116 protein-coding genes, 1 pseudogene and 2 riboswitches (2 of these 119 only partly in view) are annotated in these 115343 nt (G+C 48.3%); of the genes and pseudogenes, 41 read left to right on the top strand and 76 right to left on the bottom strand.

The window, feature by feature from the left end:
* The 6 genes from ACKKE8_RS05380 to ACKKE8_RS05355 form a co-directional block, all read right to left on the bottom strand.
* Nucleotides 1-192: the 5' portion of a hypothetical protein gene (locus ACKKE8_RS05380; protein ID WP_409177263.1), read on the bottom strand. It extends 180 nt beyond the left edge of the window; only the first 192 of its 372 coding nucleotides appear in the window; its start codon is at nt 190-192; the stop codon falls past the left edge of the window.
* A gap of 158 nt (nt 193-350) precedes the next feature.
* Nucleotides 351-1787, bottom strand: a complete 1437-nt coding sequence (locus ACKKE8_RS05375; protein WP_409177262.1) for an ATP-binding protein — start codon at nt 1785-1787, stop codon at nt 351-353.
* Nucleotides 1787-2485 (bottom strand): response regulator transcription factor, encoded by a 699-nt coding sequence (locus ACKKE8_RS05370; RefSeq protein ID WP_007722748.1) that lies wholly within the window; start codon nt 2483-2485, stop codon nt 1787-1789. Before ACKKE8_RS05370 ends, ACKKE8_RS05375 begins: the two co-directional genes overlap by 1 nt.
* A 195-nt stretch (nt 2486-2680) precedes the next feature.
* Nucleotides 2681-4015, bottom strand: a complete 1335-nt coding sequence (gene brnQ / locus ACKKE8_RS05365) for a branched-chain amino acid transport system II carrier protein (RefSeq protein ID WP_409177261.1) — start codon at nt 4013-4015, stop codon at nt 2681-2683.
* Between the two features lie 119 nt (nt 4016-4134).
* On the bottom strand, nt 4135-5064 hold the full coding sequence (locus tag ACKKE8_RS05360) for a DNA-3-methyladenine glycosylase family protein (RefSeq protein WP_409177260.1): 930 nt from the start codon (nt 5062-5064) through the stop codon (nt 4135-4137).
* A gap of 76 nt (nt 5065-5140) precedes the next feature.
* The gene (locus tag ACKKE8_RS05355; protein WP_409177259.1) at nt 5141-6061 is read right to left on the bottom strand and encodes a proline dehydrogenase family protein; all 921 of its coding nucleotides are present in this window, start codon (nt 6059-6061) and stop codon (nt 5141-5143) included.
* Nucleotides 6062-6262: 201 nt separating this feature from the next.
* Between ACKKE8_RS05355 and ACKKE8_RS05350 the strand changes: the two genes are divergently transcribed.
* The 3 genes from ACKKE8_RS05350 to ACKKE8_RS05340 are packed head-to-tail and all read left to right on the top strand — an operon-like array spanning nt 6263 to nt 10440.
* On the top strand, nt 6263-7993 hold the full coding sequence (locus ACKKE8_RS05350; RefSeq protein ID WP_409177258.1) for a sigma-54 interaction domain-containing protein: 1731 nt from the start codon (nt 6263-6265) through the stop codon (nt 7991-7993).
* On the top strand, nt 7984-9126 hold the full coding sequence (locus ACKKE8_RS05345) for a winged helix-turn-helix domain-containing protein (protein ID WP_409177257.1): 1143 nt from the start codon (nt 7984-7986) through the stop codon (nt 9124-9126). The genes ACKKE8_RS05350 and ACKKE8_RS05345 overlap by 10 nt, the downstream gene beginning before the upstream one ends.
* Before the next feature lie 57 nt (nt 9127-9183).
* The gene (locus tag ACKKE8_RS05340) at nt 9184-10440 is read left to right on the top strand and encodes an MFS transporter (RefSeq protein ID WP_409177256.1); all 1257 of its coding nucleotides are present in this window, start codon (nt 9184-9186) and stop codon (nt 10438-10440) included.
* On the opposite strand, the gene ACKKE8_RS05335 is transcribed toward ACKKE8_RS05340, so the two are convergent.
* Together ACKKE8_RS05335 and ACKKE8_RS05330 are read right to left on the bottom strand one after the other, a co-directional pair.
* The gene (locus tag ACKKE8_RS05335) at nt 10412-11530 is read right to left on the bottom strand and encodes a PQQ-dependent sugar dehydrogenase (RefSeq protein ID WP_409177255.1); all 1119 of its coding nucleotides are present in this window, start codon (nt 11528-11530) and stop codon (nt 10412-10414) included. The genes ACKKE8_RS05340 and ACKKE8_RS05335 overlap by 29 nt on opposite strands.
* A 428-nt stretch (nt 11531-11958) precedes the next feature.
* A complete protein-coding gene (locus ACKKE8_RS05330; protein ID WP_409177254.1) occupies nt 11959-12579 on the bottom strand; it encodes a PilZ domain-containing protein in 621 nt (206 codons plus the stop codon).
* A gap of 119 nt (nt 12580-12698) precedes the next feature.
* Here ACKKE8_RS05330 and ACKKE8_RS05325 point away from each other — a divergent pair, with 119 nt between their 5' ends.
* Entirely contained in the window at nt 12699-12872 is a 174-nt protein-coding gene (locus tag ACKKE8_RS05325; RefSeq protein ID WP_007722723.1) for a YlaF family protein, read from the top strand.
* Nucleotides 12873-12883: 11 nt separating this feature from the next.
* Here ACKKE8_RS05325 and ACKKE8_RS05320 read toward each other — a convergent pair whose 3' ends face one another.
* From ACKKE8_RS05320 to ACKKE8_RS05310, 3 genes are all read right to left on the bottom strand, one after another.
* A complete protein-coding gene (locus ACKKE8_RS05320) occupies nt 12884-13939 on the bottom strand; it encodes a tetraprenyl-beta-curcumene synthase family protein (RefSeq protein ID WP_409177253.1) in 1056 nt (351 codons plus the stop codon).
* A 78-nt stretch (nt 13940-14017) separates the two neighbouring features.
* Nucleotides 14018-14956, bottom strand: a complete 939-nt coding sequence (locus ACKKE8_RS05315) for a response regulator (protein ID WP_409177252.1) — start codon at nt 14954-14956, stop codon at nt 14018-14020.
* Between the two features lie 4 nt (nt 14957-14960).
* A complete protein-coding gene (locus ACKKE8_RS05310; RefSeq protein ID WP_409177251.1) occupies nt 14961-16244 on the bottom strand; it encodes an ATP-binding protein in 1284 nt (427 codons plus the stop codon).
* A gap of 166 nt (nt 16245-16410) precedes the next feature.
* Here ACKKE8_RS05310 and ACKKE8_RS05305 point away from each other — a divergent pair, with 166 nt between their 5' ends.
* From ACKKE8_RS05305 to ACKKE8_RS05295, 3 genes are read left to right on the top strand one after another with little or no spacing between them, the layout of a single operon-like run.
* Nucleotides 16411-17415, top strand: coding sequence for a TAXI family TRAP transporter solute-binding subunit (locus tag ACKKE8_RS05305; RefSeq protein WP_409177250.1), 1005 nt, complete (start codon nt 16411-16413; stop codon nt 17413-17415).
* A 6-nt stretch (nt 17416-17421) separates the two neighbouring features.
* A complete protein-coding gene (locus ACKKE8_RS05300; protein WP_409177249.1) occupies nt 17422-17955 on the top strand; it encodes a DUF1850 domain-containing protein in 534 nt (177 codons plus the stop codon).
* Nucleotides 17956-19899: a TRAP transporter permease gene (locus ACKKE8_RS05295; protein ID WP_409177248.1), complete on the top strand. Its 1944-nt coding sequence runs from the start codon at nt 17956-17958 to the stop codon at nt 19897-19899.
* Between the two features lie 54 nt (nt 19900-19953).
* Here the strand turns inward: ACKKE8_RS05295 and ACKKE8_RS05290 are convergent, their stop codons facing one another.
* Entirely contained in the window at nt 19954-20874 is a 921-nt protein-coding gene (locus ACKKE8_RS05290; protein ID WP_409177247.1) for a S1 RNA-binding domain-containing protein, read from the bottom strand.
* Nucleotides 20875-21064: 190 nt separating this feature from the next.
* Between ACKKE8_RS05290 and ACKKE8_RS05285 the strand changes: the two genes are divergently transcribed.
* Nucleotides 21065-21844: an undecaprenyl-diphosphate phosphatase gene (locus ACKKE8_RS05285; protein ID WP_409177246.1), complete on the top strand. Its 780-nt coding sequence runs from the start codon at nt 21065-21067 to the stop codon at nt 21842-21844.
* A 33-nt stretch (nt 21845-21877) separates the two neighbouring features.
* Here the strand turns inward: ACKKE8_RS05285 and ACKKE8_RS05280 are convergent, their stop codons facing one another.
* Both ACKKE8_RS05280 and ACKKE8_RS05275 read right to left on the bottom strand, forming a co-directional pair.
* Complete coding sequence (locus ACKKE8_RS05280; protein ID WP_409177245.1) at nt 21878-22084, bottom strand: hypothetical protein; 207 nt, start codon at nt 22082-22084, stop codon at nt 21878-21880.
* A 64-nt stretch (nt 22085-22148) separates the two neighbouring features.
* A complete protein-coding gene (locus ACKKE8_RS05275; RefSeq protein ID WP_409177244.1) occupies nt 22149-22508 on the bottom strand; it encodes a toprim domain-containing protein in 360 nt (119 codons plus the stop codon).
* A gap of 137 nt (nt 22509-22645) precedes the next feature.
* On the opposite strand from ACKKE8_RS05275, the gene ACKKE8_RS05270 reads away from it, so the two are divergent.
* The 9 genes from ACKKE8_RS05270 to ACKKE8_RS05230 all read left to right on the top strand — a co-directional run bounded on the left by ACKKE8_RS05270 (nt 22646) and on the right by ACKKE8_RS05230 (nt 30998).
* A complete protein-coding gene (locus tag ACKKE8_RS05270; protein WP_409177243.1) occupies nt 22646-22804 on the top strand; it encodes a hypothetical protein in 159 nt (52 codons plus the stop codon).
* A gap of 49 nt (nt 22805-22853) precedes the next feature.
* On the top strand, nt 22854-23144 hold the full coding sequence (locus ACKKE8_RS05265; protein WP_017250024.1) for a helix-turn-helix transcriptional regulator: 291 nt from the start codon (nt 22854-22856) through the stop codon (nt 23142-23144).
* Nucleotides 23145-23220: 76 nt separating this feature from the next.
* Nucleotides 23221-24405: an MFS transporter gene (locus tag ACKKE8_RS05260; protein WP_409177242.1), complete on the top strand. Its 1185-nt coding sequence runs from the start codon at nt 23221-23223 to the stop codon at nt 24403-24405.
* 80 nt (nt 24406-24485) lie between these two features.
* Nucleotides 24486-25733, top strand: coding sequence for an MFS transporter (locus ACKKE8_RS05255; protein ID WP_409177241.1), 1248 nt, complete (start codon nt 24486-24488; stop codon nt 25731-25733).
* Nucleotides 25734-25857: 124 nt separating this feature from the next.
* Nucleotides 25858-27192 carry an ammonium transporter gene (locus ACKKE8_RS05250; protein ID WP_409177240.1) on the top strand — a complete coding sequence of 445 codons (1335 nt, stop codon included), beginning with the start codon at nt 25858-25860 and terminating at the stop codon, nt 27190-27192.
* Nucleotides 27193-27241: 49 nt separating this feature from the next.
* Nucleotides 27242-28255 (top strand): DUF294 nucleotidyltransferase-like domain-containing protein, encoded by a 1014-nt coding sequence (locus ACKKE8_RS05245; RefSeq protein ID WP_409179072.1) that lies wholly within the window; start codon nt 27242-27244, stop codon nt 28253-28255.
* An 11-nt stretch (nt 28256-28266) separates the two neighbouring features.
* Nucleotides 28267-28974, top strand: a complete 708-nt coding sequence (locus tag ACKKE8_RS05240) for an exonuclease domain-containing protein (RefSeq protein WP_409177239.1) — start codon at nt 28267-28269, stop codon at nt 28972-28974.
* Between the two features lie 55 nt (nt 28975-29029).
* The gene (locus ACKKE8_RS05235) at nt 29030-29521 is read left to right on the top strand and encodes a GNAT family N-acetyltransferase (protein ID WP_409177238.1); all 492 of its coding nucleotides are present in this window, start codon (nt 29030-29032) and stop codon (nt 29519-29521) included.
* Between the two features lie 223 nt (nt 29522-29744).
* Nucleotides 29745-30998 (top strand): MDR family MFS transporter, encoded by a 1254-nt coding sequence (locus ACKKE8_RS05230; protein ID WP_409177237.1) that lies wholly within the window; start codon nt 29745-29747, stop codon nt 30996-30998.
* A 68-nt stretch (nt 30999-31066) separates the two neighbouring features.
* Here the strand turns inward: ACKKE8_RS05230 and ACKKE8_RS05225 are convergent, their stop codons facing one another.
* From ACKKE8_RS05225 to ACKKE8_RS05180, 10 genes and pseudogenes are all read right to left on the bottom strand, one after another.
* On the bottom strand, nt 31067-31654 hold the full coding sequence (locus ACKKE8_RS05225) for a hypothetical protein (protein WP_409177236.1): 588 nt from the start codon (nt 31652-31654) through the stop codon (nt 31067-31069).
* Entirely contained in the window at nt 31651-32139 is a 489-nt protein-coding gene (locus ACKKE8_RS05220; RefSeq protein ID WP_409177235.1) for a YbaK/EbsC family protein, read from the bottom strand. The genes ACKKE8_RS05225 and ACKKE8_RS05220 overlap by 4 nt, the downstream gene beginning before the upstream one ends.
* Nucleotides 32136-32873: an MOSC domain-containing protein gene (locus ACKKE8_RS05215; RefSeq protein ID WP_409177234.1), complete on the bottom strand. Its 738-nt coding sequence runs from the start codon at nt 32871-32873 to the stop codon at nt 32136-32138. The genes ACKKE8_RS05220 and ACKKE8_RS05215 overlap by 4 nt, the downstream gene beginning before the upstream one ends.
* Before the next feature lie 25 nt (nt 32874-32898).
* A complete protein-coding gene (locus tag ACKKE8_RS05210) occupies nt 32899-33696 on the bottom strand; it encodes an NAD kinase (RefSeq protein ID WP_409177233.1) in 798 nt (265 codons plus the stop codon).
* Nucleotides 33697-33798: 102 nt separating this feature from the next.
* Nucleotides 33799-34248: an NUDIX domain-containing protein gene (locus tag ACKKE8_RS05205; protein ID WP_409177232.1), complete on the bottom strand. Its 450-nt coding sequence runs from the start codon at nt 34246-34248 to the stop codon at nt 33799-33801.
* A 96-nt stretch (nt 34249-34344) separates the two neighbouring features.
* Nucleotides 34345-34743 (bottom strand): YugN-like family protein, encoded by a 399-nt coding sequence (locus ACKKE8_RS05200; RefSeq protein WP_409177231.1) that lies wholly within the window; start codon nt 34741-34743, stop codon nt 34345-34347.
* Nucleotides 34744-34894: 151 nt separating this feature from the next.
* Nucleotides 34895-35686: a hypothetical protein gene (locus tag ACKKE8_RS05195; RefSeq protein ID WP_409177230.1), complete on the bottom strand. Its 792-nt coding sequence runs from the start codon at nt 35684-35686 to the stop codon at nt 34895-34897.
* An 88-nt stretch (nt 35687-35774) separates the two neighbouring features.
* Nucleotides 35775-36878, bottom strand: a complete 1104-nt coding sequence (gene thiO, locus ACKKE8_RS05190) for a glycine oxidase ThiO (protein ID WP_409177229.1) — start codon at nt 36876-36878, stop codon at nt 35775-35777.
* A gap of 637 nt (nt 36879-37515) precedes the next feature.
* Nucleotides 37516-37632: riboswitch (TPP riboswitch) on the bottom strand.
* A 64-nt stretch (nt 37633-37696) separates the two neighbouring features.
* Nucleotides 37697-37921: an excisionase family DNA-binding protein gene (locus tag ACKKE8_RS05185; protein ID WP_328141112.1), complete on the bottom strand. Its 225-nt coding sequence runs from the start codon at nt 37919-37921 to the stop codon at nt 37697-37699.
* A 15-nt stretch (nt 37922-37936) separates the two neighbouring features.
* A pseudogene (locus ACKKE8_RS05180) lies at nt 37937-39286 on the bottom strand (glucose-6-phosphate isomerase); the annotation flags it as partial.
* A gap of 211 nt (nt 39287-39497) precedes the next feature.
* Between ACKKE8_RS05180 and ACKKE8_RS05175 the strand changes: the two are divergent.
* The 3 genes from ACKKE8_RS05175 to ACKKE8_RS05165 are packed head-to-tail and all read left to right on the top strand — an operon-like array spanning nt 39498 to nt 42705.
* Complete coding sequence (locus tag ACKKE8_RS05175) at nt 39498-40775, top strand: efflux RND transporter periplasmic adaptor subunit (protein ID WP_409177228.1); 1278 nt, start codon at nt 39498-39500, stop codon at nt 40773-40775.
* A gap of 26 nt (nt 40776-40801) precedes the next feature.
* Nucleotides 40802-41521: an ABC transporter ATP-binding protein gene (locus ACKKE8_RS05170; RefSeq protein WP_047073491.1), complete on the top strand. Its 720-nt coding sequence runs from the start codon at nt 40802-40804 to the stop codon at nt 41519-41521.
* Nucleotides 41518-42705, top strand: a complete 1188-nt coding sequence (locus ACKKE8_RS05165; protein WP_409177227.1) for an ABC transporter permease — start codon at nt 41518-41520, stop codon at nt 42703-42705. Before ACKKE8_RS05170 ends, ACKKE8_RS05165 begins: the two co-directional genes overlap by 4 nt.
* 60 nt (nt 42706-42765) lie before the next feature.
* Here the strand turns inward: ACKKE8_RS05165 and ACKKE8_RS05160 are convergent, their stop codons facing one another.
* From ACKKE8_RS05160 to ACKKE8_RS05150, 3 genes are read right to left on the bottom strand one after another with little or no spacing between them, the layout of a single operon-like run.
* The gene (locus tag ACKKE8_RS05160; RefSeq protein ID WP_409177226.1) at nt 42766-42942 is read right to left on the bottom strand and encodes a hypothetical protein; all 177 of its coding nucleotides are present in this window, start codon (nt 42940-42942) and stop codon (nt 42766-42768) included.
* 49 nt (nt 42943-42991) lie between these two features.
* Nucleotides 42992-43138, bottom strand: a complete 147-nt coding sequence (locus ACKKE8_RS05155) for a hypothetical protein (protein WP_007724729.1) — start codon at nt 43136-43138, stop codon at nt 42992-42994.
* Complete coding sequence (locus ACKKE8_RS05150) at nt 43138-43410, bottom strand: DUF3886 domain-containing protein (RefSeq protein WP_409177225.1); 273 nt, start codon at nt 43408-43410, stop codon at nt 43138-43140. Before ACKKE8_RS05150 ends, ACKKE8_RS05155 begins: the two co-directional genes overlap by 1 nt.
* A 97-nt stretch (nt 43411-43507) precedes the next feature.
* Here ACKKE8_RS05150 and sspK point away from each other — a divergent pair, with 97 nt between their 5' ends.
* Nucleotides 43508-43639 (top strand): small acid-soluble spore protein K, encoded by a 132-nt coding sequence (sspK, locus tag ACKKE8_RS05145; protein ID WP_007724732.1) that lies wholly within the window; start codon nt 43508-43510, stop codon nt 43637-43639.
* A 22-nt stretch (nt 43640-43661) separates the two neighbouring features.
* Here the strand turns inward: sspK and ACKKE8_RS05140 are convergent, their stop codons facing one another.
* Nucleotides 43662-44498 carry a glycosyltransferase family 2 protein gene (locus ACKKE8_RS05140; protein WP_409177224.1) on the bottom strand — a complete coding sequence of 279 codons (837 nt, stop codon included), beginning with the start codon at nt 44496-44498 and terminating at the stop codon, nt 43662-43664.
* 567 nt (nt 44499-45065) lie between these two features.
* Between ACKKE8_RS05140 and ACKKE8_RS05135 the strand changes: the two genes are divergently transcribed.
* From ACKKE8_RS05135 to ACKKE8_RS05120, 4 genes are all read left to right on the top strand, one after another.
* Nucleotides 45066-45422 (top strand): DUF3905 domain-containing protein, encoded by a 357-nt coding sequence (locus ACKKE8_RS05135; protein ID WP_409179071.1) that lies wholly within the window; start codon nt 45066-45068, stop codon nt 45420-45422.
* 142 nt (nt 45423-45564) lie between these two features.
* Nucleotides 45565-45861 carry an iron-sulfur cluster biosynthesis family protein gene (locus ACKKE8_RS05130; RefSeq protein WP_409177223.1) on the top strand — a complete coding sequence of 99 codons (297 nt, stop codon included), beginning with the start codon at nt 45565-45567 and terminating at the stop codon, nt 45859-45861.
* Nucleotides 45862-45934: 73 nt separating this feature from the next.
* A complete protein-coding gene (locus tag ACKKE8_RS05125; RefSeq protein ID WP_409177222.1) occupies nt 45935-47047 on the top strand; it encodes a site-2 protease family protein in 1113 nt (370 codons plus the stop codon).
* Nucleotides 47048-47263: 216 nt separating this feature from the next.
* Nucleotides 47264-48601, top strand: coding sequence for a hemolysin family protein (locus ACKKE8_RS05120; protein WP_409177221.1), 1338 nt, complete (start codon nt 47264-47266; stop codon nt 48599-48601).
* 98 nt (nt 48602-48699) lie between these two features.
* Here the strand turns inward: ACKKE8_RS05120 and ACKKE8_RS05115 are convergent, their stop codons facing one another.
* From ACKKE8_RS05115 to atoS, 6 genes are all read right to left on the bottom strand, one after another.
* Entirely contained in the window at nt 48700-49677 is a 978-nt protein-coding gene (locus ACKKE8_RS05115) for a cation diffusion facilitator family transporter (protein WP_409177220.1), read from the bottom strand.
* A 146-nt stretch (nt 49678-49823) separates the two neighbouring features.
* Nucleotides 49824-50138 (bottom strand): DMT family transporter, encoded by a 315-nt coding sequence (locus ACKKE8_RS05110; RefSeq protein ID WP_409177219.1) that lies wholly within the window; start codon nt 50136-50138, stop codon nt 49824-49826.
* Nucleotides 50135-50488 (bottom strand): DMT family transporter, encoded by a 354-nt coding sequence (locus ACKKE8_RS05105; RefSeq protein ID WP_376895757.1) that lies wholly within the window; start codon nt 50486-50488, stop codon nt 50135-50137. The genes ACKKE8_RS05110 and ACKKE8_RS05105 overlap by 4 nt, the downstream gene beginning before the upstream one ends.
* Nucleotides 50489-50632: 144 nt before the next feature.
* A riboswitch (guanidine-I (ykkC/yxkD leader) is annotated at nt 50633-50736 on the bottom strand.
* A gap of 82 nt (nt 50737-50818) precedes the next feature.
* Nucleotides 50819-52144, bottom strand: a complete 1326-nt coding sequence (locus ACKKE8_RS05100; protein ID WP_409177218.1) for a short-chain fatty acid transporter — start codon at nt 52142-52144, stop codon at nt 50819-50821.
* A 166-nt stretch (nt 52145-52310) separates the two neighbouring features.
* On the bottom strand, nt 52311-53714 hold the full coding sequence (locus ACKKE8_RS05095; protein ID WP_409177217.1) for a sigma-54-dependent transcriptional regulator: 1404 nt from the start codon (nt 53712-53714) through the stop codon (nt 52311-52313).
* Complete coding sequence (gene atoS, locus ACKKE8_RS05090) at nt 53714-55537, bottom strand: two-component system sensor histidine kinase AtoS (protein ID WP_409177216.1); 1824 nt, start codon at nt 55535-55537, stop codon at nt 53714-53716. Before atoS ends, ACKKE8_RS05095 begins: the two co-directional genes overlap by 1 nt.
* Before the next feature lie 68 nt (nt 55538-55605).
* Between atoS and ACKKE8_RS05085 the strand changes: the two genes are divergently transcribed.
* The gene (locus tag ACKKE8_RS05085) at nt 55606-56076 is read left to right on the top strand and encodes a low molecular weight protein-tyrosine-phosphatase (protein WP_409177215.1); all 471 of its coding nucleotides are present in this window, start codon (nt 55606-55608) and stop codon (nt 56074-56076) included.
* Nucleotides 56077-56102: 26 nt separating this feature from the next.
* Here the strand turns inward: ACKKE8_RS05085 and ACKKE8_RS05080 are convergent, their stop codons facing one another.
* Nucleotides 56103-56921: an alpha/beta hydrolase family protein gene (locus ACKKE8_RS05080; RefSeq protein ID WP_409177214.1), complete on the bottom strand. Its 819-nt coding sequence runs from the start codon at nt 56919-56921 to the stop codon at nt 56103-56105.
* A gap of 203 nt (nt 56922-57124) precedes the next feature.
* On the opposite strand from ACKKE8_RS05080, the gene ACKKE8_RS05075 reads away from it, so the two are divergent.
* Nucleotides 57125-57505, top strand: a complete 381-nt coding sequence (locus tag ACKKE8_RS05075; protein WP_409177213.1) for a winged helix-turn-helix transcriptional regulator — start codon at nt 57125-57127, stop codon at nt 57503-57505.
* Between the two features lie 572 nt (nt 57506-58077).
* Here ACKKE8_RS05075 and motB read toward each other — a convergent pair.
* The 8 genes from motB to ACKKE8_RS05035 all read right to left on the bottom strand — a co-directional run bounded on the left by motB (nt 58078) and on the right by ACKKE8_RS05035 (nt 65000).
* Nucleotides 58078-58887 carry a flagellar motor protein MotB gene (gene motB / locus ACKKE8_RS05070; RefSeq protein WP_409177212.1) on the bottom strand — a complete coding sequence of 270 codons (810 nt, stop codon included), beginning with the start codon at nt 58885-58887 and terminating at the stop codon, nt 58078-58080.
* The gene (gene motA / locus ACKKE8_RS05065) at nt 58880-59695 is read right to left on the bottom strand and encodes a flagellar motor stator protein MotA (protein WP_007722005.1); all 816 of its coding nucleotides are present in this window, start codon (nt 59693-59695) and stop codon (nt 58880-58882) included. The genes motB and motA overlap by 8 nt, the downstream gene beginning before the upstream one ends.
* Nucleotides 59696-59786: 91 nt before the next feature.
* Nucleotides 59787-60518 (bottom strand): ZIP family metal transporter, encoded by a 732-nt coding sequence (locus ACKKE8_RS05060; RefSeq protein WP_409177211.1) that lies wholly within the window; start codon nt 60516-60518, stop codon nt 59787-59789.
* Nucleotides 60519-60642: 124 nt separating this feature from the next.
* Nucleotides 60643-61158 (bottom strand): peptide deformylase, encoded by a 516-nt coding sequence (gene def, locus ACKKE8_RS05055; protein ID WP_409177210.1) that lies wholly within the window; start codon nt 61156-61158, stop codon nt 60643-60645.
* Nucleotides 61159-61164: 6 nt separating this feature from the next.
* Nucleotides 61165-61407 (bottom strand): helix-turn-helix domain-containing protein, encoded by a 243-nt coding sequence (locus ACKKE8_RS05050; protein WP_409177209.1) that lies wholly within the window; start codon nt 61405-61407, stop codon nt 61165-61167.
* Between the two features lie 113 nt (nt 61408-61520).
* Nucleotides 61521-62123 (bottom strand): flavin reductase family protein, encoded by a 603-nt coding sequence (locus ACKKE8_RS05045; protein ID WP_409177208.1) that lies wholly within the window; start codon nt 62121-62123, stop codon nt 61521-61523.
* A gap of 103 nt (nt 62124-62226) precedes the next feature.
* Nucleotides 62227-63018 carry an ankyrin repeat domain-containing protein gene (locus ACKKE8_RS05040; RefSeq protein WP_409177207.1) on the bottom strand — a complete coding sequence of 264 codons (792 nt, stop codon included), beginning with the start codon at nt 63016-63018 and terminating at the stop codon, nt 62227-62229.
* 254 nt (nt 63019-63272) lie between these two features.
* Entirely contained in the window at nt 63273-65000 is a 1728-nt protein-coding gene (locus ACKKE8_RS05035; protein ID WP_409177206.1) for a methyl-accepting chemotaxis protein, read from the bottom strand.
* A 175-nt stretch (nt 65001-65175) separates the two neighbouring features.
* Between ACKKE8_RS05035 and solA the strand changes: the two genes are divergently transcribed.
* Nucleotides 65176-66318 (top strand): N-methyl-L-tryptophan oxidase, encoded by a 1143-nt coding sequence (solA, locus tag ACKKE8_RS05030; RefSeq protein ID WP_409177205.1) that lies wholly within the window; start codon nt 65176-65178, stop codon nt 66316-66318.
* 54 nt (nt 66319-66372) lie between these two features.
* Here the strand turns inward: solA and ACKKE8_RS05025 are convergent, their stop codons facing one another.
* The 11 genes from ACKKE8_RS05025 to ACKKE8_RS04975 form a co-directional block, all read right to left on the bottom strand.
* A complete protein-coding gene (locus ACKKE8_RS05025; RefSeq protein ID WP_409177204.1) occupies nt 66373-67203 on the bottom strand; it encodes a protein-glutamine gamma-glutamyltransferase in 831 nt (276 codons plus the stop codon).
* Nucleotides 67204-67612: 409 nt separating this feature from the next.
* Nucleotides 67613-68524 (bottom strand): DMT family transporter, encoded by a 912-nt coding sequence (locus tag ACKKE8_RS05020; protein WP_409177203.1) that lies wholly within the window; start codon nt 68522-68524, stop codon nt 67613-67615.
* A 98-nt stretch (nt 68525-68622) separates the two neighbouring features.
* Nucleotides 68623-69048, bottom strand: a complete 426-nt coding sequence (locus ACKKE8_RS05015; RefSeq protein ID WP_409177202.1) for a GNAT family acetyltransferase — start codon at nt 69046-69048, stop codon at nt 68623-68625.
* A gap of 96 nt (nt 69049-69144) precedes the next feature.
* Nucleotides 69145-69843 carry an LrgB family protein gene (locus ACKKE8_RS05010; RefSeq protein WP_409177201.1) on the bottom strand — a complete coding sequence of 233 codons (699 nt, stop codon included), beginning with the start codon at nt 69841-69843 and terminating at the stop codon, nt 69145-69147.
* Nucleotides 69821-70210 (bottom strand): CidA/LrgA family protein, encoded by a 390-nt coding sequence (locus ACKKE8_RS05005; protein WP_409177200.1) that lies wholly within the window; start codon nt 70208-70210, stop codon nt 69821-69823. The genes ACKKE8_RS05010 and ACKKE8_RS05005 overlap by 23 nt, the downstream gene beginning before the upstream one ends.
* A 114-nt stretch (nt 70211-70324) precedes the next feature.
* On the bottom strand, nt 70325-71221 hold the full coding sequence (locus ACKKE8_RS05000) for a LysR family transcriptional regulator (RefSeq protein WP_409177199.1): 897 nt from the start codon (nt 71219-71221) through the stop codon (nt 70325-70327).
* A 110-nt stretch (nt 71222-71331) separates the two neighbouring features.
* Nucleotides 71332-72444 carry an Ig domain-containing protein gene (locus tag ACKKE8_RS04995; protein WP_409177198.1) on the bottom strand — a complete coding sequence of 371 codons (1113 nt, stop codon included), beginning with the start codon at nt 72442-72444 and terminating at the stop codon, nt 71332-71334.
* 87 nt (nt 72445-72531) lie between these two features.
* Nucleotides 72532-73722: an ROK family protein gene (locus ACKKE8_RS04990; RefSeq protein WP_409177197.1), complete on the bottom strand. Its 1191-nt coding sequence runs from the start codon at nt 73720-73722 to the stop codon at nt 72532-72534.
* A 131-nt stretch (nt 73723-73853) separates the two neighbouring features.
* A complete protein-coding gene (gene metA / locus ACKKE8_RS04985) occupies nt 73854-74774 on the bottom strand; it encodes a homoserine O-succinyltransferase (protein WP_409177196.1) in 921 nt (306 codons plus the stop codon).
* 142 nt (nt 74775-74916) lie between these two features.
* On the bottom strand, nt 74917-76176 hold the full coding sequence (locus ACKKE8_RS04980) for a Glu/Leu/Phe/Val family dehydrogenase (protein ID WP_409177195.1): 1260 nt from the start codon (nt 76174-76176) through the stop codon (nt 74917-74919).
* 199 nt (nt 76177-76375) lie between these two features.
* On the bottom strand, nt 76376-77824 hold the full coding sequence (locus tag ACKKE8_RS04975) for a nicotinate phosphoribosyltransferase (protein WP_409177194.1): 1449 nt from the start codon (nt 77822-77824) through the stop codon (nt 76376-76378).
* Nucleotides 77825-77969: 145 nt separating this feature from the next.
* Here ACKKE8_RS04975 and ACKKE8_RS04970 point away from each other — a divergent pair, with 145 nt between their 5' ends.
* From ACKKE8_RS04970 to ACKKE8_RS04955, 4 genes are all read left to right on the top strand, one after another.
* Entirely contained in the window at nt 77970-78611 is a 642-nt protein-coding gene (locus ACKKE8_RS04970) for an MOSC domain-containing protein (RefSeq protein ID WP_409177193.1), read from the top strand.
* 197 nt (nt 78612-78808) lie between these two features.
* Nucleotides 78809-79495 (top strand): 23S rRNA pseudouridine(2604) synthase RluF, encoded by a 687-nt coding sequence (gene rluF, locus ACKKE8_RS04965; RefSeq protein WP_409177192.1) that lies wholly within the window; start codon nt 78809-78811, stop codon nt 79493-79495.
* Between the two features lie 112 nt (nt 79496-79607).
* Nucleotides 79608-79799, top strand: coding sequence for a hypothetical protein (locus ACKKE8_RS04960; protein WP_409177191.1), 192 nt, complete (start codon nt 79608-79610; stop codon nt 79797-79799).
* Between the two features lie 188 nt (nt 79800-79987).
* Nucleotides 79988-80188, top strand: a complete 201-nt coding sequence (locus tag ACKKE8_RS04955; protein ID WP_087342717.1) for a cold-shock protein — start codon at nt 79988-79990, stop codon at nt 80186-80188.
* Nucleotides 80189-80488: 300 nt separating this feature from the next.
* Here the strand turns inward: ACKKE8_RS04955 and ACKKE8_RS04950 are convergent, their stop codons facing one another.
* Nucleotides 80489-80635 (bottom strand): hypothetical protein, encoded by a 147-nt coding sequence (locus ACKKE8_RS04950; protein ID WP_409177190.1) that lies wholly within the window; start codon nt 80633-80635, stop codon nt 80489-80491.
* A gap of 416 nt (nt 80636-81051) precedes the next feature.
* Nucleotides 81052-82479, bottom strand: coding sequence for a PLP-dependent aminotransferase family protein (locus ACKKE8_RS04945; protein WP_409177189.1), 1428 nt, complete (start codon nt 82477-82479; stop codon nt 81052-81054).
* Between the two features lie 110 nt (nt 82480-82589).
* Between ACKKE8_RS04945 and ACKKE8_RS04940 the strand changes: the two genes are divergently transcribed.
* Nucleotides 82590-83513 (top strand): DMT family transporter, encoded by a 924-nt coding sequence (locus tag ACKKE8_RS04940; RefSeq protein WP_409177188.1) that lies wholly within the window; start codon nt 82590-82592, stop codon nt 83511-83513.
* 160 nt (nt 83514-83673) lie between these two features.
* On the opposite strand, the gene ACKKE8_RS04935 is transcribed toward ACKKE8_RS04940, so the two are convergent.
* The 5 genes from ACKKE8_RS04935 to ACKKE8_RS04915 all read right to left on the bottom strand — a co-directional run bounded on the left by ACKKE8_RS04935 (nt 83674) and on the right by ACKKE8_RS04915 (nt 89670).
* Nucleotides 83674-84648 (bottom strand): DUF4367 domain-containing protein, encoded by a 975-nt coding sequence (locus ACKKE8_RS04935; protein WP_409177187.1) that lies wholly within the window; start codon nt 84646-84648, stop codon nt 83674-83676.
* Nucleotides 84629-85201, bottom strand: coding sequence for an RNA polymerase sigma factor (locus ACKKE8_RS04930; RefSeq protein ID WP_409177186.1), 573 nt, complete (start codon nt 85199-85201; stop codon nt 84629-84631). Before ACKKE8_RS04930 ends, ACKKE8_RS04935 begins: the two co-directional genes overlap by 20 nt.
* Nucleotides 85202-85450: 249 nt before the next feature.
* Nucleotides 85451-85777 carry a DUF1904 family protein gene (locus tag ACKKE8_RS04925; protein ID WP_409177185.1) on the bottom strand — a complete coding sequence of 109 codons (327 nt, stop codon included), beginning with the start codon at nt 85775-85777 and terminating at the stop codon, nt 85451-85453.
* Nucleotides 85778-85856: 79 nt separating this feature from the next.
* Complete coding sequence (locus ACKKE8_RS04920) at nt 85857-87914, bottom strand: ABC transporter ATP-binding protein (protein WP_409177184.1); 2058 nt, start codon at nt 87912-87914, stop codon at nt 85857-85859.
* Between the two features lie 4 nt (nt 87915-87918).
* On the bottom strand, nt 87919-89670 hold the full coding sequence (locus ACKKE8_RS04915) for an ABC transporter ATP-binding protein (RefSeq protein ID WP_409177183.1): 1752 nt from the start codon (nt 89668-89670) through the stop codon (nt 87919-87921).
* Nucleotides 89671-90083: 413 nt separating this feature from the next.
* Here ACKKE8_RS04915 and ACKKE8_RS04910 point away from each other — a divergent pair, with 413 nt between their 5' ends.
* Together ACKKE8_RS04910 and ACKKE8_RS04905 are read left to right on the top strand one after the other, a co-directional pair.
* Complete coding sequence (locus ACKKE8_RS04910) at nt 90084-90509, top strand: CHRD domain-containing protein (protein ID WP_409177182.1); 426 nt, start codon at nt 90084-90086, stop codon at nt 90507-90509.
* Nucleotides 90510-90630: 121 nt separating this feature from the next.
* Nucleotides 90631-91989, top strand: a complete 1359-nt coding sequence (locus ACKKE8_RS04905; protein ID WP_409177181.1) for a TrkH family potassium uptake protein — start codon at nt 90631-90633, stop codon at nt 91987-91989.
* Nucleotides 91990-92201: 212 nt separating this feature from the next.
* Here the strand turns inward: ACKKE8_RS04905 and ACKKE8_RS04900 are convergent, their stop codons facing one another.
* Together ACKKE8_RS04900 and ACKKE8_RS04895 are read right to left on the bottom strand one after the other, a co-directional pair.
* Nucleotides 92202-93614 (bottom strand): YfcC family protein, encoded by a 1413-nt coding sequence (locus tag ACKKE8_RS04900; RefSeq protein ID WP_056490619.1) that lies wholly within the window; start codon nt 93612-93614, stop codon nt 92202-92204.
* Between the two features lie 30 nt (nt 93615-93644).
* Complete coding sequence (locus ACKKE8_RS04895; RefSeq protein WP_409177180.1) at nt 93645-94778, bottom strand: M20 peptidase aminoacylase family protein; 1134 nt, start codon at nt 94776-94778, stop codon at nt 93645-93647.
* A gap of 220 nt (nt 94779-94998) precedes the next feature.
* Here ACKKE8_RS04895 and ACKKE8_RS04890 point away from each other — a divergent pair, with 220 nt between their 5' ends.
* Nucleotides 94999-97098: a sigma-54 interaction domain-containing protein gene (locus ACKKE8_RS04890; RefSeq protein WP_409177179.1), complete on the top strand. Its 2100-nt coding sequence runs from the start codon at nt 94999-95001 to the stop codon at nt 97096-97098.
* 394 nt (nt 97099-97492) lie between these two features.
* On the opposite strand, the gene ACKKE8_RS04885 is transcribed toward ACKKE8_RS04890, so the two are convergent.
* The 5 genes from ACKKE8_RS04885 to ACKKE8_RS04865 all read right to left on the bottom strand — a co-directional run bounded on the left by ACKKE8_RS04885 (nt 97493) and on the right by ACKKE8_RS04865 (nt 101450).
* Entirely contained in the window at nt 97493-98374 is an 882-nt protein-coding gene (locus ACKKE8_RS04885) for an IS3 family transposase (RefSeq protein WP_409177178.1), read from the bottom strand.
* An 8-nt stretch (nt 98375-98382) separates the two neighbouring features.
* Entirely contained in the window at nt 98383-98679 is a 297-nt protein-coding gene (locus ACKKE8_RS04880) for a transposase (protein ID WP_409177177.1), read from the bottom strand.
* Between the two features lie 222 nt (nt 98680-98901).
* Nucleotides 98902-99396, bottom strand: coding sequence for a GNAT family N-acetyltransferase (locus ACKKE8_RS04875; protein WP_409177176.1), 495 nt, complete (start codon nt 99394-99396; stop codon nt 98902-98904).
* Nucleotides 99397-99513: 117 nt separating this feature from the next.
* Nucleotides 99514-100383, bottom strand: coding sequence for an effector binding domain-containing protein (locus ACKKE8_RS04870; protein WP_409177175.1), 870 nt, complete (start codon nt 100381-100383; stop codon nt 99514-99516).
* Nucleotides 100384-100466: 83 nt separating this feature from the next.
* Nucleotides 100467-101450 carry a LacI family DNA-binding transcriptional regulator gene (locus tag ACKKE8_RS04865; RefSeq protein WP_409177174.1) on the bottom strand — a complete coding sequence of 328 codons (984 nt, stop codon included), beginning with the start codon at nt 101448-101450 and terminating at the stop codon, nt 100467-100469.
* Nucleotides 101451-101571: 121 nt separating this feature from the next.
* Between ACKKE8_RS04865 and ACKKE8_RS04860 the strand changes: the two genes are divergently transcribed.
* The 3 genes from ACKKE8_RS04860 (at nt 101572) to ACKKE8_RS04850 (ending at nt 103757) form a co-directional block, all read left to right on the top strand.
* Entirely contained in the window at nt 101572-102201 is a 630-nt protein-coding gene (locus tag ACKKE8_RS04860; protein WP_409177173.1) for a YczE/YyaS/YitT family protein, read from the top strand.
* Between the two features lie 13 nt (nt 102202-102214).
* Nucleotides 102215-102940, top strand: coding sequence for a hypothetical protein (locus tag ACKKE8_RS04855; protein WP_409177172.1), 726 nt, complete (start codon nt 102215-102217; stop codon nt 102938-102940).
* Between the two features lie 130 nt (nt 102941-103070).
* Nucleotides 103071-103757: a class I SAM-dependent methyltransferase gene (locus ACKKE8_RS04850; protein ID WP_409177171.1), complete on the top strand. Its 687-nt coding sequence runs from the start codon at nt 103071-103073 to the stop codon at nt 103755-103757.
* 39 nt (nt 103758-103796) lie between these two features.
* On the opposite strand, the gene ACKKE8_RS04845 is transcribed toward ACKKE8_RS04850, so the two are convergent.
* The 5 genes from ACKKE8_RS04845 to ACKKE8_RS04825 all read right to left on the bottom strand — a co-directional run bounded on the left by ACKKE8_RS04845 (nt 103797) and on the right by ACKKE8_RS04825 (nt 109392).
* On the bottom strand, nt 103797-103970 hold the full coding sequence (locus tag ACKKE8_RS04845) for a hypothetical protein (protein WP_409177170.1): 174 nt from the start codon (nt 103968-103970) through the stop codon (nt 103797-103799).
* A 33-nt stretch (nt 103971-104003) separates the two neighbouring features.
* Nucleotides 104004-105407 (bottom strand): M20 family metallopeptidase, encoded by a 1404-nt coding sequence (locus tag ACKKE8_RS04840; RefSeq protein WP_409177169.1) that lies wholly within the window; start codon nt 105405-105407, stop codon nt 104004-104006.
* Between the two features lie 61 nt (nt 105408-105468).
* A complete protein-coding gene (locus ACKKE8_RS04835) occupies nt 105469-106728 on the bottom strand; it encodes an amidohydrolase (RefSeq protein ID WP_409177168.1) in 1260 nt (419 codons plus the stop codon).
* Nucleotides 106729-107364: 636 nt separating this feature from the next.
* Nucleotides 107365-108669, bottom strand: coding sequence for a hypothetical protein (locus ACKKE8_RS04830; RefSeq protein ID WP_409177167.1), 1305 nt, complete (start codon nt 108667-108669; stop codon nt 107365-107367).
* Between the two features lie 168 nt (nt 108670-108837).
* Nucleotides 108838-109392 carry a hypothetical protein gene (locus ACKKE8_RS04825; protein WP_409177166.1) on the bottom strand — a complete coding sequence of 185 codons (555 nt, stop codon included), beginning with the start codon at nt 109390-109392 and terminating at the stop codon, nt 108838-108840.
* Between the two features lie 223 nt (nt 109393-109615).
* Between ACKKE8_RS04825 and ACKKE8_RS04820 the strand changes: the two genes are divergently transcribed.
* A complete protein-coding gene (locus ACKKE8_RS04820; RefSeq protein WP_409177165.1) occupies nt 109616-111247 on the top strand; it encodes a peptide ABC transporter substrate-binding protein in 1632 nt (543 codons plus the stop codon).
* A 347-nt stretch (nt 111248-111594) separates the two neighbouring features.
* Here ACKKE8_RS04820 and ACKKE8_RS04815 read toward each other — a convergent pair whose 3' ends face one another.
* The 3 genes from ACKKE8_RS04815 to ACKKE8_RS04805 all read right to left on the bottom strand — a co-directional run bounded on the left by ACKKE8_RS04815 (nt 111595) and on the right by ACKKE8_RS04805 (nt 114855).
* Nucleotides 111595-112980, bottom strand: a complete 1386-nt coding sequence (locus ACKKE8_RS04815; RefSeq protein ID WP_409177164.1) for an L-cystine transporter — start codon at nt 112978-112980, stop codon at nt 111595-111597.
* A 720-nt stretch (nt 112981-113700) separates the two neighbouring features.
* Complete coding sequence (locus ACKKE8_RS04810; protein WP_409177163.1) at nt 113701-113949, bottom strand: hypothetical protein; 249 nt, start codon at nt 113947-113949, stop codon at nt 113701-113703.
* 108 nt (nt 113950-114057) lie between these two features.
* Nucleotides 114058-114855, bottom strand: coding sequence for a carbon-nitrogen hydrolase family protein (locus ACKKE8_RS04805; protein ID WP_409177162.1), 798 nt, complete (start codon nt 114853-114855; stop codon nt 114058-114060).
* 169 nt (nt 114856-115024) lie between these two features.
* Here ACKKE8_RS04805 and ACKKE8_RS04800 point away from each other — a divergent pair, with 169 nt between their 5' ends.
* On the top strand, nt 115025-115343 hold the start of the coding sequence (locus ACKKE8_RS04800) for an ATP-binding protein (protein WP_409177161.1). Its footprint extends 1145 nt past the window's final position; only the first 319 of its 1464 coding nucleotides appear in the window; it begins with the start codon at nt 115025-115027; its stop codon lies off the right edge, out of view.

Below are 115343 nucleotides of genomic sequence, written 5' to 3'. Positions count from 1 at the left end.
AGACTGATCTTGCGAAACCGAGCTATCGGTCGATTGTCCGCTATCAGAAGTGGAGGACCCCGGAGCGGTTTCGCTTGTCGTGCCCTCTGGTTGTGTCGCCGGTTCAGGTGTACCTGTTGTGTCAGAGCAGGCAACCAAGCTGCCAGACAGGAGTAATGCGACAGTTGCAATGGAGAACCATTTTTTGTTCATGTTCATTCCCCTTTCTTTCATTCCTTGGCTTCGTGACCTTCTCGCTGTCACACCTATATCGTAACGGACAAAGATAACCATTCTGTAAGGAAAGTAGGAAAAAACGATGATCAAAATATGAAAAAAGTATGACCACGATCATTTGATCAGACCATGATCTAGTTCTCCGGCTTAATCCTTGGAAGCCATATCGTAAAAGTACTGCCCTTCCCAGGCGTGCTCTCCACTCTGTATTTGCCATCATGGAGCTCTACCAGCTCTTTTACAATCGCGAGTCCAAGCCCTGTCCCTTTATTGTTCTTGGAACGTCCCCGATCCACTTTGAAAAAACGTTCCCAGATGCGGTCCAGATCATCTGCTGCAATCCCCATCCCTGTATCGATCACTTGAATCTGTACGTATTCCTCTTCCAGCGAAGCACGCATGCGAATTTCACCTGCAGCCGTAAACTTGAGCGCATTCTTCACCAGATTTTTCAGAATTTGCGCAATCCGGTCCTTGTCGGCATAAATTCTCGGCAACTCTTCCTCTACCTCTACTTCCATGCGAAGCCCTTTTTCCTCTGCTTCTTGATGGAAGGAAAAAGCAACCCGATTCATGACATCTGCCACATCGACGGGGAACTTGGCCAAATTTACCTCGTTGTTCTCCAACTTCATCAAGTCCATCAGGTCATCCACCAAGCGATTCACTTGCATTGTTTCGGTGTACATCACAGCGTAATACTTCTGTCGCGCCTCTTCTTCCTCTACCAAGCCGTCTTGCAACGCCTCGAGAAAACCTTGGATCGCGGTGAGAGGCGTACGCAATTCATGGGAGACATTCGCCAAAAAATCATTCCGCACTTGCTCCAGATGATGACGCTCCTGCTCTACCTTCTCCAGCTTCTGTGCCATCGTATTGATCGTTTGCGCCAAGTCGCTGATCTCGTCAGACGTATCGACCTGGACGCGCTCTGCATAATTCCCGCGACCAATTTCAGCCGCTGTTCTCTCAATGGTTCGCAATGGGCGGGAGATTGACCATGACAAATAAGAAACCATGATCGTAGAAAGAAGCACCCCAAACAATGTCGCCCACAGAATCGACTCGCGCATTTGACCAAAGGTTTTCTCAATTCCTTCAATCGGCGCGTGCAAAATAATTCCGCCATAGACGTTTTCGCCCTCGCCCCACGGGACGGAGACTGACAACATTGGGTCATCCAGACCTTCGATTTGCAGCTCGGTTACCGCGCTTTTTCCGTTTAGCACGTTACCCGCGATGGAAACTGCCACGGACTTGCCCGTGAGCATCTCATCCTTCATCGAAGTCGCAACGATTTTTCCTTCCGTATCAAATAACCAGATGCGGGTATCAAATGACTCGTCCAGCATCGCCAGCTTGTCCAAGAGCTGTTTGTTTACTTCATTGCTGTTATGGATAGCCGCATTCACTTTTTTGGCCATCCGCAAAAGCTCTTCTTCTTTAGCGTTGTAAATATACTCTTTCGTAAAAAAAGAGAGAACGATCCCTGTAATCCCTAGCCCCACCAAAACGGTAGCCAAAAAACTGACCAGCAGTCTGCGGTAGATACTTTTCGACATGCCTAGCATTAGTTATCCACCCCAAACTTGTAGCCGATCCCCCAAACCGTTTGAATGCATTCATAAGGGAGCTTGTCTAAACGCTGTCTGATCTTTTTAATATGAACATCGATCGTTCGAACATCGCCAAAATAATCAAAGCCCCACACTTGTTCCAACAATTGCTCCCGCGACCATACACTTCCCGGCGATTTGACGAGTTGAACAAGCAGGTCAAACTCCTTCGGGCGAAAGCTCACTTTTTCCCCGGCAACGATCACTTCCCGTTTATCCAGATCGATCGTCAATTGATCAAAAGCAAAGGTCCGAAGCACTGCCTCATCTTCTACTTTTGGCTTTGGCTGCAATCTGCGCATAATCGCGCGGATACGAGCAACGATCTCACGTGGACTAAACGGCTTCGTCACGTAATCATCCGCTCCGAGCTCCAAGCCGAGAACACGGTCAAACTCCTCGTCCTTTGCCGTCAGCATAATAATCGGCGTATCCCACTTCTTGCGGATTTCCCGGCATGCTTCAAAGCCGTCCAACTGCGGCATCATGACATCGAGAATGACCACATCCGGCTGTTCCTTTTCCATCATCTCAAGAGCTTCTCGTCCATCTGTTGCTGCGATGAGCTCGATTTGTTGTTTTTCAAAATAAAGGCGAATAATTTCGCGTACGTTTGGATCGTCATCGGCAACCAAGACTTTCATCGTGGACATAGCCAATAACCTCCCTTCTTTCAAAACGACATAGAATGAAACATGCCGTTCAGACAATTTACGTTTTTCCATGGTAACATAGATCACCCGTGTTGTGGACGGATAGAAGTCCTATCCGGCTGGTAAAAGCAGGACAAAAATTGTTCGCGACATGAAAAAAGCGAGTGGACCGAAAGCCCACTCGCTCTTCATTCTTTACTTCGTTTCTCTTACAATCGGGACACTACGTGTGAGGCTAGCCCACAACAACCCTAACAGTGCGCCTGCAAAGGCTGGCACCAGCCAACCAATTCCTACTTTGTACAGTGGCAATTGTTCCAAGATTGGCGTCAACGAGTCGATAGACAATCCAAGCTGGGAAGCTCCATCCAACAGACTGATTACTGCCGTTGCCATGATCGCGCCTACATATACCGCACGATGTCCATTGAACAGCCGATCACAAAACGTCAGCAGCATCAGCACGATCGCCAGCGGATAAATCGCCATCAAGACAGGAACAGAGAAGGTAATCAGCTGCGTCAAACCTACGTTTGCTACCGCAGCGCTGAACACACACAGGATTACAGCCATTTTCTTGTAGGAGATGCTAGGAATACGACTCGAGAAAAATTGACTGCACGCTGTGACGAGCCCAACAGAAGTGGTGAGGCAAGCAAGCGTAACAGCTGCTCCAAGCAGGAGGGAGCCTAACGGACCGAACAGTTGCAGCACAACCCCGGTTAAAATCTGACCGCCATTTTCCGATTTCGCAAACGACACACTTGTGGCTCCCAAATAGCTGAGCGCAAGGTATACGAGTCCGAGTCCTGTAGCGGCGAGGATTCCAGCTTTGATCGTAGACCACATCACTTTTTTGCGATCGATGATGCCTCTATCCTGAACAGCCGATGTTACTACCAGACCAAATACCATCGCAGCCAACGCATCCAGCGTCAGATAGCCTTCAATAAAGCCTTTGAAAAATGCTGTATCCTGATAGGCACCTGTCGGTTGTCCCACCTCACCCAAAGGAGAAATGAGTGATTTGACAAACATCAGACCAATGATGATCAAAAGAGCAGGTGTTAAAATTTTACCGATTCGATCCACCAGCTTGCTCGGGTTCAGACTCAACCAGAAGGTGATGGCAAAATAGACGATCGTGGTCACAAAAAGCGGTACCCAACTGCCTTTCATGGATTCAGGCAAATACGGCAACACGCCCATCTCAAAGGTTACTGTACCTGTCCGCGGAATCGCCATGAATGGACCAATCGACAGATAAACAATAAAGGTGAACACGACTGCAAACATCGGATGGACTCTTGACGCCATCGTCTGCAAATTACCACCAGCCAAGCCTACCGCAATGATTCCCAGTAAAGGCAGACCTACACCGGTAATCAAAAAGCCGAGCATCGCGATCCAAACATTATCTCCTGCAGCTTGTCCTAGCGCTGGCGGAAAAATCATGTTCCCTGCTCCAAAGAATAGGGCAAACAGCATCAAACCAATTGTTATTGTTTCTTTCGTTGAAAGTTCTTTCATATGAATCCTCTCAATATTATTTAGTAAAATAAAATTTTCATTAGTATAACTTAAAATTAACTCACTATTCAACCTTTAATTTTTTAAAATTATTGAACTTTTGTCAAAAATGAAAGTTTTTACAGGTCAAATACCTCTTTTCTCTTGATCGCCCCCACTGCTTCCCATACGTACAGACAATAGATACTGCGCCATGGAGCCCACTTTTCCCCTAGCTTTCGAATATCGTTTTCATTTGGCTTCGAATTCATTCCATATAGGTGAACAATTCCATTTCGCAAACCGATGTCAGCAGCCGGCAACAAGTCTGGACGCCCCATCCCAAACATGAGCAGGCACTCTACTGTCCACCGTCCAATTCCTCGGAGCGAAGTGAGGTAAGTAATGATTTCCTCGTCACCCATTGTCCATAGTCTTTCCAAATCTACTGTTTCATTCACAATGGCACGGGCGAAATCGATAATATACTCGGCTTTTCGCTGACTAAATTGCAGAGTACGCAAATCCTCTACAGTCAATCTCGCTACCGCGTCAGGAGTCGGAAAAGCGATGATGCCCTCGCCGTTTGGGTTTTCTACTGGATCACCTGCCAGTGTCACAAGCCTCTCGGTCAAATTGGCTGCAAAGGTCAGATTGATCTGCTGCCCGATAATCGTCTTGACCATGCATTGAAACAAATCGGCATCCAGCATAAGACGAAGACCGCGAAACCGCTCGGTCAGGATGGCGAGTTCCTTTTCCTCCCTCATCTGCTCGTAAATAACGGATAGATCCAAATCGGCACTAAAAGTACGGCGGATCATTTTTTCTAGCAGCTGCTGGTCTGTCGTGGACAAAATCGCCTGTGTCTCGTAGCGCAATGCGGGTTCTTCCAAGCTGCCCACAAATTGCATATGGATCAGAACAGGCCGTAAGCCGATACGAAAGACGCGCTCTAGGCTATTTTTTTCTTTATTCACTCGTATCTGCGTATCTGGATGTGTCTCAAGACGCCGAAGCAACCGATCAAAAGAATATGGAGGAGTAAGCGAAATAATCCAACAATTCACAAGACTCTCACCTTTCCAGATAAAATAAAAAACCTCCGGAGAATCCTCCGAAGGTGTCAAGTATACTTCGCAAAACTTATTTCGTAAACATCCCTTTGAGAACAAATTTTACGTTTGCCGGACTTTCTGCCAAACGGCGCATGAAATATCCGTACCAGTCGTTTCCATACGGTACATAAACACGCATTTTATAGCCTTCGCGAGCCAAGTCAATTTGGGACTGCGTTCGAATGCCATACAACATTTGGAATTCAAACTGTGTGCGCGGGATGTTGTGTTCCTTTTCCAGCTTTTTCACAAAATCAATGATGTTGTCATCATGGGTTGCCACAGCAGCGTACCCGCCGTTCAACAGATGCTGCTTGATGATTTTTTTGTAGTTCTCATCTACATCTGGCTTGTTCGGGTAAGCGACTTCAGGAGACTCCTTGTAAGCTCCTTTTACGAGACGGAAGTTCACTTTTTTGTCCTTCAGGCTGTCGATATCGTCCGATGCTTTGTAGAGATACGCCTGAATAACGGTTCCTACGTTGTCGTACTCTTGCAGTAATTCGTTCAAAATCTCCATGGTCACGTGATTATGTGCGTAGTCCTCCATGTCAATACGAACGAAAATGTTTCCGTTTTTCTTAGCCGAATCCAAAATGCGTCTCATGTTGTCCATGCAGAGCTCACGGCTGATGTCCAGACCGAGCGAAGTCATTTTCAACGAAAGATTGCAATCGACACCGGATTGGTGAATCGCTTCCAGCGTTTTGATGCAATAGTCAGCAGACTCGTTTGCTTCCTCTACGCTGAACACGAATTCGCCCAGATGGTCCAGTGTACACACGAGACCTTGCTGATTCAGCTTGCGTACGGCGCTAATTGCCTCCGCAATGGTTTGACCGGATACAAAGCGACTCGCTCCAAAGCGTAGACCCCACTTTTTCGCGGCAGAATTTAAGGTTTTATTTTTGGATAAAAATAGAAAGAAGTCCTTCATAGCTTGTTCCATCGTTGACTGTCTCCTCCTCAACGTACTCTGCCCATTTCTATTAGCATGAATCGTGCCAACTTATTCTCGTAAGCGCTATCGTAATGTCTCTACGACATTTTCAACACATATGTACATTGCGTGTCTATTCTTGTACACTTTTGATTAGATGTACAACAGGGACGATCCCTTTTCCTGTTAGTTTGGATAAGAGGTGACGAATTGAATCCGTTATTTTCGTTGGACAGTACACTCTCTTCCTTTGCGATTCCGCTTCCACCGGATATTGTCAAAATACGCACAGGTGAGACTGTAGGTGAATGGGTTGATAAAGAACGAAAGGGCAGAGTCGTCATCGTCTCTCCTACAACCACGCTCGAACAATCTATCAGCCACATTCTCGCTGGCCCAGGCGTTTCCGATCTGCCGACACTCGTCATCGTGGATGAACAAGGGACTCCGACAGGAATGGTTGAGCCATACCAGCTCATGACTGCCTTTGTCGTGTTGACCCAAAATCAGTCTGCCCTGCTCAGTACCTTGATGGATACGATGAGTGAGGCCGTCACTATCGTGGACTCCCGCAACGTTGTCCAACACTGGAATCGGGCAGCAGAAACTATTTATGAAATCGATCGCGAGCAAGTCGTCGGAACTTCTCTCGATGAGCACTTCGCCAGTGAATCAATCCGCCTGCTCGATGCGCTGCGTCAAGGGACATCTGTCCAACGTGTCTATCACATTCCTCGTCCTGATAGTCATGTACTCATTAATGCGGCACCGATTCGCCGCGAGGGTGAAATTATCGGCGCGATTTCCATTGAACAGGATATTACCGAGCTGGTTCGTCTCAATGAAGAATTAGCACATACGACGGCCCATCTCCACAATTTGCAGCAAGAGATGAGTCGGTTTCAGGCAGCGGACGATCCTTTTTATGCGATCAAGGGGCATTCCGCCTCGATTCAATCCGCTATTGGTTCTGCGAAAAAAGTGGCGCAGACGGATGCGACTGTGCTGATTTATGGAGAAAGCGGCGTCGGGAAAGAACTGTTTGCCAAAGCGATTCATCAGGCAAGTCGCCGGCATGAGAAGCCTTTTATCGCGATCAACTGCGGTGCCATTCCTGCTGCTCTATTCGAAAGTGAGCTGTTTGGCTATCAAGGCGGTGCTTTTACCGGTGCCGAGAAAAAGGGCAAGCCTGGCAAGCTGGAGCTGGCGCATGGTGGGACACTTTTCCTCGATGAAATTGGGGAGCTGCCGCTAGAATTGCAGGTCAAGCTGCTTCGCGCTTTACAGGAACGCCAGTTTTACCGTGTAGGCGGAACAGAGCCGATCACCGTCAACACACGGATCGTAGCGGCGACAAACAGACAGCTGGAGCAAATGGTTGCAGACGGTCGTTTTCGTGAGGACTTGTATTATCGGCTGAACGTCTTTTCTCTGGAAATCCCGCCGCTGCGCGAACGACGTGAGGATTTGCCAGAGCTCGTGCAAATTTTCATTCATGAGTATTCCGTGGCCCATGACCACTCCGTACCACGCATCTCTCCCGAGGTCATGCAAGCGTTGTTCGAGTACGGTTGGCCTGGGAACATCCGACAGCTTCGCAACGTCATCGAACGTCTGTCGATTCTGCAAGAAAACGGCGTTATTTTGCCTGAGCATCTGCCGTCTGTCATTCGCAGTCACACAGAGCCCGCACACGTCTCTGTGCACACGCCGATTGGGGGAACGTATGCGCCGCCGACTCCGACACCGCCGTCAATCCTACGTCCGTCGATTGCGTACACTTCTCCACCTACGAACGAAAAAGAGCGCATTCTGGCAGCGTTGGAGCGCACCTACGGCAACAAAAAGGCAGCAGCTGAGCTGCTCGGCGTATCTCGCGGCACCCTTTACAATAAAATGAAGAAGTTCAATATAAACGAGGAGTCTTTCAAATGGGATTGATTACATGGTCGGATGATACGTATCAAATCCATTATGCCGGGGAAGCGATCGTCCTTTTGCCGAAGGAATACGCCTTGTTTCAATTTCTGTACACGTGGAAAAACCGGGCCTTTTCAAGGAGTGATTTGCTGGATCGCGTCTGGCCGCTGGAAGAGCCTACTGACCGTACTGTCGACGATCACATTTACCGCTTGCGGAAAAAATTGCAAAAGTGGTCGCATCTGCTCACGATTGATACGGTCCGAGGAGTCGGCTATCGGCTTACGCTAAAGGAGCAGCAATCGCCTAGTCCTACGGTATTGAACAGCGATTTCTCCGAGAACATCCAGAAGATGCTAACCACTTACCACGGCATGGGTATGGGGGCAGCTTTGCAGACGCTCTATGCGAATCAGCAAGTGCTTGGCTTCCAGATGGATTCTTTTTACGCTACCTATTTGCGGTTTGTTGTCGGTGACTTCAGCTGGTTTATCGAGGATCAAGCGACACCTAAGTCAGACAAACTGTTTTATTGGTTCCATTTGTACCATATGACACAATTGGACTCACAAAAGACAATAGAAGTTTTTGAATGGGCAATGAGAAATCTGGAAAGCATGCCTGCTACTTTTCAGGATGAGATGAAAATCAATGCAGTCGGCGTATACGCTCATGCGAAGCAATGGGAGCGAGCAAAAAAACAGCTGTTACCCGCAAGAGAGGTTGTCGACAAAGTAAATTCAAACGGCTTTCATCTCTTTCTTCAAGCGGAAGAAGCCTTCCTGTATCTACTGATGGGTCAGGTGGATGAAGCGGAGGAAGTGATTCAACACTCAAATGACATCTTGCAGACACTCCCCATGCAGCGTGAGCTCGGCAGCTTCACCATTGCTCGTGGGCTTTGTTTGTACCATCGACAGGAGATTGCCAAAGCGCGCCGCGTGGTCGACGAAGGCATCGAAGTCGTCCGTGCCACCAAGTTCGTCCCTCACCTCATTTATGCCGTACAAAGAATTTTGTTGTTCTTGAGGAACTTCGACTACGATGCAGAATGGGAGCGCAAATACACTAAATTGTGGGCGGAATTATCCGAAGAGTACAAGTTCGACTACTTGCAGAAAAAGATTCGTGCCATCATCTCATCGACTATCTGATATTCCTCTGACAAATCCCTTTTATCATCGAGTTAACAGATCGATGGAGGGATTTTTTTGTTAAAAGAAAATAGAACGTTTCGGATGCTGTTCTTCTCTTACGGACTGTCTACGCTTGGCGATTGGTTTGATTTTATTGCGGTATCCATCCTGTTGGGGTTTGTGTGGAAGGTTGATCCGATGACGATGGCTTTATTGCCGATCGCCTATGCAGCTCCAGGTATATTGCTTAGCCAGTTTGCCGGGGTGCTTGCAGATCGCGTGAACAAAGTACGGATGATCATGAGCATGAATACTCTTCAGGCGATACTCACCCTGCTTTTGCTCGCGATGCCCAATCCGTTTTGGTTCCTCGTGGTCGTTGCCTTGCGTTCGGCTGCCTCAGTCTTCAACGACCCGGCGCAACAGACCTTGACGCGTCAAATCGTACCCGAGCATCAATTGTTAAAAGCTTCTGCCTTGAATGGAGCGGTACTCCAGCTAGGAAAATTGATTGGACCACTTTTAGGCGGACTGGTTGCTGCCGTTTTTGCCCCCGCCCTTTGTCTGGTGATCAATGCGTCCTGCTTCCTACTCTCCAACGGATTTTTATTTGCCATTCGCAAAGTCGAGAATCATCTGCCTCGCCCCTCGGCAGAAGAGCAGCCTCTCCCTTATCGTCAAGCGTGGCAGGAAGGCTGGCGAATCTTTTTGCAAAGCCGTGTACTGTTGTTCAGTACAATTTTCGTCATCGTGACGTCTATGGCGATTCAGTTGGCGGATGCACAGTTTCCTGTGATCTTCCGCGAAAAATTACCGGAACATCCAGAAATGCTTGGCTATACAATCAGTGTCGTCGGATTAGGAGCACTTGCCACCGTTACGTGGCTGCATCGTTTACAAGAGATTCGTTCCTATGGTTGGGTCCTCGGAGGCGGTGTCTTGCTTATCGGAATCGGCTTCTCGTGGATTGGCGTTTTCCAGCCGGATGATGGGATGTACTGGCTGCTTGTTCCCGCTATCTTGACTGGCGTCGGAACGGGGCTGACCTCAGTTGGAGGCAATTATTTAATCCAAAAAGAAAGCCCCCCACATGCACTGGGCAGGGTGAGGGGAATTATGCAGTCATTGACGAGCGCTACTTTTATTATTGCTCCGTTGCTAGGAGGAGTCATCATGACGCTCCTTGGCCCAAGCACCGCCTTTTTATGGGTCGGCTTGTTAATTGTTGTGATTGGCGGGGGTGCTATTCTACTCCAGCGTTGGATTTGGGGGAAACGAACAAAAGACGTGGCTGTTGCTACCGCTACGGTTGGATCGGAACGAGTCGGATAATTTTATCGTCCCCTTCTCTCGGATTTCCACGACCATCGCGGTTGTTGGTCAACAAATAGAGTGTGCCGTCTTTTCCTTCGACCACATCGCGCAATCGTCCGAACTCGTCTTGGAACAAAGTAGCAGCCTCTAATACCGTATCAGGTCGAGTAGCGTCTAAGCTAATTTTCTGTAGCTGCTTACCCCTGAGGTTCGCTACGAGCAGGTGTCCTTTCCACGGCCCTTTGGATACAAACGTCATGCCAGAAGGCGCCCATGTCGTATCACCGCTTTGCAGGCGGGGGGTTATCATCCCCTCTTTTTGCTGTTCACCGGAAATGACGGGCCAGCCGTAATTTGCGCCCGGCTCGATCCGATTGATCTCATCATGTGCAGTCTGACCGTGCTCCGAGCTGTAGAGTATCCCTGTATCCGGATTCCATGCGATGCCTTGCGGATTGCGATGTCCATAGCTGTATACAGGTGAGCCGGAAAAAGGGTTGTCGGCAGGAATGGTTCCATCCAGATTGATGCGCAAAATTTTTCCGGACAGACTTGTCCGATCTTGCGCAAGCATCGGCTCATTTGCATCGCCTGTCGTAATATAGAGACGCTGATCCGGACCGATTTTGATCCGTCCTCCGTTGTGGATCGAGCTTCCCGGGATTTTGTCGAGAAGTACCTTATCAATCTGTGCTATATTGTTTGCTTCTCGCAGCCGCAGGACACGATTGAAAGTAGTCTCTCCCTCTTTGTATGTATGATAAACGTACAAGTAGTGGTTATTCGCAAAATCAGGATCGAGGACAAGGCCCAACAGCCCGCCTTCTCCCTCGCTTATGAACGGGGCAGGGAATGAGATGAGCGGCTCCGGCAGCAGCTTGCCTGACTGGATCACTCGCACTTTTCCTGGTCGCTCTGTGAAAAAGATTCGACCATCCGAGGCTATATCCATCGCCCAAGGTACATCCAATTGATCAGCCAATACCTCCATCCGATATGGAAGAGTCTGTTGAGCTGGCTGCGACTCTGGAGCAGGGTTCACCTCGCAGGCCACAACCGACATACTCAAGATCAAGGTAAGCACACACACCATCCATTTTTTCCACATCTCACGTTTTCCTCCCTGTGCGATTTGTCCAGTAGGAACCAGGATGCATTTTAGACAAAGTTTCGCGAATGTACGCTTATGTTCCTCTATTTACTGCGCAAGAAATTGTTTGGATACCATCCAGCAATTGTGCCGGGGCCGAAGCCCGGTGACATGTTTTCCAGTCGCCTGTATCCTCTCTCCGTTCGGGCGGTCTCCTTCCAAACATATCACCGTGCTTCCACAGCTGAGGTGGGGGTCCGGCTTTATTAGAACGTTTGTTTAGTTAATCAGAGAGGTCTTTCCGTTTTTCTTTGTCTTATTTTCCTCTTTGATGCTTTCAAATGTTGACCTAAAGCCGCTTCTTCCCTCCCCTACAGCCACTCCAATCTCACCAGCCAAAAAGGCAAAAAAAAATTGGTCCCCATTGAACCAATTTACGAAAAGACCTACTCGATTTTCACTTGTCTTCGTTCCTCAATTTGCCGATGCAAAATGTACTTTCGCAAATTGTGAAAATGACGAGCATTGATTCCTTTGATCGTGCAGCCATAAAAACAGTTCGGACCCTCTATTCGCTCATGAATGATAACCAGGTCAGTTTTCACTACCCCATCTGGGCGATTGCGACCATACAATTCAAAGGAAAAGACAATTTGCTGATCCGCAGGAATCTGTTTGTCTGAGCGGAATGCTAGGCCTCCCAGGCTCAAATTCACCAAGTACACCATTTGACTATAGACGGAAAAAAATGAGTCTGGCTCCTGCGTCGGATACTGAATCCAGCCCTTAACCTCCATATCGAAACGGGGATAGCGTCTACGCTGTTCCCGAAACTCAGCAGCTGTTGGAGAGTGGAACAAAAACAAGCGATTTTTGTCTTTAGCCACGACTACGGCTTCAAACGTATTGATCGTTTCATAATCAGCCGTCAATAGACAAGGGATCTGATCCCCTACCGTGACATCCAATGGGCTGGGAAATACAGCTTCGATCAAGTCCCCTTCTTCATAGGTAACATGACCTTCTATCACTCGATTCCCTTTTCTAATTTGTATTATGCTTTCCATCTGCGTTCTCCACCACTTCGCACAAATATATTACCGAGATTTCCGAAATCTTTACCTGGATGCTTTTCGCGGAAAATAAGGTATAATGGGAACATTGACAGATAGGAGGTTACAGACCGATGAATCGTTATCAATTGGTAACACTGGCTTTGGCTTTTTTGGTAACCGCCTGTCTCATCGGAGTTGGCATTGCCATCGGGGAAAAAAGCCCCCTCGGTATCCTTGGCTGTATCGTTGTTGCCTTCTCGTTGATGGGATTTGGCTTTTCGTACAAGCGCAAGCATATGCGCTAACCTCTTCTCCGTTATCGCCGTACAAGCAAACTGTTCACATAAAACAGGACAGAGGGCAAGCCCTTCGCCTGCTTCAGCAGTTGTCTAGCAATAGTATAAATGTGTGGCTGGCTCCGATTTACCTTGCGATCCGCGAGATAAAACGCGACTAGCCCGTCCACGATCATACGGTGAAATGCAGGATTTGGCAAGCGTTTAACGCTTGCCTTTGCTTGTTCTATGAAAAGCTTCAAGCGTTCAGTCGCTATCCGTTCCGAATCGTAATAGCTCACGAAGTTTAAATCTCCACCCATTTTATCTTCTTCCAGGTCAATTAAATAGTCTAATAAAATATGTAACCCGCACAGCCACGGAAAGTAAGCTTCACTCACCGTTTGAATTTGCTCTTCCCTTACATCTGGATCAGTTGCCAAGCAAAAAAGAGCGAATATCCCGATAGTCGAGCCTGTGACAGCCGCAAATTCTTGCCAGTGCAAATCGTGATAGCGTTCCTTATACTGATCCCACCACTCCAACAAGTAATCCTCGCGCAAATGGGGAGCAATGTGCTTGTATACTTGCAAATCGCTATACAAACAAGAAAACTCGAGTATCTTTGCCTGGATTTTTTCATAGGCTGGCAATTGTTCGACATGCTGTTGACAGGTCTGAACCAGCCCAGCCAAAAAACCGCCGTCATCCTTATCCTCGCGGTACAAATAATAGTCTCGCAATGGCGCGCCTGGTGTCAGTGCATCCTGCATCGACACATGAAGCTGACGGAAATCTTGCGGGTCTAGTGACGTGCTGCGATCACACAGATTATCCAAGTAGTCACTGATTGTTTGGTAGGCGACAATCAGCGGGACAATTGTCTCTACATACGGGATGACCTGTGCAGCATAAACACATCCCCCTTGGCAGTGAAACTTTTTGGAATTCATGCTGTCTTGTGCCTGTTTTCTCAGCTCGGGATTGGGAATCGCCTGTGCTCTTTTGTACCAGGCCGCAAACTCTCGCTCCAGAACAGGTTGCACATGACGATAGACTCGGTAAAGTAGCTGCCATGGATTACGTAGTTCGCTCACTTACTTCCCTCCCAAAACAAATGTAAAACAAAAGACCAATAGAAATATCTTATCACATTTGGATGCCCACTCCAAAAGTCAGCCCTGAAATACACCAATTCGCCTTTTTGACTCCATATAGAGTACAAAAATAAACTTTTTGGTATTGATACGAGTAGAAGAGATCGTCTTTTCCATCTGATTCTCCAGCTCTAACATGCGCTTTCGCACCTCGGTAAAATCAAAGAATGTGGTCGCGTAGCTCTCGAATTTGGGATTACTGTAATCGGTCAGCCCAAGGGAAGCCAGATGGGTTAATGCCTGATAAATGGCTCTGCGAACCCGTTGCTCAGCGGCCTTCGTTTCCTTTTGGATCAGGACCGTCACTCCCTTCCCCAGCTTGCGGGCAGCAATTGCCAAAAAAATATCGCGTAAAGGTGGGAGATTCACTTCCCCATCCCTTTCCTTCTCCCAGCGATACAGCCACTCCATCATGTCGAGTAAATCTTTGCTGCCTTTTTCGCTAATCATCCCCAGTTCGGTTAAGAGAAACCGTGCAGAAGACAAGATGCCCTTTTCAGGATACGATGCTTCTTTTGAAAGAGCTGCCGTCACGTTCATACTGCCGGACAAGACGGAAAGCGACCGCTGAATACCCTCGATGGATTGCTGCAGCAATATGCGTTCCCGGACCTTTTGCAGAACACTGATGACCTCCAGGCGATTCACTGGTTTGGTCACGTAGTATTCGATCCCTGTCGCATACGCCTCAGCGATCATCTCCTTCGTTTCGATTTGCGAGATCATGACAATTTTGCCTGTAAAACGCCTCAGTTGGCGCACTGTTTCAATGCCATCTCGATTCGGCATCAAAAGATCAATCAACAAGATGTCTACTTGCTTCCAATTCAAAAAATCGTGGTCTATTTGCGAGCCATCCTCTGCTTCCCCACATACCTCTCCCAAATCAGCATCCTCAATCATTTGACCGAGCATGAATCGAATCGCAGGATCGTCGTCCACGATGAAGTACCGCATGAGGTCACCCTTTCTGAATCAGAGTTGCGATTGGCAGGCGAATGCAAAATTGTGTCGTTTGTCCGCATGAGTCCTCGGATAAATCAATCATTCCTTGGAGACTGTCTGTCACTTCCTTTACGTACGATAGCCCAATCCCCGTGGAAGGCCTGCCTGATACGTCGTATTTGGTCGTGAATCCAGGCATGAACAAGAGCTCCTTGTCCTTCACCACAATGCCTGGCCCATCATCGGTTACAACAAAATGAATCCACTCCCGACTCTCGTCAATCGAAGCCACGATCGATACCATCCCCCGGTCGCGGATGGCTTCGACACTGTTGCCGACCAGATTGTTGATGAGTGAGAGTGTCGTGTAAATGTGGCAAGCGAGATACGGCACCTCCACATTCGATTCAAACTGAATGTCCTTTTCCAACAGCCTCGCGTACTTTCGTTGCCCCTGAACAATGATCGCTATCAATTCGCCCAGTGGCATATAGTCTCGTTCGTTCTCGTCAGAAATCAGCTTGGAGAGGCCCGCATATATACGTTGATTGTCCTTTTTCACTTCATGCACTTGTCCGGCAAGGGAAAGCAGCCGCTTCGCGTATCGCTTGCTCGTCCCATCCTTGTGTTCCACCTCGTTCATCTCGCGATACAGCTCATAGCAGTTGCGCGTGATTTCCTCAACCTGATGCAATGTCTTTTTTAAAAGAACAGATTCCTCGTATAAATTAGAAATGAGCATCAACATCTGCTCATTTCGATTGCGCTGTTGCTTTTCCATCCATTTCGCCTGACGCAGCTGAATCATATTGAAGAAACTAAGGACAAAAAAACTGCGTATCAATGCAATGACGGCAATCGGCCCTACGACGTCCAGCTGAAAGACTCCCTCCCAGGACAAAGCACGGAAGGACAGCTCTACCAAATTGGCTGCTATTTCTGAGACTGTCCCCAACAGTCCCACCCAAAGCGGTCGATGATGTAGTGTATTAACGCGAAAGAGCGAGAATAGACAAGCAAAGGTAGCGTAATAGCAAAATGCGGGGAAGTGCATCTGAAGAGAAGGCAGAAACGAAAAGACATCTCCATACAAAAAATCTATGACTATTCGAAATAGAACAACAATTAACCCGGTTACGATCCCTGCCAGAAAAGAGGGGCGTAGCCACAATAAAAAAAAGAAAAAAGCCGTTGTACCAAAGCTAATGCGGAAATCATCTTGAAACGGGTGGAATTTGAGCTCCCCAGCAATCGGGACAGCAATGAGCATAAGCAGCAGGATCGAAATGGTCTCTCTCATAACATGTTGCCCGCACTTCCTCATAAGAAGTTGTTCAAAAAATTCGTCACGTTTATTTCTTAGTTTACTATATTTTTCTATAGATTTTTGTAGTTTTTTATAGACCTCCCCTTACAATGCCGAAGAAAGCTATATAAACAGAACATTTTGACTAGGGGGAATTATCTTGAAGAAACATCATTTTCTTCTCTCGCTCACACTGCTTCTGTCCATGTTGCTCATGGCGGCATGTGGTGGCGGCAACTCTTCACAAGGAGGTGCAGGTGGAGGCAGCTCTAGCTCAGGAGGAAGTGCCGATCCCTCCCAACTAATTATTGCAACAGGCGGTACAGGTGGCACTTATTTCCCACTCGGTGGAGGCATGGCTGACCATATTACGAAAAATGCTGGTATCACTGCTACAGCACAAGCCACAGGCGCTTCAGCAGAAAACATTCGCCTCATTCGCGATAAAAAGGCGGACATCGCTTTCACGCAAAACGACATTGCCGAGTATGCGTCAAAGGGAACGAACATGTTCCAGCAGGACGGTAAAATTGATTCCTTTCAAGCATTGGGGGCTCTCTACGATGAGACCATCCAAATCGTCGTCTCTGCTGACAGCAATATTAAAAGCGTTGCCGATTTGAAAGATAAGCGCGTATCCGTAGGCGCTCCGGGAAGCGGCACAGAAGTGAACGCTCAGCAAATTTTGGAAGCATATGGGATGACCTTTGAAGATACCAAGCTCCAGCGCCTCTCCTTTGCTGACTCCGCCAAAGCCATTCAGGACGGTCAATTGGATGCTGCCTTCCAAACGGCAGGTACGCCTACCGCAGCAATCACGGAGCTGGCAGCGACAACTGGCGTAAAAATCATTCCCATTGACGCGGACAAAATCGATGCGATCATCGCCAAATACCCTTACTACGTGAAAACAACGGTCCCTGCCAATACGTACCAAACCGTTCCAGAAGAAGTGACCACCGTCTCCGTCAAATCAATGCTTTTAATTCGCTCCGATCTCAGTAATGACCTCGTGTACAAAGTAACAAAGGCGATCTTCGAGAACAGCGACAAGCTCGGTCACGCCAAAGCCAAGGAAATCAAGCTGGAGAACGTAAAGAACGGCGTCAGCATCCCTGTTCACCCGGGTGCCCAAAAGTACTTCGACGAAAAAGGCGTGAAGTAAAGCCAGATGGTTTTTATCCAGGCAGTAACAAAGGGAAGAGGGCGGACGTTGTTCCGCCTTTTCTCCTTCTTTCTTCTCGTCATTGTCGTTTATGCGGGCATCTCCATTCCGCTGATTCCCGCTCTGGTTATCCGGGATACACAGTCAAATCAGGTAGTTTGGAGTGCCAACATCCAGAATGAACCAGCCTTTGGCATCCGCTGGACTCATTCTATTCATCGTTCCACAATCGAGGAGCACTACCGAGTTGTGGACGGTCACATTATTTTGTCAGAGATGAGCTTTCACGACTACGGTATCGGCATGGAAAATGAATTGGCTCCTGGCGAGGAGCTGGTTCTGGCCGATGGACGATTCCACATCCGAAATATGCAGCGCTCTTTTCCGGCCCTACGACTATTTATCGGGCAAGTACGGGCCAATCATACGTTGCTTTTCGCTGGACAGGACATTCCGTTGAGCTTGATCGACAAGCCGGGAGAAGCCATCACGATTCAGGCAGAAAAACGATCCATTCTGAGCGAGTTAGGAGGTTACTAGATGAGTACAACAACGAATATGAACCAGCAAGAGATGGATAAGCTGATCGCGCAATACGACAAGGAGTCAGCCACACGCCAGCTCGCGGGCCCCATGAAGTGGATCTCTTTTGGTCTACTTGTCCTCTTCTCCCTGTACCAGTTATCCAGCACACTTTTCTTCACGCTGCCTCCCCAGATTCACCGCCCGATCCACTTGGCCTTCGGACTGGCACTTGTCTATTTGTTATATGCGGGGACATCCAAAGGCAACAACAAAATCGGAATCGTGAACATGATTCTCGCACTGCTAGGTGTCTTCATATCCCTGTACTGGGTCATTGACTACGAAGGACTCGTGACCCGAACAGGTAACTATACGACGATGGATATGGTAGTCGGCGGTATTGCCATCGTGCTCGTCCTTGAGGCAGCACGACGAGTCGTCGGAATCCCAATCGCTCTTATCGCCACTATTTTTCTTTTATACACCTACTTCGGACCTTACATGCCAGGCTTTTTGGAGCATCGCGGCAGTGATGTCGAGCGGATTATCGGGCACAGCTACTACACATTAGAGGGTATTCTCGGTACTCCGCTCGCTGTTTCCTCTACCTTTATCTTTTTGTTTGTGCTGTTTGGCGCGTTTCTCGAAAAAACAGGGGTCGGTGAGTATTTTAACGATTTGTCGCTGGTCATTGCAGGGAGACGAATCGGCGGTCCTGCGAAGGTGGCCGTTTTTTCCAGCGCCTTGCAAGGGACGATTAGCGGCAGCTCTGTTGCCAATGTCGTTACCTCCGGCGCTTTTACCATCCCGATGATGAAACGGCTCGGCTATCGTTCCGAATTTGCTGCGGCGGTGGAAGCCTCGTCCTCTACTGGTGGACAAATCATGCCGCCTGTCATGGGGGCTGCTGCCTTTTTGATGGCGGAGTTCATCGGCGTTCCTTACTTGGAAATCGCCAAATCAGCGATCCTTCCTGCGATTTTATTTTTCGTGGGCATCTGGATTATGACGCACTTCGAAGCAAAGCGACTCGGGTTACGCGGACTCTCCAAGGAAGAACTGCCGAACAAAAAAGAAGTTTTGAAAAAAATGTACTTGCTCCTCCCCATCGTGATTATTATTACAGCCTTGATGATGAACATATCAGCCGAGCGCGCTGCGATTATCGGGATCGTCTCCACCATTATCGTGGGCGCCTTCCGCAAAGAAACCCGCATGTCTATTGCTGATATTGTAGCAGCACTTGCCTCAGGTGCCAGAATGGCTCTCGGTGTCGTGGCCGCAACCGCATGTGCCGGAATCATCGTCGGTACGATTACGTTGACTGGGATCGGATTGAAGCTGGCAAACGGTTTGATTGATCTGGCTGGCGGTCAGCTTTTGCTTACGCTGTTTTTCACGATGATCGCATCGCTTATCTTGGGCATGGGAACACCTACGACGGCGAACTACATTATCACTTCTACCATCGCTGCCCCTGCGCTTATTCAATTGGGGGTGCCAGATATCGCTGCGCATATGTTTACGTTCTACTTCGGAATCGTTGCAGACATCACGCCGCCGGTTGCGCTTGCTGCCTTTGCCGCATCAGGCATTGCCAAATCAAAACCAATCCGGACAGGTGTAGAATCAACACGGCTATCAATCGCGGCTTTTATGGCTCCCTATATTTTCGTCATCTCACCAGCCTTGCTGCTGATTAATACCACCTTGCTGGAATCGATCTGGGTGATGCTGACTTCAACGCTTGGGATGATCGGGGTGGGAGCAGGGTTGATCGGCTACTGGATGTCCAAGCTAAACGTCTTGGAGCGTATCCTCGCGGTTGCAGGTGGCGTTCTCGCGGTCATCCCTGGAATCGAGACAGATATCGCTGGCTTTATTTTGCTGGGGCTCGTTTTTTCCTTGTCGTATTACAAAGCGCGCAAGCAAAAACAATCTGTGCAAACGACACTGTGAAACAAAAATCCCTCCTGTGCATTCTTCCATGTGCAAAGGAGGGATTTCTCTTGTTTATTCGTCTAGGTCAGTTCGAATGATTTTGGTCCAGCCCTCTACTTGCTCGACACGGCGTTCCTTCATCAGCTTGCCAATTGCCCGCTTGAAGCTGGACTTGCTCATTTGGAATTTTTCTCGGATGACATCCGCTTCGGTCGAATCGGTATAAGGCATGGCCCCGTCACGATTAATCATATAGCGCAGCAGCTTGTCCGCATCTTCGCCATACTGTACTTCCTTGCGTTCTTTCATAGAACCGTTCAGACGGCCATCCTCACGTACAAAGCTAATACGGCAGCGCACAGTTTGTCCGAGGCGCAGACGTCCTACCATTTCATCACGATGAATGAAAAGGATATGCTCGTCCTCCGTCAATAGGAATGCACCTGCTTGAATCACTTTGTAGACTGTACCTTCGACAGACTTGTTTTTCATACTCTGATCTGCCATTGCTGCGATCTTGACGATTTCGTTTTCAGTGACCGGCTTTGCCAAGAGTCTACCGAGCTTGTCTTGCTTCAGCGTTACCAGCATTTGATCCTTGGGACGTGGCCATTCATCACTATGCTTGGGCAGGTCATCAATGAACAAGAGCAGATCCTTGTTAATGCCGTTGTCCAAAAATACACCCATGCGGGGAGAAATGTCCACGACTTCCAGCCAGCCGTATTCACCCATAGCAACATGAGGCATGTCCATGGTCGCAGCCAGTCGGTTCTCGTGATCATGGTACAAAAACACTTCGACCTCATCATCGTTATGTAAACGCTCGTGCGCTTCATTGGCATGGAGAAACACTTCGTCTTTGCCATCACTCAAAAAATAGCCGATTTCCGTTTTTCGCGCTACCGTCATCGTAAGCGTCATCCCTGCCGCCAAATTGCCGTTCTGAATGATTTGGGGCTCACGCTTTTCACGCATTTGTCTTTTGTACATACGTATTTTTTCCTCGCTCTCTACCATTGTGCACACTAACTATACCCATCCTCAGCAAGAAAATACCACAACTTTTTTCTAACAAAATAACGATGCGCAACGAAATAGGCAAGTCTTCCATTCACGGACATACATATGACAGTAAGACTGGCTTGGCCCTACTTTTTCAAGACTGGAGTGACTCTTGCCTATGCTGTTGTTGCTTGAACATATTTTTCTCGGCATTGTACAGGGCTTGACTGAATTTTTACCGATATCAAGCACGGGCCATCTCGTCCTGTTTCGCAAAATGTTTGGCATGCAGGAGGTAGGCCTTTTATTTGACACGATGCTTCATTTCGGTACGCTGATCGCTGTCGTTATCGTCTTTTGGCCACAGGTTCGTTATATCATCATGAATCCGATGAGCAAGCTGACAAAGCTATTGGTCGTAGGTACGATCCCTACAGCAGTGATCGGACTCGCCTTTGAAGATTATTTTGAAGAAATCTCCCAGACAGGCATTACGATCGGGTGGGAATTTCTTGCGACAGGCGCGATCCTCTGGGCAGTGGAGTCCATGCGCCGTGGAAATCGGAGATTCGAGGAAATCAACTACACGGACGCTCTCATCATCGGAACACTGCAAGGTGCTGCGATCCTGCCTGCAATTTCCCGCTCAGGACTGACGATTGCCGGTGCTCTCCTACGCGGAATCGACCGTGCTGACGCTGCGCGCTTTTCGTTTTTAATATCCTTGCCCGCGATTCTGGGTGCTTGTGTCTTGCAAACAGCCAAACTCGTTGAAACACCGCTTGAAACAGCTTTATTGATCCCGATGCTTGTGGGCACCATGTTTGCCGGACTAGCTGGATATGTTGCCATTCGCTGGATGCTTACCATCATCAGTACAGGCTCGATGAAGGGCTTCGCTATCTACGTCTGGGTATTGGGTGGGTTAATTTTACTCATGCAGCTCTTGGGTTGGTAATTCGAAAAAAGCCGGCTGCTTGCTTGCCGGCTTTCATCTACCTTCTTCCTTGTCTGGATAACGGCTGGCAATTAATTTGCCTACCAATAAAATAATGCCGTAGAACGCTGTTGCCAAAAGCGAGGTAGCCAGCCACGTCGCCGTCCCCAGCATCAGATAGAGCGCGGCATGAGCAACAAAGATACCTACCAGCCATACCATAATGTTCATTCGATTAAAAAACGTTATCAAACTACGCAATTGCCTCGCACCTCCACCATTCCATTTACTACTGTTATAGCCGATGAAACGGTGTTTTATCCCCTTACCGCTCTCCAAGATCAGGATGAGGCACAATAACCGCAAAGCCTGCTCGTTCTAAAATTTCTGCCAGTACCGAGAGCGGCGTTTCGGCTACCTCTCTGTACATTTTCGGCGTATGCAGATGGATCGCATCAGGAAAGTCTTCACTTAAATGCGTTCTTAATTTTTTCCCGCTGTCATCTTCATCGGTAAATAAGTAAACCTCATCTGCATCTGCTGCTTCCGTTTGAGCGAGCAACCTCTCCCCTTTTTCCAAACTGTAGGAACCGTATGTACAAAGAATGGTGACAGGCTCAGCCAGCACCCGAAGCAAACGTTCCTTATCTGTCTTTCCCTCCACGATCATGACACACCCTGCCATCCACTCCCGTCCTCCCTGACGCACGCACGTTTTTTTATAGTATACCTCACCATTCATCTAGGAAAATGAGGATGACTACTCCCCTACGAAACAAGGCATCTTAAGTAAGCATTCATTAACAAACAGGGGGTAGTAACATGTCCAAATTCAAAAGCGCCAAAAACCTGAATCAAAAAGGATTAGCCGTAGCAGGGTTAACCAGCAGTACGGTTGCGGATGATACGCATACCGATGACAACCAAGGATCTTCCTATCAGCATCAACACAACAACGAAAACATGAAGAATCAAAAATAAAAGCAATGAAATGGTTGCCTGGATAGAGTTTCCTTAGTAAGATAGTTTTATGAATATTGAACAACTTGAACTAACCGAAAAGCGAATCAAGATTTTCAAAGCGTTGGCAGATGAGACAAGGCTAGCCATTTTAAAGACCTTGTATCATTCCGGCAACGAGCTGAATTGTACAGAAGTGGGCTTTACCTGCGACACTTCCAAGTCCAACGCCTCCTATCATTTCAAGACACTTAGGGAGGCAGGGCTAATCAAAGTCAGAAAGGATGGGCAAGCACGGTACATGAGCATATATAAAGAAACCTTCGATCAAATACTGCCTGGCTTTTTAGATACCTTGTGATTGGTATCCTTTTTTTGCTCATTAGTTCAAAAGTTATTTAACTATAGAATCATAAAACAAAGAGGAGAGTTTTTTTATGGAGCGCCTATTTTTGATGATCTTTTTCTTCACCATGTTTTTGATCGGTACGAATACCTTTATCATTAGCCCACTGCTGCCAACCTTGCGAGAGTTATATCACGTATCCACGAACCAGGCAGCCTGGCTGATCGGAACTTATGCTCTCGGATTTGCTTTGGCCGCTTTAGTCGCCGGTCCGCTATCAGATAATCGAAACAGGAAACATGTGATGGCAGTCGGTATGCTCGGATTTGCCCTTTCCACACTTGCATGCGCCTTTGCACCTAGTTTCACCGCGATGCTCTTCTTTCGCTTTCTTGCCGGGACCTTCTCTGCCTTTATCGGTCCTCAAGTGTGGGCTGCCATTCCTGTTTTGTTTCCCCCTGCTCGTATCGGAAAAGCTATGGGAATTGTCATGGCAGGTCTTTCGGTTTCCCAAGTGATCGGTGTACCTATAGGGAGTTTTTTGTCAGCTTATCATTGGTCGTTACCTTTTTTGGCTGTAGGAATTGCTTCTCTCGGAGCTTTTGTTCTCATAATCCGAAAACTTCCTGATTTATTGCCTCCTACCTCCATAACTGGACTTGGAACAAACAACGCCCGGGTGGCTATTTTTGCACGTTACATGGATCTGTTGCGACTGCCTCAAGCTTCACGTAGCTTTATCGGCTATTTCGTTTTCATGACGGGTGTCTATGCAGTCTTTTCATTCTATGGCGTATGGCTTTCCGATCAATATCAGCAATCCGTTACCCAAATTGGCTTGATCACTTTAGTTATCGGGCTTGGCAACACCGTTGGCAGCTTACTCAGCGGTTGGTTACTCGAGCGTTGGAAGACAAATACGATTTTGACCGTTGGGTTTCTGGGCAGCGCCCTGCTCTATCTTGTTTTGCCTTACATACCGGGAGTCGGCTTTTTGCAGGTGGTCCTCTTCTTCATGTACTGCTTCGGCGGTGTACTCGTGCCTGTCCTGATGGGTTACTTGCAATCTTTGTCCGACACCTCGCGCGGTACCATATCGAGCTTGGCCAACGCTTGCATGTACATAGGGACTTTCATTGCCTCTTCTTTTGCAGGCAGTTTGTATTCTAATTTTGGTTTCACGGGGGTCAGCACCTTCGCAACCTTCACTTTTCTTATCGCCTATCTTCTCTTTGTTTTGCGGACGGGTAAAGTAAAGATAACCACCCAAGCTTGAGTCCTTTACAATCCCTCTTCGCCTTGCTACGCTATGGTCAAATTCATTTTATCGCAGTCAGCAGGACGGAGAGGGTCAACGTGGATTCATCCCCATCTTTATGGAAAAACAGTTCGTTCCTCAAGCTTTGGCTTGCACAAATGACGGCAAGCATCGGTGATCATTGCTACAGCTTCGCATTACTCTGGTATTTGCTCCAAGCAACCAAATCGGGTACGGTGCTGAGCCTGCTCGCTATCCCGGAAATGGTGGCGGGTCTCCTGTTTTACCTCGTCGGCGGGGTTATGGCGGACCGGTACAGCCCACGCATGCTCATGGTGGGTGCGGATGTTGCGCGAATACTTGTCGCGATCACGGTTGGCATCCTGGTCTACATGGGTGTGGAAGAGTTTGCTTTTTTTCTGGCAGCCCAATTCTTGTTGGGGTTGTTCTCCAGTCTGTTTCAACCAGCGCGTACCGTTGCACTCAAATCAGTGGTTCCCCAAGAGCAGCTAGGGCGAGCAAATGCCATCTTGGATACGACCTTCCGAACGATTCGGATTATTGCGCCAATGTCGATTGGACTGGTCGCTTCGATCATACCGCTGTCTACTTTGTTTTTTGTGAACGCAGGCAGCTATTTGGTTTCCGTGTTGTTCCTTTATGCCATCCGTATTTCGTTGACCGATCAACAACAAGTATCTACTGCAAAAATGACACCCAGCCAGTACGCCCGGGATATTGCCTCAGGTTTACGGGAGCTAGCACAAAATCGTGCTCTGTTCTTGATTCTTCTCTTTAGCAATATGGGCTTTCTCGTCTGGCAGGTCACTTACACGGTGGGATTCCCGTTTATGGCCGAACGGATGCAGCAAGGAAACGGAAGTACATTAGCTGTCTTGTTGGGCTTTTACGGGATCGGCAACTTGCTGGGAAGCCTGTACATGGCGCGATCGTTCTACACTCGCTATTTGTTTGTGATTTTGATTGGTTGGGTGTTTCAGGCAGTCGGCTTCCTGTTGCTTACGACAGGAGGCACCGCTCACTGGATTGCCTTCCTCGGAGCAGCCGTGGCAGGGATCGGCGGGCCGCTCATTGGTATCCCAACCGTGACTGCCATCCAAATCAAAGCGTCCAGCAACAGTACAGGCAAAATTTTTGCGATCAACATGCTCATGTTCACCTTCTTTTGCACATTGTCCAGCAGCCTCGGTGCAATCTGGATGGGCAAATGGCCCGTCGAGCAGCTCTTCCTCGTCAGTGGACTATTCCTCGCTGCCATGAGCTTCGCAGGCTTCCTGATTGAAAAACGAAAACCAACCGCCCAACACCAATCCTCCTCCGCTTAAGACGGAAGGATTGGTGTTTTCTCATTATTTGCAAAAAAACAATTGCATCCGGAATTTTCATGTCATATAATCTGACATAAATAAATCGGTGTCAGGTTATATGACACAGAAAAGAGGTGGATGGATGGAACCTACTGTCGCAAGTCTCTCGTCTGCCATTGACGCCACATGGGTCATGGTATCGGCCATTCTGGTCATTCTCATGCAGGTTGGATTCGCCCTACTGGAAGCTGGTTCTACTCGCATGAAAAACGCTGGTCACGTCGCAGGCAAAACGGTCCTTACCTTCGGCATCTGCTCGATTGCCTTTTGGGCATTTGGCTTTGGCCTGACGTTTGGAGACGGCAACTCCTTCATCGGTCTTTCCGGATTCTTTTTTGACGGCATGCAAAAAGACGCTTTCTCCGCTTTTTCCGCTGCAGCTGTTCCTATCTCGATTCTCTTCCTCTTTCAGCTCGCTTTTGCAGCCGTCTCACTCGCGATCGCCTGGGGCGGTTTTGCTGAACGCGCCAAGCTATCCATTTACTTTATTTTCAGCGTACTGTTTACCGTCCTCATCTATCCTGTCGTCGGTCACTGGGTATGGGGCGGCGGTTGGTTGGCACAGCTCGGAATGCAAGACTTTGCTGGTTCTACGGTTGTCCATCTCCAAGGTGCCATCGTGGCACTTGTCGCCACGATCCTTCTGAAGCCTCGCATTGGGAAATACAATCGCGACGGCAGCTCCAATCTGATTCCCGGTCACAACCAAGTCTACTCTGTCTTAGGTGTCCTGTTTCTTTGGATCGGCTGGTTCGGCTTCAACGCCGGCTCTACGCTCGGCAGCACATCCGGATTTTTCGGCTATATCGCTGTCACTACCAATCTCGCTACCGCAGCTGGTGCTGTCGCCGCTCTTGCTATCTCCTGGATCGTCATGGGAAAAGCAGATATCCCGAGCATGCTCAACGGCGTACTTGCAGCTCTCGTCGCGATTACGGCATCATGCGCCTTCGTCGATCCGTGGGCAGCTGTCGTGATTGGTGCTATGTCAGGTATTCTTACATTTTATACATCCATTTGGTTTGACCGCATGGGGATTGATGATCCTGTCTTCGCTTTTTCCGTGCATGGGGTAGCTGGTATTTGGGGAACGTTGTCCACGGGTTTATTCGCTACCCCGGAGCTTGCCGAAAAGGTCGGCGTAGGCGGTCCTGGGCTGTTTTATGGCGGCGGCCTGCATCAGTTAGGGGTTCAGGCGTTGGGCTTGGCTGGCTCCGCGCTATACGTTTTCGTAGTAGCCTTCGTCATTTTGTTTGTGTTAAAAGTAACCATTGGCCTGCGAGTCACTGAAGAGGAAGAGGTGGTTGGTCTTGACCTTAGCGAACACGGGGGATACGGCTACCCCGAACTACTCCAGCCTGAACGCGTACGACCGGCTGCATCTACCCAAAGCAACACCTCTCACTCTCTCACCTGAACAAGTGGAAAAAATACGGAATGTTGACTCCTTTGACGAGTTGGCCTTATTGCGACGAGAATTGCTGGACCCTTCTCCGTTGCGTCCATTGAATCGCGCAGGGGAATTGGCCCCCTTTTCCATCGTCGTCAATCTGATTCACGACAATCTCATCCGACAAGGGGTGCTGCTCGCAGTGAATGACCTTGCCAAAAGGGGCTTGGGCACCCCTCCCGTCCCTTTTGCCTTTCTGCAATTCGGCAGTGGCGGCCGATCAGAGCAAGCACTCATCAGCGATCAGGATAACGGCCTCGTCTATCAACTGCCAGATCATCTGGGCGAACAGGAAACAGAAAAGATACATGGCTACTTTCAGTTGCTGGGGGCGACGATCGTTGCTGGTTTGGCAGTAGCCGGCTACCCTCCCTGCCAAGGGAATGTCACTTGCCTCTCCCCAAAATGGCGAGGCAGCACCGAACAATGGCTGGACCAAATAGACAGATGGGTCTCTCACCCCACCTGGGAGAACGCCCGTTATTTACTGCTCGCAAGTGATGTGCGTGTCTTATGGGGCGAAGCGGCCATTTTTACTCCCGTCCATGACCGCTTCCGTCAATTGCTTGCAGGAAACGTCTTTTTGCTGAATCGACTGGTGAGCAATACATTGCATTATCGGGTGCCACTCGGAATATTCGGCAGAGTTTTACCCGAAGTCCATGGACGCTTCCGCGGCGCCATCAATGTGAAGTACGGCATTTATTTGCCACTGGTGAATTGCGTACGGCATTTCGCCTTGGCGCATGGCATCTTTGCCAGCTCTACCTTGGAACGATTGGATCTACTCGGCGAGAAAGGCGTCTGGAGCAAAAGCTTTTGTGACGAGGTTGCCGCGTACTTCCGGCAAATTCAAGGTCTGCGACTGATCGCTCCACTCCATTGGGAAGATGGGCAATACACGAGCAATAGCTATATCAAGCTAGGGAAGCTGTCTCCTGACACCCAAGCAATGGTACGACAGTCGATGAAGCTGGCGATCCGCCTGCAAAAAATGACAGAAAAGCTCCCGTCCGTTTTTGGGGGATAGGAGGAGATTCCGTGGCAAAATGGGAATTATTCGGTCGCATTTGGCATATGAGCCGGGCTATGCCAGATATAGCGGATGACAAACAGCACATCGCCTATTTGCGCTCCATCTCCAAAGCGAATAAACCAGTCGATTCCAGTGCCGATATTGCTCTGCACGATCTGGAGGTTGTCGTCGTCGATCTGGAAACGACCGGTTTTTATCCCGATCACGGAGACGCGATTGTCTCGATGGGAGCAGTCGCCATGCGAGGAGAACACCTCCTCCTCGGCGATTCTTTTTATACGTTGGTCAATCCCGGTCGGGCGATTCCTCCACACATCCGTTCTCTCACCGGGATTACCGATGACATGGTTGCCGATGCCCCTGATCTGTTAGAGGCTTTGTCCCGTTTTTTTCAATTCGTCGGAGATCGTCCGCTCGTCGCCCATCACTCTCGCCATGAGCGTGAATTTTTACGGTCTGGACTTTGGAAAACGAGCCGGCGTCCGTTTACCCATCGCATGCTGGATACGATGCTGCTCATCCGCTTGTTGAGCAATCCGATTGGCAACGGCTCGCTGGACGCCCTCTGTGCGGCACACGACATCCCGATCTCACGCAGGCATCACGCTTACTGTGACGCTGTTGCCGCTGGTAGGCTCTGGGCAAAGTATTTGATGAAAGCAGAATCCCAAGGTTTTACAAACCTACGGCAGGTTTACGAGGCCGTACGCTAGAATTAGTTCGAATCATTCAACAAGTCCTACCAACCAACATGAGGGAGAGAATATCATGCTACAGATCAGAGACGCAGTTCTGGGTGACCTGCCCGCTATGCTCGCTATATACAACTACGCGGTGGAAAATCTGGTTGCGACATTTGACTTGGAGCCACAGACGCTTGCCCAGCGCGAAGTGTGGTTTCACAAGCACGGTGACGGACATCCGATCATCGTCGCCGAACACGAAGGGAAAGTGATCGGATATTGCAGTCTGTCCGTTTTCCGCGAGAAGCCCGCCTATCAAAAATCTACCGAACTGTCTATTTATATCGCCCCCGATCAAAGCGGGAAAGGTGTCGGCACTACCTTGATGAGTGCGATTCTGGAGCGTGCCAGACAACTCGAATACCACACGATCGTGAGCGGAATCGTAGGCGGCAATGACGCCAGTGTGAAGCTGCACGAGAAGTTCGGGTTTACATTGGCAGGGAAGTTTCAAGAGGTGGGATTTAAATTCGGAGAGTGGCACGACGTTCATTTTTATCAATGGATGGTCAAGTAAAGCATGCGAAAAGCCGACACCCCTTTCCACAAGGAAGTGTCGGCTTATTTGTTATGTAGGAAGCGAATACCTAAAAGTGGCACATCTTAAGCCAGGGTCTAATCCCTTAGCCCTTATGATATTAGTGTAACCGACGGATGATTATAAGTCTATATCTTTTTGAAAATTTGCACTAAAGTAGGTGTACCTGGCCAGGGAATCAAAAACAGGAGGTAAACCTGCTGTGCAATGGCTGTCATGGGATCTGAACCTGAAGACCAGATTGATCGGCGAGACGCTTTTCAACCTATTGTTTTGGATGTACTTTCCCTTTCTTACCCTTCACTTTAGTGATACCTTTGGCAAAAATGTTGCCGGGTTACTCATGACAGTGCCACCGATAATGAGTATGATCGGCAATCTTTTTGGCGGCTATTTGGCTGATCGATTTGGTCGTCGATATGTCATGCTGTCAGGAGCGTTTTTGCAGGCAGGCATGTTTGTCCTGTTTGCCTTCTCCCTATCTTCTTGGGTCGATTATCTTGCGTTTATTGGAATCGGGCTCGGCAAAGCGGTATACAGCCCGGCGAGTTCTGCGATGGTCGCTGATCTCACCTCAGAAAAAGACAGACGCAGAATCTTCGCTACCTTCGTTACAGCCATGAACATTGGTGCCGTATTGGGACCCGCTCTGGGGGCCATCTTTTTCTTTCAATACCGCGGTGAGCTGTTGTGGACTTGTGCGATTGTGACTTTTTTGTATTCGATTGCGATCTGGCTCAATGTGAGAGAGACACTGCCACAGTCTGTAAAAAGCTCTGTCGCCTCTATCCATTTCCCTTCCATTATGAAGGAGCAATGGCAGAGCTACGCCGTCATTCTACGCGACAAAGCTTTTGCCATCTATATTTTCGCAGGTATGCTGATAACGATCGCCATCGTGCAGCTCGATTTATTTTTGGCAGTCTATGTAAAAGAATACGTCCCAGCGCAGACACTGCTTTCGTGGAAAGCATGGTCACACTCGCTTAGCAGTACGGAGATTTTCGGATGGATGCTGGGAATAAGTGGCCTTCTGTTTGTTCTGTGCGCCCTGCCTGTTACTAAATGGTTTGAGAACTGGAGCGACCGGAATGTCTTCCTCTTGTCCTCCTTGCTATTTGGCATCGGCATGTTTTTGGTGGGATTCACGACGAATGCATGGCTGTTGTTCGGATGCGTGGTCATTTTTACAGTAGGAGAAGTGATGCGCACTCCGGTCGAGCAGAGCTTCGTCAGCAAATACGCACCAGAACATGCACGCGGACAGTACATGGGCGCCTCTAACCTGCAGTACTCGCTCGGACGCTTCCTCGCTCCCGTGACCGTCATTCTTTCGGAGTGGATCATGCCGATTGGCGTTTTTGGGTTTATCTTGTTCTGCTCTCTGTTGAGTGCCGTTCTTTACATGAAGCTATTCCAAATCGTTCAGAAACGCGAGTCAGCTCATTACGGATAAGCTATAGCCGAAAAAAAGAAGTGGTTGAGCAGCGATAACCTCCTGCCAACCACTTTTTTCGTTCAAGATTATAATTTTTTCGGAGCTTCTAATTTCACAGGGTCAACCATTACTTTTATTTGTGCTGGCGTTCCTTCGATCGTTACTTTCACACCGGAAACAACCATTTCTTTTGGCGTTTTTGCAACGTTGGTACTCGCAATGAACTGATCCAACTCCGGAGTCCAGGTAAGTCCAGTGGCTTGGATCATCGCCTTCACTGTATGAACGTCAGGAACCCCTTCATACATGATACCGTCTATTGTTTTTTGATCACCGCTCAGCATAACGCTTACCCATATCGCTTTTTCGTTTGCCGCATTTTCTTGTTTTGGATAATAAAAGCGGTAGAAGTTTGTTTTCTTCTCTAGTTCAAGCGCAAATGGCAACGTGTGAATACCCTTTTCAGCTAATTCGTCTCTTATGCTGTTGTAATTACTCAGGTACGTATTGGTTGTCATATTTTTAAACGCAGAATCAGAATGGTTCATTTTTTGTTCTTTCTCATGTGAAATGCTGTTTTCAATTGCAGTCGTTTGGTTAGAACCTCCGAATACGGTAAGACCCGCGACTACGACTATTGCTGCTACTGAGATGGAGACTGCATATTTTTTCATTCTGGGTTCCCTTCTGGCGAAGCCGCATCGATTTCCTTCGCCCCTGTCATTGTTAGCAATGCTTCATAAGAAACTGGCAAAAGTGATTCCGCAATGCCAGCAGCTGTATAAACGATCGAGAAACGCTTCAAAGAGCGATCCACATAGACAGGCACTTCCTCCTGCAAAGCAAACGGACAAACTGCTCCGACACGGAAGCCTGTCATTTTTTCTACCTCTTCCGGCGTAGCCATCTTTGGCTTTCCTTGTCCAAACGCTGCCTTCACTTGCTTGGGGTGGACACGTACATCTCCTGCTGCCACGAACAAGGCGAACTGTTCATCCACCCGAAACAAGATCGACTTTGCGATTTGGCCGATCTCGACACCTAATGCCTGTGCAGCCACTTCGGACGTAGGCAACGGCTGTTCAAACAATATCGGCTCGATGCTCGAATCATAGCGTTGTACGTAGCTGCGAACCTTTTCCAAAGGGCAAGCTATCATTCCCCGTCACTCTCCATCTCAACTAAGAAAACGTCATCGCCTTGCGACACACTGCCTGTCGTAACAACCGAAGCATAGACGCCGAAGTGATTATTGTGACGCTTGACGCATGCCTTCAATACGGCAGGAGTCATCGCCAACGTATCTGGGTCGATATTGACATATACGCAGCGCTCGCAGTGTTTGTTGACTTGCAAGGTCACATCATTGATTTTGATCTGTTTGCCCAGCCATTTGTCTTCCGCGAACGGCTCATCATCCTCCAGGACAACGACCAAATTCCCCCGAAAGCGACGTGGATCTACCTGTTCTGCACCAATCTGCCGCGCGATCTCTCTAAGAGATGCATCCGTGACCAACAAAATGTGGTCTTCCCAGTTCACGCCGCCTTCTTGCGGACTACTAATCATAGGCGTAATGGAGCGCTTCGCCGTCTCCGCGACATGGGCAAATAAAGCATCATCCCACGTATGTACACTGCCATCTCGGGCTTCGATCCGAATCGGCGGGTATGCTTCTTTTCCTGTCCCTTCGCTCATGCTGGCGTGATACCCGATAAGAGCGGGCACAACATCCGCGCTGAGATACTTACCTTGACGGGCATTGTCCAAAAAATAATAGGCACGGTCTCCATACAAGCCAAATTCATCGACCGTACTTGATGCAAGCTCTTCCCCCCGCATTCCTTTGACAGGATGACGGAAAATGGTCTGCAGCGTTCCTACTTTTTTCAATTGGTTCCCCTCCCCAACGCTTTCTCTATCCGGATATAAACGAATTGCGAACCCGCCCCCAAAACGTCAGTCGCTTATAGCGAGCGAATTTTACTTTGTCTGGTCCCACTCGGCACCGAATGGAACGCACATCTCTCCATACCGCCTGCTCGCGGTCTAATCCGATCATAATCTCGGGATTCATGACAATCAGCTCTACTTCATGATGCTTTGGCAATACGAGCGAGCTGTTGATTGTCCGATACGCTTGGTTATTGATCGAAGCGATCTCGGACAACTGAATCGCCTCAATGGACGGATGAACAATCGCTCCATCCACGGCTTTGTTATAAGCTGTACTTCCTGACGGTGACGATACAATCAAGCCGTCACCGCGAAATGTCTCCAGCTCATCGCCATTTATATAGACGCATGACACCAAGGTAGACAGATTCGCGTTGCGCAAAACCATTTCATTCAACGCCCACTTTTCGTACTGCTTTCCATCTCTTGTGCTGATCCTGCATTGGACCGTCGGGTATTCCGCGATCAGAGGCTCATCGTGCATCAGACGCTCAACGAATTCGTCCAGCTCCTCGGGACGCCAGTCCGCATAAAAGCCAAGATGTCCCGTATGAATCCCCACATAAGACGGCTCAATCCCGTATTGATGTACGGCCTCCAAAAGCGTCCCATCTCCCCCGATGGACAACACCATATCCGGTTGTTCAGCCGGTCCTTTGACGAAGGTAAACGGGCTATTGGCTGCTTGCAGCTTTTCTTTCAAGACTTGTTCAACTTCTCTTGTATAATCATCATTTCGCAGTACAGTCGCAATCTTCATGCTGGTCTGCCCTCACTTTTATCCTTACAAGCGGTCTTGCACGCTCTGTTGTTTGTCTTCACTATACCATAGGAAAAATCGACTTGCATAAAATCCCACTTGTCACCAGCGATCACTCTGAAAAGACTGCTTGCGAAATTGAGATAAACGCCTCTCTGTAGCTGGTGATATTTCCCGAGGAAGCTCATCCCAAGCAAAAAAGCGCATTTCCGCTACTTCTTTGTCATCCTTATGCAAATCTTGGCCAGGTGTGAGGTCGACATGATACAAGGCAATGTGGTCTCGTTTCCCTTCCCGCTCACTGTAAAAAAGATGGCAGAGGGTAAGTCCGTCCGCTCGTATTCCGCACTCCTCCCACAACTCCCTGCGAGCGGCATCCCCAAACGACTCTCCTCGCTCCACCCCTCCTCCCGGCAAATACCAGCCATGGACGTACGTATGCCGGATCAGCAAGACTCCCTTTTCTTCATCAGTAACAATGACACGCACACCCAAGGTGAGAGGCTTGCGGATTTTCCAATACCATTTCGCCACTGCATGGTACCAGGACATATTTCCACCTCGCTTTTTCCATGTGCTACCATTCTTGAGTCACCTATCTTTTCCCTGCCATGGTCAAGAAAAAAACAGGCCTCTCAACGGCCTGTCTCACGCGAGGCGATTCTCCAGCTCTTTGACAACCGCCTCTGCTTTTCGAATCCATCTCGAATCAATTTGTGCGTCCTTGTCTACAGGCTCCTGAAACTGATTCATCAAACCCGAAGCGAGCGCCTCCGTATATCCGATATCTTCCTCTACGCCAGTCTGGTACACATGTCGAATCACAAACGGCCGCCCGAGTTCCAGCCATGCATCCGGGCTGTCGAGCTCGCCTTGCAATACTTTTACAGGCAAGCGCAAAAATACCGTGTTTTTGTCATCCAGAGCCCGGTCGAAGTACCCTTGCTCATAATCCCAGTTGGATAATGTAAAATGCGGCTCAAGCGCTTCACGAAAATAGCCAAATGTCGCCCTCGTGCCTGGCAAGCTGCTGTTTATTTGTTTCATCGTCAATCCCTGCCTTTATCTATTCTGTGAGAAACGTCCACCGTTTTGTTCGTAGTGTGTGACAAAAGACGAGGTTGTACTCTCACATCTACAAAAAGCAGGAAGCCTCCTAAGCCGTGATGGCTTTGAGAGGCTTGTAAGTTCCCCACCATTAAATCAAGACAATTGTCAGGAGTGTAAAGAGCGCCAATGGAATGATTTTACGTCCGTTCCGGCATCTTTTACGTCTTCTTCTCCCTTGAACTTTGGGTAAAACATAGGGCGGTGGAGGTGGCGGTGGCGGCGGACAAAAAAATGGTGGATACGGCGGGAATGGTGGAAATGGCGATAGATTTTGTTCCCAAGGACTTACCTGCGGCTTCTGCTCGCTATACGGACTGACTTGGGGAGCGGGACGGTTACTGCTGCTATAAGGGCTGACTTGGGGTGCTGGGCGATTGCTACTGCTATACGGACTGACCCGAGAGTTGTTGGAACTGCCGAAAGGACTGACCTGACTGTATGGATTGTACTCATCGCCGTAGGGACTGTAGTATGGATTGCCTCCAAAAGGACTGAGATCGCCATAGGGAGGATAACCTGCATACGGATTATAGTTCACATACTGAAAGTAATAATCAGGATATTGCCCCCATCCTCCATACGGCTGCCGATTGGCTACTTCCATTACTTGATAAGGATTGTAGTCCTCATAGTTCTCATAATCATACTCTTCAAAGTCTTCTTCTTCCTCCGCATCCTGATCTACAACTTCGACGTATACGTTCTGATCATCATAATCGACAATGACGCCTTCAAACACTTGCCCGTCAATTGCTTCGATGCGCACTTTTTTCTCAACGTGCTCCTTGCAGATGTTGTGCACATTTTCTCGCATATCCTTTAATAGGCTGACAAACTGAATGTCAGCCTGATACAGGTTTTTTTCAGAATCAGACTGCATGGAAACTCCTCCCCTTCTGGTGTTTCTTTATTACCATATACAAGTGCCCATGGGGAGGTTACCGGAATCTAGGCGTGACTAGCCCAATTTATAGAAAGCGTGCAGGTAAAAATGGCAAAAGGCGCTCCGTCTCCCCTTTTTCCACAAAGTCCGCCATCGATTTAGCCGTGACGGGGGAAAGCAGGATACCATTGCGAAAATGTCCACCTGCGATTGACAGCCCTTCCCAGCCAGGAACGGGGCCCAAGAGCGGCTTGCCATCTTGTGTCGCAGGTCGAAGTCCACCCCAAGCCTCCAGAAAGGTAGCGGAGTGTAGCGCAGGAACATACGGCATGGTCCCTTGCAGGATACTGGCTAATCCTGCCATTGTAACGTCACGCTGGAAGCCACTTTCATCCTCAGTCGCACCAATGACAATTTTTCCATCTTTTTTGGGAGTGATGTAGCCTGTCGTTCCAAATATCACTGTTCGCAATGGAATACCTACGGACGATACGGCCGCAATCTGTCCGCGTACAGGGCGAATCGGCACGGAAACGCCCAGCTTCTCCAGCATCATTCCAACCCACGCTCCCGAGGAAATCACTGTCTGTGCGGCACGCAGTGACCCTGCTGAGGTCTCGATCCCGATCACTTTTCCGCCCTTTACCGCAATGCCGCTCACCACGCAACCAGATAACAGCTTTACTCCTTGCAATTGGCAAGCAGTAGCCAAGGCGCGAAGAAGCATTCGATTGTTGATGTGTCCTTCGTACGGTGAATAGATGGCCGCTTGCACTTGATCGGTCAGAAGTGGCTCTACCTCTTTCACTTGCGCTGTATTCGAGAGCCAGTGCACAGCATGTCCCGCTTCTTTTTGCCAACGGTACTTGTCCTTGAGCTGTTGGACTTCCTCCTCATTTAACGCGACGGTCAGCAACCCCTCCAGGCTTAGCTGTACGTCTCCACCAGTCAATTCCTCTAGCTCCGCTGCCCATTCCGGGTATAGCGCAAGTGACTCCATGCCCAAATCGAGCATCGGTCCAGGTGCCGTGAATTCCTTCAAAGGAGCAAGCATTCCGGCCGCAGCCGAAGACGCCTGACCTCCCCATTCGCCCTGCTCGACCAAGGTAACGCTCACCCCGCGCCGTGACAGCTCATATGCCAAGCTCAATCCGATAATTCCTCCACCCACTACCAGACAATCACTCATCTTTTTTCTCTCCTCACTAAGTTGCGATTACGTCTTTAAAAAACTTCTTGTACGTTGCTGTTGTGGTGTGGAGGAAACAGGAGAAAACGCTCAGCTTCTAGGGCCACCCCCTGGGGGATTGACTGCACGACTCCATGCAAAAAACGAAACCGCGTCCAAAGTGGCACTTTCAGGATGTATTTCAGAGGTGGACGCTTAAGAGCGTGTTTCGCTTTTTGCATTGCGTCTCGGTCGGTGTCCCTAAGATCTTCGCTTATTTCTCCTGTTTCCTCTACGAGCTTTCCTTGTTTTCCGATAGTTTAAAGCTTTAAAAATTATGAAGAATGTCCTTAGTTACGCTAGAGAAGAATATTTCCAGACGTAGCGACTTGTGGAGTCCTACCGAGCGGAGAAGGGGTAAGCGGGAAATAGAAACGCAACGTGCCCGTGCTACGAAAGCGGCTACCACTTTTGCGTTTCCCCGCGAATCCCTTCGGAGCGGGCAGTCCCAGCCATCAGCAGGACGGAGCCTGGAGCCTAGACTGGAAATATTCTTCTCTCCACTACAGCCAGATATATCCTGCATAACAAAAAGCCCACCCGTTCCTGAGCAGGAAAAGGTGGGCTACATACGCATAGGTAACAATAAGCAAATAGCGCTGTCTGCCGGCAACCGTATCCCTGCGCCGGCATGATCCGGATCAGGTGCAATGGGTCGATGGTCGGTTGCTTCCATCCTCTCAGCCCCGCATGAAGGACTCCCCAAGTTGCTTGTTCATTATGATATTCCTTTGTAAGTATAGTCCTGTTTACAACCATCTGACAAGCACGTCCGCTGGTTAATCCTCATCCTTCACATCGTAGCTCTCTGGAATCGGGTCATGACGTGCAGCATCCTCGAACTCCCGAAGCTTGCGAATTTCCTCCAGATGATGATTAAATTGCTCTTTGTTGATGATGTACTCATTGCCGTCATGAACAGCACGGATGCGCCCCTGCTTGATTTTTTCCATAATAAACGTCTCGGGAAGCTCCAAATAGGCAGCTGTCTCCTCGACGGTCAAATACGTTTTATTCTCGCGCAATCTAGCCTCCAGTTCCGCTTTCTGCCGCTCGTAACCCGGCTTGCCCAGTAAGGCAAACATATTGGCTTTGTACGCCTCCACCCCTGGCTGATCAAACGGATTGACGCCTAGCAAATAGCCGCTGATTCCGCATGCCTTTTCAAAAAAGTAAATCAGACCACCGAGATAGTAAGCTGTCGCCTCCGGTATTTCCACAAGCAGATTCGGTACGCCGCCGTCCACATGGGCCAGCACCGTTCCCTCGAAAGCCTTTTTATTGACGTACCCCATTCGTTTGCCAGTCAAAAAGTTCAACCCATCGACGTCAGCGGGGTCCTCCTGGACAGTCAAATCAATAGCGGGCTTCGTCACAGACACAACGGTCTCAAACAAATGCCTCATGCCGTCCTGTATGTATTGGCCCAACGAATGCAAATCCGTTGAAAACTCGGCAGAAGCCGGAAAAATTCCTTTGCCATCTTTGCCCTCCGATTCCCCGAAGAGCTGCTTCCACCACTCCGAAAAGTAGCGAAACTGCGGCTCATAGCTAACCAACAGCTCCACTGTCTTGCCTTTTCGATAGAGTGCATTACGAATCGCCGCATACTGATAGCAAGGATTATCGCGCAAATCCATGACCATGTAGCGTTCGCGTGCATCCCTGGCCCCTTGCATGAGCGCATCCATGTTCGCCCCGCTTACAGCGATCGGCAACAATCCAACCGCGGTCAGGACTGAATATCGCCCACCGATATCATCTGGAATGACAAAGCACTCATAGCCCTCGTCATCCGCCAGCTTTTTCAGGGCTCCCCGCTGTTTATCGGTTGTAATGTAAATTCGTTTTTTGGCCTCTTCACGTCCGTATTTCTTTTCCAGCCATTCCCGAAAAAGTCGAAACGCGATAGCTGGCTCTGTCGTCGTGCCCGATTTTGAGATGACGTTGATGGACACATTTTTTCCTTCTAATACGTCCATTAGATGAGAGATATAAATCGGACTAATATTGTTGCCCACAAAATAAATCTCCGGGAAACGTCGCTTGGACTTCGGCAGCAAATTGTAGAAGCTGTGGCCCAAAATGTCAAGTACCGCTTTTGCCCCTAGATACGAGCCTCCGATGCCAATCACAAGAAGCACATCCGAATCCGATTGAATCCGGGCTGACGCTTGGCGGATTCGCTCATACTCGCCCCGGTCGTATTGATCCGGCCAATCGACCCAACCAAGATAATCCTTTCCGGGTCCAGTCCTTGAATGAAGCATTTGATGCGCAATTTCGATCGCTGGAGAAAGCTGCTCCCACTCATGCTGTTTGACAAAGGCTCGAGCATTGGCGTAATCAAAACGAATCGTTTTGTTCATAGCTCCCCTCCGAGGAACGTCATCTCATCTTTATCTATGATATCACGGCAATTGGCGGCAAAGAACTTTCCGACAAAACGTATCAAAAATGCACTTAATTATGTCCAAAATGTGAACACTTGGCATTTCATGTTACCTTTTTCCAGTACTACCGTAAAACCCTTTCGAGCAATGAAATAATATGGTTCTTACCAAAGCAAGGAGAATGAACATGAAAAAACGATGGTGGATCATCGGTTCCGTCGTAGTCCTCCTGGGCATCGGGGGCGTTGCGTTTTCCATGATGGGATCGCAACAAGCTATGGGAATGCCTGTCAACATCGGCGCACCAACGAAATCAGCTTTGGAAAGCAAGGTTTTGACATCAGGGCTCGTCACCGTAGAAGACAAGCTCAAACAGTACGCCAACGTCACCGGAACCTTACGTGAGTTTGTCGTCAAAGAAGGCGACAAGGTGAAAAAGGGACAAGTGATCGCGAAAATCGACACATCCGATGTCGATAGCCGAATCCTCGAGCTGGAAGCGCAAATGGAATTGGCCAGAGCCAACCTCGCCAAGGCACAAATCGGCAACGAGCCGGAAGAAGTTGCACAGGACCAAGAACGTGTCTCCCAAGCCCAGCGTGAATACGATGCGGCCAAGCGAGAATATGATCGGATGAATCAATTATTCACTTCTGGCGCTTCTACCCAGCAAGAACTGGACAAGTTGAAATCACAAATGGATAGTGCTCAATCTACGCTGAATGTCGCCAAGCAACAGCTCGCTCTCAAGCAAAAGGGGCCACGAAAGGAAGACATTGCCGCTCAGCAAGCCCAAATCAACAAGCTGAATGTAGAAAAAGCACAGCTGAATAAAGAACGAGTCCAAAGTGTCGTCGTAGCACCTATGGATGGAACCGTCATTGGCGTTGCAGCTGATAACGGTCAATACGTCAACAAGGGAACGGAAATCTTGACTCTTGCCAATCTAAACAATCTGTTGATTGAAGCAGATATCAACGAATCCGATGTCAACAAGCTCAAAATCGGTCAATCTGCCACGATTGAAGGCGTGACACTCGGAAAGAAAAAGCTGAATGCGGAAGTAGCTCGCATCTCTCCAACCGCGACCACTACTGCCACCAAATCGGGGCAAGGTGAAAAAACACGCGTCAAAGTCACCCTCAAGCCATCGGGAGATCTATCTGCTTTGAAGCCGGGCTTCCATGTGGACATCAACATCTCCGTAGAAAAAATCGATAATGCCTTGCAGGTACCAATCGAAGCTGTACAGCAAGATGCTGACGGCAGTACCTTTGTCTGGGTATCTGCTAATGGTGTTGCGAAAAAGCAGAAGGTCGAAACCGGTATGGAAAATGAGTTGTTCACTCACGTCAAGTCTGGACTTAACGGTGATGAGCAAGTGATTTTAGGCCCTGTCGAATCCCTGACTGAAGGAGCTCCTGTCATGCCAATGAGTGGCGGCGGCGCACCAATGGGTATGTAAGACGTAAAGAAGGAGGTCAGCCGACGATGCTTCATGTAGAAGGCTTGACGAAAGCATACAAGACGGGTGATACCGTACTGCCCATCTTAAAAGGTGTCTCCCTGCTAGTGGAACAAGGCGAATTCGTTGCCATCATGGGGCCATCAGGATCAGGGAAATCGACGTTTATGAACATGCTGGGCTGTCTGGATCGTCCAGATTCGGGCTCGTATATGCTAGATGGCATTGAGGTCAGCAGCCTGAAGGATACCGAGCTCGCCGTTGTTCGCAACCAAAAGATCGGCTTTGTGTTCCAATCGTTTAATCTACTCGCCCGCTCTACCTCCTTGCACAATGTAGAGCTGCCGATGATGTACGCGAATGTCAGCCGCTCAGAACGGCGCAAACGGGCAACAGAAGCACTCAAACGAGTGGGATTGGCTGAACGCATGGACCATAAACCAACCCAGCTATCCGGTGGTCAAAAACAGCGTGTAGCGATTGCCAGAGCACTGGTCAATAAGCCTGCCATCCTTTTAGCAGACGAACCGACGGGAAATCTGGACAGCCGCTCCGGGGTCGAAATCATGGCCATGTTTCAGGAGCTGCATGCGCAGGGCGTTACGATCATTCTCGTTACCCACGAATTAGACATCGCCCAGCACGCTGAGCGGATTGTGACTTTCAAGGATGGCGTGATCATTCGCGATGAAAAGGTTACGGAGCGGATATTCTCCAAGCCGTCTGACGAGGTGATTGTCACATGAATTTTATGGAAAGCTTTAACACCGCCGTGGAGGGTATCTGGGCGAATAAAATGCGCTCGATCTTGACCATGCTCGGGATCATCATCGGGATTACCTCCGTCATTGTCGTTACGGCACTCGGTGAAGGTGGACAGAGAGCCATCAACGAAGAGATGGAAAAGTTCGGGCAAAACACGTTTAGCGTCTTCATCAATTGGGAGACAAAAGAAGAGATAGCCTCAGAAGATATGACCGTAGAAGATACCGAGGTACTCGGCAGGATTAGTCCAGCCATCGAATACATCGTGCCTTCCAACTCCAGTACGATTGATTTGAAGGGTCCGAAAAAAGAAGAACGCGTCAACCTCACTGCCTCCACTGCTGATTATTTTTCGATGCAATCAACATTGAAGGTGGCAAAAGGGCGACTTTTCAACGAGGTAGATGACAAAGAACAACGTGCTGTCATCGTCCTGGAGGAACCTCTTGCTCAAAAGCTGTTCGGTCAAATGAGCCCGATTGGTCAGCGTGTTCGCTGGGGGAATCAATCTCTCGTCGTAATCGGGACGTACACGGAAGAGAAGTTCAAATTCGATATGGCAACGAGCTATGGGGCGATTATTCCCATCCGTTACGAAATGAGCCTGCAGGAAGAGCCTTCCGTCCAAATGATCATGGGAAAAGCGATCGACAAAGCCTCTGTCGACCCAGCCATGCAGCAGGTCAAACAGTACTTAAGCCGCAAGCATCAAAAGGAAGACCATTACAGAGTTCGCAGCATGCAAGAATCCATGGATCAGTTTAATCAAATGACGGGCACCTTGACGCTGATCTTCAGTATCATCGCAGGTATCTCCCTCGTGGTTGGCGGAGTCGGCGTTATGAACATCATGCTCGTATCCGTGACAGAGCGTACTCGCGAAATCGGGATTCGCAAAGCATTAGGGGCACGCCGACGAGATATTTTGATTCAGTTTTTGATTGAATCGGTCATCGTCTGCTTGATCGGTGGATTGATCGGGGTGTTGTTTGGCCTTGGTATTGCTTCGATCATCGCCTATTTTGCACAGTTGCCGCCGCTTATGTCCTGGAACAGCGTGTTTATCGCATTTGGATTCTCCAGTGCCATCGGCATTTTCTTCGGCCTCTATCCGGCCAACAAGGCAGCCAAGCTCGATCCAATCGAAGCACTGCGTTACGAATAAGGAAAAATGGTTTTTTCCAAAAAACAAGCACCTGTAAGCTCTCTGGCTACAGGTGCTTGTTTATGTTGGCAACGTATCAGTTACCAGCTTCAAAATAAAAAAAAGCGCAATCCCCACGCTCGCGACTGTCCACCAGAGCGGCTTGCTGTCAGCCTTTTCTGCCTTGTAGATCCCGATTAACTTCCAGGTCCCTACTGCCACGCACAAGAGGCTAAACAGGAGCAGGATTGTCCCCATGACCTCCCTCCCCTCACTCTTTAGCTATATGGGGAAGAGAGGGAAAAAATCACTTCTTCGGGTCCTTTTTGCCCAATCGACCGAGGACCATCCGGCCCCGTTCCTTGATGGACTCGTCCTTGATATCTTGTTGACGCTTTTTCATCAAACCGTTTTTGGAAGTATCCGGTCGGTCCGTTTGCCGTCCATCTCGCATTAGCTGTACTTGCCTCCGCCTTTTTTCTCAAAATCGTTCAAAAGCTCAGCAAAGCTCTTGTTGCGCTCGCGTTCTTCCTGCTCCCGGCGCTTTTGTTCGGCTGCTTCCTTCTCTTTGCGCTCGCCTTCTGTCTTCATGTCTTTTTCAAGCTGCTTGAGTGCTCCGAGCGCATCTGCATTCAGCATATCCTTCAGACTGTTCAATCCGCTTTTCGCGTCTGTCGTCGTTGTTGTCACTGCTTGACGCTGTGGTTTTCGTTGTTTTTTCGCCATTGGAATTGCCACCCTTTCCCTATCCTCATTCTGTCCTCATTCTCTGGCCCCATCCGGGTCATACTATCTTCATCTTTCACAAAGAGGAGGACATCACATGGTTCGCAACAAAGAAAAAGATTTTGGAAAAACTGCTGAAATCCGAGGACCCAAAGCCCAATCCGAGGCTGTCCGCTCTGACGGCTCCATTAATAGTGAACCACAAGAAAGGCTAAAAGAAAACCGCTAACAAAAAAACCGCCGGGCAGCCATTATGCTCGGCGGTTTTTACTGGGCGGCGGGTTTTGTTGGTTTACTTTTCGAATGGCACGTTCCTGCTTTAACAAGGTGAGCTTCTCGTCAAATTGGAATGAACAGCCGATTTTTAACAATCGTTTGGCAAAGTCCCGCTCCATTTCGATCCGCGGCAACACTCGGAAAGCTCCTGCCCGCCTGGCATCCTCACGCAGCAGGGAAACATGCTGCGTAGAAAACATCGTCCAGGGTGAACGGTATCGCTCGAGCTTTGCCCCGTATTTTTCCCTGATGCTCATCCGCTTCAGGTAGATTGGACAGGGCAAGCCAATTGGTGTGAACTGTCCGTTTGCAATTTGATTTTCTTCCAGTAACGGTATGGTTTTGACCAACGTATGCGGTCGTTTTATGTGTGGATTTTGTTCCAGCCATTTTTGACATTCGGTATGTTGACTGGCGCTAAACTGAGGTTCGTACACGGAGTAAATCCTCCTCGTACAAAGCCCCAGCATAATCATATCCTGTACTCGCTCGTGCGCCTGCTGGTGTACGCCGATAAACTCGCGGGGAACCATCATATTACACGCTACAAACACGAGCAGTTCACCTTTCGCCTGCTGGATTCCCGTGTTAAACAGGCGGGAGAGCGAAACACGTCTGCGAAAACGCACCACTTGCAAAGAATAATGAGAGGTAAAGCCAGCCAGCTTCTCTGCCAGCCCATCTGTGGAGCCGTTATCCAGCCCGATCACCTCATATTGTTCAAAATCGGCAAACTGCAAGTTCAGGCTAAACAAGGTATACAGAAGCTGATGAGCTGCATCTCTGACGGGAATGATCACACTCGTTAGCATCAGATCTTCCCCCTTTTTTTAGCATATGCGGTTGGGTCTCATTTGGGCTGGGCGCGAGCTCCCCTCCGAAACCGAATAAGGGGTCAGTGACTGATGCATGCTATAAAAGGAGGTAATTTATAGCTTTAGCAAATAGTTATCTTCTTTCAACGACTCTGCACTTTTTTGTGCAACTAAAAACTTATATAAGAGAGGAGGTATCCGTTGCAGGAATTGCTTGGTACAACTGAATCCGATACAATTAATCTATCTCCGACGTGGAGATTGGCGATCCGTTAGGCAGTATAATCATGGACGGTGTTACACCGTGAACATGCGAAGTCTACGCTGTGAAGTAGGGCTGCCCGCCATATTTACCCGTAGTGGCTACGCGAAAACCAAGCGAAGATAGAAGTTAGGAAAATGCACAGCTCGCATGCCTAACTGTGTAGGATTCGTTGCATCCGAATTTACGCCTGTGGAGTGTCATACCAAATGCGAGTAGCCTCGGCAAAAACAGACACAAAGAATCAGGAAGCAAACAAAAGATGTGTAGACTTTTACAATCTTTTGGCAACGGTCCAGATGATGGATAACGATAAGCAAAAGAGCGACAAGACGAAGGATATTTCCCTCGATGGGACGCTGCCGCATCAAATCAGTGCTCCTGACTTCAAAAACTCGTCCCGTACGATTCAAAAGCCATTCGTCAATGAGTTCGGAGTCGTCATCGGTGACAGCTTGTACGAGTCCAAGGAATCTCCCTTACACAACTGGAGCACAGAAACTGATCCCTTCGTCATGGCAGGGGACCAGTGGGTTCACCCGACGAACGACATTGGCTGGAACTCGATAGAAAATCGTGAGCTCCTCGAGGATCAAGAAGAACCAGATAGAGCGCGTTTTATGCACCCTACCCTCGATGTGAGCAAAGGCAAGGACTAATGCCAGCTTTTTCATGCAGCCCGTTCGGCAGAGACATTTCTGACCGGACGGGTGTTTTTGGATTGCGCTTGCACCTTAAGCTTCGGGACACTACTCTGACTTGTGTTACAATGGAAGACAAGTAGCAGAAAGGAGCTAGTCCATGAGTATCACACTTACGATAGAGCCAGCGTTTTCCCTTGCCTATCAACGTTATGCCGGCTTTGTACCGGGAGAAACGCTTCGATTATATGTACGAACAAGCGGCCCGGGGACTGGTGGCATGTTTTATGCGATTGAAAAAGATGAGGCTCTCACCGACGATGCTGTGTTTGAAGTAGAGGGGTTGCGATTTGTCATCCGTCCAACTGATTTCTGGTATTTCGACGGGGGACATCTGAGCTACAATCCGCTCTATGGCGAGTACGGCTTTCACTTCACCAACACTCGTCTGGATTAGCACTAGACAGAAACTTCTCTTGGCTTGATTCGTAAGAAGGAATATCTGCCTATATCTTCTGGGAGGAAAAACGATGAAAAAAAGCCGTTCAGTCCTTTTGGCGATCGGTGCTTTCTTACTTGCCAATTTAAAATGGATACTTAGCATACTGAAGTTTTCGAAATTCGGGACCACCATCATATCTATGGGGATTACCTTGTGGGCGTATGCCGCTTTTTACGGATGGAAATTCGCCGTGGCTCTCGTCTATCTGATCTTCGTCCACGAAATGGGCCATGTGATTGCCGCCAAGCGAAAAGGAATCGCGACTTCACCCGCTGTCTTTATTCCTTTTGCCGGAGCCTTCATCGCCATGAAAGACATGCCGCGTGATGCAAAAACAGAGGCGTACTTAGCCTACGGCGGACCCTTGGCGGGGATGATTGCTTTCTTGCCTGCCCTCCCGCTGTATTGGTATACGCAGGACCCTTTCTGGGGGTTGGTTATCTACTTGGGTGCCATGCTCAATTTATTTAATATGCTGCCCATCTCCCCGCTGGATGGCGGGCGCATTGTTTCGGTATTGTCGACGAAAATTTGGTTTATCGGGTTAGTCGGGCTGGGCGTTATGCTGTTCGCCAACCCAGGACCGATTACTGTGTTCATTTTCATCATCGGCTTGATTACGTGGTACAATCGCCTACGTGGCAGCTATCAACAAAAGCTCCTGCAATACGAGCGCGAAAGGATTGCAGACTTCCAGCAAAGCATTGCCAAATGGCCCGCGCTGGAATCGACATGGGATATCCGCACGCAAATGAATGCTGAGGTAAATGTAATCAATCAGGAAGATTTGAAGAAATTTTATGTTCCGTTTTTGCAGGACAAACAACGCCTTCAGCGTGACTTCAAGCGCCTCGATAAAGTGTATTTGAACAGAAAATGGGAACTGTTCAGACTGTGGGAACGAGAGCCTGTTCTGTATTACGATTCAGACCCGAACCGACCGATCCCCTCGGATGCGCTTCGTGATGGAGAACGTTCGGCGCATGAGAGGTTAGCCGAATTGGATGAGCAAATGCACCAGCTCACTACGTACTACGATGCGCCTGCCTCTACGAAGTGGAAAGTGTTAGTTGCCTATCTCGGTCTAGCTGCCGTACTGTCAGCGTTTTTCGTCTACGCCCAACAAATTCTGCACAGGTAACCGCTTGCACTTTGCGTCGCTTGACAGAAACGGATGCCTATCTGCGGCCTTCTCCGAGCGCAAAAACGTGCGCTACGGTTATCTGAAGGTCGCTCTTCCCGACCAAAAGGGCAGAAACGCCCCCTACGGTGGTATATCGCTTTTGTGCGTTCCACCCAATCAGAGTAAAATAGAAAATAGTACTTTCATAAAATTCCAGAGAGGATGACTTTTTACTTGGACACCGTCCCGATAGTGCTCAACCTACTGCTTGTTATATTTCTTGTTTTTCTCAACGGCTTTTTCGTAGCCGCAGAGTTCTCACTCGTGAAGGTGCGGCAAACGCGCCTGACACAGATGGTGAATGAAGGTAACAGACGTGCAGTCTATGCCCAAAAAGTAACGCATAAGCTAGACGCCTACCTATCTGCCTGCCAGGTCGGGATTACTCTCGCCTCGCTGGGACTGGGTTGGGTTGGGGAACCGGCCATTGCCCATATGATTGTGGAGCCTTTGCTTGGATCTTCGGGATTGCCTGATTATGCGATCTCCGCGATTTCTTTTGGTGTAGCCTTTGCGATTATTACGTTCCTCCACATTGTCTTGGGTGAGTTGGCTCCGAAATCATTAGCCATTCAAAAAGCAGAAATGACCTCGTTGTGGGTTGCAGCGCCATTGATGTTTTTCTATAAATTGCTTTACCCTGCAATCTGGTTCTTGAACGGAACCGCCAACGCTCTCATGAGACGTTTCGGACTCGAAGCCATCTCAGAACATGAAGCGGCGCATACAGAAGAAGAAATTCGCCTGTTGGTCAACCAAAGTCACCAAAGTGGCCATATCGACCAGAACGAATTGGCTCTTGTGGAACAAGTTTTTGACTTCTCCGAAACCGTTGCTCGGGAAACGATGATCCCGCGCATTGATATGGTTTGCTTATATACGACGAATACCTTTGAAGAAAACCTGGAGATTATCCGCTCGCAGCGCCATACGCGTTTTCCGGTTGCAGCTGAGGACAAGGACAACATCATTGGTTTTGTCCACGCGACAGACTTCTACCTTTCTGCCTTGCAAGACGGAAGCGTGGAGCTGGATTCGTTGGTCCGCCCTGTACTGACCGTACCGGAAACCATGGAAATCAGCACGGTATTGCGCCTGATGCAGAAAAACCGTTCGCAGCTCGCGATTGTCATTGACGAATACGGCGGAACAGCCGGTCTCGTGACGATGGAGGATATTCTGGAAGAAATCGTTGGGGATATCCAAGACGAGTTTGACGAGGAAAGACCAGAGATCGAGAAGCTGGACAATGGCCTCTCCGTATCCGGTATGCTCGTGTTGGCTGACCTGAATGACCATCTTCCGTTCGAACTCGAATCCGAAGATGTAGACACAATCGGCGGTTGGTTGTACAGCCAGCTGGAAGAAGACATCGCTGTTGGTGCGACAGTAGAATGGGAAGACTACCTGTTCACCGTCAAGCAGATGGATCATCACCGTGTCACACGCGTCCTGATTACGCGTTTGGAAAATGATGAATCGGAGCAACAAGAACTGTTGACCGTCTCCTAATCATCACACGTTTAGCTCAAACCAAAGCCCCACACCTGCTTATTTGGCTGGTGCGGGGCTTTTCTATTTCACAGGTGAGTTTCGTCGTTCTCGTTCGTCTACGTAGTTCCTTGGCCCGTGAGTTGCTTCCAGTCGTCCATGCCGTTGTCCTCCAAAATCCCCATCGTCACATCGCTAATATCCGGGTCAGTGAGCAAGCTGTCGCGAATGCGGTATTTAATATCGTCCGCCACAGCAAGACTCAGTCCAGTCCGCAACTCTACATAGCAGTCCACATGGTAAAAACGCCCTTCCTGTACAATCCGCATCCGGTTGATGTCCGTCACATCCGGGTCAGCAAAAATGACTTTGGCTACCCGATCCTCGATTTCTTTGGGAGCTGCGATACCAATCAAACCGACCATGTTGTCGTACCCTACCTTGAATGCCACACCCACCATGAGAATCCCGATCAGAATGGTGGCAATCCCGTCCAGCAAAGCAAAGGAAGTAAACGTAGTGACGGTAACGGCAATCAGTGCCAATAACGCACCGAGCGTTGCCACGATGTCTTCGTAAAAGACAAGTCGCGTCGGTGGAGCCGCACGTCCTACATTCCGAAAGGCTGCCGGGATGACAGCAAAGCCCTTCGCTTCCACCCGAGCTTCATGAACGATTTCGAACATTACTTTTACCAGTACGTAACCATCCACGATGACCGCCAGAGACAAAATGATGAAATTCAACCAAAAATGGCTGGATTCTGCGGGTTCGGAAATGAGATGGAAGCCTTTGATAATGGTTTCGTAGGCCATAATGGTTACGACGATCACCGCGACCATACAGAAAATGTTAATGACACGACCAAAGCCTGTAGGGAACCTCTGTGTCGGTTTTTTCTCTGCGAGTACGCTGCCAAAGAAAACGAAGAACTGGTTGACCGCATCGGCTACCGAATGCATCGCCGACGCGAACATGGCTCCACTCCCACTATAGACAGCCGCAAAGCCTTTTGCGATAGCAAGCCCCGTGTTCCCCAAAGCCGCTGTCGCCGAGGACGTATTTCCCTTTTTTAGCGTTGCCCAGAAAGAGCTCATGGTGTTGCCATTCCCTCCTTGAACGTGACGATTTTCTTTACTATTCCCTATTCGGAAGGAGTGTTCCTTATGAGAAATGGAACATATACACAAAGAAAAGGCAGACATCCGAAGTGGAATATCTGCCTTTCCTTATTACCGCTACCTTATGCGACTAATTTCAATCCTGCTACTGCTATAATCACCACGGCGATGCACAAGATCCGCAGCTTGTCTTTTGCTTCTCCATAAAACATCATCCCGACAAGAGCACTACCTACCGTACCAATCCCTGTCCAAACCGCATAGGCCGTTCCCATAGGGATTTCTTTCATCGCAAGAGACAGAAGAAGAAAGCTGATCGAAAAACCGCCGATCAGTACCGCAAAGGAGCGGAACGAAGGCTTTTGGTTGACCTGTGTAATCCCCATCACGCCTACGACCTCAAACAACCCTGCAAAAATTAAGGATAACCATGTCATGCCACTTCACCCTCCCTCTTCGGCTTCTCTTCATGATCTGGTGTGACCAGCTTCAACCCAAGGATTCCCCCCAGAAGAAGCGCGATCAAGCCAACTTTTGTCCAGCTGAAAGGTTCTCCAAACAGGACCATTTCGCTAATAACGGTACCAGCCGTACCCAAACCAACGAAGATCGCATAAACCGTACTCGTCGGCAACTTTTTCCCTGAATAGATCAAAACACCAAAGCTGATAATAATCGCTAAGACGGTCAATGCCCACGACCAAAAGCTGTCGGCGTGCTTCAAGCCCGCTACCCACATGACTTCAAATACTGCTGCTACGACAACCATCAACCAATATTTCCCCATGTTTCTGGCTCCCTCCTCTTTATTTTACGCTCATGGTAACGGACGTATCCGTTTTTATCGCTCCCCAAAATACATACTCATCCAAGATGGCTCAGGCTTTTTCCGAATGCAAAAAAAGCCTCGGGTGAATACCATCACAGATATTCCTCCCGGGCTTTTATCCCTCCGTGTACACGACCGTGGTCGTGGGTTTTCTCTCGGTCCTGACCGGCCAGATGACTGACCGCGGAACCCTAGAAAACTCAGTACATATGCAGTTCTTTTCTTGGGGTAACTGTCCTTATCATATCAAAAAACGCCGCGATTGGCAATGAACGTGCGCGCCATAAGCTAAAAAAGCAAGAAGCCCAAGCTGATAATGGCACCCGTCACGATCAGCATCATCAAGCAGTAGCCCATAATATCCCTCGCACCCAATCCAGCAAGAGCTAGCACAGGTAATGCCCAGAATGGCTGAATCAAGTTCGTCCACGCATCCCCCCAAGCAATAGCCATCGCTACTTTTGCATGGGAAACTCCAAGCTCTGTCGCGACAGGCAGCATGATTGGTCCTTGAACTGCCCATTGTCCTCCACCTGAAGGAATGAATATGTTCAATAAGCCTGCACTCCAAAACGTGAACAGCGGGAAGGTAGTAGGCGTCGAGATGCTGATAAACCATTGAGAGATACTCGCCGCCAGTCCTGAAGCCGTCATCATCCCGATGATTCCTGCATAAAACGGGAACTGCACGACGATCCCTGTCGTGGTTTTCACCGCTTCATTCATGGCATCCAAAAACTTGCGCGGTGTCCCATGAAGGAGTATGCCCAGAAACAAAAAGCCCATGATGACGACATCCAAATTCAGCTTAAAGCCTTTATCGGCAAAATAATAAATCAAATAAATAATTCCGAATGCGGAAACAAGAACCGAGATCAAACGGCTGTTTTCCATTTTGGAAGCAGGAGTATTGTCGACTGCAGAATCAGTAGCAGCAGCCATTTCTTGTTGCGCTATCCTTTCGCCCTTGAATACAATCGTATCTTTTTCGGCAGGCATCATGAATCTGTTCACAATTGGGAGGACAATCATAATCGCGGCCACAATGGTCAGATTCATGGCTGAAAACATCGTCTCCGAAGTAGGAATGACCCCGATGATGTTTTCCAGGCTGTGCTTTTCCGTAGCGATTGTCAAAGGAACAGAACCGGCAAGCCCTCCGTGCCAGACAACGAATCCGCCATACGCACTGGCGACAAGCAATCGGTAGTCTACCTTCTCCACTTGATTAGCAAGAACGCGTGCCAATAGCGCACTGATCACAAGCCCAAATCCCCAATTAATCCAGTTCGCCACACAGGAAACTAATGTGACGAGTACAATCGCTTGACCTGGCGTCTTTGCCAGTGATCCTAATGCATTCAAGCCACGCTTACAAATATTCGTACTGGCTAGCGTATGACCCGTAATCAAGATCAAGACCATTTGCATCGTAAAGCTGAGCAAGCTCCAGAAGCCGCCCCCCCAGTAGTTGACCATTTCCATCGGTGTTTTACCATTGACGATGATCCCGGCAACAAACACGAGGAAGGTCAAAATGACTGCAAATAAAAAGGCGTCTGGCAAATAGCGTTGCACCATGCGGACCGAAGCGTTCGTTACGGCTTGAAACACATTTTCATCCCCTTTTCCAAAACCATTCATGTATTTGTGCTTTTCGATATAGCAAGAGGGATGCCAATCTGTTTTTCAAGGAAAATGAATGCGCTTTCAAAATAATTGCTCCGTTATGCTGTCTACTTTTTGCACAGTATGACACTTGTTTGCGCACTCCGGGCGATTAGTCTCTTTCATCCATTGCCGAATCCAATCCGTACATTTGCACCTTGTAGAGCAATGCCCGCCGTGAAATGCCCAGCCTTTTCGCTGTCTGTAGCTTGTTGCCGCGTTCTTTGCGCAAGGCATGGGCAATGGCTTCCTGCTCGACCTGAGCAATGATTTCCCGCATGGTTCGCCCTTCATAGCTGATTTTGCCAAGGCCTGTGGTCAGCTTGCTGACCGTGTTTTCCTGAATGGGGGATAAGACATGCTCGTGACCGATAACTGCTCCTCTGGACAAAACAACAGCTCGTTCAATCGTATTCTCAAGCTGACGCACATTGCCTGGCCAGTGATAGGCGATCAGGGCTTCAGTGGCAGCAGGGGACAAGCAGAGGTCATGCTTCCGTGCCTCTTTTCCATATTTGGCGAGAAAGTGACGGATAAGTAGAGGAATGTCCTCTTTTCGCTCACGAAGCGGCGGCATTCGAATCGGAACGACATTGAGCCGGTAGTAAAGATCTTCGCGAAAAAGCTCCTGGCGAATTCTTTCCTGCAAGTCACGGTTGGTTGCCGCAATCACGCGAACGTCAACCGATACAGCCTCGATGCCCCCTACCCGAATAAATACGCGATCCTGCAAGACCCGTAGCAGTTTTACTTGCAAAGAAAGGCTCAGCTCTCCTACTTCGTCAAGGAACAAAGTACCTCCATTTGCCAGTTCAAACAAACCTTGCTTGCGATGAACGGCACCTGTAAATGCACCCCGCTCATATCCAAACAACTCGCTCTCCAGCAAATTTTCCGGAATCGCGCCGCAATTGACAGGAATGAGTGGCTTGTCTGCCCGCGGGCTGTTGGCATGGATCGCTCTTGCAATGAGCTCTTTTCCTGTCCCGCTCTCTCCTTCAATCAAAACAGTGGCTTTGGACATCGCTACTTTTCCTACCAGCTTGTACACGTTCTGCATAGCCGGACTTAGGCCAATCAAGCTGGTTCCGTTTGGATTCCCTTTCTCTTCCTGTAGGACTCGCTCGTCTTCGCCTTGCTCAAACAGCTCTCCTTGTGTAAGTGCATGGGCAACGACTTGTTTGACCTGCCCCAAGTCGAAAGGCTTTTGCACATAATCAAATGCTCCCAGCTTCATTGCCTCCATGACGTCACTTGCGGAACCATAGGCAGTCATCATCACAACTCTTGGGAGTCTTCCCTTTCTCTCGTTCAGGCGGCGCAACGTATCCATACCGTCTAAATGAGGCATACGCAGATCCAAAAGCATGACTTGCGGGCAAAAGTGTTCGATCTGCTCCAAGGCCTCGGCTCCACTGCCAGCCTCCATGAGCTCGTATCCCATTTTGCGCAATGTCGTGGACAATGCCTTTCTCACATTGGCCTCGTCGTCCACGATCAACACTCTGCTTATCATCACAAGCCTCCTTTTGCCCGAATCGGCAGTACGACAGTGAAACAGACGCCTTCGGGGGTGTTTTGAGCAAAAATATGTCCGCCATACGCTTGCACAATCCGTTGGGAGATCGCCAGTCCCAGTCCCGTACCTGTTTGCTTTGTCGTGAAAAACGGTTCGAATACAGCCAGCAGGTTTTCTTCCGCAATAGGCGGACCGTCATTCGTTATCTGGACATACACATCATTGTCTATATTTTTGAGTTCAATCTGGATACGACCTTCGGTTGATTTTGCTTGCAACGCATTGTGCAATATATTTAAAAACACCTGCTTTAACAACTCCGGTGAAGACATCACGACAGGAATATCCTCGTCACATACAAGCTGTACAATCACTCCGTTAAAGCCCTCAACATGTTCCATCAGCTTCAACGTGTGTCGGATTACCTCTTGCACGTGCACAGATACGTTCGACTCTTCATTGGGACGAGAAAATAACAAGAGCTCGTCAGCAAAACGGTTCAGACGCTCGACTTCCTCCACAATAATCCCTGTGTATTCCCGAGAGTCATGGTCTTTTGGGCATTCCTCCTCGATGATCTGGGCGAAGGCTTTGATGGCTGTCAACGGATTGCGTACCTCATGGGCAATGCTGGTCGCCCACTCACCTATGACCGCCAGCCGCTCTGCCTGAGCCAGCCTTGACTCCATCCGCCGCCATTGTGTTCGATCCTCCAGCACGACGATAGCCCCCAGTACTTCATCCGTCGTATTTTTCCAAATGGAAGAGCTGACCTTCAACCAGAGCACGCCCCTGTCCGGATGCTGATGGCGCCACATAGCATCTCGGATGGCTTGACCGTTTTGCAACGTATCCAACAGGATATGAAGGAGAGCCTCACTCTCTGTGAAAACTTCCGTGTAATGCATCCCCTTTGCTCGACTAGCTGTGAAGCCAATCTTATGTATCGCTGTCTCATTCCAAGCAATCAGGTGCCCGCTTTGATCCAACGCGAGGACCCCACTGTCCATGCTATTCATGATCGTCTCCGTGCGGCTACGGCTAGCCTGCAAATCACTCGCCAGATTGTTAATCGCACCTGTAATTTCCCCAGGCTCACCGTCCATGCTCCTCAAACGAAAGGAAAGGTCTTGGCTAAGCCGCTTCAGCCCTGACTTGATCTCTGACAAAATCACTTCAAAGCGATGAACGAGCAAACCGCTGGCCGCTGCTGCGATCATACAGCCAATGCCCAAAATCGCATAAATGCTTTGTCGCATATCCGCGAGCTGTATATCAATCGTAGACATGAGCTCATTCGCCCAAGCATAGCCGATCACTTGATCATTGCGAATGAGCGGAACCATGGCGTTCATGATGTTGCCGCGTACTTGTTCGCCGATTACTACATCAATCTGCCGCGTCTGCATGACATTGCGACCCGGATGGTTTTCTCCAATCGATTGTCCTATGTACAAGCTCATTTCATTACTAGGTCCATACGTCACGATGGAATCGAGGGCTGCGGAATAATAACCGACGCCAATTCCCGAGTGGGCTAGAGCGATCCGATCTGTAAGCGCTTGCATTTTCTCGTTTAATTTTTGAAGCTTGTACTCTTTTTCCGCCTTTTCTAATCCAGCTTCCTCGACGATAGTGTCAAAATCTTTCGACAGCGCAAAATCCAGCTGCTGCGTGATGGCGATCAGCTTTTGTTTCTTTTCCGCCAGTAACGCCTGCTCTGCCGATTTTACCAATACGATTCCGGTAATGATTATCGGTAAAACGGTGACAACAATGACAGCCACGACAAAACGTATTCGGTACAGATATGTTTTCATTGCAAATGGCCTCCTTATGGTATTCTAACATACAGAAGTATCACACATAGGAAGAGAGGAACGTACGTATGACGAAAGTGCTGTTCGTTTGTCTGGGCAATATTTGTCGCTCGCCCATGGCCGAAGCCGTATTTCGCCATCTCGTAGAAGCGGAGGGATTGGCAGGGGAAATCTCTATCGACTCAGCGGGGATTGGTGGCTGGCACGCAGGTGAACCTCCACACAAAGGTACACAAAAGGTATTGACCGAGAATGGGATTGCCCATGATACGCTGCGTGCCCGCCAAATTGTCACACAGGACTTCTCGGAGTATGACTACATCGTCTGCATGGATGAGGAAAACTTGTCCGCACTCAAGCAGATGGCGCCGTCAGGGAAAAAGGTGTACCGCCTGCTCGACTTTGCCGATTCTGCCCAGGAACAAAATGTGGAGGACCCTTATTATACGGGGCGATTCACCTATGTATACGACCTGGTGAATGCGGGTTGCCGCGGGCTGCTGAACGAAATCAAAACCAATATCGCAAAAAAGGGATAGCCCGTCACCAGGGCCATCCCTTTTTCTTATACGGCAACCGTCTCCTTCTCCTGCAATCTTGCCAGCCAGCTCTTCGTACTCGCAATCAAGCGTTTGTAGCTGTCTGTCGAGGAAAAGGTATGGTCTCCTCCGACTACTACTTCTGTTTCGCAACTCCCCCGTCTCCGCAGATGCAGCTCTCGCTCATAGTGGAACATGGCATCCACTGCAATGACGTCATCCCGATTGCCATGCAGGATTAACACATCTCCCTCAAACTGCTTGGCTTGACGCAGCGGAAGAGCAGTGCCCAGAGACTGGAAAAAGCGCTTCTCCAAACCGTAGCCCAAATGATCTGTTTTGCCGTAAGAAAGTGCTTCCTTGTATTCCTTCTCCCCCACGATCCGAACGATATCATCGAAGGGTCGTGCTACCGGTGCCCATAGGATGAGCGAGTGTATTCGTTTATCCTGGCTCGCTGTCAGTACACTGACTGCACCACCTAAACTATGTCCTAACAGGCATACACGCTCCTGATCTACCTGTTCCAGCGTGAAAACATGGTCGAGGACATCACGTGTTTGCGCAAGCAGGACATCCAAACCACCTGCACCATAATTGCCGTCACTTTCCCCGCAGCCTCCGTAATCGAAGCGCAATACGCCAAATCCGTGTGAAGCTAATTCTCTGGCAGCTTTTACAAACAAGCGGTTCACTCCAATCCGACTGCCGATAAAGCCATGGCAAATGACAACCAACGGGTATTTTACTCTGGACTTGCCTGTTGTGCATGTAGGTTCATGCAGGGTAGCCGTCAACGAAATCGTGTCGCTAGGTATTTGCAAAATCCGTTCCAAAGAACTCACCTCTTTTATTTTTAGTATTCCGAGTTGTTTACTTATGTATTATGCTTATTATCTTCATTTTCATGAACGCTGTCAAGATGAACCAGAAAACTCAATGAAAAATCCTCCCACACCGTTTATGATGGAAGGGAACGAGGCGCAACATAAGAATGCTTGCTTTGCTGGAGCTGTTGCACCGAAGATAGGATTGTGAGGAGAAAACTATGTCCGACTTGCGGAAAGAAACCTTGGAAAAAATAAAAAACGGTGATTTCACCTGTTCCAAGGAGCTGACCTTGTCTATGTTCAGCGGAAAATGGAAAGTCGTGATCCTGTGGCATTTAGGAGTAGAAGGCCCGCATCGCTTTAGCGAGCTGCAACGGCTGTTTCCAAAAATCACACATAAAATGCTGACGAATCAGTTAAAAGAGCTAATCGAAGACGGAATTGTTCACCGGGAAGTATTCCCTGAGATTCCCCCGCGCGTGGAGTATTCCATGACGGAGCTGGGGATGACTTTGTTGCCCATTGTGGAAATGATGTATGAGTGGGGCGAAATGCGGATGGGGCAATTGAAGCTGGAATTGGGGGAGTCGTCTGTGTAGCTGTAGTGGTGGGGAGGAAACAGGAGAAAACGCTCAGATTCTTGGAACACCTGCGCGGGAGCTTGGGGTGCCCGGCTCCGTGAAAAAAAGCGAAACCGCGTCCAAAGTCGACTGTTCAGGAGGCTTCTCAGAGGTGGACGCTAAAGGCAGTTTCTCTTTTTTTCACTGCGCCTTGGTAGGTGTGTCCAAAGATCTTCGCTTATTTCTCCTGTTTCCTCTTCGAGCTGTTGTGATTCCACCTTCTTTTTATAAAAAAGAAATAGACCATTGGATGCTGCTTTCAAGATGAAGAAGACAATAGCCGCTTGGGAAGAAGCACATTTCCAGTCCTAGCGCCTCTGGAGCCCGACCTAGCGGAGAAATGAATGGCGGGGGTTTTCAGCTTCAACCTCTGCGAATACATCCTCGAAACTCTACTTTTGAAGCACTCCCGACATTCATTTCGGAGCGGACAGTCCTTCCCCTCAGTAGGGCGTAGGCCGAAGCGTAGACTGGAAATGGGCTTCTTCCCCCTCCACTACTGCTACTATAAAAAACAAAGGATAGCACCCAAGGCGCTATCCTTTTTGTTATTACGGATTCACACTATTTTTCGGAGGAGAAGCCAGGTCACGCAGGATCGCTACCTCTACCCGTCTGTTTTTCGCTCTGCCTTCTGCTGTCGTATTCGGCGCTACCGGATGGTATTCTCCCAAGCCTGTTGCGCTGAACTTCGTTGGGTCTAGGTTCTTGTTTTCCAGAAGAACCTTCAAGAAGTTAACCGAACGTTTGGCACTGAGATCCCAGTTGGACGGGAACTCTGCACGCCGAATCGGCACATTGTCCGTATGACCAGTTACGGTCACTTTTTTCGGGTGCGGTACCAGCATCGCTGCCATTTCACTCGCAAGCTTTCTCGCTTCCGGTTTCAGATCAGCTTTTCCGGAGTCAAACAGCGCATTGTCCAAAATGGTGATAAGCAGTCCTTCTTCGGTCAGCTTGGTCTGGAGCTTGTCCTGCAGCTTGTTTTGCTGAATGTATCCGTCCAGCTTTGTCTGCAGCTTTTTCAAGTCCTCTGTCTCTTTGCGGACCGCTTCTTCCAGACGCTTTTCTTCTTCTGTCTTCTGTTTTTCTGCTTCCTGTGCGCCTTTGTGCAAGGTTTGCTGCTGAAGTTCCGGGTCTAGCGGCACTGGACTCGGGTAGTTCATGACACCCACACCGCCGTTCATAGCAACGTTGAAGGACCGAACCATTTGGTCGAACTTCTTCGCATCCATCTCGCTAGAGGCGAACAACACGATAAACAAAGCGAGCAGAAGGGTTAGCAAGTCCGCGTATGGAATTAGCCAAGACTCGTCCATATGCTCTTCATGATGAGCATGTTTCTTTGGTCGCTTAGCCATTTACCGCAGCTCCTTCCTCCCTCTTCTCTTCCTTCATTTCTTCTTTCATTTCTGCACGTTCTTGGTATGGGATGTAAACCAGCAGCTTTTGTTCAATCGCAGTCGGGGATACACCTGCTTGGATGGAAAGCAATCCTTCGACCATAATTTTTTTGATTTCGATTTCTGCCTTTGATTTCCGTTTGAGCTTGGTCGCGAACGGGTGCCATAATACGTAACCCGTGAAAATACCGAGTAAGGTAGCTACGAACGCAGCCGCAATCGATATACCCAATGCATCGATGTCACTCAAGTTACCCAAGGCTGCAATCAGACCGACAACCGCACCCAATACCCCGAGAGTCGGAGCGTAGCTTCCCGCTTGGCTAAAGACGAGGGCCCCTGCCTGATGGCGCTCTTCAATGGCGTGAATTTCTTCATTCAGAACATCGCGAACAAAATCCGGTTCCCCACCATCAATGATCATCTTCATGCCGTTACGCAAAAATGGATCTTCAATCTCATCAGAAGTGTTTTCCAGTGCAAGCAATCCTTCGCGACGAGCGATGGAAGCCCAGTTCATAAACTGACCGATCAATTCTTTTTTTTCAGGGAGCTTTTCTTCTTTAAAAATTATCTTGAAAAGAGCAGGAATACGTTTGATTTCCGACATAGGAAATGCGTTACAGATAGCAGCAACAGTACCTACGATGATGATCATAAACGCTGCTGGATTCAGTAATGCCATCGGACTCGCATGCTTCAAGATCATCCCGACCACTACTGCGACAATACCTAAAACTATACCTATCAAGGTAGACTTTTCCATCGTGACACTCCCTACTTCCATAATCGAAATCTATCTATATATGGTTTCGGAATTTTTGCTCTCACTTGTGAGGCTTTTTGAAAAAAACCGCTCATCCGAACGACTGAACTAGTCCAATCATGACCAAAAGTCCTAGGATGAACGAAAAAGTCGCGGAACGAGCATGACCATCTCCATGGCTTTCGGGGATGAGCTCCTTGTAAACGATAAACAACATCGCGCCTGCGGCAAAGGAAAGCCCGTATGGCACCAGCCCTTGAACCACAGAGGTCAGGTAATAGCCACAGATCCCAGAGACGATTTCGACTGCTCCGGTCATCGTAGCCAATAGAAACGCTTTGAGACGACTGACCCTTTGATTGATCAGGAAGAGAGCAACCAGGAAGCCTTCTGGTGCATTTTGCAGACCGATTGCAAAAGAAATCAGGCCACCCAAGCCGGACTGTTCACTCGAATAGCTCACGCCAACGGACAATCCCTCTGGAATATTGTGCAAGGTAATCGCGGACAAGATCAGCAGCGATTGCGAATCCATCGAAATGTTGATTCTTGTATGCTCCAGATCGATATGCGGGACAATGCTTTCCAACACGGTAAGCATCAATGTTCCGGTAAGGACTCCCAAACAAACGATAATAAATGGCGCGCTCTGAAGTGCCTGTGGGATCAGACTGAATGTCGAGGCAGCCACCATAATTCCAGCCGTAAACGCCAGCAATATATCCCGCCATCGATGTGATACCGATTTGAAAAAAAGGATAGGCAAGGCGCCCACTCCAGTAGCCATGGCAGAAAGAAAGCTACCTATCAGTAGTTGTTCCATGTATGTTCCTCCACGTAATAATGCCGCTCTTCAGATGATACCATTTAGGTTCACGTAAAAACATATCTGGAACAAACGGCCTTCTACTATCATATTTCCCGAATGGATACCGTACGCCTTTTTGTTAGGCCTTTTTTGTTAAGCGGATCACATCCAGCAAATCGATTTTTTGTCTTGTTTTTTCATGATACAGCCATTTTTCCTGAACATGATCCACAAATAAAATTCCGTCTAAATGATCGATTTCATGCTGCATACAAACAGCAAGGAATCCGTCTCCCGCAAGGATCATTTCCTCGCCTTGTCTGTTCAACGTCTTTACCTTTACATGCTCGGCTCTCTTTACTTTGCCATAGTAACCCGGAAAAGATAAGCAAGCTTCCATTCCGATTTGTTCGCCACTCTTTTCTATGATTTCCGGATTAATGAGCTCCATTAATCCATCTCCGCAATCCATGACAACCACTCTGCGAAGAATGCCTACTTGAGGTGCGGCAAGGCCAGCACGGCCGTCCGTGGCATATAAGGTTTCAGCCATCTCATCCAGTAGCTTGAACGTTTTTGCATTCAGCTCATCCACTGGTTTGGCTACTTTGCGCAAGATCGGGTCTCCAAAAGGCAAAATCTGTTTCACTGCCATCTTTTTTTATGCTCCCTTCACTTTATTAGGCGGTGTATACGCCCACAAGTCATTTGGTGTACACTCTAGAGCTGTACAGAGTGCATCAAGTGTCTCGGCTTTCATTTGTTTGGGCTGACTGGTTAGTAAAGCACTGATGGAGGCTGGAGACAGACTGTAATTTGCTTTCTCTTTCAACAGCCTTGCTAAAGCGGCTCCCGTCCAAACTCCTCTTTCTGCCATTACTTTTCGCAACATCCAGACAAGCATCTTTTCACCTCTTAAAAATTTCGGCATTAACTAATTTTATTAGGCAACACCTAATATACCATATTTTTCATACAGAAATACAAAAACGCCAAATACTTGGCGTTTTTGACGTTCTACGTTTCCGATCGATATGTTTTTCCCAACTGATCACTCAGACCAAAATAATGGCGGAAGTTGTAGATCAGCGGATTCCATGCTTGAGGGTTCACGTGATGAGCACTTTGGACAATCTGTTTGTCTGCATGGACGTGACGCACTTCTGTCTCCACAATCGCAAACATGTCGGCATATTCCGGAAAACGGATTGTGCGGACGACTGCTTCGAGTTGAAGTGGGCATTCTCCCACTCGCTTTGGACGAACGATATTAGAGTCAACAGGTGTCAGCTTGGCTGCCTGAAACTTATCCGCTTCATAGCGGAAGCCCAGCTCCTGTTTATAGTCGGGTACGGGATTGCTGCCCGTTAGCGGAGCCAATGCTTCCACTTGCTGCCACATCGAGGCATCCGGCAAATTGATGACACACTCCGGCCGCTGACGCAAATTTTCCAATCCTTGCGAGCCAAACCCGAGTCCCAGAATGACATAATTTCCTAACGCCCATGACGATGAAATGGGACTGATATTCGTCGTTCCATCTTCATTTTCAGTCGTCAACAGGACGACGGGAGTTCCGTAATACAAAATCTTCGGCTGGATGGTCGTATGGCTAGTCATGAACATAGCCTCCTTTGACTAGAATCACTCTTGCTACGACTTATTCTAGTCGAGGATTATTTCCATCGCGCTCGAAGTATGAATGTATGCTTTCCTCCGCAAATTAGCGTGCTCCTGCTTTTTGCAGGATTTGTACAATCTCATGATAACCTCGTTCTTTTGCACGATACAGAGGTGTTTTTCCTTCGCTATCCGGGATGTTCACATCAGCACCGTGGTCGATTAACAGTTGGACCATCTCTTGTTGTTTTTTTCCACCATCGTTCAATACGATTGCTTCCATCAGTGCTGTCCAGCCCGGATTGTTCACATGGTTGACGTCTACATCTGTCCGGGTAAGAAGTTCCTTTGCTACCTCCACATACCCATGTTCTGCCGCTGGAATCAAAGGAGTTCCTCCGAAGCGGTTGTAAATCTTCGTATCTGGACCTGCATCGATAACCAGCTTCAAGATTTCTAGATATCCCTCTGCTCCCGCATACAAGAACGGATTATCTTGCCGGTCGTCCTGAATGTTGATGTCAGCTCCTGCTTCAATGAGGACCTTCACGGTTTCCACATGGTTGCCGTGTGTAGCCGCCATCGCCGCTGTTCTTCCACGATCATCCTGTGCGTTTATCTCAGCCCCTGCTGCCAAGCTCGCCTTGACTTCATCGGTTTTGCCCTCGGCTGCGGCTGCGAGCATTTTTTTGTTCCATGCTTTTATTTCCTCTTTAGACAGAGACGGCTTTTTACTCGTTTGGGACTGTTGCTGCGGTGGTGGTGAAGGTGTTTGTGTTGGTTGCTGCTGTTGGTGCTGTGCTGTCGTCACTGTCGGGGCGGTTGTCGTCGGTTCATCCATGCAGCCTGTCAACAGCATGCCGAATGGGATTGCAGTAAGAATAAGCCGATACATATCGTACATTCCTCCTCGGTTCGTCATTGTGATAAAGGTCTAAGCCCGGTTAAACACCGAGCTTAACAGTTCATCAACGATGGGGATCAACCCTCTGAATCTATCGTAGTCGGTAGAGATAAACTCCTGTTAAACCTGTTCTTAATGAACTATTTCCTAAAGATTAACTTTTTCTAAAAAAATGACAGGGGAAAGAAGAAAAAACAAAAACGCCAATCACTTTGGCGTTTTTGCGTTCGTTTATTCGGTTATGCCTACACCTTAAATCGGCGAATCATGTGCTGCAGCTCTTCTGCCATATTAGAAAGAGCTGTCGCTGATGAAGCGATTTCCTCCATGGAAGCGAGCTGTTGCTGTGTAGCTGCAGAAACGTTTTGCGTGCCATCAGCAGTCAAGTCGGAAACTTCGCTGACCAGCTCCATCGCTTCTACAACCTGTTCGGAATGGGCAGACACTTCCTGCGCAGATGCAGACACGTCGTGAATCTGGTCGGCTACTGTGCCAATTGAGTTTTGAATTTGACCGAACGTTTCACCCGCACGATGAACGACGCGAATTCCTTCTTGTACTTCCCGGGTGCCTGTTTCCATCGATTCGACGGCGACTTTTGTATCTGTCTGAATCGTACTGATCAACTGCGCAATTTTTTGAGCGGACTGTGCCGACTGCTCTGCCAGCTTCCGCACTTCATCTGCAACAACCGCAAATCCACGACCGTGTTCTCCTGCGCGTGCTGCTTCAATCGCTGCATTGAGGGCGAGCAGATTGGTCTGATCCGCAATGCCTGTAATGACCTCGATGATCTCTCCGATTGCTTGAGAATGATTGCCCAGACCGTCGACCACGGCTGAGAGCTCACGCATGGAGTCATGGATCGCATTCATCTGTTGAACAGCAGCCTGAATGGACTGGTTCCCTTCTCCTGCCATGTTGGCTACTTCGCTCACCATGTTGGATGTCTGCTGTGTATTGTTCGCGATTTGACGAATTCCTCGTGACATATCATCAATGGATTTCGCCCCATTCTCTACACTCATTACCTGGCGATCAACGCCTGCTGCCACTTCTTGAACAGTAACAGCAATCTGTTCGGTAGCCCTGCTCGTCTGATCTGCACTTGCCGTCAATTGCTCAGCAGATGCGGCTACCTGCTCGGAAGTTCCGCCTACCTGACGAATGACAGTGGTTAAACTGCTGGTCATCTCATTGAATGAATTCGCCAGGTCCAAAATCTCGTCACGACTTTTGACAACCAATGGCTCCACACGTAAATCACCATCAGCGACTTTCTTCATCTCTTCCATCAAACGCAAGATCGGTCGACGGATGCTTGTAGTCAGTACGACAGCCAGCGCCACACACGCAATGATAGAGATAATCAGGGCAATATTCAGGTCCCGCTTGACTGACTCATACAGTTGCGCACTTTCCGTGCCAGCGCGTTGTGCTCCCTCACTGTTATACGTCATCATGGCATCCAAATATTTCTTACGTTCTAAAAACAATTCACTGCCGTTTTTCTTGATGCGATCCAGCTCGGCCATGTCTGCATCGGTAGCTGGCCTTCTGATATCGACCTTTTTGGCTATTGCCACGTATTGCGGACTGTATTCCTCATATTTTTTCAGCGCCTGCTTCAATCCTTCGAAATTGTTACGGTCCTCTTCATTGGAAATCGTTTTTTCATAGCTGGTCAATAAGCCGTCCATATAGGCAAATTGGTCATCGATTTGCTGTGCATATTTGTTCTTGTCATCCATGTTCTCTGACGTAAGCATGGTTTGCGTAACTCCGTAAACGGTTTCCAGTGTCATGTTGATCTTCAAAATATCTTCCAGACCTGGGCGCCAATTCGTATTCATTTCCACCATCTTCTGATTCATCTGTTCCATCTTGATAATGGTCGTGATCCCCATAAACAGCATGATGACCAGGATTAGCGCGTACCCACTACCCAATTTTTTTCCGATCGTCCATTTCATTTCGTAAACACCACTTTTCTTGACATATGATGATAGCGTAATCTCCTTTTCCCTCCCAACTGATGGAATAAACCTTCTTGCGCACAAAAAAATTGATCTTTACACAAAAATGATAATCCACAATTCAGAAAACTCCTGTAAGATAGATGAAAATAAAGCGGAATGGAGGACGTTGATGCAAAACTACGACGTCATTATTGTTGGAGCAGGATCGATGGGAATGGCAGCTGGCTACTATCTGGCGAAGCAGGGCATGCGTACACTCATGATCGATGCCTTTGATCCCCCACACACGATGGGCAGCCATCATGGGGATACCCGTATCATTCGCCATGCGTATGGAGAAGGAAAACAATACGTCCCGCTTGCTTTGCGAGCGCAACAGTTGTGGTCAGAATTGGAACAAGCATCCGGCATGCCGCTCTTCGCCAAAACAGGTGTTTTGAACGCCGGACCCTTGAATTGTACTTTCCTGAATGAAATTCGGGAGAGCGCTGAGCAGTACTCCCTGCCCTTGGAAGTACTCAGTGCCGATGAGATCATGCACCGCTGGCCAGGAATCAATCTGCCTGCTGATTACTACGGTTGCCTGGAGCCTACCTCAGGTGTGCTTTATTCCGAAAACGGCATTCGCGCCTATCGAGAGCTCGCCCTTGCCTCAGGAGCTACGCTGCTTGCGAACACGCCAGTCACGCAGTTGGAGCCAGCAGGAAATGGGTTCATCGTGCATACGGAATCTGCCAGCTACCACGGCGATAAAGTCCTTCTATCCGCCGGTGCTTGGAATAGTTCTCTCCTTGACTCATTGGGCTTGTCCATCCCGCTTACCCCTACACGCAAAACCGTCGCCTGGTTTGGTGCAGACGAGAGCCAGTACAGTGCGGATGGCTTTCCCGCTTTCATCTTTAGCCTTCATGACTCCATGTTCTACGGATTTCCCAGCTTTGATGGCAGTGGTGTAAAAATCGGACGCCACGACGGAGGACTAGCCATCGATCCTGATAAACTGGAACGTACCTTTGGAACCTATTTGTCAGACGAAGGCGATGTTCGCTCATTTTTGGAAGCGTATATGCCTGGGGCAGCCGGACCATTGCGCCAAGGCAAGGTATGCATCTACACCATGACACCGGATGAGCATTTCGTCATTGACCGTCATCCAGAACATCCACAGCTTGTATTTGCAGCAGGATTTTCCGGGCACGGTTTTAAATTCGCCAGTGCGATCGGAGAAGCGACCAGCCAACTGCTGGTAGAGGGAGCATCTTCCCTTGACCTGTCTATGTTTTCTTGGAAGCGATTCTCCTGTCCATCATAGATTGTTGTTCAAAAAGCCTCTCGCCGCATTTATGGCAGGAGGCTTTTGTTCGTTTTACCACTCCCAAGACATAGAACCGATCTGCACTGTAATTCGACTGCTCGCTTGTATGGGAAGTCCGGAAGCTCGCATGGTGGAACGACCATTGTCGTAGGGAAACAAGTAGGCGAAACCAGGCCGAGTCGCCTGATTGACCAGATAGGCAGACCTCATTGCTCCCGCTCTTCGTTGTTCATTCAAAAATGCTACCATCTCACTCGCTCGTTTGATCCCCGCACCATGCCCATAATACAAGCCATTGCCGAGCACGACTGCATTTTCCCCTTGCCACTGCGGTGTCGCGCGATCGTAATCAGGATTGGCAAAATAAATCACATCACCAGGCAAGAAGGTATTTGTCCTTACTGTTTGTAAGTCCAGATCCTGATCGTACCGCCAGTCATATAGCAAAATGTCCGCAAACATTCTCTCAAAATCGGGTAAACGAATGGACTGTAGGACTGCATGATAAATAATAATGACCATCGCCGTAGCGCACTCCGTGGCGTATTTTTGGCCCTCACGAAAAATATTGATAATCCCGCTGGATGGCAGCACTCCCGGTCGCAAGCGGAATCCGCCCTGGTCTGTTCGAATCCAGTAAGCTGGATTGGCACGAGATTCTTCAAAAGTAGAAAAGGCCAGGCCGCTTTCGTGCAATGCCAAGGCAGACCTCACCAGATGATCGCGCGTTTTCAGTTCAAATTGCAGGAGCTCAGGAGTCGGATATTCAAATACTTCATCACTTCGTGCCATAATCGCTACCGTTTCACGCTGTACCGGATTTAATCCCCATTCCGCTGTCAACGAGGCGGGATGAACCGGTCTCCCCGCTATGACGATCATATACAACCTCCCCTTCACGCACTGTCCTTCTTATTTGTATGCGAATGCCCATGTCCAAGTGATCGGCTAAAAAACTATCTGAGAAGCACTGGAGGTCCTTTTGGTTTGAGTCAACATAGTGGAGGAGAAGAAAAAGCACAGTTCTCTTCGACTCTGACACGCCAGCAGGGGGGGATTCACTGGTCGTCTCCACTACAAAAAGGGGACCGTCGAGCCAAAGCCACCCTACGGGCGGAAGATTCTCAGGGGAGAAGTGTTCGACAAGCGTGGTCCCCTTTTTGTAGTTCCGACTGGGTAGGCGTTGTCAAGGTCTACGAGCCCTGTGCTTTTTCTTCTCACTAGCTTTGTCCGTTGATCGGTACCTCTAATAAAAATCCCTCGCCTGTTTGAACAGACGAGGGGTCCCTTTTTAGCCTTGTGCTTGTTTGACTGCTTGTGTTGTCGGAGTCGGAACTTGCTTTAAACGCGAGAACATATAGCAGCCGACAATGACGATTACACTGCCGAGCAATTGGATGATGGTCATACGCTCCCCGAGCAAAAGAAAGGCGAGAATGGCCGTAAAAATAGGATTGAAATTGAGAAACATACCTGCTGAGGTTGCGCCAACCTTTTGTACACCGATATTCCACAGCACCATGCTTACGACGGTCGCCATTACACCAACGTAGAACAGCGACAGCCAAAACGTCCAGTCTGTGTTGCTGATCGTAAATGTGGTGACATTAAAGGGCATCATCAACGCGACACCGAAAATCCCCGAGTACAGTGTGGACATCATCGGCGAAACAGTTTTCATCGCCCAACGCCCGCATACGGAGTAAATCCCCCACATGGCGACAGCAGCGAGCATCCACAAATCGCCCGTGTTGAAATGCAATTGGGACAAGTGTGCGAAGTCTCCTTTTGTCATCACCACAAGCACACCTGCAAACGAGACAAGCATCGCGACAATCTGCAACGGTCGAATTTTTTCGCCAACCAGCAAAAAGGAAAAAATCGCGATCGAAACCGGATTCAGCGTGGACAATAGACCGACATTGGTCGCGTCTGTCCGTTCGAGCGCCCAGAACATAAATAAATTAAAGAGGGCTACACCAGTTACTCCCATCACGATCAAAGGAAGGAGTGCCTCTCGCGTTGGCAAAATCCGCTTTTCGCGTATCCAAACAACTGGCAACAAGCAAACAACAGCAATAAGCCAGCGCAAATCGGTCAACGTCAAGGAAGACGCGTGCCCGACAAGAAATTTACCGACAACAAAATTTCCTCCCCAAAGGAAGCTAGTACAGAGTAATAGGACGATATACAGCGGTCTCATGTTGCCTCCTGCCATGTTGAAAGAGTTATGAAGCTTTTATTTGTCCTCTATCATACACCTTTCGCCAGCATTTGGGCGGTCATGTTACACTTCCATTTTTATCTTTTACCAGAAGTCATCCACTTCTCCATAAAAATCAGTTCGTCACGCTCATACCCAAGCTGATTGTAAAAGGCTTGTACACCATGATTGGTTGGCTCGATCAACAGGTTAATCTTTTCACAGCCGATATTCGCCAGCCGCTTTTCCAGCTCATCCATCAGCCTGCTACCTATGTCTTGTCCTTGGAAATCCGGATCGACTGCCAGATGATTCACCCATCCTCGCCGTCCGTCATAGCTGCCCATTACAGCTGCTATCATCCTTTCCTCCTCATTCATTGCCACCAAGAAAAGCTCTGCGTCTCGCTCCAGCTTCTTACGCAATCCCTCACGTGTATCCGAGCTAGAAAGCTGTAATCCGGCTCGTTGCCATAGCTGAATGACGTCCTCGTATTGTTGCAAGGAGAATGATTCAATTCTCATGTTTGATCACCACTATCTTATGTATTTTTATGCTTTTAATTTTATTTTTATACGATGATTGTAATACAAAAAGGGGCTATCTAACAGCCCCTTCCTTCACACAGCCAGCCACGACATGATCACCGGCAGCAATGTAAACGCCCATACCACCGTAATCATCGCTCCGGCGATTACAGCCAAAGTCGCACTGCTTCCTTCTGTTTCCCCACGCTCAAAAGCTTTAACCATCCCCAACGCATGTGCGCCCATTCCGTACATCAAGCCGATGGAAACGGGATGACGGAGCCTCATTCTCTTGATGATTTTAGGAGCTAAAAAAACACCTGCAAAGCTGGTCAGCATGCCGAAAACTGCCGTCATCGTAGTCATTCCGCCAATCGCCTCAGTTACGCTCACCGCAATTGGCAGGGTAATCGAGCGAGGAATGACGCTAATCGCCGCTTCTTTTCCCAATCCGACGAGCATCGTCGTAGATACTCCTGCAATGATAGCAATGAGGGAACCCGTAGCAAGACTCGTCAAAATCATCCGGCGATGCGCCATTAACACCGACCAATTTCGGTACAGCGGAATCGCAAACGCCACTGTTACTACGCTCATCATCTCACTAATCAACGAGGTCGCTTCACTGTACACCTGATAAGGAATGCCTGCGAAAAGCAAAAACAGAATCAAACCGATCGGCGCCAATATGGCCGGAGAAAACAGCAGAGACGGTCTTTTCTTGTTGAACCGTTTTGCTACATAGAAGAAAACGAGTGTCAGGAGTACGCTAGACGTTTTCCACAGGATCATGCTGTTTCACCTCTCCACGATTGAACATGCGCTCAGCAACAACACCTGTCGAAATCATCACAAGCGCACAACCGCTTACGACAACCACAAGCACCAGCAATCCTTTTATTCCCAATAACCATGGATATTGCATCATCCCGACCAGCGATGGTACGAAAAACAGGATCATCTGCGAGAATAACAGAGTCGCTCCCGCTTCCACCCACTGTAGACGAATCAAGCCGGTATATAGACAAATGAACAAAAGCGCGAGTCCGATCAGACTGCCGGGAACAGGAAGGTGAAAAAACGAGCTCACCCATTTCCCGAGCCAGGTGAAGCCGAACAATAACAAAACTTGTGCAATGATGGTGAACCATCTTTTCATCGAGACCACCCCGGTTGCTCTACAAAGGTTGTTCAAAAAGTCATCTTTTGAACGAGCTACCTTCATTCTAAGCCGTCTCGACTCCATTCGTACAATACATAAAAATCATGATTTCTATTCCATTTGGTTATGGCTATACATTTTCTCTATAAACGAAATGAAAGCCTTGGTCGCATGCGATAAATACCCTTCTTTTCGATAAATCAAGGCATACTGCCAGTCAATCACTGGGTAGGAAATGTTGACCGTGTGAAGATTTCCGTTATTCAAGCGTCTTACGATGGAGCGTGGAATGAGTGATATCCCCAGTTGGGTAGCCACCATCTCTCCGACAAAATCCCATAAAGAGCTCATATAAGCGACTTTCGGTTCAAAGCCGGACAGCTTGCACGCTTGGCGCACTACATCATGCATCGCGTACTCTTCGGTAAACAAAATAAAAGCCTCGTCCTTGAGCTGTTCCAAGCTCACCTCATCGACTCCCGCGAGCCAATGCTCCCGATGAACGATAGCGACGAGGTCCTCTGCGAGCAAGGGAACCGCCACAAATTTCTCCTGATCCGTTGGTAGAACGGTTAATGCCACATCGATGCTTCCTTGCTCCATTTGGATTTCAAGCAGCTTGGCGCTGTATTCCTTCATCTCGATATCGATGCCTGGATACTGCTTTTTAAACAGGGCAATCACATTTGGCAAGAGAAAAGAACCCACCGTCGGCATCATGCCCAGTTTGACCCGACCACGCTCGACATTTCGCAATTCTGCAATCGATGACGACATGCCTTCCATCAGCTGCAACACTTTGGTCGCATAGCTGTAGACCATTTCCCCTGCGTCTGTCAGATCCATTTTCCTCTCCGTCCGATCCAGTAGAACTACCTCTAGCTCTTCTTCCAATGCCTTGATCATTTTGCTGATAGAAGGCTGAGAGACGTGGAGGGATTGCGCGGCCTTCGTAAAGTTTTTATGTTTGACTACTTCCACAAAGTATTGCAGCTGTCGAATATCCATGATGCCCTCCGTCTTCGTCCAATCAAAAGCGTTAGCTACAGATTACCACAGGTGAGAGTATGCAAAAAAGCCAGGTACGCAGTCGCGCCCTGGCTTTCATCCAGCGTGAGTTACTTCACGGTTACCTGTATTTTTACGACTTTTCCATTATACGTAGCCGCAATCGTTGCGCGACCTGCTTTCACAGCCGTGATCTTGCCATCCACTACAGTCACAACGGAGCTGTTCGTGGAGATCCAGTCTGCATCGGTTGTGACGTCGACCTTGGTTTTGTCGGTATAAACAGCAGATACCTTCAAGTCTTTTGATTCGCCGACTTTGAGAGCGGCCTTTTTCGTGTCAAATTCCAGCTTGGAGATGACAGCAGACTCTACAGAGATCGAGATCGTCTTTCCACCGTAAGTTGCTTTGATTCTCGCTTTGCCAGAGCCTACAGTTTTTACGACGCCGTTTTCAACTGTGGCGACTTTTTCATCGTCGGATGTCCACTTGGCTTTGCTTGTTACATCGACTTTTTCTTTGGTAGACAGGGTAGCCAACAGCGTTATCGACTGGGTAGTGTCTGGACGCAGATACAGCTTTTTCTTATCACTGTCCAGCTTGGAGACGACATCCACCTCTACTGGAATGGATACACTTTTTCCACCGTATTTCACTTTGAGCTTCGCTGTGCCCGAGCCTACTGCTGTAACCAATCCATTCGTTACCGTAACGATTTCCGTATCATTGCTTTCCCACTCTGCATGAGCCGTTACATCAGTAGTAGACTTGTCAGAGAAGGTTGCTGTTGCGTTTACCTGTTTCGTGCCTCCCACGCTGAGAGCCAGTTTCTTCTGGTCAGCAGTGAGCTTGGAAATCACATCGATCTCAACAGGGACATTCACACTTTTGCCCCCGAAGCTTGCTTTCACTCTTGTTTTTCCGGAACTAACAGCGGTTACCAAGCCTTTTTCAACGCTGGCGATGTCACTGTCAGAGGAAGTCCACTCTGCTTGCTGTGTGATGTCTTCCGTTGTTTTATCCGTGTATTGCACGCGGACGTTCAATTGCTGTGTCCCCGCTTTTTTCAATTTTACTGTCTTTGTATCAACCACTAGCTTGGAAATTTTCTTCTGCGTACTTGTCGTCGCAGAATTTGCCAATGCCGGTACTTGGCCGACACTGGAAAAGATCAGCCCAACCGTAACAGCCGTAGCGAGCATACCTTTTTGCCAGTTTTTCATGCTCACATCCCTCTCCTCTCTACTTTTCCACCATTTTCTATATCGGCTAAACAGCCTTACTTGTTGAATACAAAATGGCAAAGAAAATCATGATTCTTCTGCCCATGTCCCTGCCAAAGGGGCAAAGTGTTGCATCGCCAACGCTCCTGCTCCCATCACGATTGCCTCCCCCTTCAATTCGGAAGGAATGACGCGAAATTTGCCCTTGAATGGCTCCCAGATCACTTGATCGCTATGCTCCTCGACCAAGTCAATGATTTCACGATAATTCTCCACCAAATCACCACTTACAATCACGGTATCTGGATTGTACATGCATACTATATTGTTAATCGTGATTCCGAGGTACAACGCAGTACGGGAGACGATTTCCTTCGCCCAGCGCTCTTCGTTTCTCGCTGCCGCGAACACCTGACGGACATCACTGACATCCTTCACCCGACGCGCTTCCATGATCAAAGAATTTTCGTCTATGTATGTTTGCAGGCATCCTCGCTTTCCACATTCGCACAGATTCCCATTCGGATCAAGCGTCGTATGCCCCAGCTCTCCTGCGCTATTGGAGCCTCCGCGAAACACTTCACCATTGATAATCAACGCAGAACCGATACCCGTGCCAATGCCAATCAAGGCTGTCTTGTTCGACCCTTTGGCAGATCCGTACAAGTACTCCGAGAGGATTTTCACCTTCAAATCGTTGTCGATAACGGTTTTGATTTTCAACCTTTTTTCAATCAGACTGGCAAACGCTACGTCCTTCCAGTCCAGCGTAGTGGATAGCTGAACAATCCCTCGCTCATAATTGATCACCCCTGGCATCCCAATGCCGATCCCGACCACTTTTTCTAACGGAATGCCTGTCTGGTTGAGCATCCCTTCGATCTCGTTACAAATCAGTTCTGCCGTCTCTTCCGGTGTAGAATCCTGTGTCTTATGATCCATCCGGTGCTGAGCAATAATCGCTTCGCTAAAGTCCATGATCCCAAAGCTGATGCGCTTTTTTGCCATGTCCACGCCGATTGTATAAATGGCCCCCGGCTCAATGTCGAGCATGATTGCCTTCCTACCCACACCTGATGAGGTTAGCTCTGTTTCTCGAATCAGTCCTTCTTCGCACAGCTCACTGACGAATCTGCCAATCGAGGTGGCGCTCATCCGCGTAATTTTGGCGATTTCTGCTCGCGATATCGGTCTCTGCTTTTTGATAATGTCGAGGATCATTTGCTTGTTATGCTGCTTGGTCACGTCCTGATCTTGCTTCATGATTTTTTTCATCATACAAAACTCCCATCTTGCTTGAATTCCCGGTAGCATTCCTGTGCGATTATTCTCACACTACCTGTCGCCATTTATTACGTCAACTGGGCCAAACAAAAACCATCCGAATCCCTCGGATGGCTTCTACGTTGCTATCGCTTGTTGTTGTTCAAATCATACGGTGTCTCTTGGTAAACGTAATAGTTTAACCAGTTGGAAAACATCAAATTCGCATGTGCGCGCCAAGTGACAATAGGCTCGCGATTTGGGTCGTCCTTTGGATAGTAATTACGCGGAACAGCAATGTCCAAGCCTTTGTTTACATCCCGCTGATACTCATCTTGCAGGGTGGTCGGATCATACTCGGAATGTCCTGTCACGAAAATTTGTCTGCCATCCCTCGTCGCTACGATGTAAACCCCTGCTTCATCAGACTCGGACAAAATCTCCAATTCAGACACTTGCTTGATGTCTTCCCTGCGATTTTCGGTATGCCTGGAATGCGGAATGTGGAAGTAGTTATCAAATCCGCGGAACAGCTTCACATTTTGCTTATTGAGTGTATGAGGGAAGATTCCGAACATTTTTTCTGGCAAAGGATGCTTCGGAACGCCAAAGTGGTGGTAAAGACCCGCTTGTGCTCCCCAACAAATATGCAGGGTTGAAGTGACGTTCTCCATTTTCCAATCGAGGATTTTTGTCAGCTCCTGCCAATACGTAACGTCTGTGAACTCGAGCTGTTCCACTGGCGCTCCGGTGATGATCATGCCATCAAATCGCTGGTCACAGATCTCCTCAAACGTTTTATAGAACATCGATAAATGTTCTTCCGACGTATTTTTGGACGTATGACTAGACATGTGCAAAAGCACGATTTCCACCTGTAGCGGCGTATTCCCCAGGAGGCGGAGCAACTGTGTTTCCGTTGTTTCCTTCACGGGCATGAGGTTGAGAATGACGATCCTGAGCGGTCGTATGTCCTGTGTGAAGGCACGGCTATCCTTCATCACAAAAATATTTTCTTGGGCGAGTATTTCCGTTGCAGGCAATTCGTCGGGCAATTTGATTGGCATAAAGATCCCCCTTTCCATCCTTTGAACACAGGTAGAAAAACATTAATCCGACAAATTCGACAAAAATACTAGACTTCCTGCCAATTCAACGGAAGAAAGAGAAAAAATCCCCTTGCAAGCAAGTTGCAAGAGGTCTCTTCCCTTAAATCCAGCCGCGCGCTTCCATCGCCTCCGTAATTCGCAAAAGCGAGATCATATAGGCTCCCGTGCGCAAGTCCACCTTGTATTGATCAGAGAGTTCTTTCACGGTGCGATAGGCGTTAATCATGGTCGTTTGCAGCTTTTCGTTTACCTCCTGCTCGGACCAGTAGTAATTCATCAGGTTTTGCACCCATTCAAAATAAGAAACCGTTACGCCTCCTGCATTGGCGAGAATATCTGGGATCACGGTAATCCCTTTTTCCCGCAAAATGGCGTCCGCATCCGGTGTAGTTGGCCCATTTGCTGCTTCTGCAATCCACTTGGCCTGAATGCTGTGGGCATTCGCTACTGTGATGACATTTTCCAACGCGGCCGGGATCAGAATATCCACTTCCAGCTCTAATAGCTGTTCATTGGAGATGACTGTACCACCTACATACTCCAAAATGGTGGCGTTGTCTTTTAACTGTCCTACCTTTTCTATGTCCAAGCCAGCAGCATCATAAATACCTCCGCGTGAGTCACTGACCGCCACGATTTTGAAGCCCAGCTCTGTCAAAAGTCTGGCAGCAATTCTTCCCGCATTGCCAAAGCCTTGAATCGCAACCGTTGTTTGCTCCGGCTTACGTCCAGAATCTTTTAGCGCCTCCAATATCGTAAAGACACATCCGCGAGCAGTCGCTTCGTTTCTTCCTTTGGAGCCGCCGACAGAGAGCGGTTTTCCCGTGATGACTCCCGGAGAATACGCTCCTTTTAATCGACTGTACGTGTCCATCATCCAGCCCATAATCTGCGGGGTTGTATAAACGTCAGGTGCGGGTATGTCTGTCTCCGGTCCGACAATATCAGCGATGGCTTCCATGAAGCCGCGGCTGACTCGTTCCAGCTCATTTTTGCTGAATTCGTGGGGATCACATATGACGCCGCCTTTTCCTCCGCCATAAGGAAGACCAACCACGCCACATTTGAATGACATCCACATGGAGAGCGCCTTGACTTCATCCATCGTCACATCCGGATGAAAGCGAATCCCTCCCTTTGTCGGCCCTACCGCATCATTATGCTGAGATCGGTAGCCTTCAAAGACACGCACGCTGCCATCGTCCATCTTGACAGGAAAGCTGACAGCCAATACTCGTTTGGGTCGCTTTAAAATTTCGACAGCATCGCTCCGCAATCCCAACAATGCCGCTGCAGCATCAATCTGTTTCTGCACAATCTCGTATGGATTCAGGTTTTCTTTCTCTACAGTATTTAGCATCTCTCTTCCTCCCCAATACTTTTCACCTGCGTTTTCTACATCACCTTGGCACAGAGCTAAAGGATGAATGGAGTAATTATATACGATGAAAGTAAATTCAGACAATTTAATTTCATTGTTTTCACATTATTGTGTTATTTTTGGTAAACAAATAAAAAAACGCCCGATGCATCCTCACGACACATCAGACGTTTTTCTCTTATTTTTTTAAATATGCCTTCATCAGCTTCGTTTTCGTCTCCCACATCTCTTCGCTGATGTGCAGACGGTAATGCTCCGGATTTAGCATGCGCAAGTATTCAGGCCAGAACAGCTTGAGTTGCTCACGATGGTAGCTGCGAATCTCTTGCAGGGTCGGCAGTTCATAGACCAGTTCCCCATCCACAAATACCGGAACGAGCAGCGACTCTGCCTGGTAGTTCTCCAAATGCTTGCTCAAATACGTATGGCTCGGATGGAACAAATGGAGAGGTGCTCCCTCTTCGACTGTTGTTTCATGCGGGAAGCACATGTAGTCAGCAATCGCTTTGCCTGTTTCCGGATCAATCAATCGGTACATGTCTTTGATGCCTGGTGTCGTGACTTTTTCCGGATTTCCGGAGATTTTGATCGTCGGCTGATATTCTCCGTCTGCGCCTTCACGCGCCACCAGCTTGTATACGCCTCCGAGTGTCGGCTGATCCGCTGCCGTGATGAGCTGCGTTCCTACTCCCCAGCTATTTACGCGTGCTCCTTGTACCTTCAGGTTCATAATCGTGTGCTCATCGAGATCGTTGGAAGCGACAATTTTCACGTCGGGCAGTCCGGCCTTATCGAGCATTTCACGCGTTTTGATTGACAAATAGGCCAAGTCGCCACTGTCCAGTCTTACGGCAGCCAGCTTCTTGCCTTCCTTCTCCATTCGCTTCCCTAACTTAATCGCATTCGGCACGCCGCTCTTCAGCGTATCGTAGGTGTCTACCAACAGAGTGACCTGCCCTGGAAGTGCTTTAGCAAACCGCTCAAAAGCCTCCTCCTCGCTCTCAAAGCTCTGCACCCATGAGTGCGCGTGCGTCCCTTTTGTCGGAATGCCAAACATTTTCCCTGCCAGCATATTTGAGGTCGCGTCGAAGCCTGCCAAATAAGCTGCCCGCGTCCCCCACAACGCAGCATCTGCTTCCTGCGCCCTTCTTGTTCCGAACTCCATAAGAACATCATTGCCCGCCACGTTTTTAATCCGCGAAGCTTTGGTTGCAATCAGCGTCTGGTAGTTCATGTAGTTCAACAGGGCCGTCTCAACCAGCTGTGCCTCCATGACACGCCCCTCTACGCGAATCAGCGGCTCGTTCGGGAAAACCACGGTTCCTTCCTTCACGGAATAGAGCGAGCCCTTAAAACGAAGCTGGCGCAGCTCTTCCAAAAACTTCGGATCGTAGTTCTCTTCCTGCTCGCTCAAATACTTGAGATCACTTTCTTCAAAGCGCAAATTTTTAATATAGGAAACAATTCGTTCCAGTCCGGCAGATACGGCGTATCCGTTTCCAAAAGGTAGTTTGCGGAAAAATGCTTCGAAAACGACCTTCTGATTGTGTGTTCCGTTCACCCAATGGGCGTACATCATGTTGATTTGATATTTATCTGTGTGTAGTGCCACACCAAATGATTGCATGTCACTGAGGCCTCCTGTGTATTCCTTTCTTTCATCATACCAGAAGCTTCCGCTGGTGCCCATCCGCTGTGGAGGATATTAGGGAATGTGGTATAGTATGGGGATATAAAGAGGAGCAATCGTACAGGCTGGGAGTGAGTATAAGTTGAACAGAAAAATCGTTACGATTAGTAAAGGATTACCTAAAAATAATATGTACAACGGCAAGGAATATCTCTCCGGCATTTGGAAGGAAGAAGCAGACGAGCTCGTTGTCCGTTCCGCGAAAATTGATGACGACGATATTGCGAATCCAGAGTACCATGGCGGCCCAGACCGCGTCGTCTGTGCGTATCCTTTTGAACATTATGCCCATTGGGAGAAGGTATTCGGCCACCCTCTGACCAATGCGGCATTCGGAGAAAATCTCACGCTGGCTGGCATGACCGAAGAGCAGGTCTGCATCGGGGATGTGTATCAATTCGGTGATACCATCCTGCAAGTGACCCAAGGCAGATTTCCTTGCGCGACCATCAACAAGCGCAACAACAATAACCAGCTCCTCAAAGCGGTGGTAGAAATGGGATATACGGGCTATTTCTTCCGTGTTTTGCAGGAAGGGACGATCAAGCCAGACTCCAAGATTACCCTCATCACTGCACATCCAAAACAAGTAACGGTAGCGTCGATTCATCACTTGTACTTCCACGACAAGTCACCATCCCAAGAGACGATACAGCGTATGCTTGAGGTGGAGGAATTGGCTCAGCCCTGGCGAAAAAAACTACTGGAAAAGGTCGTTCAATAAGTCGACTTTTGATCACGAAGTAGTTCAGGATGCTGATTCGACATCGAAAGTGGCGTTCACCTTCGAAGTCCGGTGCTCATGTAGGCTCCCTACATTCCGCTCCTCCTTCTTCAGGTTCTCGCCACTTTCTCGGTGCTGAAAAGTCGACTTTTGAACACTTACTGGAAAAACAGCAACAATAGCGAAAGGAACGTCTCATGCGAATTAATAAGTTCATCAGTGAAACCGGCATTTGCTCACGAAGAGAAGCCGATAAATTAATTGAGGCCAAGCGTGTGACGATCAATGGCCAAATCGCGGAACTGGGAAGTACGGTTGCGTCAGGAGATGATGTGCGCATCGATGGACAGCCCCTCGGTTCCAAAAAGAAAAATGTCTACATCGCCTTGAACAAGCCTGTCGGAATTACGTGTACCACTGAACTGCACGTCAAAGGCAACATCATCGATTTCGTCAATCACCCTGAACGGATTTTTCCTATCGGGCGTCTGGATAAAGATTCGCAAGGCCTCATCCTGTTAACCAATGACGGGGATATCGTAAACAAAATTTTGCGTGCTGAGAACAATCATGACAAAGAGTACATCGTCACCGTGGACAAGCCCATCACGGCGAATTTCTTGCATGGAATGGCAAACGGCGTACGCATTCTCGGAACGACTACAAAGCCTTGCAAAGTAACCAAAGTCAGCGAGCGCGTCTTCAATATCGTGCTAACGCAAGGGCTGAATCGACAAATCAGACGGATGTGCCAGGCTTTTGGTTATCAGGTGCGAAAGCTAGAGCGGGTACGCATCATGAACATTCCGCTGGGGAATTTGAAACTGGGGCAATGGCGCAATCTGACGGCCAAGGAATTGACTGATCTGAATAAAAGCTTGTGAAATAGGGACGGGTTGGAGTCTGTATAGTGGCTCCTTCCCGTCTTTCGTCTGTATGCGAATATTTTATCTTTACTGAAAACTCTCATTTACACCCTCCCCGTCTCCGTTTACCATGCGCAAGCTCATCGCAGGACAAGTGATCGTCAAGGACGAAACAGCTTTGTGCATTTTGACAGGAAACATGCTGAAGGACACGGATGCACTGCAAGAGTATCATTTGGGGGAATCGGCACAAGCGAGCTATCCAAATAAAATTGTCCCGGCACAGCTTACGTTGAAAGACATTGGTGCCATGCTTTCGTAACAACTCATCTGTATTTTCTTTCGTCAACATACGCGAATCATTTGCTATCTTTTCAATATCCTGTTATGCTAGTAGAGAATTATTTTTGTTCGAAGCAACGGATAGCGTAGATAACAAATTTTCGTCTTGATGATCCTGCGAGCAAGGATAGTAATTATATGTGTGTTACACACTAGGAGGCAATAACAATGGAACAAGGTACAGTAAAATGGTTTAACGCAGAAAAAGGTTTTGGTTTTATTGAGCGCGAAGGTAAAGAAGACGTATTTGTACACTTCTCTGCTATCCAAAGCGACGGTTTCAAATCCCTTGACGAAGGTCAAAAAGTTACTTTTGACGTAGAACAAGGCCAACGCGGACCACAAGCTACTAACGTTCAAAAAGTTTAATATAAGCCATACACAAAAAAACAGACTCCTGTAAGGGGGTCTGTTTTTTTGTTGTCTGAAACACAAATAAAAAACCCTACTCCGGTAAATGGAGTAGGGAATGCTAAACAGAACAGTAAATGGTAGACTCAGTATAACACAGTACCTATCGCTTCCTAAAATTTTTATATTTTCTAATAAGGATTATTCGACCGTAGGCAGTCTAGAACGTTGAATATCCGTAATTTGCCCGGAACGTTCAAGACCATACTCGGCTTCTCTACACAAGCAGAGGCTTCATACACCGTTTCTCCCAATATGCTAGACGCGATGAGTGGGCAGCATTCGCCAGGCCGATAGCCTGTACAACGTAACCTCTCTCCCATCGCTGCTCAGCCCCTCTTCTGTAGTAAGTGCCGTCAGACTTGAAAAACGTGCAAGGACTTCCGCAATCTGCTCCTTTTGCATTGGACGAAGAACCTCCTTGTGAAAAAAATAACTTGGTGACATTACCGATGCAGATTTTTATTATTATTGCACTCAAGAGGTACGAACATAAGAACACGCTGTTTAATCAGAAATTGCTTCGTTAACACTAACGAACAATCATCATGAAACGGAGGATATGTATGTAAATGAGTACGTATGTATTGGTTCATGGAGCATGCCAAGTTGAACAAGACATGACACCTCCTCAGCAGGTGACACTGGATCTCTACGTAGAGAAAGTATCTGACCTGATCAAGCAATAAAACGAAAAAGCCGATCATGCACCTTTCTTGTCCAAACCAGAAGAGCTGGTGAATCACCTCGATCAAGTAAACAAATGATAAAATAACCAAAACAAGGCTGTCGACTATCATGTCGGCAGCCTTTCTTCATTCCTATTCCTCTATGTTCAACTGGCGAACCGTATGGACGAGCCTTTGCAATCCATCCCGCAGCTGTTGTTCATTCAAATAAGAATAACTGATTCGTATCCAAGAGCTTAACTCTCGCAGCGGGTCACAGATCGCACCGGGTACAAACGTAATGGATTGCTCTATGCATTTGCCCAAAAGACTTTCCATCGGGACGGAATCAGGCAGCTTCACCCATAAATTAAAGCCTCCTGGTGGGCTGGACCACTCCCAGTCGGTCACAGACAGCTCTTCCTCCGTGATATCCCGGCGAATGGCCAGCGCAATCCGCAGCTTCGCCAAATGCTGCTGCATCCGTTCGGAGAAGAAATAATGCAAAAAAATCTTTTGATTCAACAATGGCGCTCCACTGTCGGACAATGATTTCGCTTGAATCAAATACTTCATAATGGATGGCCGGCATGCCACAGTCGCAATACTCAGCCCCGGCGCGATGTACTTGCTAAAGCTACGCAGATAGATGACATAGCCTGCCGTGTCGTAAGAAAAAAACGGCAGTGGAGGCTCATCACCGAAGTAAATATCGCGGCACGGATCATCCTCTACGATCAGGCACTGATACTTCGCAGCCAGCTCCACCAGTCTCTTCCGTTGTTCAGCGGGAACCGTGTAGCCCGTCGGATTGTGAAAGGTCGGATTGAGATAAAACAGGCGCGGTTTTTCTTTTTGCATCAACAGTTCAACCTGCTCCAAATCATATCCATGCGGCGTAATCTCGATGGGAATCATATTGGCGCCCTGTCTTCTGAATACATCAATGGCAGGACTGTAAGTAGGTCTCTCAATCAACACGACATCACGTGGCTTTACAAGGACTCTGGCAACCAAATCAATCGCTTCCTGCGAACCAGATGTAATCATCAGCTCATCGGGTGACAGGTGAAAATGATAACGGCTGACATAATAGCTGCACAGTGCTTCCCGCAGCTCCTGATCTCCCTGTGTGGTTGAATAGGTACCCAGCACTTTTGGATACAGATCAAACACTTTCTTCACGTACTCGGAAAAGTAATGATTTGGCAATAAATTCGGATCGATCAATGCTTTGGAAAATTGATAGGTCGCCTGCACCTGATGAATTTCCGAAAGATGGCTCTTGTGCACATAGGCAGAAACGATTGGATCATCCATCGATTCTACTGGCAGCAGACTGCTCGGTTGTACATAGTACCCCGACTTATCCTTCACATACACATGGCGGTTTTGTTTCAGCAATTGATATGCTTTAAAAACCGTCAGGCGATGCACGTTCAATTCCAACGCCAACGTGCGAACAGAAGGAAGCTTCTCATGTGCCCTCCACTCTTCTCGTATGATGCGGTCCAGAAGATAGTCATACACTTGTTCGAACAGCTTATCAGAATGACTGTTTGAAAGAACCTCCCTTTTCATGCAAGCTCCCCCCTTTCCCCATGATAAATCACTGTCCTTCCCATCTGTTCTATTCCATATTATCTGTTCTATCCCCTTCCCTTTATGATGAGGAAAAGGGAGGAATCATAATGGTACTGCTTAATTATGTGGTCATGTGCTTGATATTCGGAACGACTTTTCTGGCAATCAAAGTCGGGATTGATGCGGGAGCGCCGCCATTTTTCTCTGCTGGTATTCGCTTCTTTTTGGCAGGTGTCATTTTATTTTCATTCATGCTCTGGAAAAAACAGGCGCGTCTATCGCTGCTGCTCCATAAAGAGATGGTTTTTACCGGAATCGGTTTAACGTTTGGGACATTTGCCACCTTGTATTGGGCGGAGCAGCATATAAGCTCAGGAATCGCTGCGATTTTATCAGCAACAGCACCGCTCATGGTCATGCTGCTTCAGACAGGCATTTCTCGGCAAAAGCTATCCGCCATATCGTGGGCTGGTTGTCTCGTTGGATTTGTCGGTGTCGTCTTATTGATTTTACCTGGTGCGACCATCTCATTCAGCTTCCTTTGGCTCGCTGGATGTGTAGCAGTCATACTCGGTCAAATCTTTTATTCTGCTGGTGCAGTTTACTCCCGTAGCGTCATCCAACGTTTTCAAGACACCTCACCTATTGCTTTGAATGCAGCACAGATGATGTATGGAGGAGCCATGCTGCTTGTTTTATCTCTGTTCACCGAGCAAGTGCATATCGAATCGATGCTAACGGCTAATGCGATCCTCTCGCTCCTGTACTTAATCGTCGTTGGTTCTATGATGGGGCACACCATTTTCTATTGGCTCGTTGCCAAAACCAACCCTGTGTTTCCCTCCACGTGGCTCTATATCTCTCCGTTGATTGCCTTAAGCTTGGGCGTCATCCTGTACAATGAGCCGCTTTATCTGCTGTCGTTAGCAGGGGGAATCACGATTATTGTCGGCATTATCCTGATTAATATGGATGGCTTGAAGCAGTTGATGGGCAAAAAGGCTAACAAGTTAAGTGACATAAGCAATTAGAGATAGAAAAGGAGTACCACAAAACTGGCGCTTTGTGGTACTCCTCTATTTGGAATATGGTTATTTCGTATCGTTGATCAGCTCTTCTTTGAATTCCTCTTTCTCGCCAACACGAACGGAGTATTGCAGCTTGGTTCACCCACGATGAGGGAATTTCTCATTATTTCGCTTGATTGATTTGTTCCGCCATTTTCAGCAACTCTTCTTTCGTGCTTACACTCATCTTGGCTCTCAGGCTATAGTTTACCTTTGTCCCATTTTTCACCCATTCCAAAGAGTGAACGGTATCCCCATTTTTAGGTGCGAAAGTGGAGTACACGGCTTCATTGTCGCCAATCATGACTTTCTCCAAATTCTCCGCAAGTGTACCTCCACTTTTATTCTTGTCACCCAGGATGGAAACTTGTAAGAAAGCACTGCCTTTTTGGCTCTTGTACTCAATCTCTGCATTACGAAGCTTGTCCGATAACGGAATTGATTGTACCACGTATTCTTTTTTCGTTCTTTCTTGTTCCTCTTTCATCGCTTTCTTATCATACTTGTCACTTGGAAGATAGATCGCTTCGGCTGTTGCAAACTTGAAGTCCGTCCCCATCTCTGCCGGGACCTTGAACAGATGGCCAACTTTTTGTTCCATGTCCTTCCACGTTGTATAGGTAAAAGGCTTGGATCGTACATCTACGAAAGGCTCACTGTTTGGATTGGATTCCAACTGAAGTTTTGTCAGCGGCCAATAAATGGCAACCGCTTCACCTGGTTTTAAGCCATTGACGATTTGTTCACCTGTATCCAACTGTTTAAAAATCTCTGCATTTCTATTCTTGATCTGATCCTTTGTGTCAGAGGGGAGCTGCTGCATCATTTGTTGCTGTTCTTGCATACTCATTTGTTCAAGCTTTAGCACTACTTCGCCCTTCTCATTTTTCAACTGAATCATTTCCATCCCCGCCCATACGGAAGACGCTCCTACCAGCATACCTACGGTGACCAGCAAACCTATTTTCTTTTTCACGACTTTTTCCTCCTTGTTTTCCTTGGCACGAATTGCTGCCATGACTTTATGTTTGACATCGACTTTCGGGATCGGCTTCGCTCTCAGCATGTCTTGCATGCGATTAAACGGAATTTTGTCCATTAGCGGCCACCCCTTCCATCGTTGGCAAATAACGTTTGCACTTTTTCAAAACGCGTTCGAATTGCTTGCGCAGGGCCGCAGGCTTTTTGTCCATCAGCTCCGCGATTTCCTCATACTCTCTTTCCTCTAGCACACGCAGGAATAGGAGTGCTCGTTCTTCAGCGGACAGTCGTTTCCAAATATGCTCGAGCGGCTCCCCAAAATAATTGCTGTCGATGCTCTCCTCGACATAATTGCGTCCATCCTGATCCCGGTTGTACAAAAAGGGCAACATGCGGCTTAATTTCCTGCGCTTTAAAACATTCGCGCAATGGTTGAAAGCGATTCGGTACAGCCATGCGGAAAATGACAAGGAGTACGTATACTGTCCAAGATGCTCGTAGGCACGAAACAGGACTTCCTGAACGGCGTCTTCTGCATCTTGTCGGTGACCGAGCATGTGGTAGCAGTATGTAAAGATCGGTTGTTGATAGTGATCGATAATAATTTCGTATTGCTCAAGAGAACCAGCTTTTATTTCTGTCAGCAGGCGCTCTATCTCTGTTTTTTCCACTGTTTGCCCTCCTCTCACTATGAATAACAATTGGCAGCTTTTGTTTGTGACACCTATTTTAGAAATTTATGGTTCTACGAGTAAAAATTCGCTCAAAATAAAAAAGGTGCTCCAGTCGTCTCGTACGAAAAACCTCGTACTTACGAAAGGAACACCCTTATTCCACGCTTGCATTCATTTGTTTGTCCGTACTCTTGTCGAATCCCTTAATTCTTTCCCGGGAAATCGACAGCACCTGTCGGCTGTGCTTTAGAAATGCTCTCCGTTGGCATAATAGCTTTCTTTTTGATAAGCGACAAATGCCATTTCCACTTCTGGGATACCGAGCGACAAGGCATGCTTGGTTACGATCTGGGCAAACTGGTCACGAACTTCTTGCCCGCGTTCGAACCATGCTACTTCAATAAAAGGAAACGACTCTACGATCTTTCCGCCAAAAACGCCTGTCGTCTGCAAGCATTCGATCGTAAAATTGTCCGTGCCGCATTGGCATAGTGCAGCAAGCTCCACTGCAAGTGGTTCGCTAATCGTGGCCATTTGTTCAGCTTGGATGCCTCGAACGATAAGATGTGGCATAGTAACTCCTCCTGTTTGTACGTTCTTCTATGAACTATCTTACCGTTCTAAAGCCAAAATGAGTAGACCAATCTCACGCTTAGGTCAGCGCTGCGGTACTTCCTTGTTGGATTACTACCTCTTGTTTCTGCACTTCTTTGTTCCCTTGCTGCATTTGATACATCTGATAGTACCTGCCTTGCTTCTCCATCAAGTCTTCATGCTTTCCTCGCTCTACAATTCTACCTCGATCCAGTACGAGAATTTGATCTGCATTTTTGATCGTAGACAGGCGGTGAGCAATGATGAAAGTCGTTCTCCCTTTTTTCAACACCTCAAGTGCATTTTGAATAATGCCCTCTGTTTCCGTGTCGATGCTGGCAGTCGCTTCATCCAGAATGAGGATAGCCGGGTCAAACGCGAGAGCACGCGCAAACGAAATCAACTGACGCTGTCCGAGTGAAAGCGTGCTGCCCTTCTCGATAACAGGTTCATCGAATCCTTGCGGAAGACTGCGGAACAGTTGGTCTGCCCCTACATCACGCAAGGCTTTCTCCACTTTTTCCGGCGAAATAGACGGATCATCCAGACTGACATTGGAACGAATCGTCCCTGTAAACAAGAACGGGTCCTGCAAAACAATCGCCATATGCTGGCGAAGCTGCTGTTTAGAGAACTCCTGCACATTACGACCATCAATCATAATCGCTCCACGGTTTACATCATAGAAGCGGAGCAACAGATTGATAATCGAGCTTTTTCCCGAACCCGTGTGACCAACAAGTGCCACTGTCTCTCCTGGCCATGCTTCGAATGAAATGTTATTCAGAACGTATTGGTCGTCTTTGTAAGCAAAAGAAACATCGTCAAAGCGGACATTTCCCTGATAGCAAGGAACTTTTGCAGAATCAACTTCAACGCCCTCTTCCTCGAGTAGTTCAAACACTCGCGACGCCGCGACGAGAGATTGCTCCAGGTTCGCCAGTTGGTTGACAATCTGTGTCATCGGCTGGAACAAGCGATTCAGATAATCGACGAAAGCGTAGAGGACGCCAAGTGAAAGCAGTGTACCTATCCCGAGGGACGCACCGCCGAAATACCAGATGAACAATACAAACGCAATATTGCGGATCAATTGAACCAGGTTAAACGAAGCGGTCGCATTGAGCCGCAGCATTTTATTTTGATAAGTGAACAGCTCTTCGTTCAGTTCGCCGAATTCCCGCATCGTTTCCTTTTCTCTGCGAAACGCCTGAATGATCGGCATCCCTTGGATCGACTCGTTGATCATGCCGTTTATGTCGCTGATGCGTGCCCGAATGACATGGTTAAATGTAGAAGCGTACTTGCGGTACAAGTAAATCCACACGACCATGATTGGCAGAATGACCAGACAAACGAGCGCGAGTCGTACATCAAGCAAGAACAGCGCTGCGAAAATACCGATCAAATAAATCCCGCTCGTAATGAAGTTACCGAGTACATTCGTAAACAGCTCACGGATTGCCTCCGTATCGTTTGTGACACGAGCAACCACCTTCCCGGCAGGGAGATGATCGAAATATTGGATGGGCAATCGTTGAATATGCGCGAACACATCCATGCGCAATCTCTCGATGACCTGATTCGCTGATTTTTGCCATAAGAACTTTTGTCCATAGTGGAAAAGCGAAGCAACTACCAATAATCCGAAATAAAGAGCAGCCAGCGTGAACAAGCCCCTTGTCTCTGGCCGGAAAAATTCGAATATCTCCGGATTGCTTAATAGTGTTGCCTGATACTCGGCTCTTTCCGAACCTTTTACAATAACGAGCTTCCCATCCTCAATCGAACGCTGTCCATCAAACGAAATCGCCTGGTTCAGGAAATAATAGTCGCGCCCCACCTGCAAAACACGAACTTCCCCACCTATGCTCTCACCTGCTGCCAAGTGATCCTGTCTCGTGTAATACTTTCCCTTGTACAGCACGGAATCCTCACGCTGTGCCGTTTCATACCAAGTGAATTCAATGCCCATGATGTGCGTATCGATCATTTTTTTCGCCAAAAACGGACCCGTCAGTTCTGCCCCAACCGAGATGGACAGCATTAATACCGCCAAGAGGATTGTCTTTTTAAAAATCGCTGCATAGTGGACTAGCCTTTTCCCCGTCGTCATTCATTCACCCGCTTTCTGTCAGCGTCGCTTCAATCTGCTGTTTTTCGAATTGTTCTTTATACCATCCGCCCAGCTCCAATAGCTGTGCATGTGTACCTTCTTCGACGATTCGTCCTTCGTCTATGACGAGAATCCAATCTGCATGCTGGACGGCCGTTAAGCGATGTGTGGTGATCAGTGTTGTTTTGCCTGCACGTTCCCGGCGAATATTCGTGATCATCTCCGCTTCGGTTTTGCCATCCACCGCCGACATGGCATCATCGAGTATCAAAATTTCCGGATTGACCAAAAGAGCCCGCGCAATCGATACCCGCTGTTTTTGCCCGCCTGAAAGGGCTACGCCTTTTTCACCAACGAGGGTTTGCAAGCCTTCAGGCAATAGTTGCACATCCCGAGCAAATGCTGCCTGCTTCAACACTTCCTGTAATTCTTCTTCTGTTGCCTCGTTGTTTCCGAACAAGATGTTCTCGCGGACTGTCTTCGAGAACAGAATCTGCTCCTGCGGTACATAGCCAATCCAGCTCTTGATGTTATCCAGACTGATCTGTTCTAGTGCCTCTCCCGAAACACTGATGGCTCCCCGTCCTACCGGAAATTCGCGAAGCAGCTGTCGCACCAGCGTGGATTTCCCGCTTCCCGTACGCCCGACGATTCCGAGCGTCTGCCCCCGGCCAAGAGTAAAGGAGACATCGATTAATTGGTCAACCTGCGCAGATGGATAGCGGAATGTCACGGAATCAAACCGAATGACTTCTGGAACTGCCACATGAACCGGTCTGTCGTGATCCGTCACATCAGCTTCGTAAGCCAAGGTTTCATTGACCCGATCCAGTGAGGCACTTCCTCTTTGCATCACATTGATCAATTCACCAATCGCAAACATCGGCCAAATCAGCATCCCGAGATAGACATTGAACGAGACCAGCTCTCCCAAGGTCAGTTCTCTTTGGAACACGAGGTATCCACCGTAGATCAAGCCGATCATGTAACTGATTCCCACCAATATTTTGACGGTTGGCTCAATCAACGAATCGATTCTCGCCACATCGATATTTTTTTGATACACTTCATGAGTTTTTTGGCGAAAGCGCTCCTGATCCGCCATCTCCTGTACGTAAGCTCGAATCACGCGAACTCCAGAGACGGATTCCAAGACGCGGTCGTTTAGCTCACCGAACGATGTTTGTGCGGTAGAAAAACGCTCGTGAATTTTTTTCCCATATTGCTTGATGATATAGGCCATGAATGGCAATGGAAGGATAGCCGCTAAGGTCAGCTTCCAACTAATCAAAAAGCCCATTGTCAGCACAATCGCCCCTGTAAAGGATAACGAGTCCACCATCGTCAAAATTCCGAAGCCTGTCGTCATCGAGACAGCCTTGAGGTCATTGGTCGCTCGCGCCATCAAATCACCGGTACGATTGCGCTGATAAAACGTTGGTGTCATCCGCAAAAAATGCATCATGAGCTTCGACCGTAACGTCCGCTCCGCCAGAAACGCTCCCCCAAACAGTTGGCGAATCCAGATAAAATTGACCCAATAAATCGCGACAGACAATACACCGAAAAACAGCAAAATGGATACCAGCCGCTCGCCAGTCAGCGTCCCCAGGTGAATCTCATCAATAGCCACCCCGATGATTTTTGGAGGGATAATCTCCAGTAAACCGCCCAGAATCAATAGCAGAATAGCGACCGTATAACGTTTCCAATGCTCCTTGAAAAACCAATCAAGCTTTGCCAAAACCGAGAACATCCGTGTTTCTCCCCTCTCTTTTGCTGGATGGGTGACCTTTTTTAGAGGACAAAAAAGACACATCGCCCGTGAGCAACATGCCTTTTCATCAACAAAAATAGAAAAGGCGCAAGTTACGAAAAAGGTAACCTACGCCATGTTAACGAGATCAAAAAAACGATACTACGCTCGTATCAATGGTGGGGTTACGTCATATGGATGACCCATGCGTACAATTCTTTTCATGACTAGCCCACCTTTCCATTAATATTTTGAATTTCCAATAAATACATTCTGAACTTTACCACTCTTGCGGATACATTGTCAACTGATCTTTTCGCTAGCCCTTTTTGTACATGTACGATCCGCGTTGGACAAACGTACAAGCCATATATGAGCCGCAAAAATATTGTAGAAAGCAGGAGGTGATTACTTTGGCATTGAGGTTTCGAGCTATCTTACGAGGCTCTGAAGAGGTTCCGCCAGTCAGAACAAATGCAACAGGTACTACTAGCTTTCGATTAAGTCAGAATGGACAACGACTCGATTTTCGACTGGTCGTGAACAATTTGCGGAATTTCACGGAAGCTCATATTCATATTGGGGCCAGAGGCGTAAATGGGCCTGTTGTTGTCTTCCTGTTTGGTCCGGTAACGCGTGGGATCAGTGTGAATCGGGGTGTTGTGACTGGTTCCATTACTCGAGCTGATTTGGTTGGTCCGTTGCAAGGCAGACCCCTGTCAGAATTGATTCGGCTTATGAAAAACGGGCGAACGTATGTAAACGCGCACACGACGCAAAATCCGGATGGAGAGATCCGCGGTCAAATCAGACGTGTCCTTCGTTGCAATAAGAGGTAAATGAACGAACACTCCTTGTCTTTGGGGCTACACGCAGGCAAGGGGTGTTTTCTTAATTTTTGCTTGCGAACTTTTTTTGGTATGATTATCCTCATGAAGCTTATTCAGGAGGCTATTTATTTTGTTATCATCCAATCAAAAGCGTCGATTGACATCTGTTCAAATCATCGTGTTCGCCTACGTTGGGCTCATCCTGATCTCAGCGTTTCTTCTGTCATTGCCGTTTTTTCATTTGCCGGGAGTCTCTCTTTCTTTTGTTGACTCTTTGTTTACCGCGGCGAGTGCCATCAGCGTTACCGGGCTTACTGTCATTACGATTCATGAGGTTTTCAACCAGTGGGGGATATTGTTTCTTACGTTGCTCTTCCAGGTTGGCGGGGTCGGAATCATGACACTCGGAACGTTCATCTGGATCCTCATGGGTCAAAAAATCGGTCTGGAACAGCGCATCTGGATCGCGACGGACCACAACCGCTCCACGTTGTCCGGTCTGGTCGACCTGATGCGCAATATTCTCGTGATTGCGCTCTTGATCGAGCTGGTGGGAACCATCCTGTTAGGCAGTCACTTTATTTACGCCGGCTACTACCACGATTGGTACACCGCGTTCTACCACGGTTACTTTGCATCTGTCAGTGCTTTTACGAATGCCGGGTTTGACCTGCATGGAAACTCCATGCTCGACTTTACCCACGATTACGTGTTTCAGAGCATCGTGATGATCTTGATTATTTGTGGAGCGATCGGGTTTCCCGTACTCGTGGAGCTGAGAACGTACTTTTCCTATCGCCGTGCAAAAGTGCGTTTCACTTTTTCTCTCTTCACCAAGATTACGACACTGACGTTCTTTTCCTTGATCGCCATTGGCGCCCTGCTCATTTTCGTTTTTGAACGAAATCAGTTTTTGGCCGATAAGACCTGGCATGAAATGCTGTTCTATTCGTTGTTCCACTCCGTCTCTTCGCGAAGCGGCGGCTTGGCTACAATGGATATCAGTCTCTTGTCGACCGCGACACTCATCATGCTCTCCGGGATGATGTTCATTGGCGCTTCTCCGAGCAGCGTGGGCGGGGGGATACGGACCACGACGTTTTTCGTCCTAATTGCCTCGGTTTTTGCCAACATGCGTGGCTACAAGGAAGTAAAGGTGTTCGGAAGAGAGCTGGTTGATGAGGACATTCAGCGCTCCTTCATCGTCTTTTTCATCGCGATCATCCTGGTGTTCACAGCGGTCATGCTGCTCGTCTGGTTGGAGGATTTACCTTTCCAGCACGTCTTGTTCGAGGTCTGCTCTGCTTTCGGTACGACCGGATTGTCTACCGGGATTACGGCTCAGATGGGCATAGGCGGCAAGCTCATCCTGATTATTACGATGATGATCGGACGTATCGGGATTATCAATTTGCTCCTCTTCTTGAAGCGCAATGACCGAATCGTACGCTACCATTATCCGAAAGAACGCATCATCATTGGTCAATAGAGGAAAGGAAATCCCCCAAAGCTATGTAGCCGTTGGGGGATTTTTTTCGAGAATCAAAAGCGGATTGATTTTCCGTACTCATGGTGAGCTTCCCCACTTTCTGCCTGCGAAAATGATGTGTCGTTGCACAGTTTATTCGCGTGAAGAATTTTGATGAAAAAAAGCTCCGCCAAGTCATGTTGGCGAAGCCTTTCTTGTCATCGAATGTCGGATTAATACGGGCCCCAGTTAATCAATACCCCGATAACGATAAACACGATGGAGAGAACTGTCCATACCGCTGTGAGCGGAAGCATGAACTTCAGCCACTTGCCGTAGGAAATACCACTCATCGCCAAAATACTCATCAGAACACCTGAGGTCGGGTTAATGCAGTTGACCACACCTTCTCCGAGCATCAGAGCCTCTACTGCGACCTGGCGCGTAATGCCCATCAGGTCAGCCAATGGTGCCAACAACGGCATCAGCATAACGGCTTCACCTGAACCGGACGAAATCAAGAAGTGCAGCCCCGCGCTTCCGAGGAACATCCCAATCGCCCCTGCCATCGGTGAGAGCGGCTCCAGAATGGTAGCAAGCCCGTACACGATGGTATCGAGGAACTTCCCATCTTCCAAAATGACCGTGACCGCGCGTGCCATACCGACAATCAAAGCCCCATAAATCAGTCCCTGACAGCCTTTTAAGAATGTTTTGGCGATATCGTTGCCGCTCATCTTGTTGAGCAAGCCTACTCCGATCGCAATAAAAATAAAGATTCCAGACATCTCGTTTACGTCCCATTTGAATAAGATCGTGCAGACGATAAAACCAATCAGAACGATCCCAGTAAACGCCAAGATCAATTTGTGACGGGTAGTAAAATCAACATTTTTCGTGTCTACTTCCATCGTGGTTGAACCACTATCAGAAGGAAAGAGCTCGTCCCCCAAGATACTCTTGTTTTGACGAACCTTCCGCGCGTAACGCCCGATGTACAAAATGGTTACGATCACAAACGTAACATAAATGATGGTGCGGTAGCCGATGCCTGAAAACAGCGGCAGCTCCGCAATTTCTTGGGACAAGCCCAGCGTTCCCGGAAAAGCAATGGTGGTATTGAATCCGGCATACACACCCAGATAAATCAGAGCCACACCGAAGATTGCATCCATTTTCATCGCTCTCGCAATCATGATGCCAAGCGGAACGAAAGCAATGACGGAGTTGACGATGACACCCAACGTACCCAATACGGAAAAGACGGACGTGATCAAAATAACCAGCAGCCACTCTCTATTTCCTAATTTTCTGACCATGGTCAGAATCGCTGCGTTGAGTGCACCTGTCTTATCCAAAACAGCTAAAGCACCGCCTGTGAACAAAACGAGGAAGATGATCGGTGCGCCTTTGACCATCCCTGTCTGGATCGCGGTAAAAAACTCGATAAAGCCCGTAGGATTCGGCTCCACTGCATGATAGCTACCCGGGACAACCGTCGTCACATTGCCGTTTTTTACACGGTCAAATTCTCCTGTCGGGACCACATAGGTAGCCAACGCACATAGCAGTAAGATGCAAAACAAAAGGACGTAGGCGTCTAGACGAAATAAGCTTTTCTTTTTTAGTTGCTTGCTCTCTGTCATAAGGTAACCCCCTGCTTATGTAGCGCTTCTCTAAGAATGTTGGGCTGCTTCATAAATCGCAGCCGTCATGATTTTTGCCCCATAAATCAAGGCATCCGTTTGAAAAGTCATCTGTGGATGATGCAGAACAGGTGTGAGCCCACATCCCAGGCCAATCATCGTAGTTGCCAGCTCAGGACGGTGAATCGCGTAAAAATGGAAGTCCTCTCCGCCTGGTGTCACACATATTTCGGCAATTTTGTCCTCACCCAATACTTGCCCAATTGCCTTTTTAGCTACTTGGATCATGTCCGCATTGGCGACAGCAGCAGGTGTGACTCCCGACCATTCCCACTCCACATCCATGCCCATCAAAGCCCCTGTCTGACTCATGGCATGCTCGGTCTTTCTCCGCAATTCTGCCATGCCTTCATTGGACTGGGCACGTACATCGAGGCTAAAGGTCGCTCGATCAGGGATGACGTTCACCGTTTCTCCCCCTGCTTGTAATTGCGTCATCTTCACAGAAAAAGAGCATCCGTCTTGCAGGCGAATGTTTTGCAACGCAATAACCAAAAACGAAGCGGCTTCGATGACATTTTTACCGAGCGCCGGACGTGCTCCGTGTGCTTGCAGACCTGTAATCGTCCCTCTGATGGAGCTAGACGATCCATGCAAAATCGCCGGAGCAGCGCTACCATACGGCACTTCCATTTCCGGGCGCAGATGAACGCCGATCAGCTTTGTCACGCCTTCCAGGGCGCCATCCTTCATCATCTGCAAGGCTCCGCCCATCTTCTCTTCAGCAGGCTGGAACAGAAAGCGCATCGTTTTCGGCGGCACCACTCCGCTAGCTTGAATCGCAAGGGCGCTGTAGAGAGCCAGTGTCGAGTGAGCATCGTGTCCGCATGAATGATTCGGTCTCACCACGCCGTCCACTTCCTGCACGAGTGCATCCATATCTGCGCGTAAAGCAACGATTTCAGCACTCTCTCCAGGAATCTCTGCATAAAAGCCGTGGTGCCCCTCGAAGCGTGTGACGGCAATTCCGGCCGCCTCCAAGCGTTCCCGCAAATATCTCGCTGTTTTCTCCTCGTGCCAGCTCGGCTCCGCCAATTGATGCAAATCTTTGTATGTTCGCACTATTTCGTCGTGATGCTCGTCCATGTATAAGAACGGATTCATCCGATTCATCATCCTCCCTGATGTCTATCTCTAGTATCTCTCTTTGCTCTACCGGATGTATAGCAAGATTTGTGCCAAAACTATATTGTTATAAAAGTTAAGCATTTCTGAACAATTTCGGATTTTTAGGTTATAATATAGGTTGGTTTTTACAGATATTCAATCCAATATTTTCACCCAAATTTAAAAGCTATTCAGCAGATATAAAGGAGTTCGCATCATGATCAAACAGAAACCACGCATCTTGTTGATGACCCGGCTAGAGACGATCAGTCTGCTGTTTGCAAACACGCTCACGTCTTTTTTCGGCAACCGCTTGGACATCATTCGAAACCATATGCAAGAACAGCTTCACCTGAGTGTGTACGATGAAGTTGATCTCATCCTCGTTTCGGACACGAGTCTCTTGCACGATCAGCCAGCTCCTCCGTCAGACATCCCTGTGCTGCTGGCAAGGCGCACGATCGACATTAACAAATTGGATCAACTCATGGATTTGCCGCCAGGAACGCGCTGTCTATTTGTTTCCAACTCCATCGAAATGGTAGAAGGCGCGATTGAGCTCTTGTTTCATCTCGGATTTTCTCATCTGACATTTGTGCCGTACGTACCCGATACCGAGACACCGCTTCCTGAAAAAGATCAAATCGATGTCGCTGTCTGTCATGGGCTCAGGGAGCTGATTCCTGCTCATTTTGAAAACGTCATTGAGTTGGGCCACCGCCCTTTGGATTTGACGACGATCTTTGATATTTCGCGCCTGCTTGATCTGTCTCCGGATAAGGCAAACCTGTACACGGCTGACTTCATCAGTGATTTCGTCCATATCGGGCGCAAGCTGACCAACTCGGTACACAATGAACGGAAGCTGAATGAAAAGCTGAGTTCCATTTTAAATGCGGTTCATGAAGGCATCATTGGCACAGATGCCACAGGGAATATCACTGTGCTGAACAAAGAAGCCGAGAAAATTTTACATATGACTGAAACTACTTGCATCGGGCGAAATGTAGCGGAGGTCATTCCCGAATTTCTTATTCTCGAAGTAGTCGAGTCACACACGGAAGTAACGAAGCAAGTATTGGAATTCCGCGATTTGTACCTCTTGGTGACCAAGATTCCCACTTTCTTGGATGATCAGTTTCTAGGCGCGGTCATTACTTTTCAGGACGTGACAAAGGTACAGCAGATCGAACAGGAAATACGGACGAAGAGTGCCAATCTCGGACTGATGACCAAGTATTCGTTTGACAATATCATCGGTAAAAGCCCGTCCATTCAGGCCAACAAACGAGTGGCGACCAAGCTGGCCGAAAGTGACTTTACGATTCTCATCACAGGGGAAAACGGAACCGGGAAGGAAGTTTTTGCCCAAGCCATTCATCAACACTCGACGCGCCGTGACGGTCCGTTCGTCCCCGTCAATTTTGCAGGGCTGACCGAGAGCTTGGTAGAGAGTGAATTGTTCGGGTACGAGGAAGGTTCTTTTACCGGAGCACGAAAAGGTGGAAAGATGGGGCTATTTGAGCTGGCTCACAACGGGACCATTTTTCTGGACGAGATTGGGGATGCCCCGCTCAGCATTCAGGCGTCACTGCTTCGTGTTCTCCAGGAAAAGCAGGTCATGCGCGTAGGGGGCTATCGCGTCATTCCGGTCAATGTTCGCGTCATCGCCGCTACCAATTGCAACCTGATGGAAATGGTCAAAAAAGGGACGTTTCGCGAGGATTTGTACTACAGACTGAACGTCCTGCCGTTGCACATCCAGCCCCTGCGTGATCGTCCTGATGATATTTTGGTGCTGATCGATTATTTCTTGCAGAAAAAAAAGCAGCGTCTGTCCTTCTCGCGGGAAGTGACGGAACAGCTACTCCGTTACGATTGGCCAGGCAATATTCGCGAGCTGGAAAATTTCATTCACTATGCAGTCGTCATCGCTGAGGGGAATCAGGTGGAGTTGGCTCATTTGCCGGAGCGTTTTTTTGCGGGGCATGTCTCTATTCCGCCGCTTCCCTCTCACCGGGATGATACGCTGGAAGATACGATCCGGTATTTGTCCAGGCAAGGCTCCTTGGGAGATTACGCAGCAATCCTGCAAGTACTGTCCGATTGCTACAAGCGTCAGGAGCGTATTGGACGCAGTGCCCTGCTGGCGAGGATGGAGAGTCCAACCACCTTGACTGAAGCCCAAATCAGGCACAAGCTGACCGTGCTGGAACGCGCTGGGTGTGTCTCGATTGGGGTCAAGAAGCAAGGGACGCAGATTACTGCGTTAGGGCAGCAGGTGTTAGCGGCTTTGCTGATTAAGGAAAAGGGATAAGTATGGTTGTCTTCCAACGATTGTGGAGCCCGAAGCCCTACCACATGTTTTCCAGTCGCCTATATCCTCTCTTCGTTCGGGCGGTCTCCTTCCAAACATATGGCAGGACTTCTTTACAGCAGTGTTATCATTCATTTTTTAAACCGTTTTATCAGCTAGAGCAGAGAAGCTTACTTGCTACACTTCTTGAATCACTCTCAAGGTGCTCACCAAAGCTACGTAGGAAGAAGTGCATTTCCAGTCCAAGCGCCTCTGGAGCCCTACCTAGCGTAGAAATGAATAGCGGGGAATTTAAGCTTCACTTATGAGATACTTCCTCGAAACTTCAACGTTTGAAGCGCTCCCGCTATTCTGCACTGCCCCCTGTCAAGTAGACAGTATATAGAGAGCAACGCTAAGCGACCTGAGTCCGGTATTCATATGGACTTAGGTTGTTTAATTTTTGTTGAAGGCGTTCACGATTATAAAAATGGATGTATTCCTTTACAGCATGCCTTACTTCCTTGGCTGTCCGGAAAGAATAGCGTGAAAAACATTCTGATTTGAAGTGACTGAAGAAGTTCTCCATACTTGCATTGTCCCAACAGTTCCCTTTTCGAGACATACTGGGTATGATTTTGTATTTCGTAAGAAGATGATTATACTGACGGGATGTGTATTGAAACCCCTGGTCGCTATGCAGGAGGATTCCTTTTACATCTCGTTTCTTTTTCGCTTGGTTGAGCGTATCGATTACTAATTTGATATCATTATTTCGACTGATCTGGTACGCAATAATTTCATGATTGAATAAGTCTTTAATTACAGACAAATGCAGCCTTTGCCCGTTAAAAATGAGATAGGTAATGTCCGTTACCCATTTTTCATTTGGATGGGAAGCATGGAATGCTCTGTTTAGCAGGTTTCCTGAGACAACGTACGCTTCTTTTTTACCATAATAAGGCCTTTTCTTACGAATAACGGCTTGCAGTTGCATTTCGTTCATGCAACGTTGGATTCGTTTGTGATTGATCGGTAAGGGGGATTTCTTCTCCAGCCAAATCTTAATCCGTCGATATCCGTAAATCCCCTTCACTTCTTTATGGCATTCCATAATTCTTCTTTTGATCTGTTCGTCTTCCAGTTGCTTGGGAGTGATCGTTTTCCTACTCTTTATCCATTTGTAGTAGCCACTTCTGGAAACTTGCGCTTGCTGACATAAAAGGAGAACGCTGTGTCCGCTCTTGGCAAGCTCCTCAATAAGTGCAAACCGCTTCTTATAAGGTACTGACTCCATCCCACCCTTTACATCTTTAAAAGCTTTTTTAGCAAGGCATTTTCCGCTTCCAGCCGCTTCATTTTTGCTTCAGGATCCTCGGGTCTTATTTTGGGTCTCCCTACACCAATTCCCCTTACTTTTCCTCGTTTTTCTTCCAGTCCAGCTATCCCTTCTTTTTCGAAATGATTCACCCATCGACGTAACATCGTCGGATCAATCCCCAATTCTTTTCCGCATCTTCTGTAGCCCATACCCGTTTTTATATAAAAATCTACTGCTTTTTTCTTAAACGCTACGTCATACGTCTTTTGGATATTCCCCATTGAAATCTCCCCCCGTCAAAGACAGAATACGTTGCGCTCTTTTTTCTGTCTACCTAAAGGGGATCATAACTTTCATTTCGGAGCGGACAGTCAATCCCCTTTGCGGGGCGTAGGCCGAAGCGTAGACTGGAAATGCACTTCTTCCCTCCACTACAGCATCGGTACCAGTCTATGAAAAAAAGCGGCAGGTTCTAGCTCCTCCGCTTTTTTACGTTATTCCACCTAAGTAGTCACGATGGACGACTCTATTTTTTCTGGTTGAATCATAGGCAAAATAGGCAGTTCCATCAAATTCCGATGCTTGCCCGGCCCGTAGTAATCCTGCTCAGCATGTGCCAGACGGAAGCCATAGGCAGACAGCGCGCGAATAGAGGATGCGTTCGTTTCACTTACCGTAACCTGCACGGTGCGGAGTGACGGAAACTGGCGCAGGGCTTGCAGTCTGGCTTCAATTAACCGTTTGCCAATGCCTTGGCCTTGAAACTCCTTGCGCACATTGCTGAACAGAAGCCAGCCAGTCGTCTGGTACATATCAATTCCGGCGCAGCTAAAACCGATGAGCTGGCCGTTATAGGTCGCCTTGAAAATCAGCTCAGGAAACAGCTCCATATACTTTTTCAGCTCATGCAAGTTCATTCGATCGGGTAATGTCATATCCGCCAACGTAATCATTTCCGCAAAATCATCTCTTACGACGCGCTCAATCTGCACTTCCACCCTACCCGCCTCCTGTACATTCGCTCTTACATTTACACTGTAGCAGACGGGTATAAAGCTGGAATGGATGGCGTGTGAAAGTACTGTAAAATTCATTGCTTCCGGCTGAACAAACGTCTATAGAAGCGGAATGTATATAGATATTTTCATCGCCACAGGAAAGCTGGAACCCCTCACGTCTGTCACTTCAAAATCCGGTCCCTCGCCTCTCTCATAATTCGATTGAGGCAACCATGTTCCGTAAATGTAGCGACGTGTGTTTTGTACAAGGTCGGCATCACCCGTCACTTTGAATTCCGCGTATTTTCCGCCAGGCAAGACGAGCGAAATAAAGCCTTCAGGCCATTCATCAGGAACACGATGTACAGCCTCGCCGATCACAAAAGAAAAGCTTCCGTCATCTTCAAATTCGCAGGCGATTCCGTATGACATATCTTCCGCCGCTTTATTCGGAATCCGCAAATAGTCTTGATTGCGGCCGAATTCATAATAAAAGCCCGGAATATCTTTAAAATGCTGCTCATCCTGTAAGCTCGTCCGGAACCTGCGCCCAATGATACAAATGTCATCCAATGTCGCGATGGTTGGTTTGTTCATCGTGATCTCTCCTTTGATCGTTTGGCGAAAGGCCAAGAAGTCCATCTTGGCGAGATAGGGCAGCGAATGATTTTCCCGTCGATACCTTCCAGGTGTAATCCCGAACTGCTTCTCAAAAGCGCGTGTCAATGCTTCCTGCGACTGGTATTGATAGGCCACCGCAATTTCGAGTACATTGTCACTTGTCTGTTTTAGCGCAAGTGCGGCTTCCGACAGTCTGCGCTTGCGAATGTACTCCTGTACGCCGAAGCCTGAGATTGCCTGAAACAGCCGCTGAAAATGAAACGCAGAGAAATGCGCCCTGGAAGCAATTTCTGTGATATTCATTTCTTCCTGAAGATGCTCTTCCACATAATCAATCGCGTCCTGAATCCGCTTGTACGTGTCCATCTTTGACTTCCTTCACCTATTTTTTCTTTAGTATGCGGGAGATCACTGGCGTTTTTTTGATCAACTGTGCTATCTTTCAAGCGTTACGTCGTCAGTCGCTCTACCAATACGGGTGACAGTTCCTTCTCTTCCTTTTTCCCAACCAGCTGCTGTGTCCAAATCCGCTCATGCAGCATCTCAAATGCGTATTTTCCCATCAACGTACTGGAGCTGGATACAGTGGTGATCTCGAGCAGTTCTCCGATTGGCTGATCATCGCAACCGACTACGGCTAAGTCTTCCGGTACGCTAATCCCCAACCTGCTCGCTTCTTTGATGATCCCTGCCGCTATATGATTGCACGATACGATCATTGCTGTCGGCCGCTCTTTTGTTTGCAGCAATTTCCCCACGACATCCTTGCCGTCTTGGATCGTTAAACACTCTTCAAACGACCACTCAGGAGAGGGTATCACGTCAATCGAACGCAGCTTTTCGTAATAGGCACGTTTGCGATGCTGACTGTTAAAGCTGTTTTTTCTACCGATGCAATACCCGATCCGGCGGTGTCCCTTCTTCATCAGATACTCCATCCCGATCAGAAACGTTTGATAGTGGTCGATATGAACACTCGAAACAGAGGAGGTATCATTTGCTTCACACGTGATGATAGGTCCGTACCCTGCGTATTCATTGAGTGTTTCGCAGGAGCTGGACCTGGAGCACATGATGAGCCCGTCGATTTTTTTATTTTTGAGCAAGTGCAATACGCTGCGTTCTTGCTCGGGGTTGTTATTCGTTTGGCACACCATCAGTTTGTAATGATGCTGGACTGCTTCTGCTGCAATACCTTCGATAATGGAGCTGTAGTATTGGTTGTTGACGAGAGGCAATGTCACACCGATGACCATCGTTTTTCCGGTAGAGAGGTGAACCGCATTACTGTTTTGAACATAATTTTGTTCTTCAATAATCTTGAGAATCTCCGCGCGTTTTTTCTCGTTCACGTACGGATGGTTGTTTAGCACACGGGAAACGGTTGAAACGGATACACCTGCCAATTTCGCGATTTCTCTTATATTAGCCACTCAGATTACTCCTCGAAGTCGGATCAGTAATTATTACATACATCAAAGCACATTCCGCTTGCTCTGAAAAGCGTTCCACATATTATGCTCTCCTTATGTAGAATGAAAGGAGTCGTGTTTTGTGATTCGCTTAAAATTTGAATATCTCTTGTTTATCGTAGGCTTATTGATTTTGGCGCTCGGGATCAACATGATGACGACCATTACATCCTTTGGTCTTAGCCCGTATGATTCTCTGTTTATTGCCCTGTATCAAAACTTCGGGATATCGATTGGCTTCTGGATGTTTGCCATCAACCTGACCTTTGTAGTCATCGTCCTTTTCATGGATCGCAGTTATATTACTGTCGGTGCCATTTTGGTCATGGTGCTGATCTCCCTCTTTGTCGATTTGATCGGGTCCATCGATGCGCTTATGGCTGCTATCCGTTCATTGCCGCCGCTTCTGACCATGACACTTGGAAACATTTGCATCGGCAGCGGTATCGGGTTGTATGTGTGTACACAAGTGTGCACAGCTCCCCAAGAGGCATTTGTACTGGTCATGTCGAAAAGATTAAAGTGGACATTCAGACGGACAGAAATTTTACTGGCGTGCATGTTTCTCAGCGCAAGCTTCCTGTTAGATGGCCCGATTTATTACGGAACAGTCGTGCTGTCTTTTACGACTGGCTACATTATTCAAGCAGCAATCAACCTCGGGAATAAGATGCTTCGTCTCGTCAATCAAACGAAGGGGGCGGAGGCATAATAGGAGGAAAGCCTTGAGAAATTTTCGACCAAAAGTTGTGTGTTCCCTTGCAGTGAGCCTGTTTCTATTGCTTGTCGGTTGCTCCTCTTCCACTGGTCTCGTAAAAGCTAGCGGAGATGTTTTTGCCCAGAGCGAAATTCACAGACTGACCCAAGATCCTGAAAACGTGACGCATTACCGGCCGATGAGTATTCAGGAAATGACACCGCTATTGCCTTCGTCTCTCCAAAGCCGAATCAAGCCAGTGGATAAAACGAAGCTGCCTTTTCCTGTCGAAAAAGAGATGGCCTATCTCGTCTCATTCTCCTCAGGCTCCGAAAAAGAAACACGACACCAGCTACAGCTAACATACGCGCAGGATAACGAAGACCCTATTACGGAAAACTTCTTCATCGTACGTATGACAGAGACTGCTGAAAACCCTTTGGCCCACGTGAAGCCATCTGCTTCTGGACTGGATTCGTTCGGGAACGTCATGCGCGTTGAGCCACTGACCGACGATATCACTTTCTATCATCATATCATCACGACAAACAGCTCTTATGTGTATAACTTTTACAAGTATGATGACAAAAATCACGCAGTAAATCTGATCGTCACAAACGCCCATGAGGTGGAGTTCTTTGATCAAGGAATCTTCTATCATCTCGCGTACCACACTGGAAGCACTCAACTGGACCCTACCCTTCATGATCAGTTGGTAGCGCTGGCGAAGAATTTAATTTCTGTCCGTTCCTAAATGAAAAAGAAGGATTCCCCTGTAGGTCATAAGACTGCGAGGCGGAATCCTTTTTTCTATCTCTTGACCTTCACGTGGCGTGAAGCTTTACGATATTTTCCAGTACAATCAAATAACTGGAGGGTGAACGATGCCAAACCACGAACAAATTTATAAAAATCAAGCGGAACAGTACGATCTAATGATTTCCAGACAACCAAGTCTGCTCGCTGTCATCGAAGAAATCACCCCCGTCAAAGGACAGGACGTGATCGATCTGGGGGCTGGCTCAGGAAGACTTACGTCTGTGCTCGCTCCTCATGCCAAGTCCATTCTGGCTCTCGATGCTTCCGCTGCTATGCTAGAAGTGAATGCACAACAGCTGACGCAAGCCGGTCTTACCAATTGGAAAACCAACGTAGCGGATCATCGAGAACTTCCCGCAGACGATAACAGTGCGGATGTCATCGTAGCAGGGTGGACGGTTTGTTACCTCACCAGTTCTGAAGTTCCCAACAACGAGCTCCATCTTGAAAAGATCATTCAGGAGATGAAACGCGTGCTTCGTCCTGGTGGCACGATCGTCATCATGGAAACGATGGGGACCGGATATGAAACACCTCATCCACCCGAATTTCTTACACAGTACTATTCTTTGTTAGAAAACAAATACGGCTTCTCGCACAAATGGATTCGCTTGGACTATCAGTTTAAAGACATAGAGGAAGCAGAACAGCTTTCACGGTTTTTCTTTGGAGATGAGCTTGGGGACAGAGTCGCTCGGGAAAAGCTGGTGACATTGCCGGAATGTGCGGGAGTATGGTGGCTAACTGTATGAATACCAAAAAGGCCAATCGGATTTTTCCGGCTGGCCTTACTATATACTCTGCTCCATTCTCTCATGAATCAGCTCCACGAGAGCGTCGATATAGTCAGCCGAATCATTCAGAAATTCAGTGGGGACAAACTCCAGCCCGCAAGCATCTGCTTTCATTCGGCAATGGATTCTGCAATCGAAAATCGCCTCTACATTTTCGGTCAAAGACAGCAAATAAGTCGTCCGCTTGTTATTTCCGTGTGTCTCTTATTTTTTCACAGAAGGCAAGACACCCTCTGGAATCGGGCACACATACGTTTGACCGCCCAGACGCTGTTTCAGCTCGGCTTTTGCCTGTTCGATCAGCTCCGGATGATTCAGCATGTCAATAGCTGTAGAAGCCATGACTTTCCCCGCATGCAGCATCCCTTTATGTGCCATGGATGTCGCCCCGAGAGACACCCATTGCCAGGAGTGCAGCGTGGAGCCGTTAATATAGCACGCAGTCGTGCATTGCGCAGTTGGCGTAATCCAGCTCACATCCCCTACATCCGTGGAGCCGTTCAGCGGGATTTTTGATCCGTCGAATGGATTGAGCCATGTCACCATGTCTGGAGCAGGCATGTCCGGTGACAGTTTTTCCGAAGTAGCGAGTTCCTGCTTGGACAGCGTCGCACGCATTTCTTTTGCTAATTGCAGTTCTACTTCGTCATGCACAGGGACGCCCAGCTCCTGGAAGTTTTTGTACATGACCTCTTCGAGCAGCTTGTTTTGTACGAGGTTCGAGCACGCTTTGTCAAATACGATCTCTACCTCGGTCTCGGTCATGAGCGCAGCGCCTTGCGCAATTTTACATACGCGCTCGTAAATCTCCTGTACTTGATCAACCTTTGGCGCACGTACGAGATAGAGCACCTCTGCTTTTGGTTGAACCACATTTGGCGACAAGCCGCCGGAGTTCGTGATGGCATAGTGCACACGTGCTTCCGGGATAATGTGCTCACGCAAGTAGTTCACGCCGACGTTCATCAATTCCACCGCATCCAGTGCGCTTCGACCGAGATGTGGACTTGCTGCCGCATGGGCGCTCTTTCCTTTGAACTTGAAGTAAATTTGATAGTTCGCGAGCGAATCGATGGACATGATGCTGTTGTAGCCCATTGGGTGCCAGCAAAGTGCGAAGTCCACGTCGTCAAACAATCCTGCTCGCGCCATGAACGCTTTCCCGGAGCCGCCTTCTTCCCCTGGGCAGCCGTAGTAACGAACAGTCCCTGTCATGTTGTTCTCTTCCATGTACTCTTTCACTGCAACGGCTGCCGCAAGAGAAGCGGTACCGAGCAAGTTGTGTCCGCAGCCATGGCCGTTTGCGCCTGCTACGAGAGGCTCTTCGGTGGTTTGACCTTTTTTCTGGCTCATGCCCGACAGAGCGTCGAACTCTCCCAGAATCGCCACGATAGGATTGCCGCTGCCAAAACTTCCGATAAAGGCCGTTTTGATCCCACCTACTCCGCGCTCAACCTTGAAGCCTTCTCCCTCGAGTGTTTGAGCCAGCAGTTCAGCCGATTGGTACTCTTCAAAACGCGTCTCCGCGAAATTCCAAATCTGGTCGCTCACCTTGATGAAGGCATCTCGTTTTTTCTCAATCATTTCTGCAATTCGCTTGGTATGCATTCGCAAACATCCTCTCTGCCCTCGTTGTCCACGTGCTTTTCCGCTCAGTTGGGAACGTTTTTTACGTTAGCAATCGTCTTGCAATTCGGTTCAAAAGCGCTACGCTGCGTGGCAAAATCTCTTCTTGTATATCGAATTTCGGATGGTGGTGAGGCGCCGGGATATCCGTACCGATTGCCATGTACGTTCCTTTTCCGCCACGATCCTGAACGCGTTTAATCATAAAACTGGCATCTTCACTGCCCATCGAGTTGTAATCGCCGTGCCTAAAGGAATGGAAGCCTTCTACCTGCTTGGCTTCTTCCAGTGCCAGCTCTGCCAGCTCCACATCGTAGTTGATTGGGATGGCTCCCCCGACGACTTCGATTTTGTAGTCGAGCTCATGCATAGCGGCACTGTGCGCGATGATGTTGCGTACGCGGTTTTCTACTTCTGCATTTACTTCTTCGGTAATGGAGCGAGTCTCCACAACCATCTTGGCATAGGCCGGAATGATATTCGCTGCAGTTCCGCCTTCAAGCACACCCACATTGATTCTCGTATCACCAGTGCTGAAGCGAGGAATCGCATGAATGTTCAACAGGGCAGTAGCCGCTCCGAGCAATGCATTTTTCCCTTGCTCTGGCGACGCACCAGCATGAGAAGAAACACCGTAGTAATGCGCCATCATTTTCGTGGTAGCCAAAAATCCATAGGAACCGCCGTGTACCTCACCCAGCGGCACATTGACACCCAAATGGTTGCAGAAAATATAGTCAACATCGTCCAAATGGCCTTTTTCCACGATCGCGTATGCACCGCGAACACCTTCTTCGGCTGGTTGGAAGATCAGTTTGAGCGTACCGGAAAAATCTCCTGCTGCAAGAGCTTCTGCCAATCCCAAGCCAATCGTGGTATGACCGTCGTGAGCGCAAGCATGCATGTTGCCTTCATAATGGGAGCGGAAGCCATTCGCTTGTGGAAAATGGTCTTGCTCCGTACTTTCCAATACAGGCAGTGCATCCATGTCAAAACGAAAAGCAACCGTTGGTCCAGGTGCCTTCCCTTTCTTCACACCGATCACTGCTGTATAGCCACCACGCATTTTTTCAACGATGGCCGGGTTTGCACCGTCACGCAAAGCTCTTTCATACGCTGCCTCGAGAACCGCCTCGGAAGGCATGCCCCGACGGGAATCTCCATCGATTGCTTCTTGTCCGTATATGACCTCATAGCCGAGGGACGTCAAAATCTCTACTACCTTGGAAGCGGTACGGAACTCCGTAAAACCCACCTCTGGATGTCTATGAAAATCTCTTCGCAACGAAACCAGATCCAACATCGTTCAATTCCTCCTGTTAACTCTGGAGCATGTCTTTTTCCATGCCCAGGTCCGATAGGCAAGCTCTAGAAATATGAGAAGACTGGCAAATGTAAACCCTTACAATATACGAATATTAAAAGACATTTTCGCTTAATTGAATTATATAGTTGGCTCGCTGCTTTTTCAATAGAAGTTGTTAGACTTCTTGAAAAATAGCGAACCTTTTCCTGCTGTTGTGGTGGGGAGGAAACAGGAGAAAACGCTCAGCTTCTAGGGCCACCCCCTGCGGGATTGACTGCACGACTCCATGAAAAAAGCGAAACCGCGTCCAAAGTGGTCCACTCAGGATGTGTCTCAGAGGTGGACGCTTAAAGGCGTGTTTCGCTTTTTCCATTCCGTCTCGGCCGGTGTCCCTAAGATCTTCGCTTTTTTCTCCTGTTTCCTCTACGAGCTCCGAAGGGATTCGCGGGCAAAAGAAACGCAACCGTGCCCGTGCTACGAAGCGGCTACCACTTTTGCGTTTCCCCGCGAATCCCTTCGGAGCGGGCAGTCTCAGCCCTCAGCAGGACGGAACCCGGAGCCTAGACTGGAAATATTCTTCTCTCCACTGCAGCCCCATGACATGAAAAAACACCCGAAACCTCTCGGGTGCCCTCATTTCTTTAACTGATAAAGCTTCTTCGGTCGTCCACGCACAGCCTGCTGCTCTTCCCCGCTGAACTCGGCCAATTCCACTTCGCACAAGCTGCCCATGATCCGCTGAGCATTTCGTACCGTCATCGACAGGTGCGAAGCGATATCCGTCGTCGAAAACGACTTCCAGCCCATACGCTGAACCAGCGCACGCAGCTTGTGATACGATTTGACACTTACATTGGCCCGGTTCAGCTTTTCCAACAGCTCGCGATCACTGGAGCGGAACGAATAGGCGAGCTCCTCTGTTTCTCCCACCGATTCCATCATGACACCATTATCCTGTACGACGACAATGCCCGCCCCCGGTCGTTCTTTTGCGTGCTGGATTGCTTTTCGCGCATTGTTTTCCGCAGAAAAAGCTGTATCCCCAAAGCCCACACCTACTGCAACCGGAACCTCTGCCTCCAAAGAGAGCTGTTCCACCGTAAGTCGTAGCATTTCAATCTCTCGTTGCATCGCACCACGCGAGCTGAAAATCTGGTAGCGTCCGTTGCCATTTGCCAGCAGAGATCCGTCCAGCCTATCGCAGAGCGCAAGCAGAATTTGTCTGATCTTCAGCTCCAGATGCTGCAAGTAAAAGCGCGTGCTGGTCCGCTCGGGAATCTTGTCAAACTGCTCCAGCTCAATGATCTCTACTCCAATTTGTGTGTCCTTAAAGTAGGAGCTTTTCACCTTTTCAATGACGATTTTCATCGCCTGACGAATCTCCATTTTCGTCATCAGGACACGATAGACAGGAATGCCTTCCTCGCGCAGCGCATGTTCAACCACAGAAAACGTGGTGAATGCACCTTGTGTCTTGCCTTCGCGCCACAGCGATACATGAAACTGCGTAATTGCATCCAGGTCAAAATGCTCGTCGTACGTAGTAACGTAAATCTCCTCGTCGGGTATGTCCAGCTCCGACATCGACTCTCGCAAATGCGTCCCTTCCGACTCGATCATATCGATGGAAACACGGTTCACGGCGGTCTTTTGGTCAATCGACATCTGAATGAAACAGCGATACAGATTCGAACCATTCGGCGGGCAATATACGAGATTGGCATCCGGGCTGAGCACGTTTTTGGCGATGGTAAACGGAATCGGTCCAGAGAAGAACCATCCGTTTAATTCTGGATGATGCTCCAGGACGATTTTGCTCACGTCACGAACGTCCTCATAACGAAAAGGAACAAATTCGATCTCATGCTCAAACTCATTGGCAACCGCCAGTATCCGCTCCACCGAAGGCAGCGGTCCTACAACACCGATTCTATACATAAGGGCGTTATCTCCTACCTGGTCATGATCGACACCTTTTCCTCATTCATATCATGTACGCTTCTCTTTGTCCATCGCATGCAAATGAGTTGCTGAACGAAAAAGAATAAAAAAAGAACTGATGGTTCTATACCCTTAACCATCAGTTCGAACTTTATTTGAATACGACTAATAGCGATTCAAGTTTTTAATGTACTTGCCAGCAGCCACTTGTCCCTCGTAAACCCATCCTGGAGGAACAGGTGAATATTTGCTTACTAATAATACGGTTCCATAAGGAGCTCCAACGACATTCATGATTGTTTTGCTATCATAATTTTCTCGCGATACAACCCATCCAGTTGGAATAGGGGAGAACTTAGTCACATTGAACTCGGTGCGATAAGATGCTCCTATTACATATTTGATCACCCGACCAGCTACTTCATCTCGTAAAACTACCCATCCTGCTGGAACGGGAGAATATTTGCTAACTCTTAATTCTGTACCATATGGAGCACCTGCTGTATTTTTAATTAGCTTGGAACCTAGGTCTTCACGAATGACGACCCAACCTGCTGGAACAGCAGCAGACTTACGAATCCATTCCTCATCCGAGCTCCATCTGGCAGAAACTAATGAATGTTCTTTCTGCTCACCAACACTAGTGGCTTGAATCGGAGACGTTAACACTGCAGAAAATACGGCTACACTTAATGCTGAAAAAACCATTTTCTTGAACATAGTGATTCCCACCTCTCCCATCATTAACATCTACCAAAATATACCATTTATTTAAAAATGAGTAAATTTTTAAGAAAAGTCAATTAATTTTATACCACTATACGTATCTATCAATAACCTAAGTAAATATTTTTTATCGAGAAGATAAAAAAATTCCTTTGCTATCGAAAACGCAAGCAAATATTCTGAATATACGTTTTCTATCATTTTAAGGGGGGTATTTATGAAAAAGGGACTGGCAATTGCAACCTGTCTTACCTTGCTTTTCGGGGTACTAGCGGGGTGCTCGAACTCTTCCGCACCTGCAGAACCCACTGGCTCCACTACACCTGCAGAAACGACAAAAACAGAGCCGATGGTGTTAAAATGGAGCATCAACAGCGAGCCGCCTTCGATGGACCCTGGGATCGCCGTCGACGCGGATTCGTTTGACATGATTTACGCTGCCTTTGAAGGTTTGACCAGCTATGACCTGAATGGTCAACTCGTCAATGCTACGGCTGAGAGCTTCACCAACTCGCCAGATTACATGAACTACACCTTCAAAATTCGCAAGGACGCCAAATGGAGCAACGGAGACCCTGTCACCGCCCATGATTTCGTCTATGCGATCAAGCGCAACCTCGATCCGAAAACAGCGTCCGAGTACGCCTATCAGCTTTACTACATTAAAGGAGGAGAGGAGTACAATACGGGGAAAGGCAAAGCAGAGGATGTAGGCGTCAAGGCTGTAGACGACTACACCGTCGAATTCAACCTGAAGTCACCGACTCCATTTTTCCGTGAGCTGACCTTCTTCCCGACCCTCTTCCCATTGCATCAAAAAACGCTGGAAGGAAACCCGAAATGGGCGAATGAAGCGAAAACAATCGTGGGAAATGGTCCATTCATCATGGACACGTGGGAGCACAAAAGCAGAATCGTCTTTACGAAAAATCCGAATTACTGGGATAAGAACAACGTCAAGCTCGACCGGATTGAAATTGCTATGATCGAGGACAACAATACAGCGTTCTCGATGTTCGAAAATGGCGACATCGACTGGGGTGGCTATCCTGCCTCGACACTTCCGACCGACGCAATCCCTACACTCAAAGATGCAGGCAAGCTGATGGTCGCGGATAACCCAGGTACACAATCCGTTGTTTTTAATACAAACAAGCCACCGTTCAACAACAAAAAAATTCGCCAAGCCTTCGCTTATGCCATCAACCGTCAGGAAATCATCGACAATATTTTGCAGACGGGCGTTCCAGCCGCCTACGGTTGGGTACCGACTTCCATGGGATTAAAACCAGACGGCTACTTTAAAGAAGACCAGGCGAAAGCCAAAGCACTGCTGGAAGAAGGTATGAAGGAGCTCGGACTCTCGACCTTCCCGACCATTACTTACACTTTTGACTCGAATGATACCAACAAAAAACTGGCCGAAGCCCTGCAAGATCAGTGGAAAAAAGCGCTCGGCGTCAACGTGAAGCTGTACACGGCGGAGTTGAAGGTGTACCGCGACATGAGGTCGCAAGCCAACTTTGAGATGATCCGCTTCCAATGGGGCGCAGACTTCAACGACCCGATCAACTTCCTGGAGATGTTCCGCGACAAAACGGGCGGAAATAACCACCCGGATTGGGAAAATGCCAAGTTTAAAGAGCTGATCGACAAGAGCTACAACGAGCCTGATCTGGACGCACGCAAAAAAATCCTGCTAGAAGCGGAAACGATTCTTATGGAGGAAATGCCTCTGGCTCCGATCAACTTCCGCGGAAGCCCTTATGTGAAAAACGACAAGGTGAAGGATTTCATCATCTTCCCGTTGGGAGGCGCTTACTTCAAGTACAGCTCGGTTAATCCGTAAGGGGAAAAACCTTATGTTTGTGCGAACATAGTGGTGGGGAAGAGAAAAACGGGCTCCCTTCGTTGGTGGCACGCCAACGAGGAAGCAGGGAAGTCCGTCTCCACTCCAAAAAGCGGTACGTCGACCAAAAGCCACCCGATGGGCGGAGGCTTCTCAGCGAAGAGGTTGGTCGACAAGCGTGTACCGCTTTTTTCCGTTCCGACTGGGTAGGCGCGCCAAGGCCTCCGGTCGCTCCGTTTTTCTCTTCCTCTCAGTAACTTTTGTATTCACGAGTTTCTTGAAAACTTATAATCAAATAAAACAGGCTGTACCTGTCACAATAGACGGTACAGCCTGTTTTATTACATTTACACAGTCAGCGTTTTTTGTTCGTTTCCGTGGTAAGCATTGGTGTCCAGTTCTTTTGTCACTCTGCTCGTCAAGAGTCCGGACGTCATGCTTCCGCTTACGTTCAACGCGGTGCGGCCCATGTCAATCAACGGCTCAACGGAGATGAGCAAACCGACAATTGCAATTGGCAAATTCATCGTGGACAAGACGAGAAGAGCTGCAAAGGTTGCTCCGCCCCCTACGCCTGCAACCCCGAAGGAGCTGAGTGCCACTACTGCGATCAGCGTCAGGATGAATGATGGTGTCAGCGGATCAATTCCTGCGACTGGTGCTACCATGATGGCCAACATGGCCGGATACGTCCCTGCGCAACCGTTTTGTCCGATGGAGAGTCCAAAGGAGCCTGCGAAGTTGGCAATTCCCTCAGGAACACCCATGCTTTGCTGCGTTTTTACATTCAGTGGCAACGCGCCCGCGCTGGTACGCGAAGTAAAGGCGAATGTCAGGACAGGGAATGCTTTTTTCACATAGGTGATTGGGTTTAATCCTGCAAACGTCAACAGCAACAGATGGATGATAAACATGATGATCATCGCCACATACGAAGCGACAACGAACTTGCCTAGCTGCCAAATGGCATTGTAATCGCTGGTAGCTGCCACTCTGATCATGATTGCCAGTACACCATATGGCGTCAGGCGCAAGATCAAAGTCACGACACGCATAATAATCGTATGGAATGCGTCCACAATTTTCGCAAACAATTCAGCTTGCTCCGGATTTTTGCGTTTTACCCCTAAATATGCAACACCGATAATTGCGGAGAAAATCACGACGGCAATCGTAGAAGTCGCCCGATCTCCAGTCAGATCGAGGAAAGGATTCGCAGGAAGCAGTTCCAAAATTTTGGCTGGCATGCTCAAGTTCTGGATATCACCCAAGCGCTGTTCCACCTGGTCGATCCGAGCGGATTCCGCATCTCCCTGCTGGAATTGTGCTCCGTCGAGATTAAAAGCCAAGGTAGTCGAAATCCCGATCGCTGCCGCGACAGCAGTCGACCCTACCAAAAGTCCGATAATCAGCGTACTGATTTTCCCAATGTTATTGGTTAATTTCATTTTGGTGAAAGCCGATAAAATAGAGATGAATACCAGTGGCATTACGATCATTTGAAGCAGCTTCACATAGCCTTTACCTACAATGTTGTACCATTCGATGGTGGATTTGAGTACGTCCGATTTAGCTCCGTATACGTATTGCAAAATGAGTCCAAATAAAATCCCGAGTCCGAGACCAACAAATACCCGTTTGGAAAAAGAAATGTGCTTCTTTTGCATGGCATACAATCCAGCAATGAATAAGAGCAACAAAACAATGTTTACGATGATCAATAACGTCGACATATATTCCCCTCCCTTTCGTTTTATGTACCTCTCATTATTGTATTCGGTATAGATATAGTTATATTACCAACAATCCCTACTGGTCAAGTATGAATTGTTTTTGTATTATTCCAAACTGTCTTACATGAATAGCTTTGTCCGGCTGTAGTGGTGGTGAGGAAACAGGAGAAAACGCTCAGCTTCTTGTCCCGCCCGCTGTGAGATTGACTGCCCGACTCCATGCAAAAAGCGAAACCGCGTCCAAAGTGGTCTCTTCCTCGAAGTTATTTCAGAGGTGGACGCTTAAGAGCGTGTTTCGCTTTTTGCATTGCGTCTCGGTCGACGTCCCAAAGATCTTCGCTGTTTTCTCCTGTTTCCTCTGCGAGCTATCCGTTCTAAACGAGTTTTTAACGCTTTAAAAGATTGAAGAATGCACTCTAGTTACGCTAGAGAAGAATATTTCCAGACGTAGCGAATTGTGAAGTCCTACCGAGCGGAGAAGGGATTAGCGGGAAATAGAAACGCAACCGTGCCCCTGCGACGAAGCGGCTACTACTTTTGCGGTTCCCCGTTAATCCCTTCGGAGCGGACAGTCCAACCTTCCCGAGGGACGGAGCACTGAAGCCTAGACTGGAAATATTCTTCTCCCCACCGCAACCACATATAAAGTGACCAATGAAAAAACCAGGAACCGCCCATTTGGACGATTCCTGGTTAGTTAGTAATACGAAATCGTTTCGCTTATTTCAGTTGCTTCACCACCAAATTCCACAGCCAGGTGAGGACGACCGCACCAATGGCTCCGGCAATGACGTTAAAGCCGGCCCACATCCACAGCCAATCACCCAGTACCAAATCGCCCAGCCAGCTACCCAAAAGAGCAGCAATGAGCGAAGCCCACCAGCCTGATCCTGCCGCTTTTCCTGAACAGATCATACTCATTGCCCACCAAACGACCACACCGACGACAGCCCATACGAACCAGAACATTCGTACACACTTCCTCTCTCATGATGGTGACGCTTACATAAGGGCCAAAATAATGACTAGTTATCTGTTACCATCATATTGAACAAAAGAGAAAGTGTGCATAGGCATTTAATTGGTATACAGTTCCGATCGGCGGTTGGCTACGCTTGGCAATTTGCCCCGTACTCGTTCAATCCGACTTACATCCAGTTCTGTGATTAATAACGTTTCTTCTTCCCCTGCACTTGCGATCACGACACCCATTGGATCGACGAACATGCTCCGTCCGGCAAAAATATTTCCGACCTGATCAGCCGCACATACAAACATCGTGTTTTCAATGGCACGCGCACGAACCAGCGTCTCCCAGTGATCCTCTTTCATTGCTCCGGCTACCCAACCTGCTGGAACAAACAAAATATCGGCACCCTGGAGCGCAAACTGTCTCGCGATTTCCGGGAAGCGCACCTCGTAGCAAACCATCAGCCCGATTTTGCCGAATTCTGTTTCCACCACTTGATACGGATTATCCCCAGGCGCGATGAAGTCCGATTCTGTGTAGGAAAAGGCATCGTACAAATGTGTCTTGCGGTACGCATGCAGCAGCTGTCCTTCACGGCCTAGAAAAACAGTCGTATTGTAGGCGCGATTTTCATCACCCTCGATCGATTCAAACACACCGCAAACCACATAAACTCCATGCTCCCGAGCAAGCTCTGCCAAGCCGGAAACAAATGGACCATTCAGCTTTTCCGCTACCTCTGCTGGTGTTACTCCCGACTTTGGCGTGGCAGGTGCGCTGTACATTTCAGGCAAAATCACAAAATCTGCCCCTGCTATTTTTGCTTTTGCGATGTAATCGGCTGCTTTTTGCAAATTTTGCGTCTTATCCATCGTTGCTGTAAGTTGTGCAATGGCTACTTTCATGAATATCCCCGTCCTTCCCATTCATTCAAAGCTCTCGTTTTCTTACTTGCTAGTATAACTGATTTTGACCGAGTTCCAAGTAATTATGCTTTACCAGCTGGACGTCTTGTATATAATGGACTTGTCATCTTGCGTATTAATTTCCCCCCTATCGAAAGTAGGTGAGTCCATGTCCATCCGTATCAAGCTGCTGCTCTCTTACACAGGGATGTTAGTAATCAGCTTGCTAACGTTTTTCGTAGCCGCCAGCCTATTTACAATTGCGGCGACAGGCGATATTAACAGCTTTCGCGACTTTTATAAAGTGCATTATCAGCTCAATCCGCTGACTGAACAAGAAGAGAATATTTTCCTTGAATTGAAATATCTCGCCAAGAATGAGCCGGATCAGTTGCAAAACCAGGAGCTGCTTGCCGATTACGATTTCAAGCTCAAAACGGTACGAGCCGGCCTGTATGTCCGCAGGGAGAGCAAGCAAGTCTTTGCCT

The sequence above is a fragment of the Brevibacillus fortis genome (genome assembly GCF_046196545.1).
Taxonomy (GTDB): domain Bacteria; phylum Bacillota; class Bacilli; order Brevibacillales; family Brevibacillaceae; genus Brevibacillus; species Brevibacillus fortis_A.
The sequence above is the reverse complement of the archived record's forward strand: the minus strand, read 5'-3'. Positions and strand labels throughout refer to the sequence as shown.

Coding starts and splice junctions, on each gene's coding strand:
- ACKKE8_RS05015 (WP_409177202.1), bottom strand. CDS start 69,048: ATGAGAATTGAATCATTCTCCTTGCAACAATACGAGGACGTCATTCAG.
- ACKKE8_RS04935 (WP_409177187.1), bottom strand. CDS start 84,648: ATGGACAAAATTCCGTTTAATCGCATGCAAGACATGCTGAGAGCGAAG.
- ACKKE8_RS05200 (WP_409177231.1), bottom strand. CDS start 34,743: ATGAAACAAATAAACAGCAGCTTGCCAGGCACGAGGGCGACATTTGGC.
- ACKKE8_RS04820 (WP_409177165.1), top strand. CDS start 109,616: ATGAAAAAGGGACTGGCAATTGCAACCTGTCTTACCTTGCTTTTCGGG.
- ACKKE8_RS05225 (WP_409177236.1), bottom strand. CDS start 31,654: ATGAAAAAATATGCAGTCTCCATCTCAGTAGCAGCAATAGTCGTAGTC.
- ACKKE8_RS04890 (WP_409177179.1), top strand. CDS start 94,999: ATGATCAAACAGAAACCACGCATCTTGTTGATGACCCGGCTAGAGACG.
- motB (WP_409177212.1), bottom strand. CDS start 58,887: ATGGCTAAGCGACCAAAGAAACATGCTCATCATGAAGAGCATATGGAC.
- thiO (WP_409177229.1), bottom strand. CDS start 36,878: ATGAGTGATTGTCTGGTAGTGGGTGGAGGAATTATCGGATTGAGCTTG.
- ACKKE8_RS04950 (WP_409177190.1), bottom strand. CDS start 80,635: ATGCAAAAGGAGCAGATTGCGGAAGTCCTTGCACGTTTTTCAAGTCTG.
- ACKKE8_RS05265 (WP_017250024.1), top strand. CDS start 22,854: ATGAATATTGAACAACTTGAACTAACCGAAAAGCGAATCAAGATTTTC.
- ACKKE8_RS04835 (WP_409177168.1), bottom strand. CDS start 106,728: ATGTTGGATCTGGTTTCGTTGCGAAGAGATTTTCATAGACATCCAGAG.
- ACKKE8_RS04955 (WP_087342717.1), top strand. CDS start 79,988: ATGGAACAAGGTACAGTAAAATGGTTTAACGCAGAAAAAGGTTTTGGT.
- ACKKE8_RS04805 (WP_409177162.1), bottom strand. CDS start 114,855: ATGAAAGTAGCCATTGCACAACTTACAGCAACGATGGATAAGACGCAA.
- ACKKE8_RS04940 (WP_409177188.1), top strand. CDS start 82,590: ATGGTACTGCTTAATTATGTGGTCATGTGCTTGATATTCGGAACGACT.
- ACKKE8_RS04925 (WP_409177185.1), bottom strand. CDS start 85,777: ATGCCACATCTTATCGTTCGAGGCATCCAAGCTGAACAAATGGCCACG.
- ACKKE8_RS05035 (WP_409177206.1), bottom strand. CDS start 65,000: ATGAAATGGACGATCGGAAAAAAATTGGGTAGTGGGTACGCGCTAATC.
- ACKKE8_RS05335 (WP_409177255.1), bottom strand. CDS start 11,530: ATGTGGAAAAAATGGATGGTGTGTGTGCTTACCTTGATCTTGAGTATG.
- ACKKE8_RS04810 (WP_409177163.1), bottom strand. CDS start 113,949: ATGTTCTGGTTCGTATGGGCTGTCGTCGGTGTGGTCGTTTGGTGGGCA.
- ACKKE8_RS05300 (WP_409177249.1), top strand. CDS start 17,422: ATGGTTTTTATCCAGGCAGTAACAAAGGGAAGAGGGCGGACGTTGTTC.
- ACKKE8_RS05295 (WP_409177248.1), top strand. CDS start 17,956: ATGAGTACAACAACGAATATGAACCAGCAAGAGATGGATAAGCTGATC.
- ACKKE8_RS05260 (WP_409177242.1), top strand. CDS start 23,221: ATGGAGCGCCTATTTTTGATGATCTTTTTCTTCACCATGTTTTTGATC.
- ACKKE8_RS05110 (WP_409177219.1), bottom strand. CDS start 50,138: ATGACATGGTTATCCTTAATTTTTGCAGGGTTGTTTGAGGTCGTAGGC.
- ACKKE8_RS05325 (WP_007722723.1), top strand. CDS start 12,699: ATGAATCGTTATCAATTGGTAACACTGGCTTTGGCTTTTTTGGTAACC.
- ACKKE8_RS04870 (WP_409177175.1), bottom strand. CDS start 100,383: ATGGACACGTACAAGCGGATTCAGGACGCGATTGATTATGTGGAAGAG.
- ACKKE8_RS05285 (WP_409177246.1), top strand. CDS start 21,065: ATGCTGTTGTTGCTTGAACATATTTTTCTCGGCATTGTACAGGGCTTG.
- solA (WP_409177205.1), top strand. CDS start 65,176: ATGCAAAACTACGACGTCATTATTGTTGGAGCAGGATCGATGGGAATG.
- ACKKE8_RS05105 (WP_376895757.1), bottom strand. CDS start 50,488: ATGGGGAAATATTGGTTGATGGTTGTCGTAGCAGCAGTATTTGAAGTC.
- ACKKE8_RS05130 (WP_409177223.1), top strand. CDS start 45,565: ATGAGTATCACACTTACGATAGAGCCAGCGTTTTCCCTTGCCTATCAA.
- atoS (WP_409177216.1), bottom strand. CDS start 55,537: ATGAAAACATATCTGTACCGAATACGTTTTGTCGTGGCTGTCATTGTT.
- ACKKE8_RS05220 (WP_409177235.1), bottom strand. CDS start 32,139: ATGATAGCTTGCCCTTTGGAAAAGGTTCGCAGCTACGTACAACGCTAT.
- ACKKE8_RS05315 (WP_409177252.1), bottom strand. CDS start 14,956: ATGCGGTACTTCATCGTGGACGACGATCCTGCGATTCGATTCATGCTC.
- ACKKE8_RS05170 (WP_047073491.1), top strand. CDS start 40,802: ATGCTTCATGTAGAAGGCTTGACGAAAGCATACAAGACGGGTGATACC.
- ACKKE8_RS05345 (WP_409177257.1), top strand. CDS start 7,984: ATGGGATTGATTACATGGTCGGATGATACGTATCAAATCCATTATGCC.
- ACKKE8_RS05195 (WP_409177230.1), bottom strand. CDS start 35,686: ATGCAGTCTGATTCTGAAAAAAACCTGTATCAGGCTGACATTCAGTTT.
- ACKKE8_RS05235 (WP_409177238.1), top strand. CDS start 29,030: ATGCTACAGATCAGAGACGCAGTTCTGGGTGACCTGCCCGCTATGCTC.
- ACKKE8_RS05010 (WP_409177201.1), bottom strand. CDS start 69,843: ATGATCCTGTGGAAAACGTCTAGCGTACTCCTGACACTCGTTTTCTTC.
- ACKKE8_RS05050 (WP_409177209.1), bottom strand. CDS start 61,407: ATGCTTGTCTGGATGTTGCGAAAAGTAATGGCAGAAAGAGGAGTTTGG.
- ACKKE8_RS05125 (WP_409177222.1), top strand. CDS start 45,935: ATGAAAAAAAGCCGTTCAGTCCTTTTGGCGATCGGTGCTTTCTTACTT.
- sspK (WP_007724732.1), top strand. CDS start 43,508: ATGGTTCGCAACAAAGAAAAAGATTTTGGAAAAACTGCTGAAATCCGA.
- ACKKE8_RS04920 (WP_409177184.1), bottom strand. CDS start 87,914: ATGACGACGGGGAAAAGGCTAGTCCACTATGCAGCGATTTTTAAAAAG.
- ACKKE8_RS04815 (WP_409177164.1), bottom strand. CDS start 112,980: ATGTCGACGTTATTGATCATCGTAAACATTGTTTTGTTGCTCTTATTC.
- ACKKE8_RS05210 (WP_409177233.1), bottom strand. CDS start 33,696: ATGAAGATTGCGACTGTACTGCGAAATGATGATTATACAAGAGAAGTT.
- motA (WP_007722005.1), bottom strand. CDS start 59,695: ATGGAAAAGTCTACCTTGATAGGTATAGTTTTAGGTATTGTCGCAGTA.
- ACKKE8_RS05005 (WP_409177200.1), bottom strand. CDS start 70,210: ATGAAAAGATGGTTCACCATCATTGCACAAGTTTTGTTATTGTTCGGC.
- ACKKE8_RS04915 (WP_409177183.1), bottom strand. CDS start 89,670: ATGTTCTCGGTTTTGGCAAAGCTTGATTGGTTTTTCAAGGAGCATTGG.
- ACKKE8_RS05165 (WP_409177227.1), top strand. CDS start 41,518: ATGAATTTTATGGAAAGCTTTAACACCGCCGTGGAGGGTATCTGGGCG.
- ACKKE8_RS05025 (WP_409177204.1), bottom strand. CDS start 67,203: ATGATCGTCATAGCGGGGAGACCGGTTCATCCCGCCTCGTTGACAGCG.
- ACKKE8_RS05290 (WP_409177247.1), bottom strand. CDS start 20,874: ATGTACAAAAGACAAATGCGTGAAAAGCGTGAGCCCCAAATCATTCAG.
- ACKKE8_RS05020 (WP_409177203.1), bottom strand. CDS start 68,524: ATGAGACCGCTGTATATCGTCCTATTACTCTGTACTAGCTTCCTTTGG.
- ACKKE8_RS05000 (WP_409177199.1), bottom strand. CDS start 71,221: ATGGATATTCGACAGCTGCAATACTTTGTGGAAGTAGTCAAACATAAA.
- metA (WP_409177196.1), bottom strand. CDS start 74,774: ATGCCAATCAAATTGCCCGACGAATTGCCTGCAACGGAAATACTCGCC.
- ACKKE8_RS04895 (WP_409177180.1), bottom strand. CDS start 94,778: ATGAATCCGTTCTTATACATGGACGAGCATCACGACGAAATAGTGCGA.
- ACKKE8_RS04980 (WP_409177195.1), bottom strand. CDS start 76,176: ATGCTAAATACTGTAGAGAAAGAAAACCTGAATCCATACGAGATTGTG.
- ACKKE8_RS05355 (WP_409177259.1), bottom strand. CDS start 6,061: ATGGAACAAGCTATGAAGGACTTCTTTCTATTTTTATCCAAAAATAAA.
- ACKKE8_RS04900 (WP_056490619.1), bottom strand. CDS start 93,614: ATGACAGAGAGCAAGCAACTAAAAAAGAAAAGCTTATTTCGTCTAGAC.
- ACKKE8_RS04850 (WP_409177171.1), top strand. CDS start 103,071: ATGCCAAACCACGAACAAATTTATAAAAATCAAGCGGAACAGTACGAT.
- ACKKE8_RS05155 (WP_007724729.1), bottom strand. CDS start 43,138: ATGCGAGATGGACGGCAAACGGACCGACCGGATACTTCCAAAAACGGT.
- ACKKE8_RS05375 (WP_409177262.1), bottom strand. CDS start 1,787: ATGCTAGGCATGTCGAAAAGTATCTACCGCAGACTGCTGGTCAGTTTT.
- ACKKE8_RS05040 (WP_409177207.1), bottom strand. CDS start 63,018: ATGTATCGGCTTATTCTTACTGCAATCCCATTCGGCATGCTGTTGACA.
- ACKKE8_RS04830 (WP_409177167.1), bottom strand. CDS start 108,669: ATGTATAGAATCGGTGTTGTAGGACCGCTGCCTTCGGTGGAGCGGATA.
- ACKKE8_RS05075 (WP_409177213.1), top strand. CDS start 57,125: ATGTCCGACTTGCGGAAAGAAACCTTGGAAAAAATAAAAAACGGTGAT.
- def (WP_409177210.1), bottom strand. CDS start 61,158: ATGGCAGTGAAACAGATTTTGCCTTTTGGAGACCCGATCTTGCGCAAA.
- ACKKE8_RS05310 (WP_409177251.1), bottom strand. CDS start 16,244: ATGAGAGAGACCATTTCGATCCTGCTGCTTATGCTCATTGCTGTCCCG.
- ACKKE8_RS04840 (WP_409177169.1), bottom strand. CDS start 105,407: ATGCATACCAAGCGAATTGCAGAAATGATTGAGAAAAAACGAGATGCC.
- ACKKE8_RS04945 (WP_409177189.1), bottom strand. CDS start 82,479: ATGAAAAGGGAGGTTCTTTCAAACAGTCATTCTGATAAGCTGTTCGAA.
- ACKKE8_RS04960 (WP_409177191.1), top strand. CDS start 79,608: ATGCGCAAGCTCATCGCAGGACAAGTGATCGTCAAGGACGAAACAGCT.
- ACKKE8_RS05370 (WP_007722748.1), bottom strand. CDS start 2,485: ATGTCCACGATGAAAGTCTTGGTTGCCGATGACGATCCAAACGTACGC.
- ACKKE8_RS05275 (WP_409177244.1), bottom strand. CDS start 22,508: ATGGCAGGGTGTGTCATGATCGTGGAGGGAAAGACAGATAAGGAACGT.
- ACKKE8_RS04995 (WP_409177198.1), bottom strand. CDS start 72,444: ATGAAAAACTGGCAAAAAGGTATGCTCGCTACGGCTGTTACGGTTGGG.
- ACKKE8_RS05270 (WP_409177243.1), top strand. CDS start 22,646: ATGTCCAAATTCAAAAGCGCCAAAAACCTGAATCAAAAAGGATTAGCC.
- ACKKE8_RS05085 (WP_409177215.1), top strand. CDS start 55,606: ATGACGAAAGTGCTGTTCGTTTGTCTGGGCAATATTTGTCGCTCGCCC.
- brnQ (WP_409177261.1), bottom strand. CDS start 4,015: ATGAAAGAACTTTCAACGAAAGAAACAATAACAATTGGTTTGATGCTG.
- ACKKE8_RS04825 (WP_409177166.1), bottom strand. CDS start 109,392: ATGTTCAAGAAAATGGTTTTTTCAGCATTAAGTGTAGCCGTATTTTCT.
- rluF (WP_409177192.1), top strand. CDS start 78,809: ATGCGAATTAATAAGTTCATCAGTGAAACCGGCATTTGCTCACGAAGA.
- ACKKE8_RS05150 (WP_409177225.1), bottom strand. CDS start 43,410: ATGGCGAAAAAACAACGAAAACCACAGCGTCAAGCAGTGACAACAACG.
- ACKKE8_RS05205 (WP_409177232.1), bottom strand. CDS start 34,248: ATGTCCTGGTACCATGCAGTGGCGAAATGGTATTGGAAAATCCGCAAG.
- ACKKE8_RS05250 (WP_409177240.1), top strand. CDS start 25,858: ATGGAACCTACTGTCGCAAGTCTCTCGTCTGCCATTGACGCCACATGG.
- ACKKE8_RS05045 (WP_409177208.1), bottom strand. CDS start 62,123: ATGACTAGCCATACGACCATCCAGCCGAAGATTTTGTATTACGGAACT.
- ACKKE8_RS05095 (WP_409177217.1), bottom strand. CDS start 53,714: ATGATAAGCAGAGTGTTGATCGTGGACGACGAGGCCAATGTGAGAAAG.
- ACKKE8_RS05060 (WP_409177211.1), bottom strand. CDS start 60,518: ATGGAACAACTACTGATAGGTAGCTTTCTTTCTGCCATGGCTACTGGA.
- ACKKE8_RS05135 (WP_409179071.1), top strand. CDS start 45,066: ATGGATAACGATAAGCAAAAGAGCGACAAGACGAAGGATATTTCCCTC.
- ACKKE8_RS04880 (WP_409177177.1), bottom strand. CDS start 98,679: ATGGGGAATATCCAAAAGACGTATGACGTAGCGTTTAAGAAAAAAGCA.
- ACKKE8_RS05160 (WP_409177226.1), bottom strand. CDS start 42,942: ATGGGGACAATCCTGCTCCTGTTTAGCCTCTTGTGCGTGGCAGTAGGG.
- ACKKE8_RS05115 (WP_409177220.1), bottom strand. CDS start 49,677: ATGAGCTCTTTCTGGGCAACGCTAAAAAAGGGAAATACGTCCTCGGCG.
- ACKKE8_RS04885 (WP_409177178.1), bottom strand. CDS start 98,374: ATGGAGTCAGTACCTTATAAGAAGCGGTTTGCACTTATTGAGGAGCTT.
- ACKKE8_RS05175 (WP_409177228.1), top strand. CDS start 39,498: ATGAAAAAACGATGGTGGATCATCGGTTCCGTCGTAGTCCTCCTGGGC.
- ACKKE8_RS04990 (WP_409177197.1), bottom strand. CDS start 73,722: ATGATGAAAAAAATCATGAAGCAAGATCAGGACGTGACCAAGCAGCAT.
- ACKKE8_RS04975 (WP_409177194.1), bottom strand. CDS start 77,824: ATGCAATCATTTGGTGTGGCACTACACACAGATAAATATCAAATCAAC.
- ACKKE8_RS05140 (WP_409177224.1), bottom strand. CDS start 44,498: ATGCTAACGAGTGTGATCATTCCCGTCAGAGATGCAGCTCATCAGCTT.
- ACKKE8_RS05330 (WP_409177254.1), bottom strand. CDS start 12,579: ATGGAAAGCATAATACAAATTAGAAAAGGGAATCGAGTGATAGAAGGT.